This window comes from Thalassorhabdomicrobium marinisediminis, from assembly GCF_003072065.1.
In the GTDB taxonomy this organism is placed as follows: domain Bacteria; phylum Pseudomonadota; class Alphaproteobacteria; order Rhodobacterales; family Rhodobacteraceae; genus Octadecabacter; species Octadecabacter marinisediminis.
Genome location: NZ_QCYG01000001.1, coordinates 335471 through 448662 on the forward strand (window position 1 = coordinate 335471; position 113192 = coordinate 448662).

Genomic DNA, 113192 nt, shown 5'->3' on the forward strand with positions numbered 1-113192 from the left:
GGGTCGCGGACGGCTACTTTGCCGCCGACCACACGTCCTTCTGGGGCTGCAAGGTCGGCTGAGCGGCGGGAGGAGGATCCGATGACACCACCCCGATCTGATCAGGGCTTTGACCGCATGCCCGATGCCGAGTTCGAGGCCATGCTGGCACGCGCGGCCGAGAAAGGCGCCAAACGCGCGCTCGCCGATGTCGGCCTCGATGGTGAAGAGGCTGCGCTCGACATCCGCGACCTGCGATCCTTGCTCGACTGCGTGCGGCTGGTGCGGCGCACCGCGATGCAGACCGCCGTCCGCATGGTCACCACCGGCGTCATGCTGGCGCTGCTGGCTGGGATCGCGATCAAGCTGAAGATCTTTGGCGGCGGTCCGTAGCCGCCCGTCGCGACAATTCCCGCACCAACCGGAACCCGCCCATGTGGCGGGTCTTTTCGTTTCTGGAGGACTCCCAATGACCACGACTTTTTACGACCACTGGCGCGAGGTGCCCGAGAGTGCCTGGCGCTGGCCGAACTTCAGCCCGGCCGAGATCGCTTGTCGGGGCACCGGTAAGCTGCTCGTCAACAAACCCGCGCTCGACAAGCTTCAGGCGCTGCGTGACCGACTGGGCAAGCCGCTGATCGTCCGCTCGGCCTATCGCAGCCCCGAGCACAACCGCGCTGTCGGCGGCGCGACCCAGTCGAAGCACATGGATGGCGCCGCCTTCGACATCGCCATGGCGAACCACGACCCCGTGACCTTCGAGGCTGCGGCGCGCGAGGTCGGGTTCCTCGGCTTCGGGTTCTACCCGCGCTCCGGTTTTATGCATGTCGATCTCGGGCCCGCGCGGCAGTGGGGCGAGCGGTTCCTAGTCCGGGCGACGGCCATTGCGTCGGAGACGCCGCCAGCGCGCGAGGTGCTGACTGACAGCCGCAAAATGAAGGGTGGAGGGGCGGCCGGAGTGGCGACGCTGGGTGCCGCGGGTGTCGAGGTGGCGCAGAGCGTCCTGGCGGAGACCCAATCCTCGATCCTGCCGCTTGTGCCGTATCTCGATACGCTCCGCTGGCTGTTCATCGCAGTCGCGCTCGGGGGCATCGCGGTCACGATCTACGCCCGCCTCGACGATTGGAAGCGGGGGCGTCGGTGATCGGCGGACTCGTCGTCACGCTCGCCGGATCGGAATGGGCGCGCATAGCGCTCCGTTCCGCCGTCACAGCCTTCGCGATCCTTCTGTTCCTGCTGGCCCTGCGCCGTTCCGGCGAGCGCGTCGGTCGCTTGGCCGAGCAGCTCGAGACCATGGAGAAAACCAATGAGGTTCAGCGGAGGATGCTGGAAGCGGCGGCTCGCCGTCCTCGTAGTCGCGACGAGTTGGTTGACCGGCTGCGCGACGGCAGGTTTTGAAGCTGGCGGCGTGGCAGCGTGTCCGCCGGTCGTCGAATACAGCAGGGAGTTTCAGGCACAGGCTGCCGAGGAACTGGCGACGCTGCCAGACGGATCGGCTGTTGTCGAGATGATGGCGGACTATGCTGTTATGAGAGACCAAGCTCGGGCGTGCGTATCCAGTTGAAACGTGATGATCATAGGCCGTTTCGAACCTATTCGACGACGGGATAAAACGGCTTGCCCCAGTTTTCATTTGGGTTGTCCATCATGATGTCGATGAAAACAGGCATCAGAAACCCAAGGATCTCAGCGCCGTCCCGAACCTGCGATCGATTCACGCCGCTGTTCCAGGTCGATCCTCCGTGGACGAGTTGATTTCGCAGGACGTACAATCGGTCGAAGACGAAGCTCAGGACGCGTGCGGTGTCACCCGCTTGGAATGATGTTGCGAATAATTGGGCTGAGGTCTTGAAGCGTTCCTCCCAATCCTCGAAGCCGTCAATCCCATTGTGGTATTGCCAGAAGGGATTGAAGACGTACCGGTTTTCCATGAGCATCCGAACAGGACCGGAAAACTGCTGCCACAGTGCCTTGTAGATGCGTTGGTCTTGATCAAGGGCGACCAGTCGACCGAAGTACTCGACGAAAGCAGCGCGTTCTCCCGGGGCGACAGCCTGAAACTCCTGCTCGTCGGCGTATGCCGCGTTGAATGCGATCCAAAGGAAAATGAAACGCGCATCATCATCCTCGCCACAAGCTTCTGCACGGCCGATCCAACTGATGGCGCGGTGAGCGCGCAGCCCCATGGTTTCGGGGAAGCCTTCGCGAATGGCGCGTTGTTTTGCTTTTAGAGCTGTATGGTCAAGGCCGTTTGTCATAGTAAATTCCTGTTCAATATTTTCATGGTAAAGCGTCGAAATCCGACCTCTGGTGGCCCGCAATCAATTCGCGCAATCCTGCTGGCGCCAATACGTCTACCTTGTCGCCCCATTGATAGAGGTGCCAAGCCATTTCCAACCAACCCGCTGCCTTGAACCTGACGATCAGGCTGCCATCGTCCTGAGGCTCGACAACTTGGGTGGGATGAAAACGGAATTCGGCGGCGCGCTCCGCGGCTTCAGGTGTGAAGCGCCACACGACTTCGCCGTATTGTTCGGGGTCTTGATAGACACCAAACGCCTGAGCGGCATAGGCCTCTAGAGAGAAACCCGAGGCCGGCTGAAAGCTCTCGTTCAGAACCTCCGCTTCATGAATCCGATCCATGCGGAAGTTCAGGATGTCTTCTCCACGCGCGGGTTGGCGTGCCACAAGATAGGTGCGGTGCCCCAGCAACATGCCATGCGGTTCGATCACACGCGGCGCAGCGCCCTGAGCGCCATAGCAGACGCGCAGCCTGAAGGGACCGCGGAGCGCTTCGATGACAGCATCCGTCACGGCAGGCTTCAGTGTGACGGTAGGGCCTGGGCGCGTGACTTGTCCCAATCCAGCCAGCACTGCCTCTGCATCGGCTTCCGACCGCAGCGCGTCCCTTGGATTCAATCGCGCCAGCAACCCGTCGCGGAGATCCTCCAGAGCGCGTGAGTGCCGTATTCGCCCTTCATCGCGCGCGGTGCGTGCCGCGATTTCCAGCGCCTCGATCGCCGTTTCCTGCCGGGGCTGCAGTCGGTCTGGCAAGGGTGCGTCCATCCGCCAGTATCGCCGTCGTTCGGCGTCGTCTACGGTCGAAACGTTCACGAAAGTTGCTTCGAGAGCCTCGGTCATCCGTTGAGCAGTGCGATGCGAAACATCGAACTCAGCGGAGATGTCCTCAAGGCTGACGCCTCCTCGGCGGGAAGCCGCCATCTGGGCAAGGCGAAGCAAGTCCTGCGCTTTTGCAAAAGACATTTGAACTCCATGCCAGAAATTGACACCCTTGCAAGATATTGATGAGCTTGCGGTCTGTCGAGGTGATTCCCTCGGAGGTTGATTTTTAAAGGTATTGGAGCAGCCATGAGGGATTTCGACGGTCGCATATTCTTGTCCGCTACGGATCTCATGCGCTTCACAGGCTGCGCACATGCGACCACCCTTGATCTGGCACATATGCGCGGAACGGGCCCGGAGCCGGGCGACGACAGCGAGGACGCAGCGCTTTTGAAAAAGCAGGGCGATGCCCATGAGGCGGCGCATCTCGCACATCTCAAGGAGGCCGGGCGCACGGTCATTGAAATCGAGCGCGGCAAGCTTGGCGAAAACGCCGAAGCCACGCGCGCGGCGCTCGCCGCTGGTCCGGATGTGGTGTTTCAGGGCGCGTTTCTGTCGGGAAACTGGGGCGGCTGGTCTGACTTCCTGGAGCGTGTCGAGACACCTTCGGCGCTTGGATCGTTCAGCTATGAAGTGGCCGACACCAAGCTGAAACGTCGGGCTGATCCCAAACATGTGCTTCAGCTGGTTCTGTATTCCGACCTGTTGGCGGAAATTCAGGGGGTGGTGCCCGAGTTCGCGCATGTCGAATTGGGAGACGGTACCCGCGCGACGCTGCGCCTGGCAGACTACTCTTCCTATGCACGGATGGCGCGACAACGGCTGGAAGCCTTTGTCGCCGATCCGCAGCCCACACGCCCGGTGCCATGTGCTGATTGCGGTCTGTGCCGCTGGGCCGAACATTGCAACAGCGTCTGGCACGCCGAAGACAGCTTGTTCAATGTCGCCAACATCAGTCGCGGTCAGGTGAAAAAGCTAGAAGCCGCAGGCATTCACACATTGGAGGCTCTCTCGACGCTGGATCACCCAGTGCGCGGAATGGCCGAAAACACCCAGGCCCGTTTGGTCACTCAAGCCCGCCTGCAGCAGGCTCGCAAAACCGGGGAGCCAGATTTCGAACTACGGGCACCCGAGCCTGGCAAAGGCTTCGACCTGTTGCCGGAACCGCAGCCGGGCGACCTGTTCTATGACATCGAAGGCGACCCGCACTACGAGGGCGGCCTCGAATACCTGCATGGCATCTGGTTCGACGGGGCGTTCAAGGCGTTCTGGGCCCATGACCACGATGCCGAAGCGCGGGCATTGTCCGACTTGCTGACGTTCTTTCGCGCGCGGATTTCGCAGTACCCCACTGCGCGTATCTATCACTACGCGCCATATGAGATCACAGCGCTCAAACGCCTGACCACGAAATATGGGATCGGAGAGGCTTTTCTTGACCGCCTGCTTAGGGAACGGCGCTTCGTCGATCTGTTCGCCGTGGTCCGTGGCGGACTGATCGGATCGGAACCGAACTATTCCATCAAATCGATGGAGGCCTTTTACGACCGCAAGCGCGACGGTGAAGTCAAGACGGCGGGTGGCTCGGTCGTGGCATATGAGCGCTGGCGCGAAACGCAGGACCAGCAGATCCTGGACGAGATCGAGGATTACAACCGCGTCGACTGTGTCTCGACCGAGGAATTGCGCGACTGGCTGGTCGGCATCCGACCTGCTGGCCCTTGGCCGACACTTGCCCCGGATGCAGGTGATAAAGAGGTCGAAGAGGACGCCGATACGCAAGCTCTGCGCAACCTGCTGGCAGCATCAGGTTTGCCGGAAGCGCGGCAGGATATGTTGTTCAACCTCGGCGTTTTTCACAGCCGCGAAGTGAAGCCCGCGCAATGGGCCGTATTCGATAGCGCTGCGAAGGACGAAGATGATCTGCTCGACGATCTCGAAGCGCTTGGCGGGCTTGAGGCAGCGGGTCCTGTCGAACCCGTCAAGCGATCCTTTGCGCGCCGATACACCTATCCCGAACAGGAAACGAAACTGCGTAGCGGTAAGAAGGCGACGGTTCCGGTGTTCGACAGTCCCCCGACAACGGTCGGAATCGAGACCATGGATCGCCGCGCCCGCCAGATCACAGTCAAAGCAGGTCCAGGCAAGGCCGAACTTCTGGCGGATCAGCTGACGTTGCATCCGGACTGGCCGATCCAGACAGGTGTCATTGCCGGTGCTTTGCGCGATATGATCGCCGATCAGTGCGGCGCGCGCAGGTACACGGCGGTGGATGACCTACTGTCGCGCGCTGCGCCGCGTCTGGGTTCTGGCCCACGGGGCGATCTTTTGGGCGGGGCAGACCCAGTAACGGGCACTATTGCCGTAGTGAATGACATGGATGGAACGGTCCTGTCGATTCAGGGGCCACCTGGTACCGGCAAGACCTATGTGAGTGCACGCGCGATCCTGTCTTTGGTGCGCAAGGGCCATCGCGTCGGCGTCGCATCCAACAGCCACGAGGCTATCAGGAACGTGCTGATGGGCTGTCTTTCAGCGTTGGAAGACGAAGACCTGCCGATCAATCTCGAACTCGTGCACAAGGTTTCTGGCAGCGAGGATGGTTATCCCGAAGATTGCGATGTTCATCGTACGACCGACAACGCAGAGGCCGCCAACGGCGGGCATGTCGTGGGCGGCACCGCGTGGTTCTTCTCGCGCGACGAAAATGTTCAGGCATTTGATTGGCTGTTCGTGGACGAGGCAGGCCAGGTCGGACTTGCCAACATGGCCGCCATGGGGCGTGCCGCGCGAAACATCGTGCTTGTGGGCGACCCACGCCAGTTGCCGCAGGTCATTCAAGGAGCGCATCCCGAGCCTGCGAACCTGTCGTGCCTGGATTGGATGCTCGGTGAGCATGCGACAGTTCCAGCCGAGCGGGGCATCTTCCTTCACACATCCCGGCGCATGCATCCGGAGGTCTGTCGGTTTGTCTCGGAACAGGTGTATGAGCGCCGACTGACCAGCCACCCTGATACGGCTAACCAGTGCGTGACAGGCACGGCGCTCCCCGAAGCCGGAGCTTTCTGGGTGCCGGTCCCGCATGAGGGTAATGCACAGATCGCACAGGAAGAAGTCGCCGCTATTGGCAAAACCGTCACTGACCTCCTCGACGGCAGCTGGACGGAGAAGGACGGCAGCACGCGGCCGATGCGCGAGACGGACATCATCGTCGTCGCCCCATACAACGCACAGGTAAACGCTTTGCGGGATGCCCTTCCTTCAGGCGTCCGCGTCGGAACCGTGGACAAGTTTCAGGGGCAAGAGGCGCCGGTCTGCCTGGTTTCCATGACCGCATCTTCCGCCGAAGAAACCTCGCGCGGGATGGAGTTTCTGTTTTCCCTGAACCGCATCAATGTCGCGGTCTCCCGCGCCAAGGGACTCGCATTGGTATTTGGAGCCCCGCGATTGCGTGAGGCGAAGTGTAATACTGTTGAGCAAATGCAGCTGGTGAATACGCTGTGTGCTTTGGCTCTTGTACAAAGTGCTAAATGATGAAGGGTCTTTTTTCTAAATTTAGGCGAAAACTGGCTGGCTCCTCGGATGCGTCCGCGCATCCAGATTTGAAGCCACTGTCCAATTCTGATTTCCCCGATGGTGATTACTTGCCGGAAGCCACACAGGCTAAGGTCAGCTCGGTGCCTGACGAACCCGCGGCCGCTCCCCCGGATGTAATCGAGAGCAGTCTTCATCCGGACCTGCTTGTTTTCGAGCGTGAGTTTTTCGCGACGGATATTCCTGCCAATCCACGCGGCGAAGACCCAATGCGAGTGAATACTCCTGCTTCCGGGCAAAATCCTTCAACAACTGAGACATTCACAAAACTTGAAGTGGAGAATGAAGTTTCGGGTAAAGAGGAGTCCGATCCGGATCCCGGCTTGGCTCCACCAAGTCCCCTTCCGTCGAGCTTGAGTAGCGAAGTCGAGCTTTTGGAGGCGGATGACAAATATGATGAACTCATTGATGAAGACGATGAGTTCGCTGAACCGGCCGACGAGCTCTGGGAGGTTGCGCTTCCATACAAGTTCGGTGAGGAAATTGAAGGCGACAGCACCCATGACGCTTCGTTTGACGTTACTGATTTCAGAGCGTTTCCGGAGTTTGGTTCACGAGAGGTCGAGAAGGAAACCGAGAACGCCCAGTGGGAAGACCTTTTGGATCTGGATCTATTTGAGGAAGATCCAGATCTATCTTCTCAGATTGTTGAAGAAGAGACTATCACCGATAGTCACCTATTGGATGAATACGCCGCAAGGCTGGTCAGCCAGATGCGGATCATAAAGCTTGCCGAGCGTGCCCTGCTTCAAGGTCGCTGGAAAGCAGTCTTGGAGGAGTTCCCGTTCTCGTCAAGTTTCAGAGCGCTTTCGAGGCTGGTGCAAGCTGGCATCAGTCTCGGAGAGCTGGAAGATGCATGCGAACTGAAATGTCTTTGGCGGGAATCTCCTTGGCTTTGGTCTCACCGTAAGTTCAACAGAATGCAGCGTGCTTGGGAGATTGATGAACGATCGAGCTATCGCAGCGCTCTTTCTTGGAAACTTGCATTGGCATTGGTCCATCGTGTTGGCCGTGCAGAGGCCGAGCGAAAGATTTTCGATGATTGGCGAAACGAATGGCTTCAAATGCAGCCAGAGCAATTGAGCGACGGTGTTCGCATGGACGCACGGTTCTGGAGCTATCCTGCTTTCCTTAATCTCGATGCCGAATGCATTGAACTGATTGATACTGAAACTTGGTATTATGAGGAGCCTATCGATATTCAACCGTCGAGTTCCTTCCGCCTCGAGGATAGCGAGGGCCAGATTTGGCGTTTCGAACCGAAAAATGGACGCTGGGACACTGGCTTTCTGTCATTGCTACCACACGCCAAACGGGTAGCAGCAAAAGAGGAAGCCGAGGCAAAAGAGGCAGGCAAGAATGCATAGATTGTTATTTCCATCAAAGGGCGCTCTCGTGAAATTGAAAGACGGCGCGCGTGGGGTGATCCATGATCTGAGGCCGAAAGCAGAGCCGAACGAGGCTCAAATCGCCATGGCTGGCAATCGCCGCGTATGGTTGGCGCTATCAGATCTGAAGCCCGCATATGCGCCTGGACAGCAAGTACAGCACAAGCCACCGCGAGGTCGCGGAGCTAGCCTTGGGACCGGGGTTGTACTTGCTACGCGCCCGCTGGGAGGCTTCGAGCAGGTTCTCGTTCAGTTTGCAGAGACTGGAGAAACCAGGTGGCTGGACTGGCGTGTTCTCGCACAGGCGATGCCTGTCGAGTTGCGGATCGCAAAACGACAAACTGGCCAGCATTTGGACCATGCGGAGCGCTTCCGGCTCCGTATTCTGTCCAAGGCACTTCAGATATGGAATTCGAACACCGGAGCATTCGGTCGTCTCGACATCGACCCTCTGCCGCATCAACTTGATGTGGCACGGAAGGTCGTAACTTCCCCTCAGGCACGTTGGCTGATCGCCGACGATGTTGGGCTTGGCAAGACCATTGAGGTTGGTCTAATTCTTCACGCCCTCTCGCAGCGTAACCGCTGCAGGCGCGTCTTAATCGTCTGTCCTTCTTCGCTGACCAAGCAGTGGAAGGATGAGATGCGCGTCAAGTTCGGGCGTGCCTTCGAGATCTATCAGCGCGACTTCCGCCCCGAATACGCGGACGAAATGCGCCTAAGGGAGAATGTCATAATCTCACTCGATCTCGCCAAACGCGACGAGCATTTGGCAAGGCTCATCGAAGCTGGCTTCTGGGATGTAATTGTGTTTGATGAGGCGCATCGGCTCGGGCGGTCTGAAACCGGCGAGCAGACGGAACGCTATGCGCTCGCTCACAAGCTTCGCGACCGGACCCACTCTTTGCTGTTGCTTACCGCAACGCCGCACCAAGGCAAAACCCGTCGCTTTGCGGCTCTATTGGAGTTGGTGCGCCCGGACCTCCTGCCCGAAATCCGAACACTGGAGATGAACCCAGAGGTGGTTGGAGATATCATCATTCGTAACCGGAAGACCCGCGTCACGGATGCTGAAGGTACGCTGATTTTTCGCGGCCACGACACGCTTCGCCACATGGTGATCCCGTCGCCCGAAATGCGCACTGCGGACAAGGCGCTTCGGAGGTATTTGAGCGAGGGGTATCGCGCCAGTGCAGACGCACAGGATAGAATGATCGGCCGCGCCATCGGGTTTGTCATGACGACGTATCGCAAGCTCGCTTCATCTTCCGTGGCGGCAATCGAGCGCGCGCTGGAACGTCGCTTAGAACGACTTCGAGATTTCGATGCCGCTTCGGCACTGGCGATACCTTCTGACGACCAGCTCGAAGGCGACGACAATCTTGCGGAAGCTGGGCCCATCGGTGAGGTCGGCGCCTTCTTCGCCGATGAAGCAAGCGAGGTTCAGGCCGTTCTGAAACTCATCCGCGTGGCTCGGCAATCGGATGCGAAACTGCAGACATTCCTTAATGACGTGGTTTCGCCGCTTCTAACGCAGGGCCAAAATCTGTTGGTGTTTACTGAGTACAGGGCTACACAGAGTTACCTAGCAGAGGCAATCGCAAACGCATGTCCGGGGGTCCAGGTCGCCGCGATCAACGGCTCAATGCCTCTGGATGAAAAAATGAGGAACGTCCGCGCTTTCAACCGCCGAGAGGCTCAGATCATGGTTTCGACTGAAGCAGGCGGCGAAGGCTTAAACCTACAAGACGCCTGTCATATCATGGTAAATTACGATCTGCCATGGAACCCGGCACGCCTAGTGCAACGGATCGGCCGTTTGTACCGCTATGGTCAGACGCGACGCGTTCAAGTCATTAATTTGCAGTCGGATGACGGCTTCGACAACAGCGCCATCATCTTGTTGTTGGACCGTGTCAGCACGATTGCACAAGACATGGCCAGTGTTGCCGGCGAAATGAAGGACGCCTTGGCCGCGGAAGTGCTCGGTGAGCTGATGTCCTATATCGACATGGAAAGCATCCTGGAACGAGCGACGAGCATGAAGATGGACCAGACCGAAGAGGAAATCGCGGAAGCCATACGCGAAGCACAGAAGGCGAGGGCGGCCGAGGATGATATTTTGCAGTTCGCATCCGCACAACAGACACGCGTTTCGGGCGGCTTCGACTTTCGGCATATCGTCAGCTTCGTGAAAGGGATGGCGCCAATCGCCGGGTATAATGTGCGAGCCGAGATGCATGGCGGAAAGACGCTAGAGCTTGAGCTTGCCGAAGAGGATATCGGCCGTTGGCCGGAATTCGGCCGTCGTAGCATTGTGCGCCTGACCGCAGACCACACTAGGGCGACATCCGATCCCTCACTAATCCCAATGGACTTCGAAGCTGGCTTTGTGCGCGATCTGTCAGAGCTTGCCAACGATAGGCTGCTCTTCGATGGATTGTACGCAGAAGCGGAAACGAGAACCGACAATGACGAGGAAGACGACGTAGTTGCTGTCCATCAGATCCGCTGGCAGGGTCTATCCGGCGAGTTGCTAGAGGAAGAGCTGATTGCCCTTTCGGGCAAAAAGGACGGTGCCGCGGAGCTAGCGCATGACGAGTTTGCGGACCTGCTGCTGAGGCGGCTGGACAGTGTGCCGGCATCGATGGCCAGCGATGAGGACCGGTTGATCGCTAAAGCCTTTGCACCGACAGTTGAAAGTATTGTCACGCGCTCGGCCGAAGCCGACCGCATGCCCTCGTCCGTGTTCATGGCTGCAGGTCTTAAAAGAAGGCGTCGGCGCACTCTGTCGGAGTAGGCCGAAAACAGTTGGGGCAGAGAAGGTTCGACGCTAGACCCATCCCCTCCGCCACTTGCCCCATTAAGAACCGGTAGTGAAGTCCAAGTTAAGCATTCTCCGGCGTAACACGGGTTTGACGATACTTTCGGATTTCTAGCGTCAGGTAGTCAGGCACGCTTGGATTTTCCGGACCTGATGCGTGTTAAGGTCAGACCAACGACTCTTCGCTACGGATCAGGCGCACGGTGAGCACAATCAGGCCCGCCCGCTACCTGAGGCCTCGTCCCGCCGCACGGGTTCCGGTGCGATGGCGGAGACGATGGCGTCGCGGTCGGTCTTGTCCCGGGCGGAGGTCACCTGTTGTGCCAGCCTGTCAGCGTCCTGTTTCTTAACCCGTGCGACAATCTCTTCGGCGTTATCGTCCGCGTAGCCCAGTGCCCGCAGGGTCTGTGCGCCCAGCGCGAGACCGGACAGCCATGTTTCGCGCAGGATGGCGCTGGCGGGAACGCCTTCGCCCGCCAGCCGGACCGCATGGATGCGGTCGTGGGCGCGGACCTGCAGGGCCGCGGCGGGGAATTTTCGCTGCACGGTGCGCACGATCTCCAGCGTGGTGTCCGGATCATCGGTGGCCACAACGATCACCTTCGCAGTCCCGGCCCCCGCGGCGGTCAGCACATCGGCCCGCGTGCCATCGCCGAAATGCACCCGCACGTTGAAGCGCTTCGCCTCGCGGATGCGGTCGGCGTCGTGGTCGAGAAGCGTCACGGAAATTCCTTCCGAGATCAACGGCTGCGCCACCAGTTGACCCACACGGCCGAAACCGACGATCAGGACCGATCCCTCGGCATCGGTGTAATCCTCATCAAGGGTTTCCCGCTCGGGCCGCCCCATGATCCAGCGATAGGCGCGGTCGGATTGCGATGACAGGGCCATGGACAGGGTCACGATCGCCACCACGATTGATGAGACCTCGGGGGGCAGGATCAGCGCGGAGCTCGCCGCGGCGAACAGCACGAAACCGAATTCGCCGTGCTGGCCCATGGCAAAGGCGATGCGCAGCGCGGTCGGGTGGGGGGTGCCGAAAGCGCGGTTAACGCCATAGGCCCCGATGCCTTTCAGCGCCACGGTGACCGGCACCGCAAGGGCGATGATCAGCCAGTTGTCCGCGACGGCGGCCAGATCAAGGGAAAGGCCGACCGCAACGAAGAACAGGCCCAGAAACAGGCCACGGAAGGGTTCGATATCCGCTTCGACCTCATGCCGGTATGAGGATTCCGCCAACATCACCCCGGCGATGAACGCGCCCATGGCATAGGACAGGCCCGCCGCGGCCATGATCAACGCGGCGAGAACCACCACGCCAAGGGCGGCGGCCGTCATCAATTCGGGCGTGCGGGTGCGGGCGACGATGCGGAAGATCGGGTCAAGCGCGTAGCGCCCGATCAGGATCAGAAGGACGATAGCGCCGATGCCGATGGCCGTGGCCTGAAGGTTTTCGGCCAGCGTCGCCTCATCCCCCGACGGTGCCAGCAGCGTAACAAGCAACAGGAACGGCACGATGGCCAGATCCTCGAACAGCAGCACCGCGATGGCGGTCTGTCCGAAGGCGGAATTGCGCTCGCCCCCTTCGTCGATGCCGCGCATCACCAGCGCGGTCGAAGACAGGGCCAGCCCCAGCCCGACGATCAACGCCGCGCGCCAGTCCAGCCCCGTCAGTAAGGCCGCCGCCGTCAGCAAGACCGCGCAGACCATGACCTGCGCCAGCCCCCGACCGAAGATCGTGCCGCGCATGTCCCACAGGCGGGCGGGGCGGAACTCGAGCCCGATGACAAACAGGAACAATACGACGCCGAACTCGGCGAAATGCAGCAAGGCCTCCGGATCGCGGGTGAACGAGATCGACAGAACCCCGCCCGCGACGACCCCCGCCACGAGATAGCCGATCACCGTGCCCAACCCCATCGCACGCGACAGGGGCACGAAGATACAGGCCAGCACGATCAGCGCCAGCGCTTCGAGGAACGCGAGCTCCATGCCGACAAGGCCGAACATCGAGCGTGCGTCCTCGGCTCCAGCGGCGACTGCGGGCGCGGCTGCCAAGGCGGTGACGACCGTCAGTGCGGCGCAACGGGCTGGCCAACCCCTCACGGGTAATGCACCCCGCCTTCGGCGCGCATGATCTCGCGTTGGTCCTCGGGCAGCGGGATGAACTCCTCTTCGTCCCCCGGCACGGTCTCGAACCGCCCGCGCCGCCATTCATCCTTGGCCTGTTCAATCCGCTCGCGCCGCGAGGAGACGAAGTTCCACCAGATGTAGCGCGGCCCGTCCATCGGCGCGCCCCCGAACAACATGAAGCGCGCGTGATCGCCGGTGCCGTCGGGCACACCGGTGACAGTGATCTCGTCCCCCGGGCGCAAAACCAGCAGTTGACCGGGCTCGAAGGTCGCCCCGGCGATCTCGATCTTGCCGCGGATCGTGTAGAGCGCACGTTCTTCCGCGTTGGGCCGGATCGGGGCCTTTGCACCGGGGGCCAGTGTGACATCGGCATAAAGCGTGTCCGACGCGGTCTTGAGGGGCGAAGTCGCGCCGAAGGCGGACCCCGCGATCAGCCGCGCGGTCAGCCCCTCGGCCTCAACCGTGGGCAGATCGGACTTGCCGTGGTGCATGAAGGCCGGATCGGATTCCTCTTCATTCTCGGGCAGCGCCATCCAGGTCTGCAAGCCGAACAGGCGCTGCCCGCTTTCCTTGCGCTCTTCCGAGGTGCGCTCGGAATGCACGATGCCTTTTCCCGCTTTCATCCAGTTCACCGCGCCCGGTTCAATCGCAAGATCCGAGCCCAGTGAATCCCGGTGCAGGATCTGGCCCTCGAACAGGTAGGTGAGCGTGGCAAGGTTGATGTGCGGATGGGGACGCACGTCGATCCCCTGATCGGTGAGGAACTCCGCCGGTCCCATCTGGTCGAAGAAGATGAACGGCCCCACCATCTGGCGCTTGTCCGAGGGCAGGGCGCGGCGCACCTCCATCTCGCCCAGATCGACCGCGCGGGGCACGATCAGGGTTTCTACCGCATCGACGCTGCGCGCGTCACCGGGAACGGGGTCGGGGCAGGGGCTCCAGCTCATCTTGCGTCTCCTTTACTGGTTTTTCTTTTCTAGCACATCCTGCCACTCGGCGTGTCGCTCGATCTGCGCCTTGGCGAAGGGGCACAGCGGCACGATCTTGCGGCCCTCGGCGCGGGCATCCTCGACCCCGCGTTTGACCAGCGCCTGACCGACGCCGCGCCCACGCAGCGCGTCCGGCACCCCGGTGTGGTCGATGATGATCGTGCTCTCGCCCATGCGCGAATAGGTCATCTCGGCTTCATGGCCATCGACGACCGCCACGTAACGGCCCTTGCTGTCGGTTTCCTCGCGGGTGATGTCGAAGTCAGTGCTCATGGGTCTCTCCCTTGTCATTGAGGTGTTTGCGCAGCCACGCCGCTTCATCCGCGACGATCCCGTGACCGGCGCCGGGCATGATGATCGTCTCGACCGCCGCGCCCATCGCATCCAGAACCTTGGCGCTTTCGCGTACGCGGGCAAGGGGGATGTGCGGGTCCTGTTCGTGGCACCCCAGCAGGATGGGCACGTCCGGCAGTTGTCCGGCGTAGTCAAAGGCCTTGGCTGTGCGGCCATAGAGATCATCGCGGGCCGCGCCGCCACCCTCGCCGGTGCCGACAAGCGCGCCGGACAGGGCCGCGACCGCGTGGTAGGGCGCCGCCTGTCGCGCCGCCGCCTCAACCGCGAGGCAGGCACCTTGGGAAAACCCGACCAGCGCCACACGCTCAGGCCCGAAGCCTTGCGCGTTCAGGTCGTCCAGCAGATGTGCCACAACGCTCAGCCCGCTGCTCAAGCCCGGCTCATTTGCCTCCAACGGCGCAAGAAAACTGTCCGGCCACCAGGACCGCCCGGCCGCTTGCGGTGCCAGTACCGCAAGCTCCGGCAGGGCAAGGTGGTCGGCCAGACCGATCATATCCTCGGGGCTGCCGCCCCGTCCGTGGATCATCACCAAGGCCAGCGCCGCCCGGTCCAGCGGGGCCCCGGCCGTCACCAGCCGTTGCCCCGCATGCGGACCGGTGCCGCGGGTTGTGGTCTGGGGGGCGCCGCTCATGACGGCACCCGGATGTTCGGCAGAATCTGCTCGATCCGGTCGCGGTGCGCCTCGTATTTCTCGGGCAGTTTCAGCGCTTCACCCAGATGGGCGGGGTCTTCATCCACGGCAAATCCCGGTGGATCGGTGGCGATTTCAAACAGCACCCCGCCGGGCGTGCGGAAATAGATCGCATCGAAATACTGCCGGTCGATCACCGGTGTCACCTGTTGCCCGATCGCCGACAGCCGCTCGCGCCACGCGAGCTGTTCTGCCTCATCACGCGCGCGGAAGGCCACGTGGTGGATGCTGCCCGCGCCCTGCCGCCCGATGGACCGCGCCTGCGAGGTCATCAAATCCACCGCAGAACCGCGCCCGGGATCGGTCGAGCGATAGCGCAGGCGCGTTTCTTCCGCGTCGGTGCCGCCGGTCGCGGTGGTCTCTTCCGCCTCGCGCTCATAGCCCATGGCTTCGAGGATGCTGGCGGTCGAGGCGACATCCTCAAGCCAGAGGGTCACGGAGTGAAAGCCTTCGTCCTTCTTGCCGCCTTCGATCAACTCCACCCGCAGGCCGTCGGGATCGCGCAGCGCGATGGCCCGTTCGCCGAACCGTTCGAAGGGGCCGTCGAAGTCGATGGCCGCCTCAGCCAGGTCGTTCATGCGGCGGTCCAGATCGGGGATCGCATAGGCCACGGCCGAGGCCATCCCCGGACCTGCGCGACCGGGGCCCGCATCCACGAAGGGAAAGAAGGTCATGATCGAGCCGGGTTCTGCATTCTTGTCGCCATAATACAGGTGATAGGTGCCCGGATCGTCGAAATTCACGGTGCGTTTCACCAACCGCTGGCCCAACGTGCCAACCCAGAAATCAAGGTTGTCCTGTGGTGGGCCGGAAATCGCGGTGACGTGGTGCAGGCCGGCAATGGCCGGTTTTTGCGCTTGAGACATGGTGTTCTCCTTTTGGATGGCGGGGCCGGAGGGGGCCCCGCGTCTGTTGTGTTTGTGTGTTGAGGGCTTATCTAGGGCGCAAGGCACCAAGTGAAAGTCGTTACCAAATGGAAACCACCCCTGAAACCCGCGCGACCGCCAGCCACGACGGCGGGCATGGCGCCGCGGACGTGGTTGACAATGCCATGCCCTGCGGCGCGGACCGGCTGTTGCGCATGCTTTGGGGGCAGTGGAAGACTCACGTTATCTATGTGCTGGGCGAGCAGCAGGCCTGCCGCTTCGGCGTCTTGCGCCGGCGGATCGCGGGGATCTCGCCCAAGGTGCTGACGACCCGTTTGCGCGAGTTGGAGGCCGATGGTCTGGTCTGGCGCGAACAGGACAACACGATCCCGCCCAAGGTGACCTATGGGCTGACCGAAACCGGGCGGGCGGTGCACCACGTGCTGCGGGACATCGAGAAGATCGAAGTCTAGCCCCGCTCCCACGGGAAATCGGCGGCGGTGTGGACCAGATGATCCACGAAAAGCCGCAGCCGCGCGGGCTGGTAGCGGCTGGGCTGGAACAGCACGTGAATGTCCCGCTCGGGCCATGTCCGGTGGTCGGGCAACAATTGCTCCAGATGCCCCGCCTTCAAGTGATCGGCAACGTAGAACACCGGCAGGATCGCGATGCCGATCCCGTCGAGCGCGGCGCGGCACAGCATCTCACCCGCGTCCGAACGGAAGGCCCCGCCGAGCGTGACCCGCCCGACTTGTCCCGCGCCGTCGCGGTAGCGCCATTCGTGCAGGGTCTGGTTGCCCGAATAGGCCAGCATCTCATGCCGGGTGAGGTCTTCGGGCGTCTCGGGCGTGCCGTGCCGCGCGAGGTAATCCGGACTGGCGCAGAGCATGAACGGGCAAGAGGCGAGCCGCCGCGTCATCAACGACGAATCCGACAGCGTGCCGATCCGCACCACCACGTCATAGCCGTCGTTCATAGGATCAATGAACCGGTCGCTCAGACTCACGTCCAGCGCCACACGGGGGTGCGTGCGGGCGAACGCCGCGATGCTCCCCGTGAGATAGGTCGCGCCCAGACCGTGCGGCACGCTGACCCGCAACGGCCCGCGCGGTTGCGCCTTGAGCGCGTGCAGCTCTTCCTCGGCCTCTTGCAGATCAAGCAGGGCCCGTTTCGCCCGTTCGGAATAGATCGCCCCCTCTTCGGTCACGGCGACATGGCGGGTGGTGCGGTTCAGCAGCTTGACCCCAAGATCCTGCTCAAGATTCTGGACCTGTTTCGAGACGGCGGAACTCGTCATGCCAAGGCTACGCGCGGCGCCGGCGAAACTTTGCGCTTTGACCACGGCGAGGAAGATGCCGATGCGGGTGACTTGGTCCATGGATTATCAACTCTTTGGAATGAGTGAGCTTCCAATTCTTCATATTATCAATCACGGCGCAATGGTCGATATGGGGGGCAGACACGATCAGCCCCTATCAGGAGATAAACCATGACTTTCGAAACCAACACCAACGTCGGTGCCACGCTCGCCCGCCTCTCGCTCGGCGTTATCCTTTTGGCCCACGGCCTGCTCAAACTGTTTGTTTTCACGCTGCCCGGCACCGTCGCCTTCTTCGACAGCCTCGGCTATCCCGCGATCATCGCCTATCTGACCGTTTTCGCCGAAGTCGTGGGGGGCGCGGCCCTTATCGCGGGCCTGTATTCGCGCCTTGTGGCCGTTCTGTCCCTGCCGGTCCTCATCGGGTCGTTCTGGGTGCATGCGGGCAACGGCTGGCTGTTCAGTAACGAAGGTGGCGGCTGGGAATTCCCAGCGTTGCTGGTCGCGCTGGCGGTCATCGTCGCCATTCAGGGCGGCGGCGCCTTCGCCCTGCGCCGGTTGCCAGTGGTCGACGGCTTCGTGCCACAGGCGTTGAAGGCTTGAACCATCACGTTACCTTTCTCATCAGGGGCGCCGCCGTCGCGGTGCCCCTTTTTGTTTATTCACGTAAAGCGCGCGCAGGCGCACCGTTCGGAAAGGACCATCGATGACACAGATACTTGGTATTTCGTGAAGCCTCAGACAGGGGTCGTTCAACACGGCGTTGCTGCACGCGGCGCAGGATCTGATGCCCGAGGGCAGCGAACTTATCCGGGGCAGCATTGACGGCATTCCGCTCTACAACGCTGATGAGGAGCAGGCAGAGGGCATTCCGCCCGCGGTGCAGCGCCTCAAAGAGCAGATCATCGACGCCGACGGCGTGCTGCTGTTCTCGCCGGAATACAACAATTCGATGCCGGGCGTGTTCAAGAACGCCATCGACTGGACAAGCCGCCCGGCCAGCGACATCGCGCAGGTGTTCGGCGGCAAGCCTTTCGCGGTCATCGGCGCCTCGCCCGGGGGATTTGGAACCATACTGGCGCAGGACAGTTGGCTTTCTGTGCTGCGAACGCTCGGGACACGCCCGTGGTGGTCGGGGCGGCTGATGGTGGCCCGGGCCGGCAATGTTTTCGACGATGCGGGCCAGATGACCGACGCGCAGATGCGCGACCGACTTGAGCGTTTCCTGCAAGGGTTTGTGGCCTTTGCCGCCTCGGACGCAGGTTGACACAGGGCGCCCCTGTCCTCACCGCAGGGGGACCCGCACTGCTGACTGACCCCGACGCCCTCGGACACCTCTGAAAGGATATTCCATATGCCAACGCTTTATACCATGCCCGGAACCTGTTCGCTGTCGCCCAATATCGCGGTGGCCTGGCTTGATGCACCTGTCGAGGTGCACACGATGGCCTACGGCGACCACAAGAAGGACGCCTATCTGGCGATCAACGACAAGGGGAAGGTGCCTGCGTTGCAGTTCGCGGATGGCGACGTGCTGACAGAAGCGGCGGCGATCCTCGCGTGGCTGGGTGCTGCCCATGGCGGCGACAGCTTCGCCCGCGACACGGTGTTGGGGCGCAAGGAAGCCGAGGCGCTGTCCTACATGACCTCGGAGGTGCACGCGGCCTATGGCGGCCATTTCGGCCCGCAGAACTTCGCCGACAGCGACAGCGCCATCGAAGAGGTCAAGCGCAAGACCTACGACAAGCTCGACGGCCACTACAAACGTCTGAACGACACGCTGCGCGACGCCGGCGGCGACTGGTATCTGGGCAAACGCAGTTTTGCGGATACGTTCCTGTATGTCCTGACCCGCTGGATTGACCAGACCCCGCTGGCCTATGACGACTACCCCGAATTGAAGCAGCACATGTCACGGATGGAAGCGGACGCCGGCGTGCAGCTGGCCCTGACGCGTCAGAACATGGAGCCGATCGGATGAGCGACGTGGCAAAGGAGCCGGGCTGGCCGTCCCTTGGCTACGGGGACTGGTCGGACACCTGCGCGGCGCTTCATCTCTGGACGCAGATCCTCAGGAAATACCGGGTGGCCCATACGCCCTGGGTCAACCATTCTTGGCATTCGACCTTGTATGTGACGCCCCGTGGCCTGACGACGGGCCCGGTGCATGAGCGCGGCGGTTGCGTCAGCCTGAGCCTTGATTTGACCGAGCACCGGCTTGTCGCCGAAGCGGATGGCGGCGCCCGTGAAGGGTTTGCCCTGACCGAGATGAGCGTGGCAGAGTTCCATGAGAGGACGCGACAGGCAGTGGAGGCCGTCGGCGGCACCTTCGATATTCACGGCGCGCCCAATGAGCTGCCCGATCCGGTGCCCTTTGCGAAAGACCACGCGCATCGCCCCTACGACGCGGCCGCCGTTGCGCGGTATCATCGGGCGTTGCTGCACATCGTGCCGGTGTTCGAGCATTTCCGCACCAGCTTTCTGGGCAAGGTTTCGCCCGTGCACCTGTTCTGGGGGGCGCTCGATCTGGCAGTCACCCGGTTCTCGGGGCGGCGCGCCCCTTTGCACCCGGCGGGCATCCCGAACCTGCCGGACACCGTCGCGCAAGAGGCGTATAGCCACGAGGTGTCATCGGCGGGCTTCTGGCCGGGCGGTGGTGGCGTCGATGAGCCGATGTTCTACGCCTATGCCTACCCCGAGCCGGATGGCTTCGCCAAGCAACCCGTCTCACCGAAAGAGGCCTATTACGATACCACCTTGGGCGAGTTCCTGTTGCCCTATGCCGCCGTGCGGGACAGCGAGACGCCCGCAGAAACGCTCATGGCGTTCCTGCAATCGACCTATGACGCCGCCGCAAACGCCGGCGGCTGGGATCGCGCGGCGTTGGACTGCAGCTTGGGCAGGCCGGGCGAGCCGCGACCGATACATCGCCAAGGCGAGTCCTGACCGGCACGCGCGGCTCTGCCACGGGCCGCGCGGGTAGGCCTGCGCAGGTGGTTTTTGTCCCCGGGTCAGCGCACTACGCGGCGTGGACCGGCAAGGGATTGGCCAAGGGCGGCGACCGCCATGGCGCTGGCGGCCCAGCCTATCGGCGGCCAGTGGGCCGCGTCTGCACTCTCGGCCCGCGCCGTGTGCGGGGATCGCTCCGGCTGGCCGCCATCGTCTTCCCATCGGGCGATGCAGGCCGCGTTCGGGTCTTCGGCGGACGACGTGGGGAAAACATCGGGCAACAGGTCTTCGAAATCGGCTTTGGACAGCATCATGGTGTTTCTCCTTCAGTGACGGTGGACAGGGCGCGCGGCGATTGGCGCGCGGGATGGATTGGCCCCGCGCGCCCGGATCAGTGCTATCGCAGCGTCGCCTGATCCAGCGGGCCAGAGGCCGCGCCGGGCGTCGGTGTCATTCCGAGCTCGAGGTCGTCATAGCCATAGACGACGCCGTGGATTTCACCCCGGGTAAGGCCTATGTCGCGCAGGATCCGGTCGTCCAGCGCGTCCAGTGCGGCCACCATGCGCTTGTTCTGGTAGGACTGCGTTGCCGCCTTCACCCAACGGCCAAGGGTGCGCCGCAGCGAAGACTTGTCGCGCAGGGGCGATTTTTCGGGGAACAGGGAAATCTTGTAGTCGTGATGAGTCATGTAAGGATGCATGCCACTCTCCAATTCGGGGGGGGGAACCCTGATCAGCCGTATCAGGGCGGGCAGCCACGGGGCCGCACCGCGCCAACAGACGTTTCAGGACAGACAAAGAGATTGGATAACGCCCCGAGGCGTGGCCCGCCCAAAGGACGGTGCCGCGCCCGGGGTTACAGGCGGTTCAGCAGTTTTCCCGCAAACAGCAGGAACCTCTTATGGCGCAGGAATATCATCATGACCTTCATGTCGGCTTTCCACCGCCGGGTTTCAAGGCCGGGCGACACGGTGCGACATTATGGCCAAGTCCCTTGTTTTTAACGGTTTTTGCCGAGGTGACCGGGCGTCACAAGGGGGGGCGGTTTCGGGGGCGTTTTGCCAGCTGCATCCGGGGTGGGGCATCCGTGTCAACGTTTTCGTGATCGCGATGCCGAACGGCAGGCCGTCGCGGGGCGTCTCGTCGCGTTGCAAGGGTTTTAGCTTCGGTAAATCAGCGGCTTAGCAAGGACTTCCGCGGTGGATCGCTGTCTCGAATTAGGTGCTGACATTGCCACGGGCTTTGTCATATGGTCCCGCCGTGATGATGGCGCATGCCGCGAACACCGGTTCGCGCGGCCTAAGTGCAGGTCGTGTGGCGACGTGGGACCGGGATGAGCTATCAGTTGTTCAATGCTGTCGGGCTGGCTGCCGCGGCGGTTCGAAATGTCGATCCGCACCTCGGGCGGTCGGCTGGCGCGACGTCGCCCTATGCGACCGATGCGCGTTCAGACAAAATTGATTGATGTCAGGGAGACAGCAATGAAAACCAAACAGACGCTCTTGAAAGGTGCGGCCATCGCCGCATTGATGACCTCGGCCTCAGCGGCGCAGGCCGACTGCGGCGAGGTGACGATCACCGAAATGGACTGGGCCTCCTCTGCGGTGGTGACCTCGGTCGCCAGTTTCCTGATGACCACCGGCTACGAATGCGAGGTGAAGGTGGTGCCGACGACGACCGTTCCGGCCATGACCTCGGTCGCCGAAACCGGTCAGCCGGATATCCTCACCGAACTCTGGACCTCCTACACCGAAGTTTACGAAGACCTTGTCGAGGAAGGCAAACTAATCGAATTGTCGAAGGTCCTTTCGGACGGGGGCGTTGAAGCCTGGTGGGTGCCCGAGTATCTGGTCGAAGAGCATCCCGAACTGGCCACGCTCGAAGGTATCCGCAACAACCCCGAGCTTGTGGGCGGCCGGTTCCATGATTGCCCCTCGGGCTGGGGCTGCGACGTGACCAACTTTAACATCTTCAAGGCCGCCGGTCTGGACGATGCCGGAATCGAACGCTTCCAGCATGGCTCGGGTGAGACGCTGGCCGCAGCAATCGCGGCCGCCTATGCCAATGAAGAGCCATGGTTCGGCTACTACTGGGCGCCGACCTCGGTGCTGGGCAAATACCCCATGGTCGAGGTTGATCTGGGCGAGTACGACGAAGAAACCCACACCTGCAACGGTCTGGAAGACTGCCCGACGCCCGGCGTCTCTGCCTATCCGGCGTCGAACGTCGTCACCGCCGTCACGCCGTCTTTCGTCGAGCGCGAGCCGGAGGTTGCCGCCATGCTTGAGAAGTTGAGCTTCACCAACCAGCAAATGGGCGAGGTTCTGGCTTGGCAGTCCGACAACAACGCCTCTTACGAGGAAGCGGCCGTCTTCTTCCTGTCGAACTACGAAGAGGTCTGGTCTGACTGGATCAACGACGCCGCGCGCGAAAACCTTTCGGCGTTGCTGCAGTAAACCTGCTCTGAGAAGAACTTTAGCATGAAGTGACAAGGCCCTTCGCCCGGTGCGGCGGGGGGCATTGGACGGGGCGGGGGTCTCATGGCGTTCTACGACAAGGTTTTCGATGCCCTTGGGCTGCGCGGCTGGTGCGGTGAAAATGCCGCCGATGCGCCGCTCTCCATGGCCGATCTGATGGCGCAATCGGCGGGCACGTCCGAGCCGGGCGGCAAGTTTCCGTTCCCCTCGCTCGACACGCTGCACGAAAGCTGCAACCGGATCGTACAGTCGCGCGACGTCACCAAGGGCATCGAATCCGGCTTCCTTTCCGTGCGGCCGGTGCTCAAGTCGGTGCTGGACCCGATCACCCAACCGCTCAGCTGGATGCTGGATGGCGCGCTGTGGCTCTTCGTGGTGACGCCGTGGTATGTGATGGTGCCGATCCTTGTGGGCCTGTCGTGGCTTGCGTCGCGCTCCAAGGGGGTGACGCTGTTCGTGCTGCTGTCGATCTTCGCGCTGAGCCTGGTGGACCACTACGGCGTCGCCATGCAGACCCTGTCGATCATCTTCGTCTGCACCACCATCTCGGTGCTCTTCGGGGTGCCCATCGGCATCGCCATGTCGAAATCCGACAAGTTGCAAAAGGCGCTGGTGCCGGTGCTGGACCTGCTGCAGACCCTGCCAACCTTCGTCTATCTCATCCCGCTGATCTTCCTGTTCGCGGTCACGGAATCAAAGCTCTACGGGATCGCGATCATCCTCTATGCCATCGTGCCGGTGATCCGGCTCACCGATCTGGGCATCCGTCTGGTGGACCGTGACGTGATCGAGGCGGCGGACGCCTTCGGCATGAGCAACCGCCAGAAGCTGTGGCGCGTGCAACTCCCGCTGGCGTTACCGAACATCATGGCGGGGGTGAACCAGACGATCATGATGAGCCTTGCGATGGTGGTGATCGCCTCGCTCGTCTCGGCGCCGGGGTTGGGCGTGAACGTGCTGCGCGGCATCCGCAATCTTGAGCTTGGCGTGGGCATCGTCGCGGGGATCGGCATCGTGCTTCTGGCGGTGATCCTTGACCGGGTGTCGAAAGCCGCGCTGACCCGGGTCGATGTCACCCGGATGAAACGCTAGCGGTCAGCGCCGCGCGGCCTCCCAATCCTCGAACATCTGCGCGTGTTTGCGCTCCAGCCGGGCGCGGGTTGCGGCGCTCAGCGTCAGGTCGGCCGCGGGGGAGACGTTGCGCGTGGGCAGGTTGATGATCTTGTCGAGCCGCTGGCCGAGAAACGCCACCAGAAGGTCCATCTGTTCGTATTGAAACAGATGATCGACCATCACCCGCCCGTCGTTGTCGCGAATAAAGCGCGGCGGATAGCCGACCCGCGCGGCGGGGCCGGGATCGTCCGAGGCATAATCCGCCACGAAAGCATCGAAGCTCATCGCTTCGGTGCTGTTCGCCGCGCCCTGCTTTTCGGGCCGGCTGCGGTAGCGATACCAGCTGCCCAGCCAATCGACCGGATGGCGCAGGACGCAGACGGTCTCGGGCTCCTTCACCCCGCATTTGCCCAGATAGGTCTTGAGATACTTGTCGTAGCGATACCCCGGCGTGTGCTTGAGATTCGGCGAATAGCGCAGCACCATCGCCGCCATCGGCTCCAACGCCGCTTCAAGTGCTGTGGTCCCGGTCTTGGGCAAGGCCAGAAAGACCAGTTTTTCTTTCGCGAATACAAGCATTTCCGGTCCGTTCCTACGTCAGTTCCCCGTGTAAACTACTCATTAACCCCTCTGCGCGAAAGCTGGGTTACGCATAATTTTAGTTGTAATGTTCACACTTTGGTCCCATATAGACAAGAACAAGAGGTGAACGAAGCAAATGATCAGCCCCGATTGAAGCATCCTCTCGGGCGTGGAATAAGGATCAGAAGAATGGCAACGGCAGAAGTTTTGAAAATGACAGACAAGAAAGCTGCGGATAAGCAAAAGGCGCTGGATTCCGCATTGGCCCAGATTGAGCGGCAGTTCGGCAAGGGGTCGATCATGACGCTGGGCGGCAATGCCGTGCAGGAAATCGCAAGCACCTCCACCGGATCGCTCGGGCTTGATATCGCGCTTGGCATCGGCGGCATTCCCAAAGGCCGCATTGTTGAGATTTATGGCCCCGAAAGCTCGGGCAAGACGACGCTGACGCTGCATTGCGTGGCGGAAGAGCAGAAAAAAGGCGGCGTTTGCGCCTTCGTTGACGCGGAACACGCGCTTGATCCGACCTATGCCAAGAAACTGGGCGTCAATCTCGATGAGCTGCTGATCTCGCAGCCCGACACTGGCGAACAGGCGCTTGAGATCGTGGATACACTGGTGCGTTCGGGCGCGGTGTCGATGATCGTGGTCGACTCGGTTGCGGCCCTTACCCCCAAGTCCGAGCTTGAGGGCGACATGGGCGACAGCTCCGTCGGTGTGCACGCGCGCCTGATGTCACAGGCCATGCGCAAGCTGACCGGTTCGATCAACCGCACCCATTGCACGGTGATCTTCATCAACCAGATACGCATGAAGATCGGCGTCATGTTCGGCTCGCCCGAGACGACGACGGGCGGCAACGCGCTCAAGTTCTATTCCTCCGTGCGTCTCGACATCCGCCGCATCGGTGCCCTGAAGGACCGCGATGAGGTTGTCGGCAACGCCACCCGTGTCAAGGTCGTCAAGAACAAGGTCGCCCCGCCGTTCAAACAGGTGGAATTCGACATCATGTATGGCGAAGGCATCTCCAAGATGGGCGAATTGTTGGATCTTGGCGTCAAGGCCGGCGTGGTCGAGAAGTCGGGCTCGTGGTTCAGTTACGGCGACGAACGGATCGGGCAGGGACGTGAGAACGCCAAGAACTTCCTGAAAGAGAATGAGCGGTTCGCGCTCGAGATCGAAGACAAGATCCGCGCAGCCCACGGCCTCGATTTCGATTTCCAGCCCGGAAACGACGACAAGGACGATGGCGCACTGCTTGAGGATTGATCCCCCACGCGGGCGTATCGTCGCTCTGGTCGTGCTCCCGTGACGTCAGCATTCAAAGGGTCGCAGTCCTGCGGCCCTTTTTCGTTGCGCCCTGTGGACTTGCCGCAGGGCGACAGCTATTTCTGCGCAAACGTTTCACACCCCGATGAAAGCATCTGCAATGACCAGCCTCAGCGACATCCGCTCGACCTTTCTTGACTATTTCGCTCGGCAGGACCACGCGGTCGTCCCCTCGGGGCCGCTTGTGCCGCGCAACGATCCCACGTTGATGTTCACTAACTCTGGCATGGTGCAGTTCAAGAACCGCTTCACCGGCGTTGAACAGGGCGACTACCAACGCGCCACGACCAGTCAGAAATGCGTCCGCGCCGGTGGCAAGCACAATGATCTCGACAATGTCGGCTATACCGCGCGGCACCATACGTTCTTCGAAATGCTCGGGAATTTCAGCTTCGGAGATTACTTCAAGGCCGAAGCCATCCCTTTCGCGTGGGAACTTCTGACCCGCGAATTTGGCATCGATGCCTCGCGTCTGCTGACCACCGTCTATCACACGGACGACGAAGCCTTCGAGATGTGGAAGAAGATCGGCGTGCCCGAAGATCGCATCATCCGCATCGCCACGGACGACAATTTCTGGCGCATGGGCCCGACCGGCCCCTGCGGCCCCTGCACGGAGATTTTCTACGACCACGGCGATCACATCTGGGGCGGACCGCCCGGATCCCCCGAGGAGGATGGCGATCGCTTCATTGAGATCTGGAACATCGTTTTCATGCAAAACGAACAGTTCGAGGATGGCACCATGAAGCCGCTCGAGATGCAAAGCATCGACACCGGAATGGGGCTGGAACGGATCGGCGCGCTGCTGCAGGGCCATCACGACAACTATGAAACGGACCTGTTTCGCGCCCTGATCGAAGCCTCGGCCACCGTGACGGGGACCGATCCTTTCGGGGACAAGAACGTCCACCACCGGGTGATCGCGGACCATCTGCGCTCAACCTCTTTCCTGATCGCCGAAGGGGTTCTGCCCTCGAACGAAGGGCGCGGCTACGTGCTGCGCCGGATCATGCGCCGCGCCATGCGCCACGCCCATCTGCTGGGCGCCAAGGACCCGGTGATGCACCAACTGGTGCCGGCGCTGGTGCGCGAGATGGGCGCTGCCTATCCGGAATTGGGGCAGGGCCAGACGCTCATCAAAGACACCCTTCTGAACGAGGAAGTGCGCTTCAAGTCCACACTGGACCGTGGCCTGAAACTACTGGACGAGGCTCTGGTGGATGTCCCCGAGGGTGAGGATCTCCCCGGCGAGACGGCGTTCAAGCTTTATGACACCTATGGCTTCCCCCTCGACCTCACCCAAGACGCGCTGCGCGAGAAGGGCCGGGGTGTGAACACCGAAGGCTTCACCTCGGCCATGGACGCGCAAAAGGCTAAGGCGCGCGCCGCATGGTCCGGCACCGGTGCCTCCGCCGACGCCGCAATCTGGTTCGACCTGTTGGACCAGCACGGCGTGACCGAATTTCTTGGCTACGAGACCGAAACCGCTGAAGGTCAGCTTCTGGCCATCGTAGCCGAGGGCGACGCCTGCGACACCGCCAAGGCCGGCGACACGGTGACGCTGGTCTTCAACCAGACCCCGTTCTACGCCGAAAGCGGCGGTCAAGTCGGCGACGCGGGTCGCATGAAGACCGACACCGGTGTCGCGGAGATCACCGACACCAAAAAGGTAGGCGGGCTGTTCTTGCACATGGCGACCGTCACCGAGGGCACGCTCCAGCGCGGTCAGGGGGCCGAGCTTGCGGTGGACCACGACCGCCGGACGAACATCCGCGCCAACCACTCCGCGACCCACCTGCTGCACGAGGCGTTGCGCGAACGGCTGGGCGATCACGTCGCACAACGCGGCTCGCTCAACGCGCCCGACCGACTGCGTTTCGACTTCAGCCACAACGCCGCGCTCTCGCTCGAGGACCTGCGCGAGATCGAGGCACAGGTAAACCGGATGATCCGCCAGAACTCGACTGTGGACACCCGGCTGATGACCCCCGACGATGCCCGCGCGCTTGGCGCCCAAGCCCTGTTCGGCGAGAAATACGGCGATGAGGTGCGCGTCGTCTCCATGGGCCGCGCGGACACTGGCAAGGGGACCGACGGCAAGACCTGGTCCATCGAGCTGTGCGGCGGCACCCATGTGCGTCAGACCGGCGACATCGGCGCCTTCGTCACCTTGGGCGATGCAGCCTCTTCGGCGGGTGTGCGCCGCATCGAAGCGCTGACCGGTGATGCTGCGTTGGCCTATCTGCGCGCGCAGGATCAGCGTCTGGCCGAAGCCGCACTGGCGCTGAAAGCGCAAGCGGCGGATGTGCCGGACCGGATCAAGACGCTGCTGGACGAACGCAAGGCGCTGAGCAATGAGGTTGCCCAACTGCGACGCGAGCTGGCTTTGGGCGGTGGCGCAAAGGGCGACGATTCCGCGGCCGAGACGATCAACGGCATCCCGTTCAAGGCGCAGGTGATGCAGGGTATCTCCGGCAAAGACCTGCCCGCCATGATCGACGAGATGAAGGCCGCTCTGTCCAGCGGCGCGGTGCTTCTGATCGCCGACAGCGGCGGCAAGGCCGCGGTGGCCGCCGGCGTGACGCAGGATCTGACCGACCGGATCAGCGCCGTCGATCTGGTGCGCGCGGCGGTGGCGGAACTGGGCGGCAAGGGCGGCGGTGGCCGGCCCGACATGGCGCAAGGCGGCGGCAAGGACGCAAGCAAAGCCGACGCCGCCATCGCAGCCGCAAAATCGCTCCTCTCGTAACAAAAAAAGCCCGGGCCATGAAACAGCCCGGGCTTCTTCTTTGGTTCAAAAATACCTCAGGGGGGTCCGGGGGACGGGTCCCCCGGCAGGTCCCATGGGCGCAAGCCCATGGAAACCCTTTAATACCAAATAATTAGCTGTCGGTCTTCGCGTGGCGCTTACGCTCATGCGGATCGAGGTAGCGCTTGCGCAGGCGGATGGCGTTCGGCGTCACTTCGACAAGCTCATCGTTGTCGATATAGGCGATCGCCTCTTCCAGCGACATCCGCACGGGCGTCGTCAGGCGCACCGCATCATCGGTGCCCGAGGCCCGCACGTTGGTCAGTTTCTTGCCCTTCAGCGGGTTCACTTCAAGATCGTTCTCGCGGCTGTGCTCGCCGATGATCATGCCCTGATAGACCGCTTCCTGCGCGCCGATGAAGAACTTGCCGCGATCTTCAAGGTTCCAGATCGCATAGGCGACCGAGGTGCCGTTCTCCATGGAGATCAACACACCGGCCCGGCGGCCCGGAATCGAACCCTTGTGCGGGGCCCATTCGTGGAACACGCGGTTCATCACGCCGGTGCCGCGCGTATCGGTCAGGAATTCCCCGTGATAGCCGATCAACCCGCGCGAGGGCACATGTGCGATGATCCGGGTCTTGCCCGCGTTCTGTTTCATCTCGACCAGATCGCCCTTGCGCGCGCCGGTCAACTTTTCGATCACTGCGCCGGAATATTCGTCATCCACGTCGATGGTGACTTCCTCGACTGGCTCGTGCTTGACGCCGTCGATCTCCTGAAACAGCACCTGCGGGCGCGAGACGGAGAGTTCGAACCCTTCGCGGCGCATGTTCTCGATCAGCACGCCCATCTGCAATTCGCCGCGTCCGGCCACTTCGAAGGCGTCGCCGCCCGGCGTGTCGGTGATCTTGATCGCGACGTTCGATTCGGCCTCTTTCATCAACCGCTCACGGATGACGCGGGATTGCACTTTCTTGCCGTCGCGCCCGGCGAGCGGGCTGTCGTTGATGCCGAAGGTCACGGTGATCGTGGGCGGATCGATGGGCTGCGCGGGCAGGGGCTCATCCACCGATGGTGCCACAAGGCTGTCGGCCACGGTCGCCTTGGTCATCCCCGCGATGGTCACGATGTCCCCCGCTTCCGCCAGATCGATGGGCTGCTGGCCCAGACCGCGGAAGGCAAGGATTTTGGAGGCGCGGAAGGTCTCGATCAGGTCGCCTTCGCGGCTGAGCGCCTTGACCGTCTCACCGGCTTTCAGGGTGCCGCTTTCGACCCGCCCGGTCAGGATGCGCCCGATGAAGGGATCGGAGCCCAGCGTGGTTGCCAGCATGCGGAACGGCTCATCCCGAGCGTTGACCTGCTCGGGTGCCGGTACGTGTGACAGGATCAGATCGAAAAGCGCGTCGAGGTTTTCGCGCGGCCCGTCGAGTTCCGTATCGCACCAGCCGGAGCGGCCCGAGGCATAAAGGTGTGGGAAATCAAGCTGTTCTTCCGTCGCATCCAAGGAGGCGAACAGGTCGAAACATTCATCCAGCGCGCGATCGGGCTCTGCGTCGGGCTTGTCGACCTTGTTGAGCACCACGATGGGGCGCAGCCCCAGAGCCAGCGCTTTCGAGGTCACGAACTTGGTCTGTGGCATCGGCCCCTCGGCGGCGTCGACCAGCAGCACGACACCGTCCACCATCGACAGAATCCGCTCAACCTCACCGCCGAAATCGGCGTGGCCGGGGGTGTCGACGATGTTGATGCGGTGGTCTTTCCACTCAACCGAGGTCGCCTTGGCCAGAATGGTGATCCCGCGTTCCCGCTCAAGGTCATTGCTGTCCATGGCCCGTTCGGTCGTCGCCTGATTGTCGCGGTAGGTGCCCGATTGCTTGAGCAATTCGTCCACAAGGGTGGTTTTGCCATGGTCAACGTGGGCGATGATGGCGATGTTGCGCAGGTCCATTAAGACTCCTCAAGGTGTTCGACCCCGCCTGCAGCGGGCAGGCGGGAATATCCGTTGCGCGGGCCATACCGCGCCGCGCTGCAAAAGGCAAAGGGTTATGCCGCGGCGTCAGTGGGTGGCGGTTTTGGAATACAGCTGGATGACCACGATGCCCGCAAGGATCATTGCCATGCCGATGATTGCCGGCAGGTCCAGCGTCTGGCGGAAGACCACCCAGCCGATGATCGCGATCAGCACGATCCCCGAGCCGGACCAGATCGCATACATCACCCCCACGGGCAGCACCTTGAGCGTCAGGGTCAGAAGATAAAACGAGATGCCATAGGCGACAATCGCCGTGACCGACGGGCCGAGGCGGGTGAACTGCTGGCTGGCTTGCAACGCGGTGGTGCCGATGGTTTCGGCGATCACGGCCACGAAAAGATAGATGAAGTGCATCGGCATATCAGCGTCCTGTATAACGGTCCGCGCGGTGGTTCGTGGCGATGATCAGGTTCGCCACCACCGCGCCAAGCAAGGAATATATCACCATCATCGGAGCCAGCACGAAGAAGGCCGCGGCGAACAGCACCAGATCGAAGACCAGTTGCGTGTAGCCCGCGCGAAAGCCGGTCCGATCCTGCAGGTAGAGCGCCAGAACGCCGACACCCCCCAGTGAGGCCCCGTGCCGGAACAGTACGATCAGCCCCAGCCCGGTGATGCCGCCGATCAGCAGCGCGCCAAGGATGGGATCGAGGGTGTCGAACGTGATCAGCTGGGGGAACAGCTCGGTCATGGCGGAAACCATCGCCACGCAGACGAAGCTTTTCAGCGTGAAGGCAGGTCCCATGCGCACCCAGGCGAGCAGGTAGAACGGCAGGTTCACCATGAAGAACACCGCGCCGAAGGACCAGCCGGTGACATAGGACAGCAGCACCGCAAGCCCCGCCGTCTGGCCGGTGATCAGCCCCAGATGGGTGAGCATGGTCACCGCGAAGGCCGCGAGCGCCGTGCCTAGAACAAAGGCCTGCGCATCCTCGGTCGGAGAGTGTTTGCTGATCGGGGTCTCGGTCATGCCCCAAGCCCTAAGCGAGCCCGCGTCGGGGGGCAATACGAAAGGCCGCCCCGGGGTGGAGCGGCCTTCAAATTCAAAGCGATGCCAAGTGTTTAGCCCAGGGCTTTCTGCAAGTTCTCGTCGATCTTCTCAAGGAAGCCTTCGGTGGTCAGCCACTTTTGATCGGGGCCGACCAGCAGGGCGAGATCCTTGGTCATGAAGCCGGATTCCACGGTCTCGACGATCACCCGCTCAAGCGTTTCCGCGAAGTGCATCAGCTTGTCGTTCCCGTCCAGCTTGGCACGGTGACGCAGGCCGCCGGTCCAAGCGAAGATCGACGCGATAGAGTTGGTCGACGTTGCTTCGCCCTTCTGGTGCTGGCGGTAGTGGCGCGTCACGGTGCCGTGGGCGGCCTCCGCCTCGACGATCTTGCCGTCGGGCGTCATCAGTTGCGAGGTCATGAGGCCCAGCGAGCCAAAGCCCTGCGCCACAGTGTCGGACTGCACGTCACCGTCGTAGTTCTTACAGGCCCAGACGTAGCCGCCGGACCACTTCATGGCCGAGGCGACCATGTCGTCGATCAGGCGGTGCTCATAGGTCAGGCCGGCTTCGGCGAATTTCTCGGCATATTCGTCGTCGAAAATGCGCTGGAAGATCTGCATGAACTGGCCATCATATTTCTTCATGATGGTGTTCTTGGTGGACAGATAGACCGGATAGTTGCGCTTGAGGCCGTATTCGAAGGACGCGCGGGCGAAATCCTCGATGGATTTGTCGAGGTTGTACATCGCCATGTAAACGCCGGACGAGGGCGCATCGAAGACTTCTTCTTCCATCACGGTGCCGTCTTCCCCGACGAACTTCATCGACAGCTTGCCCGGTCCGGGGAATTTCATGTCCGTGGCACGATACTGGTCACCAAAAGCGTGGCGGCCGATCACGATAGGCTGGGTCCAACCGGGCACAAGACGGGGCACGTTCTTGCAGATGATCGGCTCGCGGAAGACCACGCCGCCCAGAATGTTGCGGATCGTGCCGTTGGGGGATTTCCACATCTTCTTGAGGCCGAATTCCTCAACCCGCGCCTCATCCGGGGTGATGGTCGCACATTTGACCGCACAGCCGACTTCCTTGGTCTTTTCCGCCGCGTCGATGGTGACCTGATCGTCGGTCGCATCGCGGTTTTCCATGCCCAGATCGTAGTAGAGCAGGTCAATGTCGAGGTACGGCAGGATCAGTTTGTCCTTGATGAACTGCCAGATGATGCGGGTCATCTCATCGCCGTCCATCTCGACGATGGGATTGTCGACTTTGATCTTATCCATGGGTCGGTCCTTTGTGCTGTGGCTGATTTGGCGACCGGATAGCGCATGTCCGCGCCTATTGGAACCCCTGTATGCCATTGTATACGGATTTGTCGCGACGGCTGCGCGGGCGGGCGGGATCAGGCTGGGGCGTCCGCTTCGGGGTCGGGGCGGTGGGCGGCGAACCAGGCGTCGATGCGCGGGGCGAGCGCGGCCCATAGGGCCGGCGCGCCGCGTTTGACCTTGTCGCCCACGCGGGTCTGCAATTGCGCCCGGCGCACGGGATAGTCATGCCATGAGCCGCCATCGGTCTCCAAATTGCAGATCAAGGGCTGGGCGCGGTCGACGGCTTTGGCAAAGATCGCATCGGGGGTCTGGCTGGCCTCGAAGGTCTCCCAGATGGCGCGCAGGGCAATCCGCTGGTGGGCGGGCAGCATCCCGAACAGCCGCGCCGCCGCCGCCTGTTCCTGAGCTTCCACCGCGGCGGCGTCGAAGTCGCCGTGGATCGGATTATCGCCTGCGTCGATCTCGACCAGATCGTGCAGCAGCAACATCTGCAACACCAGATCCAGCCGCACCGGTGCGGCGCTGTGCTCTTCCAGCGTCCAGGCCCAGAGCATGATATGCCACGAATGTTCGGCCGAATTCTCGCGCCGGGACCCGTCGCAGAGCGTGGTGCCACGGATGACGGATTTCAGACGGTCCGCCTCCATCACGAAGCGCAGCCGGGCGGCGAGCGGCTCCATTGCGATGGGGTTGCGACGCGACAGCAGCGCGTCGGCGTAGTCATAGAGATCGGGCCAGTCGTCGTGCAGCGCCGCGAAGGCCCCGGTGTCGAGTTCCGCGCGCAGGGCGTCGAACTCCTCCCCCCGCAGGCTTGTGCTGGAGAGATCAAGGAAAACAGGCAGGGCCGCGACGAGGGCGCGAGCGAAACGCGCATCGGTCGTCCGCCCGACGTGATACTCCTGCCAGAGACTGCCATAGGCCACCGCCTGATCGGCGGGCAGACGGGAGAACAGGGCCTGAATGGCGGCGCTCTCGGCAAGCGCATCGGCCTCGCTGTCGCCGGTGGGCCGCGTCGTCAACGTGGGTAGGGCGTGCAACAGCAGCATCTGGATCACGCGGCTGAGGTTCGCGCCACTGGATTGGTCGGCAAAAACCAGCGCCCAGAGACACAGATGCCACGCATGTTCGGCGGCGTTCTCGGGGCGCGACCCATCGGCGAGCGTCGTCGGCCGCTGGACCGATTTCAGACGGTCCGCCGCCACCAGAAAGTCGAGCTGTCGTTCAAGACGTGTGGGCATAGGGCGGCCTTGCTGCGACGGTTGTGAGGCGGGGCGCGCACGCGGGACGCCCCGCCGGGGGGTGCGTCAGCCGCGGGCGCGGCTGGCCAGCAGGTCGCGGGCGCGCTTTTCCGCACGCCGCACCCGGATCGCGGTCAGATACGCTTCTTGCAGGGTCTGCGAAGAAGAGCCGAGGATCTCGCCCACCTCTTTGACGATGGTTTCCGACCCGGTGCGGGCCTCATCCTCAAGCGCAAGCTGGGCGATCTCGTCCGCCATGTCGTCCAGCAGGGCCATCAGCGGGTGCTTTCAGTCAGACGGCGTTTGACGTAGCTTTGCACGGTCTCGATCATCGGCTCCATGTGCGGCTCCTCGAAGAAGTGGCCTGCGCCTTCAACCTCTTCGTGGGTGATCGTGATGCCCTTCTGCTCATGCAGCTTGCTGACCAGATTGGTCGTGTCCGCGGGCGGGGCCACACGGTCCGCTGCGCCGTTGATGATGAGCCCCGAGGAGGGGCAGGGCGCAAGGAAGCTGAAGTCATACATGTTGGCCGGCGGCGAGACGCTGATGAAGCCCGTGATCTCGGGCCGGCGCATCAGAAGCTGCATGCCGATCCAGGCGCCGAAGGAGAAGCCCGCAACCCAGCAATGCTTGGAGTTGTTGTTCATCGACTGCAGATAGTCGAGCGCGCTTGCGGCATCGCTCAGCTCACCCACGCCCTGGTCGTATTCGCCCTGGCTGCGGCCCACGCCACGGAAATTGAACCGCAGAACGGTGAAGCCCATGTTGTAGAAGGCATAGTGCAGGTTATAGACGACCTTGTTGTTCATCGTCCCGCCGAACTGCGGATGCGGATGCAGCACAATGGCGATCGGCGCGTCGCGTTCTTTTTGCGGGTGGTAGCGGCCTTCAAGGCGGCCTTCTGGTCCGGGGAAAATAACTTCGGGCATGGGCGTCCGTTCGTTGCTGGGGTGGCTGCGCGCATTGTTGACGAAAACGCTCAGGCACCTTAGAAAGATTCTAAACCGAGGGGCGTGGCCCTCGCGGTCAAGATGAAGTAATCGGCTGCTGCGGCAAGGTCAACGCATAAGCCACGGCAGGCAAGGGGGCGAGGTCCATGAAATTAAGCACGAAAGGCCGGTATGCAATGGTCGCGCTGGCCGATATCGCGCTGCAGCCCGAAGGGGCGCTTGTCAGTCTGGGCGAGTTGAGCAAGCGGCAGGATGTGTCGCTGCCCTATCTGGAGCAGTTGTTTGTGAAGCTGCGCCGGGCGGGGCTTGTGGAGTCCGTGCGGGGGCCGGGGGGCGGCTACCGGCTGGCGCGGCCCGCTTCGGAGATCCGCGTGGTGGACATCCTCTCGGCCGTGGATGAGACGGTGAGCGCCCTGCATCAAGGCGCCGGCGCCTCGGGCGGGCTGTCGGGGAGCCGCGCGCAGAGCATGACGAACCGGCTGTGGGAGGGGTTGAGCGCCCACGTTTACGTCTTCCTGCACCAGACGCGGCTGAGCGACGTGGTGGGCAACACGCTGGCCCCCTGTCCGGCGGTGCCCAGCCTGTTCGAGGTGGTGGACGAATGAGGTGCGAGACGGCTGTGGGAGTGAGGTGTCCCGGCCCTTGTGGCGGGGCGATGACCGTGGCTGGGGCAGGGGGCGCTGCCCCCGGTGCTGCGCACCTCCCCCGGGATATTTGTGAAGCAAAGATGATGAGGCGGGACTTTAAGTTGAAGGGGCCGCGCTTGTGACGGGGCGGGTGTATCTGGACCACAACGCGACCACGCCCCTGCGGGACGAGGCGCGGGCGGCGATGCTGGCGGCGATGGATGTCGTGGGCAATCCCTCGTCGGTGCATTCCGAAGGGCGGGCCGCGAAAGCCTTGATCGAGCGCGCGCGGGGGCAGGTGGCCGAGGCCATCGGGGCCTCGGGGGCCGATGTGGTCTTTGTCTCGGGCGCGACGGAAGCGGCGGCGTTGGCCTGCAAAGGGCGCGAGCTTCTGGGTGCCGAGGTTGAGCATGATGCGGTGATGGGCTGGATTGATCCGGTCTTGCCGGTGACACCGGATGGGCAGGTCACGGTGACGGAGCCGGAGCGCAGCGTGTTGCAATGGGCCAATTCCGAGACCGGCGTGGTCCAGGACCTGCCGCAAGGTTTGGCGGTGTCGGACATCACTCAAGGGGTTGGGCGGATGCCGTTTGCGTTTTCCTGGTCCGGGATCGGCATGGCCTTCCTGTCGGCGCACAAATTCGGCGGGCCGAAAGGCGTGGGCGCGCTGGTCTTTCCCCAAGGCACCGATGTGGCCGCCCAGATCACCGGCGGCGGGCAGGAAATGGGGCGCCGTTCCGGCACCGAGAACATCATCGGCATCGCCGGTATGGGCGCCGCGATCACCGCCGCCATGGGCGACCTTGAGGCCGGGGTTTGGGAGCGGATCGAGAAACTTAGAAATATTCTAGAAACTGGGATTGTGTCTGCGTCAAAGGAGACTATTTTAGTCGGGAATAAGAGTCGTCGCTTGCCGAACACCTCTTGTCTGCTCACGCCCGGGTGGACCGGAGAGCGGCAGGTGATGGTGATGGACCTTGCCGGTTTTGCGATTTCCGCAGGGTCGGCCTGTTCCAGTGGCAAGGTTCGGCCCAGTCGCGTGTTGCAGGCGATGGGCTTTGGTGAGACAGACGCGGCGAGCGCCATCCGGGTCTCGCTCGGGCCGCAGACGACACAAGAGGACGTCACACGCTTCGTGGACGTCTGGACGGATAAACTGGCCCGGCACCGCACCCGACACGGGTAGGACGCAAGGCACGAGAGAGAGGTGAATGAGATGGATGTTGTGGATCAGGTAGAGGTCAAGGAAGGTGTCGATCAGGAAACGGTCGACGCGGTCCAGAAGCTTTCGGGCACCTATAAATACGGCTGGGAGACGGACATCGAGACCGATTTCGCGCCGCTGGGCCTGTCCGAGGATATCGTGCGGCTGATTTCGGAGAAGAACGAAGAGCCCGAATGGATGCTCGAGTGGCGGCTTGCGGCCTATCGCCGGTGGTTGCAGATGGAAGAGCCGGACTGGGCGATGGTCGATTATCCCAAGATCGACTTTCAGGACCAGTATTACTACGCCCGCCCGAAAAGCATGGCGGTCAAGCCGAAGTCGCTGGACGAGGTCGATCCCAAGCTGCTGGCGACCTATGACAAGCTGGGCATCCCGCTTAAAGAGCAGGCCATCCTCGCCGGTGTCGAAGGCGCGGAAGAGCTGACCGACGCGCCGCGCAAGGTGGCTGTCGATGCGGTGTTCGACTCCGTCTCCGTCGGCACCACCTTTCAGGATGAGCTGAAGAAGGCCGGCGTGATCTTCTGTTCGATCTCGGACGCGATCCGCGATCACCCAGAGCTGGTGCAGAAATACCTTGGTTCGGTTGTGCCCATGCAGGACAACTTCTACGCCACGCTCAACAGCGCGGTCTTCTCTGACGGCTCGTTCGTCTACATCCCCAAAGGCACGAAATGCCCGATGGAGCTGTCGACCTATTTCCGTATCAACGCGGAAAACACCGGCCAGTTCGAGCGCACGTTGATCATCGCGGAAGAGGGGTCCTATGTCTCCTATCTCGAAGGGTGCACCGCACCCAAGCGCGACGTGGCCCAGTTGCACGCGGCGGTGGTTGAGATTGTCATCCTCGACGATGCGGAGGTGAAATATTCCACCGTGCAGAACTGGTATCCGGGCGATGAGGACGGCAAGGGCGGGATCTACAACTTCGTGACCAAACGCGCCGATTGCCGGGGCGACCGCTCCAAGGTGATGTGGACGCAGGTGGAAACCGGCTCGGCCGTGACGTGGAAATACCCAAGCTGCATCCTGCGCGGTGACGACAGCCAGGGCGAGTTCTATTCCATCGCCATCGCCAACAACCACCAGCAGGCGGACACCGGCACGAAAATGGTGCATTTGGGCAAGAACACCAAGTCGCGGATCGTCTCCAAGGGGATTTCCGCGGGTGTTGCGCAGAACACCTATCGCGGGCTGGTGTCGATGCACCCGAAAGCCAAGAACAGCCGCAACTATACCCAGTGTGACAGTTTGCTGATCGGCGACAAATGCGGGGCGCACACGGTGCCCTATATCGAGGTGAAGAACAATTCGTCGCGCGTGGAGCATGAGGCGACCACGTCAAAGATCGACGACGACCAGATGTTCTACTGCCAATCCCGCGGCATGGACGAGGAAGAGGCCGTGGCACTGATCGTCAACGGCTTCGCCAAGGAAGTGCTGCAGGCGCTGCCGATGGAGTTTGCCATGGAAGCGCAAGCGCTGGTGGCGATCTCGCTGGAAGGCTCGGTTGGCTGACACCCGATGACTTACTCCGCCCCCCTCAGGCTGTTCTGGTACAACAAGGAACAGAACTTCGGTGACGCGATCAGCGCCACCATCGTCGCCCATGTGGCGGGGCGGGATGTCGTCTGGGCCGGTCATGGCCGCTGTGAACTCTATGCTCTTGGCAGTCTGATGAAGATGATCCGCAACAACCAGACCAAACCACGAGAGAGGGGCGGCAAGCCCTTCGTCTGGGGCTCTGGCGCGATGTCGGGGTTTGCGGATCTGTCGTTCCTCAAGCACGTCCGCGTGACCCTGTTGCGCGGGCCAGTGACGGCGGCGCTGTTGCAGCGCGACGACCGGCTGTTCGGGGATGCGGGGTTGTTGATCGCCGAGGCCTTGCGCGCGCTGGATGGCGCGCCGCCGCAGCGGCAGGACGTGATCGGGCTGGTGCCGCATATGCATTTCGCCGACGATCCGAAGTTCGTTCGCATCGCCGCCGAGAACCCGCGCATCAAGCTGATCGACGTGCGCAACCCGGACGCCCATGCGGTGGTGCGCGAGATCGCCTCTTGCGCCCATGTGTTCAGCCAGTCGCTGCACGGGCTGGTCACGGCGGACGCTTACGGCATTCCCAACACATGGATCGACCCGCAGGGCATTCACGGCGGGGCGATGCTGAAGTTCCACGACTATGCGGCGGGCATCGGGCGGGCTTTGGGCACACCGGTTGAGCCGCGCGACGTGGCCGATTTGGCCGTCAAAGCACCCACCGGGGATCTGCCCTACGCCGAGGGGATCGCCACCTCGAAAGAGGCGTTGCGGGCGAGCTTTCCCGCCGGCCTCAAACAGCGGGAGGCCGCGTGATGCCCGCGTTTCTAACCAATCGCCGCGATCCTGCCCATGGCGTGCCGCATTTCCGCCTTATGTCTTGCCTAGGTCTTGAGCCAGAGCATTCCAAGGACGACCGCGATGGCTGCGAGCAAGACGACCTTTGCCCAACGGATGGACAAGATTCATTCCGGAAAGACAACGTCCTGGACGGTTCCGGGCAGCGGGCTTGCCACGCATTCGGACGAACAGAGCTTTCTGCGCAAATCCGGCATGAAAATGCGGACACGGTCAACGCAGGTGCGGCGCAATCCGTTGAAACTCGTGCTTGCGCTGGTCGCGGGCGCGGGCAGCGTAATCGCCGCGCGCTGGCTGGACTTCACCTATCTCGATACAGCGCTGACGCTGGCGTCCGAGCGCGGCGTGGATGCCGCAGCGACGTTGGGCGGGGTGCCGACGGCATTGGCGCTGGCGGTGATGATCAGCATACTGGCCATGTTTATTCTTGGCCTGCGTTCGAAACGCACCGTGCCCTTGCAGGCCGCCGGATTCATCGGCGCGCTGGTGTTCGAGGCGGATCTGGTGAAGCTCGCCCCCGAGGTCTATGCCCGGTTCTATCCGGAAGCCTGGGTGGTGGACATGATGGCCAGCGCGACGCTGCTGACCTAAAACAGACACAACAACTGAAACCCGTGATGAGGGCCGCATTCCCGCGTGCCCTCTCAACGCATATGGAGACATCAAAAGATGCTTGAAATCAAAAACTTGCACGTCGAACTTGAAGAAGAGGACAAGCGCATTCTGAACGGGGTCGACCTGACCGTCGAAGACGGCAAGGTGCATGCGATCATGGGGCCGAATGGCTCTGGCAAGTCCACCCTGTCCTACGTGCTGTCCGGCAAGGACGGCTATGAGGTGACCGAGGGTCAGGCCATGCTGGACGGTGCCGATCTGCTCGCCATGGACGTCGAAGAGCGCGCGGCGGCTGGCCTGTTTCTGGCATTCCAGTATCCGGTCGAGATCCCCGGCGTGGGCAACATGACCTTCTTGCGCACCGCGGTGAACGCGCAGCGCAAGGCGCGCGGCGAAGAGGAAATGTCCGCCGGCGAATTCCTCAAGGTGATCCGCGCCAAGGCCAAGGACCTCAAGATTGACGCGGACATGCTCAAGCGGCCGGTGAACGTCGGCTTCTCGGGCGGTGAGAAAAAGCGCAACGAGATTTTGCAGATGGCCATGCTCGAGCCAAAAATGTGCATCCTTGACGAGACCGATTCCGGTCTGGACGTGGACGCCATGAAGCTGGTGGCCGACGGTGTGAACGCGCTGCGCGAAGAAGGCCGCGGTTTCCTGGTTATCACGCATTATCAACGTCTTCTGAACCACATCAAACCCGACGTCGTGCACATCATGGCCGAGGGTCGCATCGTCAAGACTGGTGGACCAGAGCTTGCCCTTGAAGTCGAGAACAACGGCTACGCGGGTATTCTGGCGGAGGTGGCCTAATGGCTATGCCCAAGCAGATTGTCCAAGTAAAACAGGACACGACCGAAGCGCGTCTGGCGGGGATGACCCGACCCGACGGCGCTGGCTGGTCGAACGAGGCCCGCGACGCGGCCATCGCACGGGTGCGGGACATGGGGCTGCCCCATGGGCGCGATGAATATTGGCGCTTCACCAAGCCCGCCGATCTTGTCGCGTCCGATGCGCCCAAGGCCGCGGTCTTCGAGACCGACGAAGCCCCGCTTTGGGACGACCGCGACCGGCTCAAGGTCGTGTTTGTCGATGGCGTTTTCGATGCCGAAGCTTCGGATGACCTGTCGCTCGAAGGTCTCAGCATTGAGCGGCTGTCGCAGGTGACAGGTGCGGATATCCACTGGGCCAAGGAACTGTACGGCACGCTTGAGGCGCGCGGTCAGGATCCGGTCGACCGGCCCCTGGCGGCGCTGAACACCGCCTATGCCACGGACGGTGTCGTGATCCATGTCACGGGGCGCGTGAGCAAGCCAGTGAACCTGATTTATCACCATAAATCAGAGGCTTCCGATGCGTTCCTCCACCATCTTGTGAAGTTGGAGGAAGGGGCCGAGATGACCCTTCTTGAGACCGGACCGGGCGCCGCGCGCCTGAACACCGTGCTCGAGGTCGAGGTGCCCGACACGGCGCGTTTCCACCACGTGCGGGTGCAGGGCCGCGATCACGAACGCCGCGCCGCAACGGCGATTTTCACCCGACTGGGCAAGGAGTCGACGTTCAAATCCTTCACGTTGACCATGAACGGGCGTCTGACCCGCAACGAATGCGTGATCGAGCTGACCGGTGACGATGCGGTGGCCCATGTGGCGGGCGCCTGCGTCGGGGACGGAACCGCGTTCCACCACGACGACACGGTGTTCATCACTCACGACGCGGTGAATTGCGAAAGCCGGCAGGTGTTCAAGAAGGTGCTGCGCAACGGGGCGACCGGTGTGTTCCAAGGCAAGATTCTGGTCAAGGCCGATGCCCAGAAGACCGATGGCTACCAGATCAGCCAGTCGCTTCTGCTTGATGAGGACAGCCAGTTCCTCGCCAAGCCCGAGCTTGAGATCTACGCCGATGACGTGATCTGCTCGCACGGGTCCACCACAGGCGCGATCGACGAAGAGGCGCTGTATTACCTGCGGTCGCGCGGGGTGCCCACGGATGAGGCCACGGACCTTCTGGTGCTGGCCTTCCTTGGCGAAGCGCTCGACGAGATCGAGGATGAGGCTTTGGCCGAAGGCATCCACGAACGCCTTGTCGGCTGGCTGTCGCGGCACAAGAGCTGATGCCGGTCAGCCGCGACATCGTGCACATGTATCGTCGTCCGCGCCAGGTGGTGCGGACGCTTTACGCTATGGGCCCGCGTGAGGATCGCGCAATCATGTGGCTTATGAGCGGCTGCTTTCTGGTCTTCCTGTCGTATCTTCCCGCCCTGCAGCGCGATGCGGTGCAACTGGGCGGGGACTTCCAACAGGACGTGATCTATGCGTTTTTCGGGCTTTTGATGGTCCTGCCGCTGCTGTTCTATATCCTTGCCGGGATCCTGTTTGCGGTGACCAAGGTGCTGCGCCCTGCGGTCACCGGCTACGGGGCGCGTCTGGCGGTGTTCTGGGGCTGGCTTGCCGCCGCACCAGTGGCGTTGTTCTATGGGTTGCTGGCCGGGTTCAACGGCAGCGAACAACCGGGCACGATGCTTGTGGGCGCGATCTGGTTGATCGTGCTTTTGTGGTTCTGGATCAGTGGATTGGCCGAGGTTTCTAAAGTAAGATGATGCAGTTTTCCGCCCAGGGCATGACCGAGCTGACCAAGCTTGTGGTGCGCGATCCCTCCACGGCTTTCGCCATCGTGAAAGCGGCGCGACTGCCGGTGCCTGCGTCGGTCATGATGATCGCGCTTGCGGGGGTGATCGGCGGCTTCACCGTGGGGGTGCTCGACGTGCTCACCGGCACGCCGGATGTGGTTCTGGAGTTCGACGACGGCCGCACCGCCACCGTCGAGCGCGCAGGCCCGATCCTGCAGGCGATCTACGCCACAGCCACCGCGCTGGCTTTGGCGCTGGCGCTGCTTTGGGTGGGGCGCCGCCTGGGTGGCGGTGGCTCCGCACCAGAGGTTCTGGCCGCGGTGGCGGTGCTGCAACTGGTGATGACCGTGATCCTTGTGGCGCAGGCGATCTCGGCGGTTCTTTTGCCGATGCTCTCCTTGATCCTGATGATTTTCGGCCTCTATGTATTCTTGCGCGGCCTGGCCCACGCGGTGAACGTCGTGCATGAGTTGCACAATCTGGCACGCTCCGCCGGGGTGATCTGTCTGTCGTTCCTTGGCGTCATCATCGGCGTCATGATTGCAATGGCCGTCTTCGGCCTTGGCCCACAGGCCACCATGCTGGGAGAGTTATGATGCCCTTTGATGTCGCCGCCGTCCGCGCCGATTTCCCGATCCTCTCGCGCGAGGTGAACGGCAAGCCGCTCGTCTATCTCGACAGCGGCGCTTCGGCGCAGAAGCCGCAGGTGGTGATCGACGCCGTGACCCGCGCCTACGGCGAGGAATACGCCAACGTTCACCGCGGCCTGCATCACCTGAGCAACCTCGCGACCGAGAAATACGAAGGCGTGCGCGCCACCATCGCGCGGTTTTTGGGCGCGTCGGACGAGAATACGATCGTCCTGAACTCGGGCACCACCGAGGGGATCAACATGGTCGCCTACGGTTGGGCCATGGAGAACCTGCGCGCGGGGGACGAGATCGTGCTTAGCGTCATGGAGCACCACGCCAACATCGTGCCCTGGCATTTCCTGCGCGAACGGATGGGCGTCAAGCTGGTCTGGGTCGATGTGGACGCCCGCGGCGATCTCGACCCCCAGCGGGTGCTGGATGCGGTGACCGAACGCACGAAGCTGATCGCCGTGACGCAACTGTCCAACGTGTTGGGCACGGTGGTGGACGTGAAGACGATCTGCCACGCCGCGCGCGAAAAGGGCATCGCCACGCTGGTCGATGGCAGCCAGGGTGCGGTGCATATGCCCGTGGACGTGGAAGATATCGGGTGCGACTTCTACCCGATCACTGGCCACAAGCTCTACGGGCCCAGCGGCTCGGGCGCGATCTACGTCCGGGCCGAGCGGATGGCCGAGATGCGCCCCTTCATGGGGGGCGGGGACATGATCCGCGAGGTACACAAGGACCGCGTGATCTACAACGCGCCGCCGATGATGTTCGAGGCCGGCACGCCCGGCATCGTGCAGACCATCGGTTTCGGCGTGGCGCTCGAGTATCTTATGGGCTTGGGGATGGAGAACATCGCCGCCCATGAGCGCGCAGTGCGCGACTATGCGCGGGACCGGCTTGACGGGCTGAACTGGCTGAACGTGCAAGGCACAAGCGCGACGAAAGCGGCGATTTTCTCCTTCACGCTGGAGGGAGCCGCCCATGCCCACGACATCTCGACGGTGCTCGACAAAAAAGGTGTGGCCGTGCGCGCCGGCCAGCACTGCACGGGGCCGCTGATGACGCATCTGGGCCTGACCGCCACCTGCCGCGCCTCGTTCGCGATGTACAACACCACCGAAGAGGTGGACGCCCTGATCGAGGCGCTGGAATTGTGTCACAAACTTTTCGCCTGACCCATTGCAGCGCCCCGCGCGCGCGGTTATAGCGACAGGACTGGACCGTTAGCTCAGCTGGATAGAGCGCTGCCCTCCGAAGGCAGAGGCCAGAGGTTCGAATCCTCTACGGTCCGCCACCTGAACAAAGCTCCCCAATACTGAAGCAATCCGTTGCGGGTTGGCGCTCGACGACCGAGATCAGGCAGAAAGCCCTCCCTCTGAGAATTGTGGCCTCGTCGCAACGTCCCCGCCTGAAACTGCCCAGTGCGCCCGAAAACAGTTCTGGAGGTCCCGCGGGTGATGCAAACGTGCAGCACGAACAGCTTTCGCTCACTGCATTCCGGTTCACTGCCAGGATCCGCTCACAAACTGGAGTTTCCCGTGTGACCCATTCGACATGGCGGCCCCTGTCAAGGACGGCCCGCTCGCTCGTTGGTATTTTGATCGTCTTGCCCATCGCGCTGTTCGCGATTGCCTATAAGGTCGACGATCTGATCCGGGAGAATTACGATCAGGATCTGCGCCTGTCGCATACCTTCGAGCTGGTCGAGGCGCGCGCCGAGGTCGAGAAGACGATGGTCGATCATTTCCTGTCGCTGGGGCGACTGGCGGCACTGGTTGAGGCGAACCCGCAGCTTGACCAGAGCCAGTTCGAAGAGCTCGCCCGCGCCGTGGCCCGGCCAGAGGATCTGGTGATCAACTATGCCGCCGCGCCGGATCTGGTGGTCGAATTCGTGCATCCGCTTGACCGGAACCAGGCTGCCATCGGGTTGGATTACGCGGCCAATGACCAGCAGCGCGACGGCGTGACAAGCGCGCTGGACAACCGCGCGGCGGTCGTGGTCGGCCCCATCGATCTGGTGCAGGGCGGTCGCGGGTTGATCCTGCGCCAACCGGTGTTCGCGGGGGCGGGCGGCAGCGGCGGATCGCGTCGCCTCTGGGGCGTGGTCTCTTTGGTGCTGGACTACGATGCGTTCTGGGACGCGAGCGGCGTCATGGAGCTTGCGGCAGACTACCAGCTTTTCGTGACGTCGGACTTCAACGGCGACGGCGTGGATGAAGCGGTTTTCGGGGATCCGCAGGTCGCCGGGGCGAACCCGATCGAGCTTGCCTTCCAGTTCCCCACCGGCAGTTGGACGCTGATGGCCGTGCCGCGCCCCGGCTGGCCCGCCGGTCCGCCCGACGCGACGCGCAACCGGCTGGTGATGGCGCTAATTTCGGCGATCCTGATCGCCAGCGTCCTGACCATCGGTGCGCTGGCGCTGTTGCACCTTACGTCACGTAAGCGCCTGTCGGCGGCAGTCGAAGCCATGAACGACGGCTTCGCCATGTTCGACAGCGAGCGTCGGCTGATCGCCTACAACAAGCGCTACGCGGAGATCTACGACAACGCGGCCGAGAAGATCCGGCAAGGCACCACCTTCGACGAGATCATCACATTGGCCGCGGAGCACGGCATGCACGTGGCCGCCCTTGGCCGGGAGGACGAGTGGGTGCAGGAGCGGATCGCGAGTTTCGACGGCCCCGATACGACATTCGAGCAAGAGCTGTGCAGCGGCCGCCATCTGCTGGCCTCGGACCGAAGTCTGGAGGATGGCGGCAAGGTCTGTCTGCGTACGGACATCACCGAGCTGAAGCACGCGCAAGAAAAGGCCGAAGCTGCGAGCAAGGCGAAATCAGAGTTCATCAACACGCTGTCCCATGAGTTGCGGACGCCGCTGACGGTGATTCTCGGGGTTTCGGGGCTCCTGAAGCAGGCGGACCGGCTGGGCCCCGTGCGCGCGCTCATGGCCGAGTTGGAGCGTGACCCGGTTGATGCCGCCGCCACGCGCGCCGCGACCGAGGCGGTGTTTGCCCAGTTCCGCGACATGCTGGACAAGCAGGAACGCTCGGCGCGGCAGATGCTCGATCTGGTGAACGACGTCCTCGACATGGCGAAGGTCGAATCCGGGTCTTACGATTTCAACCTGGCCCGTCACAGCACGCAGGACATCATCGATCACGTGCACGAACAGATGATCCAGCGCGCGCACGCTAAGGGGCTTGAATTGATCATGCCGCCGGCCAGCGGCCATGTGTATTGCGACAAGCTGCGCACCACCCAGATCTTGTTGAACCTTGTGGGCAACGCGATCAAATTCACCGAGGCCGGGCGGGTCACCCTATCGGTGCAGCAGACCGACAGCGTCGTGAGTTTTGAGGTCTCGGACACCGGGCAGGGCATCTCGGCCGGGGATCAACAGCATATTTTCGAGGCGTTCAAACAGCTCGATTCCTCGGACATCCGCGCCCATGGCGGGGTCGGTCTGGGGCTTGCGATCTCGCGCCAGTTGGCGCAGCTGCAGAACGGCACGCTTGAGGTGTCCAGCGAACTGGGCGCGGGAAGCAGCTTCGTCCTGCGGCTGCCGGAACGCGCGCCGGAGGCGGACGGTCTGGCGGCGGATAAGGCCGATGGGGGCCCGGTCGGCCGTCACGCGGCCTGACACGCGATCGGAGGTGAATCCCTCCCCCCCTCGTTCTCTGGTTCCCAAATACCTTATCCGCCCGCGCGTTGGGCGCCGTCCGGGGCAGGGGCGCTCCAACCGGTGCCGCGCTCGTCAATTTGCTTCGAAAGCGGCCTTACCCGTCGTTGCGCTCGGCTTCGACGATCTGGCGCATCTGGGCCAAGGGCACGTAGCCGCGCACCATCTGGTCGTCAAAAACGAAGGTCGGCGTGCCGGTGATCTGCATTCGCTGCCCAAGGTCGCGGTTGGCGGCGATGATATCTTGAACCTCGTCGCGCTCCATCGCGGCAAGGATCGCGTCGGCGTCAAGGTCGAAGCCCTTCGCCAGATCCGTAAGGCTCGCCTCTGTGACATCGGCCCGCATGGTCATCAGCCCGTCCGAGACCTGTTTGTAGGCCTCATCTCCGGCCGTCAGTTTCGTGGCGATGGCGAAGCGCGACGCCAGAACCGACTGTTCGCCTAGAATGGGGAATTCCTTGGTGATGATGCGGATATTGCCGTCGGATTCGATCAGCTCGGCCACTTCCGGATGGGCGCGGCGGCAATAGCCGCATTTGTAATCCACAAACTCGACGATGGTGATATCGCCGTCGGGGTTGCCGCCGACATGGGAAAATCCGTCATTCGTGAGCGCTTCGGCGTTGGCCTGTGCGAGGTGTTCGTCGCGCATGACTTCGGCTTCCTGCTGCCGCGTCTCAAGCACGCCGATCGCTTCCATCAGCACTTCGGGATGCTCCAGAAGATAGGCGCGCACCTCGGACCGGAACGCCTCGCGCTCCGCGTCGCTCATGGGGTCGGCGGCCTGCGCCTGTGCCAATGTGGTGCTGAGGGCGAGGGCGGTGAGGGTGGGCAAAATGCGCATCTTGAACTCCGAGCGGCTGGTCATTGGCCTGCTGAAAGCACGTCTTGCGCCCGCTGCCAAGGGGCAGACCCCCGGGGCAAGCGATCCGCCGCCCGTCTGGCATGCACAATCGCGTCATCCAGACGCCCCAGTAGCGCGTAGCGCTCGGCCGCCGCGAGAGAGGCGAGCGCCGGTTGACCGGCCTTCGCATAGGCCTGCCCGAGGTCGCGCAGAATCGCGGCAGAGTGTCCGTCCAGCGCGCGGGCGCGTTCCAGCATCTGCACCGCGCGGGCGCGGGATTCGGCGGTATCAAGCGCGAGAAGCGCGCGCCCGTAGCCGCCAAGGATCAACGGCTCGGACCCGTTCAACGCCACTGCATTCTGATAAGATTGGACAGCCGGCCCGATCTGGCGGCTTTCCAGCAGGATCTGCCCGAACAGCTCGTGCCAATAGGCGTCGCGCGGGGCGGCGGCCAGCAGGGTCTGCATGGTCTGGATCGCCGCAGTGGCGTCCGCCTGACGATGCTGGGCAACAGCACGGCGCATCAGCGCGACGGGCGAGGTGTCGCCGCGGGTTTGCCGCAGGGTCCAGCCGGGGTTCTGGATGAACGCGCTGAGTTTTCCCTGGGCACGGGCGAACAGGGCATCGGCGGCCGCGCTGTCGGCGGCGCGCCCGGGGTTGGCCGCGACAAGACCGCGCAGGGTGCGCAGACGTGTCGCGGTCAGCGGATGGGTGCGCGCATAGGGGTCCTGCCGCGCCGACGAAAGCGCCTCTTGCCCGCGAAAAAGCTCAAGCACCTCTACTGTTGCCGCCGGATCGACACCGGCGCGCAGCAAATAGCGGATGCTCGATTGATCGGCGGCGGATTCCTCGGCCCTTGTGTGCGCGAAGAGCTGGCGCTGCGCCGCACTCAGGGTGCCCGCCGCAACACCGCCTGCCGCCGACCCCTCATCCGCGGCAAGAGCGACCGCCAAGGCCAGCGCCAGCCCGAACCCGGCGGCCGTGTTGGCGTTGCGGGTGTTGGCCAACCTGCGCGAGATATGGCCGTTGGCGATATGCGCGGCCTCATGGGCGATGATCGCCTGCAGTTGCGCGGCGGTGCCGACCCGTTGCAACAGGCCCGAATGGATAAAGATCGCGCGGCTGTTGAGCACGAAGGCATTCAGACCGCGATCCTCAACCACAAGGATTCGCACGTCCGACGGGTTCAACCCTGCCGCCCGCAACACCGGCGCGGCCAGTTGGGACAGGCTGTGTTCGATATCGGCATCGCGGATCAGCGACACCGCGCGCGCGGTTGGGGCAGTGGCAAGCGTGATCCAGAGCGAGCCGATCAGGGTGAGAAAAAGAAGGCGCATTGACGGGCTCCGGTCCAGCGGGGCAAAGAGGGGTCAAGGCAACGTAGGGCAGAGCAGATGCGGAACTCAAGACGCGGGGACGTCGATCCTTTTATCGTGATGGATGTGATGGAAGCGGCCCGTGCCGCCGAAGCCTCCGGGCGGCATATCATCCATATGGAAGTGGGCCAGCCGGGCACCGGCGCGCCGCAGGCGGCGCTGGACCGGTTGGCGAAGGACATGGCGGCGGGGCCGTTGGGCTATACCGTGGGGCTGGGCCTGCCTGAGCTGCGGGCCCGGATCGCGCAGCACTACCGCGACTGGTATGGTGTCGAGCTGCCCGCCGAGCGCGTGGTCATCACCGCGGGCGCCTCGGGGGCGTTTCTGCTGGCGTTTTCGGCCCTGTTTGACACCGGTGAACGGGTGGGCCTCGGCGCGCCGTGCTATCCCTCTTATCGGCAGATCCTCAAGGCGCTGGATCTGGTGCCGGTGGATATGCCGACGACGCTTGCGGCCCGTATGCAACCCGTGGCGGAAGATGTGGCGCGGCACGGGCTGGACGGATTGATCGTCGCCTCACCGGCGAACCCCACCGGCACGATGCTGGGACATGACGAGCTGCGCGCGCTTGCCCAGGCCTGCACGGATGCGGGGGCTGCCTTCATCAGTGACGAGATCTATCACGGGCTGGGCTACAGCGACCGCACGGCGACGGCGCTTGAGGTCACAGACGAGGTCTATGTCATCAATTCCTTCTCCAAATATTTCTCGATGACCGGCTGGCGCGTGGGCTGGATGGTCGTGCCCGAGGATCACGTGCGCCGGATCGAACGTCTGGCGCAGAACATGTTCATCTGCCCGCCCCATGCCTCGCAACGGCTGGCGCTGCATGCGATGGATTGCGGCGCGGATCTGGACCGCAACGTGGATGTCTATCGCGCCAACCGCGCGCTGATGATCGAGGCGCTGCCCGGCATGGGGCTGGGCAAGTTCGCGCCGCCCGACGGGGCCTTTTATGTCTATGTGGACGTCTCCGAGCACACCGATGACAGCGTGGCCTTCTGCGCAGAGGTTCTGGCGCAAGCGGGTGTCGCGATTACGCCGGGGCTGGATTTCGACCCGGTCGAGGGGCGCAAATGGGTGCGCCTGTCCTATGCCCGCTCAACCGAGGATATCCGCGAAGGACTCGCCCGGTTGGCGGCCTTTATGGCAAACCGCGAGGCCGGCGCATGAGTTTATTCGGTCAGATGAAGGGAACGCTCGGCGCGCTCTGTCTGATCGGGGCGCTCGGCCTTGGGCCGGTGCAGGCGCAGGATTTCAGCGGGCTTGCGCGGCTTGATGTTGCGCAATCGGGGGCGGTGGACCAGTTTCGCAGCACCGAGCTTACGCTCTATCTCTCGCAGCCCGTGCCTTACCGCGTGTTTACGCTCGACGCCCCGCGCCGTCTGGTGCTTGATTTCCGCGAGGTGGATTTTCGGCAGGCCAAACCTGACGCCTTCACCGCAAGCGACTGGATCGGCGGCGCCCGCTTCGGCGTATTGCGGCCCGGGTGGAGCCGTATGGTGCTGGACCTGAGCGCACCGGTCGCGGTCGATCTGGCCGGGATGCGCGTGGACGCCAGCACGGGCACGGCGACGATCACGGTGGCCCTGCGCCGCGCGAGCGAGGCCGAGTTTGCCGCCGCCGCCGGCGCACCGGACGATCCCGACTGGGCGCTTTTGTCGCCGCCCGAACCCGTTTCACCGGCACCGCGCCCCGATGGGCCGCTGGTGGTGATGATCGACCCGGGCCACGGGGGCATCGATCCGGGCGCGGGCTATGACGACGTCCATGAGGCGGACGTGATGCTGGCACTCGCGCGGGAACTGGCGAGCGCTTTGGGCCGGGTGGAGGGCGTGCGCCCGGTGTTGACCCGCAACGACGACCGCTTCGTGCCCTTGCAAGAGCGTCTGACCCTTGCGCGACAGGCGGGCGCGGGGCTGTTCATCTCGTTGCACGCCGACGCGTTGGAAGGGCAGCAGGCCACTGGCGCCTCGGTCTATACGCTGACCGATGCGGCGGAAGAGGATGCGTCGTTGCGGATGGTCGAGCGGCACGAGAGCGGCGATCTTCTTGCCGGGGTCGATCTGTCGGGGCAGGGGGACGAGGTGGCGACGGTCCTGCAGGACCTGGTCCGGGTCGAGACCGCCGCCGCCGGTGAGCGTTTCGCCACCGGGCTGGTTCAGGCGATGCGCGACACTGGCGCGCAGCTCAACAGCCGCCCCCGGCGCGAGGCGGAGCTGGCGGTGCTGAACGCGGCGGATTTCCCGTCGGTCCTGCTTGAAGTGGGGTTCCTGTCCAACGCGCAAGACCGCGCGCGCCTGACCAGCCCGACCGGCCGCGCGCCCATCGTGGCGGCGGTGACGCTGGCCGTGGCGCGGTGGGCCATCGAGGAGGAGGCGCTGGCGCCCTTGCTGCGCCAGTAGCGAGAGCGCCTAGGCGTGCCCGGGCGCGCCGATATAGCGCGCTAGCCAAATCGTATGCCCATGGCAGGAGGGATCCTCGGGGCGGTGGTCGATCAGCTTGAAATCGTGTTGCACCAGCAGGTCGCGATACTCTGCCGGATCAAGGCTGGAGTGATAGACTTCCGCGCCCGCAGCCTCGCCCCAGACTTCGCCGGCGGACGTGCCAGTGGTGAACATCAGGGCAGCATTCGGGGCCGCGTGCCTGCGGAACACCTCGAACATGGATCGCTGGTCGTCTGGGGAGAGGTGGAAGAAGCTGTTCCACGCCAGAATGGCATCGAAGGTCTGGGCCAGATCAAGCCCCCTCATATCTGCGTGAACGGCAGTTTCCCGGGGCAGGGTGCGCGCGAAGAGCTCAACCATGCCCGCAGCGCCATCAACGCCCGTTACCGCAAGGCCCCGTTCGGCCAGATAGGTGGCGATGGGCGCGCCCGTGCCGCACCCCAGATCAAGCAGGCGGCGCGGCGACATGTTGCGCGGCGTGACGCCCAACATCCTGTCCAGCATGGGTTTTTCAAACAGGGAGCGGTCCCGTTGGGCATAGAAATCCAGCGCAACACGGTCGTAGGTCGGCAGAATGTCGGAAGGAGAGCTTTGCAGTGTCATGGCCGAGATCTGCCCCTTTGTGACGCGGCCTTCAAGCGCTCTTTACGCCCGCTTCCCCCCGCAAGCGGGAGTTGGCCGAAGGGGGGCGTCATTCTTTTGACCGCGCCTGTGGTTCTGCCTATAAGCGGGGCAACTTACCAAGGGCGCATCCTTTCATGGTTCTACGTTTCATCCTCTCATTTCTGGGTGGCATCTTCTCGATGATCACGCTGGGCATCGGCATGGGCGCACTGACGCTGGGGGCCGTGTTCTACATGTATGGCCAGAGCTTGCCGACCTATGAGGCGCTGGCGAACTACACGCCCAAGACGATCAGCCGTGTCTATTCCGGTGAGGGGCAGGTGATCGACGAATTCGCCGAGGAACGTCGCCTGTTCACGCCTGCGGCAGAGATTCCCGACATCGTCAAACAGGCGTTTATCTCGGCCGAGGACAAGAACTTCTACACCCATGACGGGTATGATCTGCGCGGCATCGGCGCCGCCATGTATGAGGCTGTCGCCACACGCGGGGAAACTCTGCGCGGGGCCTCGACCATCACGCAGCAGGTGGCAAAGAACTTCCTGCTGGATGGCTCGCGCCGGGTGGAGCGCAAGATTCAGGAACTGATCCTTGCTCCGCGAATGGAGGAGATTCTCGGCAAGGAGGGCATTCTCGAGCTCTACCTCAACGAAATCGACCTTGGCGTGCGTTCATTCGGAGTGACGGCTGCGGCGCGGTCCTATTTCAACAAATCGCTAAGCGAATTGTCCCCGGCCGAAGCCGCCTTCCTCGCCGTGCATCCCAAGGCGCCCTATCGTTACCACCCTGTGCGCAACCGCGAAGCGGCACTGGCGCGGCGCGATTTCATTCTCGAAGAGATGTATGAGAACGGCTACCTCACCGAAGAGGAGTTGCAGACCGCGCTCGCCGATCCGTTGCGCACCGTGCAGAACGGCGATTTCCCGAGCTACAACAGCGAACGCCCCGACCGCGACTATTTCACCGCCGCCATCGTCAACGAGGTTGAGGAGCTGTTCCCCAACTACGAGATGAACAGCGCCGGCCTGTCGATCCGCGCCACCGTGGACGAGGAGTTGCAGGCCGCCGCCCGCGATGCCCTGCAGCGCCAGCTTGAAAGCTTTGACCGTGGCCTCGGCGTCTGGCGCGGCACGGGGCTGAGCCTGCCCGAGGATCTGTTGCAGGACGAAGAAACCTGGCGCGCCAACCTGCGCAACGCGCCGGTGATTCGCACCATTGATCTTGAGAACCCGTGGTATCCCGCGGTCGTGCTCGAGGTGGGCGAGACTCAGTTGCGCCTTGGCATCGAGGACTGGGAAGAGGGCGACGAAGAGCCCGTGGTTCCGCGCCGGGACATCGAATGGATGCGCGGCAGTTTTGCCGACAATTTCTCGCGCGGGGACATCGTCCACGTGCGCAAGATGACCTCGGACGAGGATGGCTCTTTCATCCGCTGGACCCTGCGGCAGGTGCCCGAAGTGCAGGGTGCTTTCATGGCGATGGACGTGAACACCGGGCGGGTTCTGGCGATGCAGGGGGGCTTTGGCTACGAGATCCGGATCTCCGAGCTCAACCGCGCCTATGCAGAGCGCCAGCCCGGTTCTGCCTTCAAGCCATTCGTGTTCGCGGCGGCGCTGGATTCCGGTTACACCCCCGCGACGGTCGTGGTGGATGCGCCCATCGAAGTGGCCGCAGGCGGTGAGATCTGGCGACCGCAGAACTATTCCAACCGCTATTACGGCCCCACCCCCCTGCGCACCGGCATCGAGCAATCGCGCAACGTGATGACCGTGCGTCTTGCCCAAGAGGTGGGGATGCCCACGGTGGCCAATTACGCCGAGCGCTTCGGCGTCTATGACGACATGACCGCCTATCTGTCCGCTTCGCTCGGGTCCGAGGAAACCACGCTTTACCGGCTGGTCGCGGCCTATGCCATGTTCGCCAATGGGGGTGAGCGGGTCGAGCCGACGCTGGTGGACCGGGTGCAGGACCGCAATGGCGACACGATCTATCGCCACGACCAGCGGGTCTGCCGCGAATGCGCGGACGTGAACCTTGAGCCCGGGCGCGCGCCGCGGATCGCGTCGGACCGCGAACGGGTGATGAATGCTGTGACCGCCTATCAGCTCACCTCGATGATGGAGGGTGTGGTGCAACGGGGCACGGCGCGCGGTGCGGTGAACCTGCCGGTGCCCATCGCAGGCAAGACCGGGACCACCAACGACGAAAAGGATGCGTGGTTCGTGGGCTTTTCCAGCAATATCGTCGCCGGCTGCTACATCGGCTATGACACGCCCCGCCCCATGGGCCGTGGCGGCTCGGGCGGTGGGCTTTGCGCGCCGGTGTTCAACAGCTTCATGAAGACGGCGATCCAGAAATACGGCGGCGGCGCCTTCGAGGCCCCCGAGGAATGCATGTTCATCAACATTGACCGCTACACCGGCGCCCGCCTGCCGGACGGCGCCTCGGGCGGCAACGTGGTGCGCGAATGTTTCCGTGCGGGCGAAGAGCCGATCTTCGGGATCACCTTCGATGGCGGTTTTGCCATGGCATCGGACTTGCCGTTGTTTGACGAAGTGCGCACCAATAACCCGGTGAGCGTCACCACCTCGACCGGGGAAGAGGCGACGATCAACTCGAACGCCTCATTCGGGTCACTGTCTTCGGGGGGCCTCTATTGACGGTTGGGCGATTGCCCCGCTTCCGGCAATGCTTTAGACCGCGAACAATCCCAAAAACAGAAGACTGACATGCGCGCTGAAATCCAAACCGTCGTGACCGAAATCGAAAAGAGCCTTGCGCTGCTGGCCCAGCGGATGGACCGCGACACAGCACCCCACCGGCTTGAGGAATTCAACGCCTGGGTCGAGGATCCGAACCTGTGGAACGATCCCGAAGCCGCCCAGAAGCTGATGCGCGACCGCCAGTCGCTGGTCGATGCCATGGAGAGCTATGACAGCATCAAGCAGGAACTGTCCGACCAGCAGGAACTGATCGAACTGGGCGAGATGGAAGAGGACGACGAAATCATCGCCGAGGCCGAGGCCGCCCTGAAAGCGCTGAAGGCCACCGCTGCGGAAAAGGAGCTGGAAGCGCTTCTGAACGGTGAGGCCGACGGCAACGACACCTTTCTTGAGATCAACTCGGGCGCGGGGGGCACCGAGGCCTGCGACTGGGCCGCCATGCTCGCCCGGATGTATATCCGCTGGGCCGAACGCAAGGGCTACAAGGTGGAATTGCAGTCCGAAAGTGCCGGCGAAGAGGTGGGCATCAAATCCGCCTCCTACAAGATCAGCGGACACAATGCTTATGGCTGGCTGAAATCCGAAAGTGGAGTGCATCGGCTGGTGCGGATCTCGCCCTTTGACAGCGCGGCCAAGCGGCACACGTCGTTCACCTCGGTGAAGGTCTATCCGGTGGTGGATGACAACATCGAGATTGAGGTGAACCCCGCCGATATCCGTATTGATACCTACCGGTCCTCCGGGGCGGGCGGGCAGCACGTGAACACCACCGACTCGGCCGTGCGGATCACCCACGCGCCGACGGGGATCGTGGTGACAAGCTCGGAAAAGTCCCAGCACCAGAACCGCGACATTGCCATGAAGGCCCTGAAATCGCGGCTCTACCAGATGGAATTGGACAAACGCTCGGCGCTGGTGAACGAGGTCCACGAAAACGCGGGCGATGCCGGTTGGGGCAACCAGATCCGGTCCTATGTGCTGCAGCCCTACCAGATGGTGAAGGACCTGCGCACAGGATACGAGACATCGGATACCAAGGGCGTTCTGGATGGGGACCTTGACGCCTTCATGGCAGCGACGCTGGCAATGGACGTGAGCGGCAAGAGCCGGGCGGATGCCTCTGACGATTAGGGCTTACGGGCGGGGTTTGGGGGCGCTGCCCCCGGCGCTGCGCGCCTCCCCCGAGGTATTTTGAACCAGAGAAGCAGGCGGCGCTTGACCTGACGGGGTGCGCGGCAATGATGGGGGCAGGAGGGTTACATGACCGATCTTGCGCACCCCGCAGCCTCACCCGTGCCGGAGATCGGCCGGCTGACCCTGCATGAAATCTGGACCTGCCTGAAGGCGGGTTTGCATGATTTCCGCACAGCGCCGCAGTTCGGGCTGCTGTTCTCGAGCCTTTATGTTCTGGGCGGCTTCCTCATGACATGGCTCGGGGCCGGGCATGTGACCTGGGTGCTGGCCACATCGCTCGGGTTTCCTTTGGCGGCGCCTTTTGCCGCCGTGGGGCTCTATGAAGTCAGCCGAAGGCTTGAGGCGGATCAGCTGTTGGAGTGGCGCGCTGTTCTGGGTGTCGTCTGGGCGGAACGTACGCGGCAGGTGCCTTGGATCGGCGCGATCATCGTGATCTATTTCCTGTTCTGGACCTTTTTGGCCCATTTGATCTTCGCGCTCTTCATGGGGGTCAGCACGCTGACCCATGTCACCACCTCGTGGGAGGTGTTCTTGACACCTCAGGGCCTTGCGATGATGACGGTGGAGCTTATCGTGGGCGGCGTTCTGGCCTTCGGACTGTTCAGCCTCACGGTGGTGAGCCTGCCGCTGGTGCTCGAGCGTGAGATCGATTTCGTCTCGGCCATGCTGCTCAGCATCCGGACGGTGGCGCGGAACCGGGGCGTCATGCTGCTTTGGGCGTCGGTGATTGCAGGGCTGACCTTTGTGGCGCTGCTGCCGTGGTTTCTGGGCCTGATCGTGGTGTTGCCTGTTCTGGGGCATGCGACCTGGCATATCTACCGGCGGGCGCTGTACGATCCGCTCTAGGGGGCGCCGGACATGCAAAGGGGCCGACACGAAAGTGCGGCCCCGGATTGCGAATAGTAGAAAGTCTTAGCCCTGCGGTGCAGGTTTCGGCGCGGCCTGTGCCGGGGCGCCTTTGGGGCCTGCGTTCAGGGGATCGTCCTGACGCTGCACGGAGCCTTCGAAATGCGCGCCGCTTTCGATCGCGATGGTCTTGTGGATGATGTCGCCTTCAACACGCGCGGTCGAGGTCAGGCGCACTTTCAAGCCGCGCACCGTGCCGATGATCCGGCCATTGACGACCACGTCGTCCGCCATGCATTCGCCGTTCACCGTGGCACCTTCGCCCACGGTCAGCAGATGCGCGCGGATGTCTCCGTCGACCGTGCCTTCGATGGTGATGTCGCCCGAGGTCTTCAGGTTGCCGGTGATGTGCAGATCGGTTGAGATCGTGCTGGCCGGCGGCTTGGCCTTGGGCGCGGAGGATTTGAAATCGCTCTGGGACGGGGCCGGGCTTGCCGGTTTGGCCGCCGCATCGGGCGAGGAAGGGGCGGCAGCGTTGCCGGGTTCGTTGATTTTGCTCTTAGAAAACATCTTGTCCAGCTCTTATATAGATCATGGGGTTTACGGGCCGTCCGCCTACACGGATTTCGTAGTGGAGGTGCGGGCCGGTTGACCGTCCGGAGTTACCAATATCACCAATACGATCCCCGCGCGAGACTCTTTGTCCGACCTGCACGCGAATTTGGCTTTGGTGGGCGTAGCGCGTCTCAACCCCGAAGGCGTGCTGGATCTTGACGAGGCGCCCATAGCCCGAGGACCAGCCCGCAAAAGTGACGACGCCATCGGCGGGCGCATAGATGGGCGTGCCGATGGGGGCTGCGAAGTCGGTCCCGTTGTGCATCCGGCCCCAGCGCATCCCGTAGCCCGAGGTGAAGCGGAAGCCCGAGCGCACGGGCATATCGAAGGGAATGCGTTCCGCGGCGATGCGGTAAAGGTTCAGCCGGTCCATGGAGGACAGGATGTCATTGGCCCGGGCCGCGTCGGGATCGGGCTGGCCGCCCCGGGTGGAGAATTGCAGCGGGGTCAGCGGGCCACCCATGCCGGAATAGCCGCGGCGCACCTGGCTGAGCACGTCGTCGGGGTCCATACCGGCGGCGCGGAACATGTTGTCGAGCGGTTCGACCGAGACGGTGAACGCCTCTTCCAGCTGGCGGAAAATCTGGTCGTTGCGTTCCTGCAGCAGGCGCAGTTCCAGCTCCATCTCGGCGGCGTGGGTGAGGGCGAATTCCGCGTCGGAGGCGATCTTGTCACGTTCGGCGGCGGTGTCGGCCAAGGCGGTGGCCAGCAGGTCAACCGTGCCCGTGGCGTCGCCGGACTGGGCAAAGCCTGCAGGCACTTCGCCGTCGCCGTTCAGGGCATCTTCCAGCGCGGCGATCTGCTCTTCGGCGGCTTCCCGTTCCTGCATGGTGCGACGCAGGGTGACCTGCACAACCTCAAGCCCGGTCTCAAGCTCGCGCCGGCGGTCTTCCGAGCGCAGAAGCTCGGATTGCATGAGGGAAATCTGTTCAAGGGCGGAGGAGAAACGCTGTTGTGCGGCGACAGCCTCACTCGCCCGTTGGTCGCGTTCCTGCGACAGCGCATTGAGACGGTCTTCGTAGGTGGCCTGATCCCGCTGCGCCTGAGCGCGGAAGTTGCCCGCGCCGATGCTGTCCATCAAAAGGACGGCGGTGGCGATGATCGTCCAGCTGACGACGATGGCGCTGCCGGTCCAGGCGACAAGCTGGGTTTCGGGTTTGAGCCGGATGAATCGCGTCTCGGTCTCGGACCGCAGGAAGAGGCGTTTTTCCGGAAATCGTTTCTCCAGGGCGACGTGTAATTTGTGTATTAAGGGTGATTTCACGTGTTTGTCCTGAATGGTCTTGCCTTTGACGTGCCCCGGCCCACGTCCCGAACCTGTTAACGGGTGGGAGAATCTCTGGCAAGGTTTTTGGTCAATTTTGTGCTTTTACAGCGGCATATGATGCAGATTGGGCATGAAACCGCCGACAAGATGGTTAACGGGCGGGGGAGTCAGCCAGGGGCCAGTAGAAGTCCGGCGGCAGTCCGGCCTCGGCGCGTTTCTCCTCATTGAAGGGCGGTTTGAGGCTGCTGTGAAAGTAGCGCCGGACAAGGGCGTGGAACTGGGGCGTCGGGTCCAACCCGTCACGGCCGCACAGGAAATGGAACCACTTTGACCCATAGGCCACGTGGTGAACCTCTTCCGTGTAGATCACGTTCAGCGCGTCGATGGCCTGGGCGTCTTTGGCCTGCTGGAAAATCCGGATCATCCCCGGTGTCACGTCAAGGCCGCGCGCTTCAAGCACCATGGGCACCACCGCAAGACGGCCCATGAAGTCGGTGGCCGTATCCTCGGCCGCGCGCCACATGCCCGCGTGGGCGGGCAGCGCGCCATAGTGGCTGCCCTGCGCTTCAAGACAGTCGCACATGAGGTTGAAATGCTTGGATTCTTCGTCGGCGGCTTTCACCCAGTCGTCATAGAATCCGATGGGCATGGGCGTCGTGGCGAACCGCGCGATCAGGTCCCAATGCAGGTCCACGGCGTTCAACTCGATATGGGCCACCGCGTGCAGGATGGCGATGCGGCCTTCGGGCGTGCCCGGTTTGCGGCGCGGCACGTCGCGCGGGTCAAGCAGCGCGGGCGCGTCGGGGCGCGCGGGCTGATCGGGCGGCGTGGCGGTGCCGATCGGGGGCGTCGCGCCGGTTGCGCGGGCCGCCTGCCAGGCCGCGGCATATTTGCGCGACAGCGCGGTCTTGGCGCGGCCATCGGCGGTGCGCAAGACATCTTCGGCCACCTGGGCCAGCGGTTTTGGAATCTCGGTCATGGGCCTGTGGGTAGCTTCGGCCCGCCGGCGATACAAGATCAAGCGCTGTCCCTCGGCGGGCTTCGACCGATGCCCTAAAGCGCCCGCACTGCGTCCAGCACCTCATCGACGTGACCGGGCACCTTGACCTTGCGCCAGATGCGCCGGATCGTCCCGTCCTTGAGCAGAAAGGTGCTGCGTTCGATGCCCATGAAGGACTTGCCATACATCTTCTTTTCGACCCAGACGCCGTAGCGCTCGCAGGTGTCCCCCTCGGCATCCGACAGCAGCGCGATGGCTAGGTCATGTTTTGCCGCGAATTTTTCGTGCTTGGCGACGGTGTCTTTGCTGACCCCGAGGATGGTCGCGCCCGCCTGTGCGAAGGCGTCGCGCTGCGCGGTAAAGTCCAGCGCCTGCGTGGTGCAGCCCGAGGTATCGTCGCGCGGGTAGAAATAAAGCACCACCGGGCCGGAGATCTCCGCGAGCGTAACAATGTCGCCCCCGTCGCGGGGCAGCGAGACCTGCGGCGCGGGGTCGCCTTCGGTCAGGAGGGCGGGGCTATCGGCCATGGGGCTCCTTTCGGGATGCAATCCCTTTGCGTTCTGCGGGTCACTCGGGAATATAAGCGCAATGGAAATGCAGCGTCCACCAGCAACACCCCAAGGCGAGGGGGGCGGGGCCGAAGCCCGCACGGATCCGGCCCCGCGCGGGCGGCGCCGCCGTGCGCTCTGGCTGACGGTGCGGGGCCTCGGTCTGGTGCTGCTGGCGCCGGTGATCATGGCGCTGGTCGCGGCGCTGCTGGTGATCGGGCGGGACGTGAGCGCGCCAAGCTGGATCGTTCGCGAAGTTGAGCTGCGGGCCGCCGAAAGCCTCGCCGGGGGGACGCTGGGTTTCGGCGCGGTGAATGTCACCATCGGCAGCGATCTGCACCCGCGACTTGTTTTGAGGGATGTGGTGTTGCGCGACCGGGACAATGCGGTGCTGGCGCGGGTGCCCCGGATCAGCGCGCTGCTGTCGCCGCGCGGCATCCTGCAGGGCCGCGTGCTGGCGCAGCGGGTCACCCTGACCGGGGCGCAGATCTCGCTCAGGCGGGCCAAGGACGGCACCGTGGCGCTGGCCTTCGATCAAGGTGCGGCGGCCATCGGCGCGGCGGACGGGTTTCTGGGGCTGCTCGATCAGGTGGACGGCATGTTCACCCAGGGCGCGCTTGAGGCGTTGGAGCGGGTCGAGGCGAACGGGCTGATCCTCAATTACGTTGACGGTCGGGCGGGCCGGTCGTGGATCGTCGATGACGGGCAGGTGGCCTTGGACCTGCGCGGCGACGCGATGGATCTGCGGGCCGAGGTGGCGCTGCTGTCGGGGCGATCCTTCGTGACCACCGCGGCGCTCAGCTACAGCTCACCCCGGGGCAGCCGTTCGGGGCAGGTGGGGGTGACGATCACCAATGCCGCCGCGCGGGACATCGCCAGCCAATCGCCGCTGCTGGCGTGGCTGGGCGTGCTCGATGCGCCGATCTCGGGCGCGGTGCGCGGGCAGATGGATGCGGACGGGCGGCTGACAACGACCTCGGCCACCCTGCAGATCGGCGCGGGTGAGGTGCAGCCCTCGCCCCAGACGCGGCCGATCCCGTTCAACAGCGCCCGGACCTATCTGCGCTATGAGCCGCGGGAGGAGCGTCTGATTTTTGATCTGATCGAGGTCGACAGCGGCTGGGGCTCGTTCGCGGGCACGGCGCGGACCTATCTGCGTGAGTTCCGTGACGGCTGGCCCGAGGTTCTGCTGGGGCATATTGACCTTTCCGCAATGGAGTTGGCGCCCGAGGCGCTCTATGACGCGCCGGTGGAACTGTCCGACGGGCGGGTGGATTTCCGGTTGCGGCTGGACCCGTTCACTTTTGACATCGGGCAGGCTGTCGCGGTGGTGGACCGCACGCCGGTGCGGATTGGCGGACAGGTGCGCGCCGCACCCGAGGGGTGGGCCGTGGCGCTGGATCTGTCGGCGGATCAAATCCCCGCCGCGCAGGTATTGAACATCTGGCCCCGCGTCGTCACGCCGCGCAGCCGCGCCTGGGTGGCCGAGAACATCCGCAGTGGCATGGTCCACAACGCCGAGCTGGCCTTTCGCGCACAGCCGAACACCCGGCCCGGGATGGCCGTGACGCTTGAGGTGAGCGACGCCGAAGTGCGCTTCATGCGCACCATGCCCCCGATCGAAGCGGCGCGGGGAACATTGACCATTCTCGACCGGCGCATGGCGATGGAGCTGAGCGCGGGCCATGTGACTGCGCCCGAGGGCGGGCGGCTCGATCTGGCGGGCAGCACGATGGTGGTGCCGGTGACCAACCTGCCCAAGCCGCCCGCGCGGTTCGATCTGGCCATCGCGGGGCGGGTGACGGCGGCCATGTCGCTTCTTTCGCAGCCACCGTTCAACATGCTCAAAACCTCGGACTTGCCGGTGAGTTTCGCCCAAGGTCATGCCAGTGTCACCGTGGGGATCGACACGCCGCTGGGCAAGGATGTGCCCCCCGATGCGCGGGACTGGACGGCGGAGGCGGTTGTGCGGGACGTGCGCTCGGACGTGCTGGTGCCGGACCGGACGCTCACCTCCTCGGCGTTGCAGGTGCGCGCCGATCCGCAGAGTTTTACCGTCAGCGGCCCGATGCGGTTGGGGGGCTTGGGCGGCACGGCGACGTTTTCGCGCGCCCTTGGCCCGGGGTCCGAGGGGACGGCGCGGGTCGATGCGACGTTGACGGTCGGGCCGGAGGATCTTGAGGCGCTTAACATCACCCTGCCGCCGGGCATGCTCAGTGGGCAAGCCACGGCGCAGCTTTCGCTGGACCTGAGCGATGCGGCCGCGCCCGCCTTCCGTCTGACCTCGGATCTGCGCGGCGCCCGGGTTGCGCTGGACGCGGTTGGCTGGTCCAAGCCGCGCGGCGTGCCGGGGGCGCTTACGGTGGCAGGGCGGATGGGAGAGACTCCGCGGATTGACGAGCTATCCCTGACTGCACCGGGGCTCTCGACATCGGGCACCGTAGCACTTGCGCCGGGGGGAGGACTGGCGCGCGCCACCTTCGATCCCGTGCGGCTTGGCGGCTGGCTGAATGCGCCGGTGGTCCTGACCGGGCGCGGCAAGGGGCGCCCCGTGGGCGTGCAGATTTCCGGCGGCACGCTGGACCTGCGCGCGGCGAACTTTGGCGCCCAGCGGGCCGCTGCTGGCGGGCCGATCTCGCTTGCGCTGGACACCTTACAGGTCACTGATGCGATCCGGCTGGACGATCTTCGCGGGGATTTCACCACGGCCGGGGGCTTTCAGGGGCAGTTCACCGGCACGGTCAACGGGGCCGCCCCGGTGCGCGGCACGGTTGTTCCGATGGAGGGCGGAACGGCGGTGCGGATCGTCAGCGACGACGCGGGCCGTGTCTTGCGGGCGACAGGGCTTTTGCAGACCGCCGCCGACGGCACCTTCGAGATGATCCTTGTGCCTGCGGGCAGTCCGGGCAGCTATGACGGGCGGATCACCGGGCGCGACTGGCGGGTGCGCGATGCTCCGGCGCTGGCGTCTTTGCTGGATGCGATCTCGGTCGTGGGGCTGCTGACGCAACTGGACGGGCAGGGGCTTTTGTTCAACGACATCGAGGTGGCGTTCCGGCTGACCCCCGATCAGGTGATCGTGACGCAGGCGAGCGCCACGGGGCCGGGTCTGGGCATCTCGCTGGACGGGATTTACGCCACGGCGGCGCGGGTGATGGATTTTCAGGGGGTGATCTCTCCGTTCTATCTGTTCAACGGCATCGGATCGATCCTGACCCGCCCCGGTGAGGGGTTGATCGGGTTCAATTTCAACTTGCGCGGCCCCGTTGACAACCCGAGCGTTTCGGTCAATCCGCTGTCCGCGCTGACGCCGGGCATGTTCCGAGACATCTTCCGCCGTTCGCCGCCGCAAGTTGCACAATAGGGCGCAGGGCCATGAAGCTGAGTGAATTCGATTATGATCTGCCGGAGCGTCTGATCGCCGTGCGCCCGGCGCGGCCGCGCACCTCTGCCAAGCTGCTGGTCGCCGACAGCGGCGGTCTGCGTGATCTTGCGGTGCGCGATCTGGGGCAGGTGCTGCGCGCGGGCGACCGGCTGGTGCTCAATGACACCAAGGTGATCCCGGCGCGCCTGTTCGGACAGCGGCACCGGGCCAGCGCGGACGGGGCGGGGGTCTCGAAAATCGAGGTCACGCTGCTTGAGCCGCAGGCCGACGGCGCCTGGGCGGCTTTGGTCAAGCCCGTGCGCAAAGTGCGCGAGGGCGAGGCTGTCGTGTTCTCACCCGACCTGTCGGCGGTGCTCGACCGCAAGGGCGACGGCGGCATGGCCTATCTGCGTTTCAACCTGACAGGTGACGATTTCGACGCCGCGCTGAATGCCGCAGGCGCGATGCCCCTGCCGCCCTATATCGCTGCCAAACGGCCCGCGGATGCGCAGGACAAAAGCGATTATCAGACCGTCTGGGCCGAGAAATCCGGCGCGGTCGCAGCACCCACCGCGTCGCTGCATTTCGAAAGGTGGCTGCTGGACGATCTGGCGGAGATGGGAGTCACCTTCAGCCATGTGACGCTCCACGTGGGCGCGGGCACATTCCTGCCGGTGAAGGTCGATGACGTCTCGGACCACAAGATGCATGCGGAATGGGGGCAGGTTTCCGCGCAGGCAGCGGCCGAGATCATGGAGACGAAGGCAAACGGCGGGCGGGTGATCCCCGTGGGCACCACCGCCTGCCGCCTGATCGAGAGCGCGGGCCGGTCCGGCACCCTGCGCGCTTGGGAAGGGGAGACAGACATTTTCATCACACCGGGGTTCGAGTTCCAGATCACCGACGGGCTGATGACCAATTTCCACCTGCCCAAATCGACGCTGATGATGCTGGTAAGCGCACTGATGGGGCAAGAACGGATCAAGCAGATCTACGCCCACGCCATCGCCAACGACTACCGCTTTTTCAGCTACGGCGACAGCTCGCTTCTGCTGCCCTAGCGCCGGCGAGCAAGCAGGCTGTGTGCCTGCCGCGCGAGGTCTGCGGGATGGGGGCGCGCGGTTTCTGCCGAGACGAGATTTGTCTTCTTGCGCCGGTGCGATGTCGCGTTTAGGGGCGCAGCGGGGGACGGGCCTGTTAGGTCGTCCGCAGGAATATGGTCAAAGGACGGTGCCATGATCAAAGTTTTCTTCGCCTCATGGGCGCTGTTTCTCGGCATCTTCATGCTGATGGTGGGCAACGGTCTGCAAGGGACCTTGCTGGGGGTGCGCGGCAGTCTAGAGGATTTCTCGACCTTCGAGATGTCCATCGTCATGTCGGCCTATTTCGTAGGCTTTCTGGGTGGGTCGCGTCTGGCGCCCGAGATGATCCGCCGCGTCGGCCACGTGCGGGTCTTTGCGGCGCTCGGCTCGACCATTTCCGCGGTGCTGATCCTTTATCCGGTCCTGCCTGAGGTCTGGGCCTGGACGCTGGGCCGCGTCGTCATCGGGTTCTGCTTCTCGGGCGTCTATGTCACTGCGGAAAGCTGGCTCAACAACGCTGCCACCAACGAAAATCGCGGCCAGTCGCTGTCGCTTTACATGCTCGCACAGATGTCCGGCATCGTTCTGGCGCAGGTGATCCTCAGTTTCGGGGACGTGAGCGGTTACATCCTGTTCATCATCCCTTCGGTGCTCGTCTCGCTCGCCTTTGCGCCGATCCTGTTGTCGATCACGCCGACGCCCGCTTTCGAGACGACACGGCCGATGAAGCTGAAGGACCTGATCGGGACCTCGCCGCTGGCCTCGGTCGGCATGTTCCTGCTCGGCGGCGTCTTTGCCGCGCAGTTCGGCATGACGGCGGTTTACGGGGTCGAAGCGGGACTGAACGTGAAGGAAATTTCGCTTCTCGTCTCGGTGATTTACGTGGCGGCGCTTGCGGCGCAATATCCCATCGGCTGGGCCTCGGACCGGATGGACCGCCGGGTGTTGATCATCGGGCTGGCCGCCTTGGGGGGCGCGGGCGCAATCCTTGCTGCACTCTCCGGTGGCAGCCTGCCGGTCATCCTAGTGGGGGCCGCATTGGTTGGTGGCACAAGCAACCCGCTCTATGCGCTCTACATCGCCTATGCCAATGATTTCCTTGAGCATGAGGACATGCCCGCCGCTTCGGCCGGGTTCATCTTCATCAACGGGGTCGGCGCGATCATGGGGCCAATCCTGCTGGGGTACGTCATGGGGGTTTTCGGCGAAGCCTCGTTCTGGGTGGCGGTGGCGACCCTGATGCTGGCCATGGCGGCCTATGGCGGGTTGCGGATGCTGCAACGTCCCAGCGATACCGCGGTCGAGGATCAGGTGTCCTATGCGCCGGTTCTGGCCAACGCGTCGGTGGTGGCCGTCGACATGGCGCAAGAGGTCTATATCGAAACCGAGCTGGAAGAGCAGGCGCAGGACGAAAGCGACAGTTGAGCAACAAGCCTGTGGGGCGAAAAACCCAAAGGTTGCCAAGGTTTACGGATCATGCGACGCTGGGTTAACAGTCGGGTTTTGTGGTCGAGAGGACAGGATATGGTCACTCCGGAACAGGTGCTTTCTTTCTGGGTCGATGAGGTCGGGCCGAAAGGCTGGTATGACGTCGATCCCGCGCTGGATGCGGCCATTCGCGACCGTTTTGAGGAGACATGGCGCAAGGCCCGCGACGGCGGCTGCAGCACGTGGCAGACCTCCTCGAAGGCGGCACTGGCCTATATCGTGGTGATGGACCAGTTCCCCCGCAATATGTTCCGGGGCGAGGCCGAGGCCTTTTCCACGGACAAGGCGGCGCGGGCGGCGTCGAAAGTGTCGATCGACCGCAATTGGGACCAGAAGATCAATGGTCCCGAGCGACAGTTTTTCTACCTGCCCCTGATGCATTCCGAGAACCTGATCGATCAGGATCGCGCCGTGCGCCTGTTCAAGTCGCGCATGCCCGACGGCGGCACCAGCAGCCTGCGCCACGCCCGCGCGCACCGCGCCGTGATCCGCAAATTCGGCCGCTTTCCCTACCGGAATGAGGCTTTGGGCCGCAAGAACACCGCCATGGAAGAGGAATGGCTGCGCGACGGGGGCTACAAGCTGGCCCTGCAGGAAGTGGACGGCCGCGCCAGCGCCGAGGCCTGAGGGCCGGTGCTGAACGGGTCGCTTCCGGTTTTCAATCCTGAAGCGCAACTGCTTAGTTTTCGTTTCCCTAGCGGGCCTTCATAAATTAGTTTAATGCTAAACTAATTTCGGATGAGGAGGACGCGCAGCGTGGCCCAGGATACAGCTCAGAACTTTGATATGATCGTGATCGGTGCGGGACCGGGCGGCTATGTGGCCGCCATTCGGGGCGCACAGCTGGGCCTGAAGGTCTGCGTGGTCGAGCGGGAACATCTGGGCGGCATCTGTCTCAACTGGGGATGTATCCCCACCAAGGCGCTGCTGCGTTCGGCCGAGGTGTTCCACCTGATGCACCGGGCCAAGGATTTCGGCCTGAAGGCGGACGGCGTGGATTATGACCTGCCCGCGGTCGTCAAGCGCTCGCGCGGGGTGGCGGGCCAATTGTCCGGTGGCATCGGTCACCTTCTCAAGAAGAACAAATGCACCGTGGTGATGGGCGAAGCGACGCTGTCGGGCAAGGGCAAGGTCAGCGTCAAGACCGACAAGGGCACCGAGGAGCTTTCGGCCAAGAACATCGTCATCGCCACCGGCGCCCGCGCCCGCGAGCTGCCGGGGCTGGAGGCGGACGGCGATCTGGTCTGGACCTACAAGGCCGCGCTGGACCCGGTGCGGATGCCCAAGAAGTTGCTGGTGATCGGCTCGGGGGCCATCGGCATAGAATTTGCGAGCTTTTACAACACCCTTGGCGCGGACACGACCGTGGTTGAGGTGATGGACCGGGTGCTGCCCGTCGAAGACGCGGAAATCTCCAAGTTCGCCAAGAAGCAGTTCGTGAAACAGGGCATGACGATCATGGAAAAGGCCATGGTCAAGAAGCTCGACCGCGGCAAGGGCAAGGTCACCGCGCATATCGAGACCGGCGGCAAGGTGGAGCAACACGAGTTCGACACGGTGATCTCTGCTGTGGGCATCGTTGGCAACACCGAAGGGCTCGGGCTGGAAGAGGCGGGCGTCAAGATCGACCGCACCCATGTTGTAACCGATGAATACTGCCGCACCGGGGTCGAGGGGCTCTATGCCATCGGCGACATCGCCGGCGCGCCCTGGTTGGCGCACAAGGCCAGCCACGAGGGCGTCATGGTCGCGGACCTGATCGCCGGCAAACCGGCCCATCCGGTGAAGCCCGAAAGCATCGCCGGCTGCACCTATTGCCATCCGCAGGTAGCCAGCGTCGGCTATACCGAGGCCAAGGCGAAACAGCTGGGCTATGACATCAAGGTCGGTCGTTTCCCCTTCATCGGCAACGGTAAGGCGATCGCTCTGGGTGAGCCCGAGGGGCTGGTCAAGACGATCTTCGACGCCAAGACAGGCGAGCTTCTGGGCGCGCATATGGTCGGCGCGGAAGTCACCGAGCTTATTCAGGGCTATGTGATCGGCCGCAAGCTCGAAACCACGGAGGAGGACCTGTTCGAGACGGTCTTCCCGCATCCGACCCTGTCGGAAATGATGCACGAATCCGTGCTCGACGCCTACGACCGCGTGATCCACATCTAGGCGCGACGGTCGGGCGCAAGACGAAGGGGTGCCGCCATGGCGCCCCTTTTGCATTGCCCCGCGCGCGCCAGCGGCGTAGCCATCTGATATGCAAGACACTTCCCCCCACGCCCCGACGCCCTGGCCGCTGATCCTGTTGCTCTGGAGCACCGGTCTTCTGGCCGCCGCGCAGTTTGCCAAGCTGACACTGACCATCGGTCCGATGCAGACGCTCTATGACGGTGCGCCCGTGGCCCTAGCTGTGTCGGGCGTGTCGATCATCGGTATCATCGGCGGCGCGGTGGCCGGTTACCTCGTGGCCCGCATCGGCGCGCGCAAGGCGGTGCTCTGGGCGGTGGCGACCTCGGCCGTGCTGGCGCTGGGGCAGGGGGTCGCCATGCCCTTCTGGGCCTTCATGACCACGCGTATTCTGGAAGGGTTCGGGCATCTGTTGCTCGTGGTGGCGCTGCCGACGATGATGGTGGCACTGGCCGCCCCGAACGACAAAAGCGTCGTCATGGGGCTTTGGGGCACCTTCTTTGGCGTGGGCTATGCTGTGCTTGCGGTCGTCGTGCCGCCAGTCGAGGCTTGGGGCGGCATCCGCGCGGTTTATGTCGGGCACGGATTGCTTCTGGCAGCGCTGTTTCCGGTGCTGTGGTGGGTGCTGCCGCGGGTCATGGCGGGGGCGTCGAAGATCCCCGATATGATCTCGCTGCACCGAACGCTCTATTCCCACCCGCGCTATTTCGCCCCCGGTCTGGGGCACGGTATCTACACCACCCTGTTCATCGCGCTCGTGGCCTTTCTGCCGCCGGTGCTGGACGCCATGTGGCTGACGGCGATGATGCCGCTCGCCAACCTTTCGGGCACCTTCGCAAGCGGCTTTATCGCCCGACGGGTCGCAGCCTCGCACCTGTCGATTTTCGGCTTTGCCGTGGCGGCGGTGTGCTTTGCGCTTCTGGCCGTGACGGGCTCTGCGGCGTTGGCGCTGCTGGCCATGGTCGCGACGGGCATCACCGCGGGGGCGAACTTCGCTGCGGTGCCGGAACTGAACGCCCGCCCGCAGGATCAGGCCCGCGCCAACGGGGCGATGGCGCAGGTCGGCAATCTGGGCACCTTCTCGGGGACGCCGCTTTTTGCACTGGTGGCCGGATCGCTCTGGGGCCTTGTCGGACTGAGCGTTGCGATCTGCCTTTCGGGGGTGATTTTCGCGGGCTACACCTACCACCGCGCCCGCGTCTCGACGCCGTTGGGTTAATTCTTCCCAATGTTCCGTTAATGTTCTATATCGGGGGTGGTTTTGCCGCGTAGCCTGCCTATGTGGTGGACTGGTATAGACTGGGGGCCTCATGGCTGAGCTGAAAAACATCGAAGTGCGCGGCGCGCGCGAGCATAACCTCAAGAACATCGACGTGGATATTCCACGCGACCAGCTGGTGGTGATCACCGGGCTGTCCGGCTCGGGCAAGTCGTCGCTGGCGTTTGACACGATCTACGCCGAAGGGCAGCGCCGCTACGTCGAGAGTTTGAGCGCCTATGCCCGCCAATTCCTTGATATGATGGGCAAACCTGACGTCGATCACATCTCGGGTCTGTCGCCCGCGATCTCGATCGAGCAGAAGACCACGTCGAAGAACCCCCGCTCGACCGTCGGCACCGTGACCGAGATTTACGATTATCTGCGGCTGCTTTTCGCCCGCGTCGGCACGCCCTATTCGCCCGCCACCGGCCAGCCCATCGAAGCGCAGCAGGTGCAGGACATGGTCGACCGCGTCATGGCGATGGAAGAGGGCACGCGCGGCTATTTGCTGGCCCCCATCGTGCGCGACCGCAAGGGCGAGTATCGCAAGGAATTTCTGGAGTTGCGCAAGCAGGGCTTCCAGCGCGTGAAGGTGGACGGTGAGTTCTACGAGCTTGATGAGCCGCCCACGCTCGACAAGAAATTCCGTCATGACATCGACGTTGTGGTCGACCGGATCGTCGTGCGCGACGGGCTGGAAACACGGCTTGCCGACAGTTTCCGCACTGCGCTGGACCTTGCCGATGGTATCACCATCCTCGAGACCGCCCCGAAAGAGGGTGAGCCGGAGCGGATTACCTTTTCGGAGAATTTCTCCTGCCCTGTCAGTGGCTTCACCATCCCCGAGATCGAGCCGCGCCTGTTCTCGTTCAACGCGCCCTTCGGCGCCTGTCCGGCCTGTGACGGTCTGGGGGTCGAGCTGTTCTTCGATGAAGCGCTGGTCGTCCCGGACCAGACGCTGAAGATCTATGACGGCGCGCTGGCCCCGTGGCGCAAAGGCAAATCACCCTATTTCCTACAGACCATCGAAGCCATCGCCAAGCATTACGGGTTCGACAAGAATGCCCGCTGGAAAGACCTTGATCCGAAGGTGCAGCAGGTGTTTCTGCGCGGCTCCGGCAAGGAAGAGATCAAGTTCCGCTACGACGAAGGTGGCCGCGTCTATGAGGTGAAGCGCGCCTTCGAAGGGGTGATTCCCAACATGGAACGCCGCTACCGCGAGACCGACAGCAACTGGATTCGCGAGGAATTCGAACGCTACCAGAACAACCGCCACTGCGGCACCTGCGGCGGCTATCGCCTGCGGGAAGAGGCTTTGGCCGTCAAGATCGGCGGGTTGCACATCGGGCAGGTGGTGCAAATGTCGATCAAGGAAGCGCACGACTGGTGCCTTTCGGTGCCCGAAGCGCTCACCACGCAGAAAAACGCTATTGCCACCGCGATCCTGAAGGAGATTCGCGAGCGTCTGGGTTTTCTCAACAACGTCGGGCTGGAGTATCTCACGCTAAGCCGCAACGCGGGCACACTGTCGGGGGGGGAAAGCCAGCGCATCCGGCTGGCCAGCCAGATTGGGTCGGGTCTTCAGGGCGTGCTCTATGTGTTGGACGAGCCCAGCATCGGGTTGCACCAGCGCGACAATGACCGCTTGCTGACCACGCTGAAAAACCTGCGCGATCAGGGCAATACGGTGATCGTGGTCGAACATGACGAAGAAGCCGTGCGCGAAGCGGATTACGTCTTCGACATCGGGCCGGGGGCCGGTGTGCACGGCGGCAGCGTCGTCGCCAAGGGCACGCCGGCCGAGATTATGGCCAACCCCGACAGCATCACCGGCGACTATCTGGCCGGTCGGCGCGAGATTGCCGTGCCCGCCAAACGCCGCAAGGGTAATAAGAAGAAGGTCACCGTGAAAAAAGCCAGCGGAAACAACCTGCAAGCGATCACGGTTGATTTCCCTCTGGCGAAATTCGTCTGCGTCACCGGCGTCTCTGGCGGCGGCAAATCCACCCTGACGATCGAGACCCTGTTCAAGACCGCTTCAATGGCGTTGAACGGCGCGCGGCAAACGCCCGCCCCCTGCGAAACGATCAAGGGGCTGGAGCACCTCGACAAGGTGATCGACATCGACCAGCGGCCCATCGGCCGGACTCCGCGTTCGAATCCAGCCACTTACACCGGAGCGTTCACCCCGATCCGCGACTGGTTCGCCGGTCTGCCGGAAGCGAAGGCGCGGGGCTACAAACCCGGTCGCTTCAGCTTCAACGTCAAGGGCGGCCGTTGCGAAGCCTGTCAGGGCGACGGGGTCATCAAGATCGAGATGCACTTCCTGCCCGACGTTTACGTGGAATGCGAGACCTGCAAAGGCCAGCGCTACAACCGCGAAACGCTGGAGATCAAGTTCAAGGGCAAGAGCATTGCCGACGTGCTCGACATGACCGTGGAAGAGGCGCAGGAGTTCTTCAAAGCGGTGCCCTCGATCCGCACCAAGATGGATGCGCTGATGCGGGTCGGGCTGGGCTATATCAAAGTCGGCCAACAGGCGACGACGCTTTCGGGCGGCGAGGCGCAGCGCGTGAAACTCTCCAAGGAGCTCGCCAAGCAATCCACGGGCCGCACGCTTTATATTCTGGATGAGCCGACCACGGGTCTGCACTTCGAAGATGTGCGCAAACTATTGGAAGTGCTGCATGAATTGGTTGACAGCGGGAACACGGTGGTGGTGATCGAGCACAATCTGGATGTAGTGAAGACCGCCGACCATGTGATCGACATCGGCCCCGAAGGGGGCGACAAGGGCGGCACGGTGGTTGCCGTGGGCACGCCGGAACAGGTGGCCGAAGTAGAGGCGTCTTACACCGGTCGCTACCTCAAGCCCATGTTGCAAAAGACAGATCTCGCGGCGGAATAGGCCCGCGTCAGAAACAAAAAGCGGCCCTACGGGGCCGCTTTCGCGTTTGGTTGTGACGGTTCGCGATGGTCAGTTGGTGAACTCGTCGATATTGCCGACAAGGGCGAGGATTTCGGCGGATTCCGCGTCAACCTCATACACCAGCCCGTCATAGATGAAGTAGGACAGGGCCGGGTCGAGGCCGGCAAGCGGCGGCTCCTGGGCCACGGGGGCGCGGGTGTCGGTGCTTTGCACGGTGATGAACTTGGCCCCTCCGATGTTGCCGTCGTTGGGGTTTGCCATGGCCGCAGGTGTCAGTGCGACCGTTAGGGCAGCGAGAAACGCAGTGGTTTTCATTGTACTTCCTCCGGTCAGTGTGACTTCGGAAGTATAACGGGATCAGGCCGCGCCGGTTCCCCCCTCGGTTGCCAAATGTGGCAGAATTGCGGAGAAATCAAGGCCGCCTTTGCCGTATGTTTCAACAAATTCATTATAGATTTCCATAGCTTGCGCCCCCATGGGCGTATTTGCGCCGACAGCTTGCGCGGCCTGTTGGCTCAGCTTGAGGTCTTTGAGCATCAGGGCGGCGGCGAACCCGGGCGCATAGTTGTTGTCGGCCGGACTCTCGGGGCCGACGCCCGGCGCCGGGCAATAGGCGTTCATCGACCATGAATAGCCGGACGAGGTGCTGACCACGTCGAACATCTTCTGCCGCTCCAGTCCCAGTCGGTCGGCCAGCGCGAAGGCTTCGCAGGTGGCGATCATCGTCGCACCCAGAATCATGTTGTTGCAGATTTTCGCGGCCTGACCGGCGCCGGAGTCCCCGCAATGGACGGCCTTCTGGCCCATGATGTCGAACAGTGGCGCGACCTTGGTAAAGGCGTCTTGCGTGCCGCCGGCCATGAAGGTGAGCGTGCCGTTTGTCGCCCCGCCGATGCCGCCGGACACCGGCGCGTCGACTGCCATAAGCCCTGCCTTTTCAGCGGCTTCCGCTACGTCCCGCGCCGATTGCACGTCCACGGTCGAGCAGTCCAGATGCAGCGCGCCGCGGTCCATCGCGGGGTGAATCTCGTCCGCAACTGCGCGCAATATGTCGCCGTTGGGCAGCATGGTGATCGCCACCTCGGCGCTTGTCACCGCCTGCGCCGCGCTGTCGGCGCAGGGGATATCGTCGGGGGTGGTGGCGGGATCGAACCCCACAACCTCATGGCCCGCGGCGATCAGGCACCGCGCCATGGGCGCCCCCATGTTTCCGAGTCCGATGAATGCAATTTTCATGCATGAAGTCCTTTTGCTTTTGAAATGAGGTCCAGAGGCGGCGTGACCGGCGCGGACATGCGGGCGAGCAGCGCCTCGGTCACGTCTTGCCAGCTTGCGTGTTGCCAAGTGGGACTGCGGTCGCGGTCGATGATGGCGGCGCGCACCCCTTCGAGGAAGTCGCCGTGCTCCATCGCGCGCGAGGTGAAGCGGAACTCGTGGGTGAGGGCGGCCTCAACGGTATCAGCGGCGCGTGCGGCGTGGATCAACGCGACGGTGGCCCATTGCGACAGCGGGCTGTGCCGCGGCATCAGCTTATCCGCTTGGGCGTGCGCGGGGGAGGTCTTGGTCTGTTGGTCGAGGGTGCGGCAGATGTCGCCGAAGCTCTCGCCCGCGAACAGCGTGTCGATGTCGGCCTGCCAGTCGGCAAGACGCGCGCGGGGCGGGGTCTGCGCGAACTCTTCGATTTGTCCGGCGTCCCCGGTGCGACACAGAGTGTCGATCAGCGCGGGCCAATCGTCGCGCGGGATGTAATGGTCTGCAAACCCCGCATAAATCGCATCCGCCGCGTCCATGCGGTCTGCCGTCAACCCGATATATTCGCCGATCCGCCCCGGCGCGCGGGCCAGCAAGAGGGAGCCACCCACGTCGGGGACAAGCCCGATGGACACTTCAGGCATGGCGATCTGGCTGTCAGCGCAGACCACCCGGTGCGAGCCATGACAGCCGACGCCCACACCGCCGCCCATGGTAAAGCCGTGCAGGAAAGCGACGATCGGTTTGGGGAAATTGGCCAGCTTGGCGTTCATGCGGTATTCGTCGCGCCAAAACTGCCGCGCGTAGTCGAAATCGCCCGCGCGACCGGCGTCATAGAGCTTCTGGATATCGCCACCGGCGCAGAACGCCTTGTCACCTGCGCCGTCGATCACGATGAGGGCCACCTCTGGATCGTCGCGCCAACGGTCCAGCGCGTGCTCGATCGTGTTGCACATCCCGTGGGTCAATGCGTTCAGCGCCTTTGGGCGGTTCAGCGTGATCCGGCCCGCGCGGCCTTCGGTCCGGATGGTGATATCGCTCATACGGGGGGCGGTCCTTCGACGTTTGCCATGGGCGCAGTCTAGTCCCGCCCGCGGGCGTTGCAAACCGGTATTCGGTTCAGGGCGCTCACAAATCCCGGCTGAACTCGTCGATCAAATGGTCGATCACCGCGTTCATCTTGTCGCCGTTCGATCCCTCGGTTGCGGCATAGACGGCGCGCTGGCGGTCGCTGCTGGTCCCTTCGGTGAGGATAGGCCGCAACCCGTCCAGCGCCTGCACCGCCTGCAGCACGCCTGCATCCTCGGCCACCAGCTCCAACAGCTCGTCGAACAGGTCCGCGAAGGGCACAATCTCGCCCCGGCCGAAGTCGATCAGCCCCTTGCCCGTGCCATAGCGTTGCGCCCGCCAGCGGTTTTCGCGCACCAGCACGGCATCATAGCGCCGCCACCGCTGGTTCTTCACCCGCAGCCGCCAGAGCATCCGGCACAGGCATTGCACCAGCGCCGCCAGCCCGATGGTGTGGCTCAGACGCGGGGGCACGTCGCAGATGCGGGTCTCGAGCGTGGGGAAGGCGGCCGAGGGGCGCAGGTCCCACCAGATTTTCGAGGCATCCTCGATCACGCCGAGGTCGACCAGAGCGGTGACGGAGCGTTCGTAGGCGTCCCAACTGTCCAGCAGTGGCGGCAGGCCGGTGCGCGGCAGGTTGTCGAAGATCGAAATGCGGTAGGAGGCAAGGCCCGTATCCTCGCCCTGCCAGAAGGGTGAGGACACGGAAAGCGCCAACAGATGCGGCAGGAAGTAGCTCAACTGCCCCATGAGATCGGCGCGCAGGGCGTCGTCATTCAGCCCCACATGCACGTGCATCCCGCAAATCAGCATCCGCCGCCCCACGCCGCCCAAATCGCGCCGCAGCTGGTTGTAGCGTTGCTTGTCGGTGTGGTGCTGCTTTTTCCAGTCCGCCCAAGGGTGGCAGGACGCGGCGATGGGCGTCAGCCCGAAGGACGCCGCGCAGTCGCGGATGGTGCGCCGCAGGTGCGCAAGATCGTCAAAGGCTTCGCCGGCGGTGCGACAGATGCCGGTGCCCACCTCGATCTGGCATTGCAGAAATTCCGGGCTGACCTGACCGCCAAGGGCGGCTTCGCATTCCTTCATCATCGCGTCGGGCACCACTGCCAGCGCGCGGGTCTGTTTGTCGACGAGAAGGTATTCCTCTTCGACGCCGATGGTGAAATCAGGCTCATCCATGAAAGAACCCTGCCGCATCGCTGCGACAGGGTCCAGAAAAAGCGTGGCCCAAGGGCGGCGTCGGCGGCGATCAGAGCAGACGCACCTGCGTGCCGATCTCGACCTGTCCGTAAAGGCTTTCGATGTGTTCGTTGTAAAGCCCGATGCAACCGGACGAGCTTTGCCGCCCGATCTTGCGCGTGTCATGGGTGCCGTGGATCAGATAGGCGGGCCAATCGAGGTAGAGCGCATGGGTGCCCAGCGGGTTGCCCGGTCCGCCTTCCATCCGCAGCGGCAGCGAGGGGTCACGCTCCCGCATGCTGGCGGTGGGCGTCCACGAGGGGGCCACCTTCTTGCGCACGATCCGGCTGTAGCCGCGACGGGTCAATTCTTCGGACAAAGGCACCGAGGAGGGGAACAGACGGTAGGACCCGTCGGGCTTCCAGAAATGCAGCGCGCGCGAGGTGATGTCGGCAAGGATCGCGCCATTGCCCAGCGTCTCGAAATGGTCGCGCCAATCCTGCACCACGAAGCTTGAGGCATTGCGTTCCGGGGCCGGGCCGGTCTGCGCGCGCACCAGCGCAGGGGCCGCAAGCGTGGCTGCTGCGCCAAGAAGGAATGTGCGTTTGGTCTGCATGGAGATCTCCATCCGTATGATCCAATAAAACAGGGGTTTCACACGGATCAGCCCCCCGATCAAGGGGGGCGGCGTCACGCTTGCGTCAATGGGCGGATTCAGACCACGGTGATCGTGCCGCGCATGGAGGCATGGGGGCGACAACGATAGGAAAAGCGGCCCGGACCGCCGAAGGTCAGGCTGGCGCTGTCGCCGGGGGAGAGCAGGCCGGTGTCAAAGGCGTTGCCGGTATCCTCCCATGCGGAATGGCGCATCCGGTCCTCGTTGATCCAGGTGACGGTATCGCCCGCGTTGATCGTCAGGTCCGCGGGGTCGAAGGCCATGTTGCGGATGCGCACGGTGTGGGTGGTCTGGGCACGTGCGGTGGTGGCCAAGGCGGGCAGGGCGGCAAGGCCGGCGGCGGCGGTGCGCAGGAAGGTGCGACGGGTGGAGGTCATGGGATGTCCTTTCAGGTGCGATGGGCTGACAGTGTCAGCAGAGACCCGAAGTCACGCAATCCCGCACAGATAAGTTTCACCGGGACGTGAAAACCCGTCAAGACAGCGTCATAAGCTCCGATTGGGCGACGCCCGCGATGTCGCAGGCCTGATCCCAGTTTTGGGCGCTGCGGATGAGGATGGCGGTCGAGCTCTCCCAGGATTTGCGCGCCAGTTCCACCATCTCGGTCGCAACTCCCGGAGGGGCACAGAAAATGACAAGCTGTTCGCCGCGATCCTCGGGGTAGAGTTCCGCGATCCTTGCCTGCATCGCGAACATCTTCACCAGATCGCGCTCATACCCCGTCACCTCGCGGAAATCGAACAGATGGGGCATGCCGTGGCGGAAGTCAGGCTCGCTCGTGCAGCGCTGTGCCACGTCGATATTCTCCTGCAGGGTGATGTGCCCCCAATAGCGCACGTAGCACAGCGTGGACCCTTTCAGGATCTTATAGGCGATCGGCATGCAAAAACCCCATTCAAGACTGGCTTGAATGGGGCCTGATTTTGCCTGCGGCGTCAATGGTCTATGTCAGTCCATCGCTTTGAAGTTGAACTCTCCACCGTCCTTGATGCCCGAGGGCCAGCGCGAGGTGACCGTCTTGGTGCGGGTGTAGAACTTGAACGCATCCGGCCCGTGCTGGTTGAGGTCGCCAAAGGCGGATTTCTTCCAGCCACCGAAGGTGTGATAGGCCAGCGGCACGGGGATCGGCACGTTGATCCCGATCATGCCCACGTTGACACGGGCGGCAAAGTCGCGCGCCGCATCCCCGTCGCGGGTGAAGATCGCGGTGCCGTTGCCCATCTCGTGGTCCATCGCAAGCTTCAATGCCTCTTCGTAAGAGCCTGCGCGCACAGTGCTCAGGACAGGGCCGAAGATTTCCTGCTTGTAGATGTCCATCTCGGGGGTGACGTTGTCGAACAGGTGCGGGCCGACGAAGAACCCCTCTTCATAGCCCTGCAGACTGAAGTCACGCCCGTCGACGACCAGATCGGCCCCCTGATCGATGCCCGACTGCACAAGACCTTCGATGTTCTTCTTCGCCGCGGCGGTAACGACGGGGCCGTAGTCCACATCATCGCCCGAGGTATAGGGGCCGACGCGCAGCTTTTCGATCCGCGGCACCAGCTTCTCAATCAGCCGGTCGGCGGTCTCGTCCCCAACGGGAACGGCGACGGAAATCGCCATGCAGCGCTCACCGGCGGCGCCATAGCCCGCGCCCACCAGCGCATCGGCGGCTTGGTCCATATCGGCGTCAGGCATGATGATCATGTGGTTTTTCGCACCGCCGAAACACTGCACGCGTTTGCCGTTCGAGCAGCCGCGACCGTAGATATATTCCGCGATCGGGGTGGAGCCGACGAAGCCCACGGACTGGATCGTCTCGTTATCAAGGATGGCGTCCACGGCTTCCTTGTCGCCGTTGACGACCTGCAGGATGCCTTTGGGCAGGCCCGCTTCTTCCAGCAATTCGGCGAGCATCAGGGGCACCGACGGGTCCCGCTCCGAGGGTTTGAGGATGAAAGCGTTGCCGCAGGCGATGGCGGGCGCGAACATCCACATGGGGATCATGGCGGGGAAGTTGAACGGCGTGATGCCGGCGGTGACACCAAGGGCCTGCCGCATGGAATACATGTCGATGCCGGGGCCTGCGCCGTCGGTGAATTCGCCTTTCAGCAGCTCTGGCGCGCCGATGCAGTATTCGACGACCTCAAGTCCGCGCTGCACGTCGCCTTTGGCGTCCGGCAGGGTCTTGCCGTGCTCGCGGCTGAGCGCTTCGGCCAGCTTGTCCATGTCACGGTTGAGCAATCCGACGAAAGCCATAAGGACCCGCGCACGGCGCTGGGGGTTGGTCGCGGCCCATTTGGGCTGTGCGGCGGCAGCGACCTCAACCGCGTGGTCCAGCTCGGACACCGAAGCCAGCGGCACCTTCGCCTGCACTTCGCCCGTGGCCGGGTTGAAGACATCTGCAAACCGGCCCGACGTGCCTTTGACGTGTTCGCCGCCGATGTAGTGGGTAAGTTCCGTTGTCATGGGGTCCTCCATTCATTCAGGTTGCCGTGACCATAGTCTTGCGTTTGTGTTCGTAAAACCGCAAACATGGCAAAGTTGTTTTGCAAAAATGCAAGGGTGCGATGGCACAGTGGGATGATTTACGGGTGTTTCTGGCGGTGGCGCGGGCGGAAAGCCTTAGCCGCGCCGCACCGGGCTTGCGCATGGATGCAGCGACCGTCGGCCGCCGCATCGCCCGGCTGGAACGGGATCTTGGCGCGGCTTTGTTCGTGAAGTCCCCGCAGGGTTACGCGCTCACCGATCTGGGGGAGCGGATGCGCGACCGCGCAGCGGAGGCTGAAGCCTCGCTCTCGCTGGCGCTGGACGAGGCGCGCGGCGCGGGCGCAGGGGATCAGGCCGGGATGAGCGGACAGATCCGCATCGGCGCGCCGGACGGAGTGTCGAACTACCTTTTACCGCAGGTCTGCGCCGCCATCGGTGCCGACAACCCCGGGCTCGAGATCCAGATCCTTGCCCTGCCGCGGGTGGTGAACCTGTCGAAACGCGAAGCCGATCTTGCGATCACGGTGTCGCGGCCGCAGGCCGGACGGCTGACGGTCAAGAAGATCAGCGACTACCATCTGCATCTTGCCGCCCCGCGCGATGCTGAGATCCGCACGCTGGACGATCTGCAGCACCGGCGGATCGTCGGCTACATCCCCGACATGATCTTCGACAAAGAGCTGGACTATCTCGACGAGCTTGGCGCGCAGAGCGTGCAGCTTGCGTCGAACTCCGTCTCGGTGCAGGCCATGGCGCTGCGCCACGGGGCCGGGGTCGGCATCGTCCACGACTTCGCGCTGCCATTCGCGCCCGAACTGAAACGCGTGCTCACCGACAGCATTTCGCTCACCCGTTCGCTCTACCTTGTGCGCCACACCTCGGACCGTTCCTCCGAACGTCTGACGCGCTTTGCCGACCGCCTCAGCCAGGGTCTGCGGGCCGAGATTGCCCGCCTTGAAGCGCTGGTCGCTTGACAGGGATAGGGTCTGCAAGCGTAGGCTGTTGGTATCAACAAGGAGTGTGCCATGATCGTATCCCAGATCCTCAAGTCCAAAGCCGCGCCCGGTGTGCTGACGCTCACGTCAGATGCTTCGGTGAAAGAGGCCGCCAATATCATGTCGGACAAGCGGGTGGGGACGGTGGTCATAAGTGACGATGACGGCAGCACCGCAGCGGGCATCCTGTCCGAGCGCGACATCGTGCGCGAGCTGGGCAAACGCGGGGCAGAGTGCATGTCCGACAAGGTCAGCGCCTTGATGACGACATCCCTTGTGACCTGCACGCCATCGGACAGTTCTGAATCGGTGCTCACGCAGATGACCGAAGGGCGCTTTCGCCATATGCCGGTGCTTGAGGGCGGGCGGATGATCGGGCTGATCTCGATCGGGGATGTGGTCAAGGCGCGGCTGGCCGAACTGGCGATGGAACGGGACGCGCTTGAAGGCATGGTCATGGGCCATTAGTCCCCCGCGGCCGGACCGGGGGCGCTGATATCCGCGCAGGGCGCATTAGGGTTGCCCTCCCGTCGCATCTGCGGTTGAGTGACGCGCACGACAGATACGAGGCAGCACATGCGCACAGGGCTCTACCCCGGCACCTTCGATCCGGTCACTTTGGGCCATCTCGACATCATCGAACGCGCCTGTTCGCTTGTGGACCGGCTGGTGATCGGGGTCGCGATCAACCGCGACAAGGGGCCGTTGTTCACGCTTGAAGAACGCGTGGCCTTGCTGCAGGGGGAATGCACCGCCCTGTCCGAGCGCACGGGCTGCGTGATCGAGGTTCACCCTTTCGAGAACCTGCTTATCGACTGCGCCAAGGACGTCGGCGCCTCGATCATTCTGCGCGGCCTGCGGGCGGTGGCGGATTTCGAATATGAATACCAGATGGTCGGGATGAACCGGCAACTCGACAACAGCATCGAGACCGTGTTCCTGATGGCCGAAGCGCAACATCAGGCGATCGCCAGCAAACTGGTCAAGGAAATTGCGCGACTGGGCGGGGATGTGACGAAATTCGTGACACCGCCGGTGCTAGAGGCGCTGACCGAGAAATTCGGCAAGACCTAATTTGGCAAGGGCTGACTGGTTATGTGCATCCCGTGCGCGTGACGGGGCATCGCAGAAGCGGCAACAGGCGGCGCTTGCGCGCCGCCCATGCCGAACGCCCTGTTAAAGGTATTTGGCCATCGCCATGGCCGTGTCGCCCATCCGGTTCGAGAAGCCCCATTCGTTGTCATACCACGTCAGGATGCGGCACATGTTGCCATCCATCACCTTGGTCTGATCGGTGGCAAAGATCGACGAGCGCGGGTCGTGGTTGAAGTCCATCGACACCAGCTTCGCATCGGTCACGCCGAGAACGCCCTTGAGCGGGCCGGAGGCGGCGGCGGCGTGCATCATCTGGTTGATTTCCTCAACCGTGGTGTCGCGGTCCGTCTCGAAGGTGAGGTCCACACAGGACACGTTGGGCGTCGGCACGCGGATCGCGACCCCGTCGAGCACACCGTCCAATTCGGGCATGACAAGCCCCACGGCTTTGGCGGCACCGGTCGAAGTGGGGATCATCGACATGGCGGCCGCCCGCGCGCGGTAGAGATCCTTGTGCATCGTGTCCAACGTCGGCTGGTCGCCGGTGTAGCTGTGCACCGTGGTCATGAAGCCGCGTTTGATGCCCAGATTGTCATGCAGCACCTTGGCCACCGGGGCCAGACAGTTGGTGGTGCACGACGCGTTCGAGACGATCAAATCCTCGGCCGTCAGGCTGTCGTGGTTGACGCCGTAAACGATGGTCTTGTCCGCCTTGGTGGCCTTGGCCATCGGCGCCGAGATCAGAACCCGGCTGGCGCCATTTTCCAGATGCGCCTGACAGGCCTCTTTGCTGGTGAAGACCCCGGTGCATTCCATGACAATATCCACATCCGACCACGGCAGGTCAGCGGGGTTCTTGATCGCCGTCACCTGGATCGGGCCGCGCCCTGCGTCGATGGTGTCGCCTTTGACCTTCACTTCATGCGGGAAGCGCCCGTGGACGGAATCGTATTGCAGCAGGTGGGCGTTGGTCTCGACCGGGCCAAGATCGTTGATCGCCACCACCTCAAGGTCCGTGCGGCCGGATTCGATGATGGCGCGCAGCACGTTGCGGCCGATGCGGCCGAAGCCATTGATTGCTACTTTTACGGTCATGGGAGCCTCCTGAATGTGAAACGCCGATTGGGGCACCGGCGGGGCAGGGCAGATGTTGGCGCTAACATCGCACGATTTTCGTTGACGTCAAGGGCCGCGCTTAGCGCCAGAACGCGAGATAATTGATCAGGTCCAGAGCTTTTTTGCCAAGGAACACGTCCGCGTTCAACCCGAGCACGTAGTGGTCGAGGACGAAAAACCCCGCAATCAGCAGGATCAGGATCAGGGCAAGCCGCGTGGTCATAGCAAAGACCCCACACCATTCAGGCGCGCTTGTCGAGTGCGGGTGTGGGGGGGCTGGCGCGTGACCGGTGTTTCAGCGCGCACATAGGGGTGACGGTCCCCCGCCCGGGCGGGATTGCGTTTGGGGCGGGGGGGAATTAGGTATTTTTGAACCAGAGAAGCAGAGGCCGCGCGCCGCCTTGGCCTTAGTTCAGGCGGCCCATGTGGGCGGCGACATCCGCCATCCGCACCGAAAAGCCCCATTCGTTGTCATACCACGCGAGCACGCGCACCGTGCGACCGCCGATGACCTTGGTCTGGTCGGGGGCGAAGATCGACGAATGTGGCGTGTGGTTGAAATCGACCGAGACTTTCGGCTCGGGGTCATAGGACATCACCATCCCCATGTGCCCGTCGCAGGCTTCGGCGACCACCGCGTTGACGTCGTCAACGGTGACGTCTTTCGCGGCTTCAAAGGTCAGGTCCACGCAGGAGACGTTGGGGGTCGGCACGCGCATGGCGGTGCCGTCGAGCTTGCCGGCCATCTCGGGCAGGACGAGGGACAGGGCCTTGGCCGCGCCGGTGGAGGTCGGGATCATCGCCATGGCCGCCGCCCGCGCGCGGTAGAGATCGGAATGGCGACGGTCGAGCGTCGGCTGATCGCCGGTGTAGCTGTGGATCGTGGTCATCAGGCCGCGGTCGATGCCAATCGCGTCATTAAGAACCTTGACCAGCGGCGCAAGGCAGTTGGTCGTGCACGAGCCGTTGGAGACCAGACGATGCTCTGCGCGCAAGTCACGGTGGTTCACACCGTAAACGATGGTCTTGTCCACGTTGGTGGCCGGCGCGGAGATCAGCACCTTGCCGGCGCCGCGCGCCAGATGAATGGCGGATTTCTGGCCGTCGTTGAACTTGCCGGTGCACTCGAGGACCACGTCGCACCCCTCCCAATCCAACTCGGCCGGATCATAGGTGGACATCATGGCGATGGGACCGCGACCAAGATCGAGTTTGCCGTCCTCGACCGTCACAGTGCCGGGGAAGCGTCCGTGCACGGAATCGTAGCGCAGCAGGTGGGCGTTCGTCTCAACCGGGCCGGTGGCGTTGATTTTGACCACCTGAACGTCGTTGCGGGCGGCTTCGGCGATATGGGCCAGCGTGCAGCGGCCAATGCGGCCAAATCCATTGATCCCTACGGTCACGGTCATTACAGGCGTTCCTTCTGATCTCTCGTTTGCCCTGTCATAGGCTGGGCCGCGGATGAACCCAAGGAAAAAGCAGTAATCTTTCAATATGTTAGCGGTAAACCTGAGGGCGCGTCACGGGTTTGCGCTAACACTTTGACTGGGCCATGCCTGCGTTTGCGCTAACGTTGAATGCAGCAGACAGGGGGCGAGGATGAACCACGAGCGAAAGAATCACATGGCCGATGCGGCGGTGTTTGTCGGGCGGCTGTTGCTGGCGGTGCTGTTTCTTGGCGGCGCGTTGCAAAAGGCGGTGGATCCGGCCCCGGCGATGGGCCTGCTGGCGGATCGGGGCTGGCCGAGCGTTTTGATCTGGCCCGCGCTGGCCTTCAACGGGGCGGTCGGCCTCGGGCTGGTGCTGGGGTGGCAGGTCCGGGCGGTGTCTTTGGCTGCAGCGCTCTATTGTGCGGTCACCAGCCTGTTTCATTTCCTGCCCGACGACCCCTGGCAGATGTCGATCTTCGTGAAGAACTGGGCCATCGCAGGTGGCTTGCTGGTGCTCGGGGCCCACGGCAGCGGCCGCTGGGTCTTGCAGCGCCGCAGGGCCACGCTAGGTTCGCAAACAGACGAAACCTGACAAAACCCACGACGCGGAGACCCTGGATGAGCGGATTGATTGCCCTGTTGGACGATGTTGCGGCCCTGACGCGGATCGCGGCGGCGAGTTTGGACGATGTCGCCGGCATGGCCACCAAGGCGGGGACCAAGGCCGCCGGCGTGATCATCGACGACGCGGCGGTGACGCCAAAATATGTCACCGGGCTGGACCCGAAACGCGAACTGCCGATCATCTGGAAGATCGCGCGGGCGTCGTTCTTCAACAAGCTGGTGATCCTGCTGCCCGTGGCCATGCTGCTGCGCTACTACGCGCCATGGTTGCTAGTGCCGCTGTTGATGATCGGCGGGCTTTATCTGTGTTTCGAGGGGGCCGAGAAAATCTATCACGTGCTGCGCCCGCACAAGGACGCCCATGTGGAGGCGGACATGTCCGTTGGCGATCCGGTGCAGCTGGAAAAGCGGCGCGTCAAGGGGGCGATCAAGACCGACTTTATCTTGTCGGCGGAAATCATGACGATCACGCTGAACGAAATCCCCGACGGCAGCATCTGGTTGCAGGCCGCGGCCTTGGCCGTGGTGGCGGTGGCGATCACCGCGCTGGTCTACGGGGTGGTCGGGCTGATCGTGAAGATGGACGACGCGGGCGCATGGTTGGCCTTGAATGGCCGCACCGGGGTTGGGCGCAAGCTCGGCAAGGGGCTGGTCTATGGCATGCCGCACCTGCTGACGGTCCTGTCGACCGTGGGCACGGCGGCAATGCTCTGGGTGGGCGGGTCGATCCTGGTGCACGGGGTCCACGATCTGGGATGGCATGCGCCCTACGACCTGATCCACGGGGTGGCTGTGTCCATCGCCGGCAGCAACGGCTTCGGCGTCTGGGCCGTGACCGCGCTGGCGGACGGCATCATCGGGCTGGCCGTGGGGCTGTTGCTGATCCCCATCGTGACCCGCGTGCTGTCACCTATTTTGGCGTCGGTCACCGGCACGAAGGCGGCGCACTGAGGCCTAGTGCCCGCCGGAGTTGCGGCGGCGCAGGTCGGGGACGGTGTAGCTGATGCGGATCCCGGCCTCATCCCGGGGCTGGAACCGCGGATCCATGGTGATGCAGCCCAGACCGCAGATCTGCCGCGTCGACAGGGTCTGGAAATCCACCAGCCAGACCCGCCCGCCGGGGGTGGAGACATAGCCGTTGATGCCATAATCGAAATCCGACGTCAGATCGATGGCCGAGGGCACTTCGTTGTCATAGCCCCCGCCATAGGCGCCGTGCGTGTGATAGCTGGCGATGATCCCCTGACCCGGACGTGGCTCGGGCATGTCGCAGGTGGCAAAGGTGCCGATACGGGGCGGGGTGCCGCGCAATTGCCCCTCGGGGGTGATGTAGAAATAGCCGCAGTATTCCCGCCGGTCCGCGATGGACGCCGCCTGAATGTTGTCAAGAAACGCCTTGGCGAAAGCATCTACCGCCGGGCCACGCGGTGCATTGGGCGGGGCCACGGAATACACCACCGGAGCGGTTTGCGGCACGCCCGGACCGGACATCGGTTGCAAGCCGGTGGGTGTGGGCGGCGCGGCGCAGGCCGACAGGGTCAAGGAGACAAGGGCAAGCGTCGCGGCGGTGCGGATCATGGCGGGTCCTTCCAAGGGTCTGAGGAAGCCTAGCAGACAGGACGCGGGCCACAATCCATAAGGAAAGTGGCCCGCGCATGTCATATCGTTTTTCTCGTGGGGTTCCTAGCCCAGCAGATCACGGACCTTCTGCGCGGTGGCTTCAGCGGTGATGTCGAAACGCTCGAACAGGACTTCGGCAGGGGCCGATGCGCCGAAGCGGTCCATACCGACGAAACCGGCCTTGTTCTCGCGCCCGCGCTCGCCCAGCAGCCACTTGTCCCAACCGTGACGCACGCCCGCCTCGATCGCGACGCGCACGGGACCGGCGGGCAGGACGCGCTTGCGGATCTTCTCATCCTGCTCCTCGAAGAGCTCCCAACAGGGCATGGAGACGACACGGGTGCCGATGCCTTCGCCCTCGAGAATGTCGCGCGCGGCCATGGCGACGGAGACTTCCGAGCCCGTGGCCATCAGGATCGCCTGACGTTTGCCGTTCTCCGCATCGGCCAGCACATAGGCGCCCTGCGCGGTGAGGTTTTTGGTCTTGTGCTCGGTCCGCACCAGCGGCAGCCCCTGACGCGAGAGCGCCAGCACCGAAGGTGTCTTTTTGGACGTCAGCGCCAGTTCCCAGGCTTCGGCCACCTCAACGCTGTCGGCTGGGCGGAACACGCGGGTGTTCGGCGTGGCCCGCAGCATGGCGAGGTGCTCGACCGGCTGGTGGGTTGGCCCGTCTTCGCCAAGGCCGATGCTGTCATGGGTCATCACATAGACGGTCGGCACCTCCATCAGCGCCGACAGCCGCATCGCTCCGCGCGCGTAGTCGGTGAAACACATGAATGTGCCGCCATAGGGTCGGATGCCGCCGTGCAGCGCCATGCCGTTCATCGCCGCCGCCATGCCGTGCTCGCGGATGCCGTAGTGGATGTAGCGCCCGTCGCGGTTCTCCGGCGTGAAGACGCCAAGATCGGAGGTCTTGGTATTGTTCGAGCCGGTCAGATCGGCGGAGCCGCCGACGGTTTCCCACATGATCGGGTTAACCACCTCAAGCACGCTCTCCGAGCTGGCCCGCGTCGCCGCTTTCTTGCCCGCCTCGGAGGCCTGCTTCTTGAAGGCCTTGATCGTGGCGGAGAGCTTTTTGGGCGCCTCAAGGTTCAATGCGCGGTTGAACTCGTCCTGCTTGGTCTTGGAGAGCTTCTCGAACCGGCCCTGCCAATCGGCGCGGGCCTCGGCACCGCGCTTGCCCATGTCTTCCCACTGGGACTTGATGTCGGCGGGGATTTCGAAGGGGCCGTAGGGCCAGCCGTAAGCCTCTTTCGTGGCCTGCAACTGCTCTTCGTTGGTCAGCGCACCATGCCCTTTCGAGGTGTCCTGCGCGGCGTGGCCCAAGGCGATATGGGTGCGGCAGTTGATCATCGTCGGGCGGCCGGTCTCGGCCTTGGCGGCGGTGATCGCCTCGTCAATGGCGACGGGATCGTGGCCGTCAATCTCGAGCACGTGCCAACCCGAAGCTTCGAACCGTTTGCTCTGGTCGGTGATGTCCGCCAGATCGACGGTGCCGTCGATGGTGATGTTGTTGTTGTCGAAGAAGCAGATCAGGTGGCCGAGCTTCTGCATCCCCGCAAGGCCGATGGCCTCCTGGCTGATGCCTTCCATCAGGCAGCCGTCGCCGGCGATCACATAAGTGTGGTGGTTGACGACGGATTTCCCGAAGCGCGCGCGCAGCATCTCTTCGGCGATGGCGAAGCCTACGGAATTGGCCAGACCTTGCCCCAGCGGGCCGGTCGTCGTCTCGATCGCGTCGGCGAGGAAATTCTCGGGGTGGCCCGCGGTGCGCGCGCCGAGCTGGCGGAAATTCTTGATCTCATCCAGCGGGAACTGCTCATACCCCGTCAGGTGCAGCAGCGAATACAGCAGCATGGAGCCATGCCCCGCCGACAGGATGAACCGGTCCCGGTCGGGCCAGAGCGGTGCCTTGGGGTCGAACCGCAGGTGGTTCTGGAACAGCACCGTGGCGACGTCAGCCATGCCCATGGGCATGCCCGAATGGCCGGAATTGGCGGCGGCGACGGCGTCCAGTGTCAGGGTGCGGATGGCAGCGGCGCGCATCCAGTGATCGGGGTGGTCTTTGCGAAGGGTCTCGATGTCCACGGAGAGCGGTCCTTTATACCATATACCAGCGTTGCGCTTGACGCAGGTCATATCAAGCCCGTGCCCAAGATCAAGGCAACAAGCGGGCTTGGGTGAAGGCTGGGCCATAGTCTGCTGTATTGGCTGGGTTTTCGTGGTTTGCCGCTTTGCGGGCTTTGGCATAGGCTGAAACAAAGCGGGCGCGATTCGAGGCATGGGCCCACGGCAGCAACAGGGCGACCTGCGCAGCATGGTCCCCGAAAGGACAGGCGAATGACCGATCTTTCATTGATTGAAACACGTTTGACAGCCGCGTTGGACCGGATCCGGCAGGGGACCCGGACCCTTGCCGAACGTCCCGCCGCCGCAGACACAAGCGACGCCGAGGCCCGCATCGCGGAGCTGACCGCGAAGCTGGATGAAGAGGAGACCGCCAACGCGCAACTGGTCGAACGTGTCAAACTGCTCAAGGAACGGCAGGACGGCAAGCTGGCCGAGCTGGAAAGCAACGTTGAGGCGGGGCGCACCCGCTCGGCGCGAATGGACCGCGAATTGCAGCGGCTGCGGCAGGTCAACGCCGAGTTGCGCGACATCAACACCCAACTGCGCGAGGCTGTGAGCGCGGGGGTGAGCGAGGCGCATCTGGTCAACAAGGCCATGCTGGCCGAACTCGAGGCCCTGCGCGCCACCCAGTCCGCCGATGCCGCCGAGATGGACGCCATTCTGGACGAATTAAAACCAATCATCGAACAGGAGGCCCGCGATGCCACAGGTTGAGATCACCATCGGCGGCCGCAACTTCGAGGTCGCCTGTCAGGACGGGGAAGAGCAATTCCTGATGACGGCGGCGGCGATGCTCGATGTCGAGGCCTCGTCGCTCTCCACCCAGATCGGCCGCATGCCGGAAAGCCGGATGCTGCTGATGGCAGGCCTGTTGCTTGCCGACCGCACGGCGGGGCTTGAGGACAAGCTGCGCGAGGCCGAGGCCCGCATCGCGGAGTTGCAAGCGCAGATCGACAGCGCCCCGACCCAAGCGCCGGAGCCGCAGCGGATCGAGGTGCCGGTGATCCCCGCCCAGACCGTCGAGCGCCTGTCCGACATCGCCGCCAAGGCCGAAGCACTGGCTGATGAGGTTGAAGCGAAGGCCGCAGGCTAACCGACTGTTACAAGAAAGAAACGCCGCCCCGAGACATAACTCGGGGCGGCGTTTTATTGTGTCCGGTGCGGCGCGGCGCGCCCCCGTGATCCAATCAGGCGTTGGCTTCGCGGATCTTGTCGGCGGCGTCCTTGTCGAAGGTCACGCCATTTTCGCTGAACAGGGTGTCCAGCTCACCGGAAAGCGTCATTTCCGTAATGATGTCGCAGCCGCCGACGAATTCGCCTTTGACGTAAAGCTGCGGGATCGTGGGCCAGTCGGAATAGTCCTTGATGCCCTGCCGGATTTCTTCATCCGCCAGCACGTTCACGTCCTGATATTCGACACCCATGAAATTCAGCACGCCCGCCACGCGGGACGAGAACCCGCACTGCGGCATGGATTTCGTGCCCTTCATGAACAACACCACGTCGTTGTTGGTCACGGTTTCCTTGATCTGGGTTTCTGCGGTCATAGTCTGTCCTTTAAGTCGGTGTCGTCCGCATGATGCGGAATTAGCTGGGGGCCTTGGTCGTCAGGGCCAATGCGTGAAGCTCACCATTAGAGCCGTCCATCTTGCCCTTGAGCGCGGCATAAACGGCGCGTTGTTGCTGCACGCGGTTCTTACCGGCGAAGCTCGCGTCGATGACTTCGGCGGCGAAATGCGCGCCGTCGTCGCCTTGCACGGTGATCTTCGCGTCGGGAAACGCCTCCCGCAGCAGGGTTTCGATTTCATGGGCAGTGATGGGCATAGAAATTTCCTGTCGTTTGGCGTGAATGTAGGCGGCGCGGCGATCCCCCGCAAGGGGGCGCACCTGCGGCGGATCGGCCCGCCGGACGTCCGGTCCGCGCTTTGAACGTGCCGCCCCGGACCGCGCCGGGGTGCGTCTCAGGCGAAGGTGTCGGCGAAGGTGTTGCGGAAGATGTCCGTCAGCTCTGACAGGGGGGCCGAAGCGCCGCCCATGGTCACAAGGTCGCCGTGGAAACGGCCCACGGTGGTCACCGGAACGCCAGCCTGACCGGCGGCGATCATCAGCGCCTCGGCCTTGTCGAAGTTGCAAGCCACGAGGTAGCGGGCCTGATCCTCTCCGAACAGGGTGGGCGTGTCGCCTGCGTCCAACGTCACGCCGGTGCCAGCGGCCTCGGCCATCTCGAACGCCGCAAGCGCAAGGCCGCCGTCGGAGAGATCGGTGCAGGCGTCGATCCACTGGCGGTTGTCGCGGATGAAATCGCCGTTGCGCTTCTCGGCCTCAAGATCAACCTCGGGCGCGTCGCCTTCCTCGCGGTTGAACACCTCCGCCAGAAGCGCGGATTGCCCCAGATGGCCCTCGGTCTCTCCGATCAGCAGGGCGACGTGCCCGTCGCGCGCGGTGCCGCCGATGATGTCGTCCGGATGGTCGATCAAGCCCACGGCGCCGATGGTCGGGGTGGGCAGGATGCCCTGACCGTCGGTCTCGTTGTAAAGCGAGACATTGCCCGAGACGATGGGCATGTCGAGCGCCTTGACCGCCGCCCCGATGCCTTTGATCGCGCCCACGAACTGGCCCATGATCTCGGGCTTTTCGGGGTTGCCGAAGTTCATGTTGTCGGTGGTCGCCAGCGGCTTCGCGCCCACGGCCGTAAGGTTGCGATAGGCCTCGGCCACCGCCTGTGCGCCGCCGCGTTCGGGGTTGGCCTTGACGTAGCGCGGTGTGACGTCCGAGGTGAAGGCCACGGCCTTGTCGGTGCCATGCACCCGCACGATGCCCGCGCCGAGGCCCGGAGCGCGCACGGTGTCGGCCATCACCTGACTGTCGTATTGCTCATACACCCATTGTTTCGCAGCATAATTCGGCGTGGACAGCAGCGCCCGCAGCCCATCGATCGGGTCGATGTTGGGCACGTCGGCCAGCGGCTCGGCGGCGGGCGTCTCAACCCAAGGCCGGTCGTATTCGGGGGCGGAGCCGGACAGGGTCGCCAGCGGCAGATCGGCCTTCACCTCACCGTTGTGCAGGATCAGGAAGCGATCTTCGGCGATGGTCTCGCCCACGATGGCGAAGTCGAGGTCCCATTTCTCGAACACGGCGCGGGCTTCGGCCTCAAGCTCGGGCTTGAGCACCATCAACATGCGTTCCTGACTTTCCGACAGCATCATTTCATAGGCGGTCATATCAGGCTCGCGCTGTGGCACGTTCTCGAGGTTGAGCTTCACGCCCAGCCCGCCCTTGTCGCCCATCTCGACCGCCGAACAGGTCAGCCCCGCGGCCCCCATGTCCTGAATCGAGATCACCGCGCCGGTCGCCATCAGTTCCAGCGTCGCCTCCATCAGACGCTTTTCGGTGAAAGGGTCGCCCACCTGCACCGTGGGGCGCTTGTCCTCGATGGTGTCATCGAATTCGGCGCTGGCCATGGTCGCACCACCAACGCCGTCGCGGCCGGTTTTGGCCCCCAGATAGACCACGGGCATGCCGACGCCCGACGCGGCGGAGTAGAAAATTTTGTCGGTGTCCGCCAGACCCGCAGCGAAAGCGTTCACAAGGCAGTTGCCGTTGTAGGCCGGGTGGAACCGCACCTCACCGCCGACCGTGGGCACGCCGAAACAGTTGCCATAGCCGCCGACGCCTTCGACGACGCCGTGCACAAGCTGCCGCGTCTTGGGGTGGTCCGGCTCACCGAAGCTGAGCGCGTTCATCGCCGCGATGGGCCGCGCGCCCATGGTGAAAACATCGCGCAGGATGCCGCCCACGCCGGTCGCCGCACCCTGATAGGGTTCGATGTAGCTGGGGTGGTTGTGGCTTTCCATCTTGAAAACAATGCATTGGCCATCGCCGATATCGACGATGCCCGCATTCTCACCGGGGCCGCAGATCACTTGCGGGCCGGTCGTAGGCAAGGTGCGCAGCCACTTTTTCGAGGATTTGTAGGAACAATGTTCGTTCCACATGGCCGAGAAGATGCCAAGCTCGGTAAACGTCGGCTCGCGTCCGATGATGTCGAGGATTCGGTCATATTCCGTGTCCGATAGCCCATGGGCTGAAATCAGGTCGGGTGTGATGGCCGGATCTTGCATATGTGTCCCCTCGGATGCTTGGCGCACCCTTTATGCCAAGGGGCGCGAATGGGCAACATCAAGGGTGCCCTGCGCTGCACGAAGGGGTGCGCCCCGGTGCCGCAACACCGGAGCGCGGGGGGCCATTACCCTTGGGTGTCGAGCTGGCCTTCGAGATTGGCGAGGAAGTCCGCCTCGGTCTGCGCGATGGAAATTTCGCCGTCGCTCGTGGCGTCGGCATCCATCATCACGCTGAAGCGCTCGACCTCGGTCTCAAGCGCGTCGTCGATCTCGACGAAGATCTGCTGCTTGTTCTTGGCCTCAAGCATCACCTGATCCACGGTGCCGACGACCGTGCCGTCGGTCAGAACCACGGTATTGCCGTGAAAGTCGCTTTCTTCCGTGATATCGGTGGCGACGTCAGCCTGTGCGGTGACTATCGTATCGGTGTCGCCACCGCCTGCCGTGCCGGTGCCATCGACGTTGGCGTTGGCGTTCGCCGTCAGGTCGGTTCCGACCCCAACCGTGCCAGCGGATGTCGTGGCGTCCACGTTGGCGCCCGCATCAACGCTGCTTTGGGTGCCAACCTCTTGCGCGACGGTGGACGTGGCGAGCAGGCCGGCTGCGGCGGTGGTGGTGAGGAATTTTGCAAAGGACATAGAGCCTCCTTCTTTTTGTGTCCGAAGCGGGGGTGAATTTGCTGTGTCCGCTTCGGTCGCGAAAGGAACGGCTGCCCCGGCCATGAGTTTCCGGGGGCTTTGGGACTGTGCAGGAATTTGCTGACAGGTTTCGCGGGTGCGGTGTCGCTCAGGCCTATGAGCGCCGCCCAAGTCCTTGAAATGGCGGGCTAACGTTCGTTGAACCCCTTGCCGGCGAAAATTTGCGGACGCAGCTTCTCGATGCGGCGGGCGCGGGTGACGCTTTGTTTGGCGCTGCCGATGTGCATGTAGTAGCCGCGTTTGCGACCTGGGGTCAGGGCTGCGAAGGCGTCGGCGAGTTCAGGATCGGCGTCCAATGCATCGGTCAATTCGTCGGGCACGTTATGGTCTTTGACAGTCTTGGGCGGCTTAAGACCCTTGTCGGCGTATTCCTTTGCCTCTTCGAGATAGGCGGCGAGCACCGGGGCCATGGCCTCGACCGTTCGACAATCCGAAAAGCGCACCATGCTCCTTGTCTTGGTGTTGGGGCCAGGCGCTTCGAGTATGCCCTCGGGGTCTTTCAACAAGCTCGCGTTCATATACGTGAAACGGAAATCGTTCTGGAACGCCCCGATCATCGCGATGTTGTGGCCTGCGTGCATATAGACGGGATGGCCCCATTTGACGTGTTCGGACAGTCCTGCGTCAAGACAGATACGCCGTAGAACGATCACCCCATCGTGCCATTTGGCCACGGAACAGGCCGGTGTGTCGAACCGTTTGCAGCGGCCGCACCCCTTTGAGAAGTAGTCTTCGATGTCGGTAATCATATGGCCCCCGCTGTCCCGCAACACCTTATCCGGGTGCTGGAAAAAAGAAAGCCGGGCACAAGGCCCGGCAAAGTCCAACAGGGAGGTATAGAGCGACGCATCGCCCTATGCCTCTGTAATATATTTTGGCGTCCTTCCATTCAAGGCAAATGGAGGCCCGGGCGCTCATAGCCGCTATGCGTGTGACGCATAGAGCACGACAGGAAGTGTCGGGAATTTGGGCCGGGGGGCGGCGCGCTTGCCCCTTAGGTGGTGACTTGCGACAAGGCGTTCTGCCCGTCGCGCATGGTCTTGCGGTAGGCGATCACCTCATCCTGGACGAAGTCGCGGAAGGCGCGGATGCGTTTCGAGCGGCGCAGCTCCTCGGGGTAGGCGAGGTAGACGGGCACATCGTTGCTTTCCAACTCGGGCACGACCCGCACCAACGAGGGGAAATCCTCGGTCACGTAGTCGGGCAGCACGCCGATGCCCAGCCCGCTGACGACAGCCTGCAACACGCCGAAGTAATTGTTCACGTGCAGCACGTTGGGCCGGTAGTCGTGCAAAAGCTGTTTGGTCATCTTGGCCCCCGCTGCGACCTGAAACGCCGTCGGGTTCTGACAGATCAGCCGGTGCCGTGCGATATCCTCTTCGACGTTGGCCGCGCCCGCATGATCGAGATAGGATTGCGACGCGTAAAGCCGCATGGTGACGGTCATCAACCGCTTGCGGATCAGGTCGGCCTGCGACGGCTCTTTCATGCGGATGGCGACGTCCGCCTCGCGCATGGGGAGGTCCAGCACCCGTTCCTCAAGCATCAGGTCGATGTTCAGGTCTGGGTATTTCTCATAAAGGGCGGGCAGGCGCGGGGCGAGCCAGAGCGTGCCGAAGCCGGTGGTCGTCGTGACCTTCAACTCTCCGAAAACCTCTTCCGCGCTGTCCTTGATCCGCGCGCTTGCGGCGTCCAGCCTGCGCGACATGGCCTTGGTGGCATCGAACAGCAATTCGCCCTGTTCGGTCAGGATCAATCCGCGCGCGTGGCGGTGGAACAGAATCGTCGAAAGTGATTCTTCCAGCCCCCGGATCTGGCGCGACACGGCCGATTGCGACAGGTGCAAGGTGTCGCCGGCATGGGTCAGCGATCCGGCATCCGCCACAGCGTGAAAGATTCGTAGCTTGTCCCAATCCATCGGGTTTCCTTTGGTTCATCTTTGCGGCGCACATTATGCGTTTATTGCGCAAACCGCTATGACTGTTTCATTCCGTGAAAATGGCCGGAAAATCCTTTGGTAGGTCAGCAGGTGTGACCTATGATGGAGCCAACAGGATCGCGGCCTGCCCGTGATACCAGCGTTGGGAGGCGCTGCCCATGACCTATCACAATATCAGTCTGAGTGACCGCTTTGACCTTGGCAAATCGCAGGTTCTGCTGAACGGGACGCAGGCGCTGGTGCGGTTGATGTTGATGCAAAAGGCCCGCGACACCGCGCGGGGGCTCAATACCGCGGGCTACGTCACCGGCTATCGCGGCTCTCCGCTGGGGGCGGTCGATCTGACCATGGAGCAGGCCGAGAAAATCCTGACCGAGGCCAAGGTGACGTTCCAGCGCGGCTTGAACGAAGACCTTGCCGCCACTGCGCTTTGGGGCAGCCAGCAGGCCGAGTTGCGGGGCGAGGGGACGCACGACGGCGTCTTCGGGCTTTGGTATGGCAAAGGCCCCGGGGTGGACCGCAGCGGTGACGTCATGCGCCACGCCAACATGGCGGGCGCGTCGAAACATGGCGGCGTTGTCATGGCCATGGGCGACGATCACACCGGCGAAAGCTCCACCACGCTGCACCAATCCGACTGGGCGATGGTCGATGCCTATATGCCCATCGTCTCTCCGGCGGGGGTGCAGGAGATCCTCGATCTGGGCGTCTATGCCTATGAGATGTCGCGTTTTGCGGGGGTCTGGGTGGGTCTGAAAACGATGAAGGACACCATCGAGGTCACGAGCGTCGTCGACGGCGACCCGCACCGGATGCAATTCGTTGCGCCGGAGTTCGAGATGCCCGAGGGCGGGCTGAACATCCGGCTGGTCGACACGCCCGTCGCGCAAGAGGCGCGGATGATCGACTACAAGCGCTTCGCCGCCGAGGCCTTCGCCCGCGCCAACCGCATCGACAAGGCCGTCTGGCCGCGCGAGGGGGCGAAGATCGGGATCGTCGCGGCGGGCAAGAACTGGCTCGACGTGGTGCACGCCATGTCGCTGCTGGGCATCGACAAGGACGAGGGCAGGCGGCTTGGCATCTCGCTTTATAAAGTCGCGCAGGTCTGGCCGCTGGACGCCGAGAGCTTCCACGAATGGGCGGTGGACCTCGACCTTATCATCGTGGTTGAGGAAAAGCGCAAACTGTTGGAAGTGCAAATCAAGGAAGCGATCTTCGACGACCGCAACGGGCGCCGCGTCTATGGCTGGCACAAGGGCGACACCTGGGAGCACGGGCGGCAGGTGGAACTTTTCCCCACGCGCCATGCGCTCGATCCGGTCTGGATTGCCGAGAAGCTGGGCATGATCTTCAAGGAAGAGGGCTGCGGCACCGACGGGATCGACGCGGGGCTCGCCCGCCTCGACGCCGCCAAACGTGCCGACAACGCCGAAGAGATCGCCGCCCGCCTGCCGTATTTCTGCTCCGGCTGTCCGCACAACACCTCGACCCGTGTCCCCGAGGGCGACCGCGCCTATGCGGGCATCGGCTGTCATTACATGGTGCAATGGATGGAGCGCGACACCGTGGGCTTCACCCAGATGGGCGGCGAGGGGGCGAACTGGGTGGGCGAAGCGCCGTTCTCCACCCGCGAGCATGTGTTCCAGAACCTCGGAGACGGCACCTACAACCACTCCGGCGTGCAGGCCATTCGCTTTGCGCTGATGGCGGGCACCAACATCACCTACAAGATCCTCTACAACGATGCGGTCGCCATGACCGGCGGGCAGCACAATGACGGCGACCTCAATGCCGACCAGATCTGCCGCGAGCTTCTCGCCATGGGGGTCAAGACCGTGCATCTGGTCCACGACCCCAAAGAGGGTCTGGACCTGTCCACCATCCCCGCTGGGGTCGCGGTTTCCACGCGCGAGCACCTTGACGAGGTTCAGGAAAAGCTCAGCAAGGTCAAAGGCGTCTCGGCGCTTGTTTATGTGCAGACCTGCGCGGCCGAGAAACGCCGCCGCCGCAAACGGGGCCAGTTCCCCGACCCCGACAAACGCGTGTTCATCAACACCGACGTCTGTGAAGGCTGCGGCGATTGCGGGGTGCAGTCGAACTGCGTCTCGATCGTGCCGGTGGAGACCGAACTGGGCCGCAAACGCGCGATTGATCAATCGTCCTGCAACAAGGATTATTCCTGCGTCGATGGTTTCTGCCCGTCCTTCGTCACCGTGGAAGGCGCGCAGCTGAAGAAAGCCGCCACAGCCGAGATCGACCTGCCGCACCTGCCAGAGCCGAAGCTGCCAGCGATCAACGGCACCCACAACGTGGTGATCACCGGCGTTGGTGGCACCGGCGTCGTGACCATCGGCGCGGTGCTGGCCATGGCCGCCCATGTGGATGGCAAGGCCGCGGGCATGATGGAAATGGCGGGATTGGCCCAGAAGGGCGGCGCGGTGCATATCCATTGCCGCATCGCCGAACACCCCGACGACATTGCGGCGATCCGCGTGGCGACCGGCGAATGCGATGCGCTTATCGGGGGCGATCTTGTGGTCTCTGCCGGTGCCAAGACGCTGGGGCTGATGTCCACCGGCCGCACCCGAGGCGTGGTCAACAGCCATGAGATCATCACCGGCGATTTCACCCGCAACACCCATTTCCAGCTCCCCACCGACCAGCTCGAGGTGGCCTTGCAGGCGCGGTTGCAGGACAATCTGGCGCTGTTCGACGCCTCGGACCTTGCCCGCGCGCTGATGGGGGATGCGATTTTCTCGAACATGATGGTGTTCGGGGCGGTCTGGCAGATGGGCGCGCTGCCCGTGTCGCTTGGGGCGATCCACGCAGCGCTCGAGCTCAACGGCACCGCTGTCGCGCGCAACAAACAGGCGTTCGACTATGGCCGTTGGGCTGTGCTGCACCCTGAAGACGCCGCCCGCGTGATCCGCCCCGATGAGATCGCAATGCCGAAAACCGTGGACGAGAAAATCGCCTTCCGCGCAGACCATCTGACCCGCTACCAGAACGCCGCATATGCCAAACGCTACACCGATTTCGTCGACACCTTCGACGGGGACCTGCGCGAAGCGGTCGCTTTGGGCTACCATAAACTGCTGTCCTACAAGGACGAATACGAGGTTGCGAGGCTGCTGGTCGACACCCGCAAACAGGCGCAGGCCGAGTTTGACGGGGATCTGAAACTGACCCACCACCTCGCCCCGCCGCTTTTGGCACGCAAGGGTCCACGCGGGCGTCCGGCGAAGATCGCCATGCCGCAGATCACCGCAAAGCTCTTCCCGCTTCTGGCGCGGCTCAAGGGGTTGCGCGGCACCGCTTTTGACCCGTTCGGGCGCACTGAAGAACGGCGCATGGAACGCGGGCTGATCACAGAATATGAAGGCGACATGGCCTTCGTGCGCGACGCTGTGCGCTCCGACACCCATGAGGCGGCGCTGGCGCTTGCGAAACTCCCGCTCGAGATTCGCGGCTTCGGTCCGGTGAAACAGGCCAACGCAGCGAAGGCTGCGAAACGGCGCGAGGAATTGCTCGCCACCTTGCGCGCCCCCCAAGGGCGGGCCGCCGCCGAATAGCCCCGAGATAGCGCCAGAGATCGGCACGGTCGCGTATGGATTTCCCGCGCAAAGCGCCCTATGCCTGTGCCGAACAGCAAGCAGAAAGGCATGTGATGGCAGTAGGGATTTTCGACAGCGGTCTGGGGGGATTGACGGTGCTGGACGCGGTGCAAAAGCGCCTGCCGGACGTGCCCTTCATCTATTACGCAGACAGCGCCCACGCGCCATACGGGGTGCGCACGGCCGATGACATCTATGAGCTGACGACAGCCGCCACCCAGAAGCTGTTCGACGCGGGCTGCGATCTGGTGATCCTCGCCTGCAACACGGCCTCGGCGGCCGCCCTGCGCCGGATGCAGGAAGGTTGGGTCCCCGAGGGCAAGCGCGTTCTGGGCGTTTTCGTGCCGTTGATCGAGGCGCTGACCGAGCGGGACTGGGGCGACAATTCCCCCCCACGCGAGGTGGGCACCAAACACGTGGCGCTTTTCGCCACGCCCGCCACGGTCTCGAGCCGCGCCTTCCAGCGGGAACTGGCGTTCCGTGCGGTGGGCGTTGACGTGGAAGCGCAGGCCTGCGGCGGCGTGGTCGATGCCATCGAAGAGGGGGACATGATCCTGGCCGAAGCGCTGGTGAACTCCCATGTCGAGGCGCTCAAGCGCAAGATGCCGAACCCCGATGCCGCCGTGCTGGGCTGCACCCATTACCCATTGCTTGAAAACGAATTCCAGACGGCTTTGGGGCCAGATGTAAAGGTGTTCAGCCAAGCCGATCTGGTGGCCGAGAGCCTCGCGCATTACCTCGACCGGCGCCCCGAGATGGTCGGCGGAGGAGAGGCTGCGTTCCTGACCTCGGGCGACCCGAAAAAGGTCAGTGACCGGGCGACCCAGTTCCTGCGACGACAGATCACATTCCAGGCCGACTGAAGACCCGCTAAGACATAACATGGAGCGCGACATTTGCGCGCGAAGGATTTGATATGACGTATAAAATCGCCATTCTGGGGGCGTCGGGCTATACCGGGGCCGAGCTTGTGCGGCTGATCGCGTCGCACCCGTCGATCGAGATTGCGGCGCTGTCGGGGAACTCTAAGGCGGGCCAGAGCATGGCGCAGGTCTTTCCGCATCTGCGCCACCTTGATCTGCCGACCCTCACCACCATCGAGGATGTGGATTTCGCCGGCATCGATTTGGCTTTCTGCGCGCTGCCACACAAGACCAGCCAAGAGGTGATCGCCAAACTGCCGCGGGACCTCAAGATCGTCGATCTGAGTGCCGATTTCCGGCTACGCGATCCGCAGGCCTACAAGACGTGGTACGGCAACGATCACGCCGCCCCGGAGCTGCAGGAAGAGGCGGTCTACGGCCTCACCGAGTTCTACCGCGACGAAATTGCCAAGGCGCGACTGGTGGCAGGCACCGGTTGCAACGCGGCCACCGGGCAATTCGCCCTGCGGCCGTTGATTTCGGCCGGGGTGATTAATCTGGACGAGATCATCATGGACCTCAAATGCGCGGTTTCTGGGGCCGGCCGGTCGCTGAAGGAAAACCTGCTGCACGCGGAATTGTCCGAAGGGGCCCACGCCTATGCGGTCGGTGGCACCCACCGGCATCTGGGCGAGTTCGATCAGGAGTTCTCCGCTTTGGCCGGACGGCCCGTGCAGGTCCAGTTCACGCCACATCTGATCCCTGCGAACCGCGGTATTCTGGCGACCACTTACGTGAAGGGCGACCCAAAAGCCATTCATAAGGCTCTGGAAATCCGCTATGTGAATGAGACGTTCATCGAAGTGCTTCCCATGAACGAGCACCCGTCGATCCGCCATGTGCGCGGCTCGAATTTCTGTCATATCGGCGTTGTCGCGGACCGGCGCGACGGGCACGCCATCGTGATTGCGGCGCTCGACAATCTGACCAAGGGCTCCAGCGGGCAGGCCTTGCAGAACGCCAACCTGATGTTGGGACTGCCGGAAACCGAAGGGCTGATGATGGCCCCGTTGTTCCCGTAAAGAACGGATGACAAGCTCATGAGATCGCTCAAGAAAACCCGACGCATCCAGATCATTTCAATCGCGATTGCCTGTATCGTCGCGATGCTGTCGGTGCTGTGGTTCCTGCCCGACGACTCATTCCAGTTCTTCCGCTCGCCCACGGAGGTGGTCGACGCGCCCCCCGCCGAAAGCGAGCTGTTCCGCATCGGCGGCATGGTACAGGCCGGATCAATCCAGCGCGGTCAGGGCACCAAGGTCTCATTCGTTGTCACCGATTGCTACAACGCGGTTCCGGTAAGCTACGACGGCATTCTGCCCAGTCTGTTCGAAGAGGGTCAGGGCATGGTCGGGCAGGGACGCTACATCAATGGCACCTTTGAAGCTGTTGAAATCCTTGCCAAACATGATGAGACCTACATGCCGGCCGAGGTCGAGAACATGCACGAGCAGCAGAACTTCTGCGAGCCGCAAGACGCAGCCAAAACCGACGCAACGGCCGCCCCCGCTACCACCGGTTAACCCTGCATCTGCATCCTGCCACGTCATCGGGGACATGCGCCCCGGGATGCTGGGGGAAAGATGCAGACTGTCGAAGACATTGCCAATGAAATCGTCGCCCGCGAGGGGGGCTTCGTCAACGATCCCGATGACCCGGGCGGGGCCACGAACCACGGCGTGACGATCCACACCATGCGCCGCCTCGGCCTTGATCTGGACCGCGACGGAGAGGTGACCACCCGCGACGTGCAGCTTCTCACCCGCGCTCAGGCAACGCGCATTTTCGTGGATCATTATTACCGCAGGCCGCGGATCGACCAATTGCCGGCGCCCGTCCAGCCGTCGGTGTTCGATATGTATGTGAACGCGGGCGCCAATGCGGTGCGCATCCTGCAACGGCTGCTGTGCGACATGCGGATCGAGGTTGCGGTGGAGGGCGTGATCGGGCCGCAAACCCGCGCGGCTGCCGCCCAAGGGATGCAGGCCGCGCCGGATCATTTCGTCGACGCCTACGGGATTGCCCGGCGCAACTACTACTACGCGTTGGCTGACGCGCGCCCGCGCAGCCGCAAATACGCAAGACGGCGGGATGGGGGGAAAGGCGGCTGGATCAAACGGGCCGAGGCGTTCATCTCTGAGCGCTACCACCTGACCGAGGCGCAGCATCGCGAAAGGACGGCACAATGGGATTGATCGACCGGATCTTCACCACAATCTTCGGCGGCGGGCGCAACGTGATCGTCGAGACGGCGGAAGTCTTCCGCGAAAACAGCGAGAAGGGCGCGGCCCGCGATGCGGCTTTGCGCGAACAGGCCCTGCAGCAATACGCGGCGGAGTTCGCCGTTGCCCGCGTGGGCCGGTTCGACCGTCTGATGGATGGGCTGAATCGGTTGCCGCGCCCCTTGCTGGCCTTCGGCACCATCGGGCTGTTCGTGGTCGCCATGGTTGATCCGGTGTGGTTCTCTACGCGGATGCAGGGGATTTCGCTGGTGCCGGACCCTTTGTGGTGGCTCATGGGGGCGATCGTCAGCTTCTACTTCGGCGCACGGCATCAGGCGCACACGCAAGAATTCCAGCGTTCCATCGCGCAGACATTGGCCCGCGTACCCACGGTGGTCGAGAACACCCGCGCGCTTGAGGCCTTGCGCGCGACCACGCCGCAGATCGCCGACACCGCGCCCTCGGCCGCGACCACGCAAGCGGCTGTGACGCCGCAGGACAATCCGGCGCTGCAGGACTGGACCGCTGCGCGGCGCTGACCCTCACGCAGGCGTGACGTTTCGCCCCGTGTGCCCGCGCCGGAACCGCTGGTTCACGGGCTCGAGGCGGTTATACTGCGCGACATGATTGTAGAGCTTGGACATTTCGCATTGATTCTGGCGGCGCTTGTGGGCGTGGTGCAGATGATCGTGCCCCTTTGGGGCGCCCACAAGGGCTGGCGCGGCTGGATGGCCATGGCGCATCCGGCGGCAACGACGCAATTCGCACTGATGGCCTTTAGCTTTCTGGCGCTGACCTATGCCTTTGTGGTCTCGGACTTTTCGGTCCGGCTGGTCTTTGCCAACAGCCATTCCGCTAAGCCGATGCTTTACAAGATCTCTGGCGTTTGGGGCAATCACGAAGGTTCGATGTTGCTGTGGTTGCTGATCCTGACGCTGTTCGGCGCCTGTGCGGCCTGGTTCGGTGGCAACCTGCCGCGCAGCCTGCAGGCCCGCGTGCTGGCCGTTCAGGCGGCGGTGAGCGTCGCCTTCTACGCCTTTATCCTTTTCACCTCGAACCCGTTTGAACGGCTGGAGTTTCCGCCCTTCGATGGCCGCGACCTCAACCCGCTGTTGCAGGACCCCGGCCTCGCGTTTCACCCGCCGTTTTTGTATCTGGGCTATGTGGGCCTTTCCATGGCCTTCTCCTTCGCCATCGCCGCCCTGCTTGAAGGGCGGGTCGATGCCGCATGGGGGCGCTGGGTCCGGCCCTGGACGCTGGCGGCTTGGGTGTTTCTGACCATCGGCATCGCGCTGGGATCGTGGTGGGCCTATTACGAATTGGGCTGGGGCGGCTTCTGGTTCTGGGACCCGGTGGAGAACGCAAGCTTCATGCCATGGCTTCTGGCGGCGGCGCTGTTGCACTCGGCCATCGTGGTCGAGAAACGCGAAAGCCTGAAAGCCTGGACGATCCTGCTGGCGATCCTCGCCTTCGGCTTCTCGCTTCTGGGGACGTTTATCGTGCGCTCCGGGGTGCTGACTTCAGTCCATGCGTTCGCCAACGATCCGGAACGGGGGGTGTTCATCCTCGCCATCCTCGGGGTCTTCGTGGGCGGCGGCTTGCTGCTGTTTGCGTGGCGGGCCACGGCGATGGAGGCCAAGGGCGTCTTCGGCATGGTCAGCCGCGAGACGGCGCTGGTGACGAACAACGTCCTGTTGGCCGTCTCCTGTTTCGTGGTCTTCGTCGGGACGATCTGGCCGCTGGTGGTCGAACTCGCTTCGGCCCGGTCCATGTGGCAGGTCGGAGGCTCTCTGATCGAGAATCCGTTCTATACGATGGGGCTGTTCTCAAAGCCTGAACAGGTCTCGGTCGGGCCGCCGTTCTTCAACGCAGCCTTCACCCCGTTCTTCGTGGCTTTGGCGGTAATCCTTCCCGTGGGCGCGGTGCTGGCGTGGAAACGCGGCAGCCTGCGCCGGGCCGCAGCGCCGATGCTACCGGTTGCGGGTCTGGCCATCGCCCTTGGCGCGCTGGCCTTCGCTTTGCAAACCGGACGCAGCGCCATGGGGCCTGTGGGCGTCGTGCTGGGTGTCTGGGTCGTGGGCGGGGCCGCGATGGACCTGTGGCTGCGCACCGGGCGGGGGGCGATGGGCAACCGTCTGTCGCGCCTGCGCCGCCTGCCGCGCGCCGACTGGGGCAAGTTCACCGCCCATGCGGGCCTTGGCATCACCATTTTCGCCATTGCCGCGCTTATGGCGTGGGAGGATGAGGACATCCGCGTGGCGCAGGTGGGCGACCGCTGGGATGTGGGCATTCACTCCATTCAGCTCAATTCCGTCGACAACGTTGACGGCCCGAACTATTTCGCCGAGCGGGCCGACATGACCGTGTTCCGCAACGGGCGCGAGGTGGGGCACCTCTATCCCGAGAAACGCACCTATCCGGTGGCCGGCATGCCCACGACCGAAGCGGGGATCCGCAACGGGGTGCTGCGCGATGTCTATGTGGTGCTGGGCGACGCGCAAAGCGCGGGAGGTTGGGCCGTGCGTTCCTACATCAAACCTTTCGCGAACTGGATCTGGGGCGGCGCGATCCTGATGGCGCTGGGGGGCTTCATCTCGCTCTCCGACCGACGCTTGCGGGTGGCCGCAGGTGCGGCGCGGCGCAAGCCTGAAGGGGTGCCGGCGGAATGAAATGGCTGGTCCTGATCCTGTCCTTGCTGGTCACGCCGACCTTCGCCGTGCAACCGGACGAAATGCTCAACGATCCGGCGCTTGAGGCGCGGGCCCGCAGCCTTTCCGAAGGCCTGCGCTGCCCGGTCTGCCGCAATGAGAGCATCGACGAGAGCAACGCCGACATCTCGCGCGACCTGCGGCTGCTCCTGCGGGAGCGGCTGGTGACTGGGGACACCGATGAAGAGGCCGTGCAATATCTGGTGGACCGCTACGGGACCTACATCCTGCTCAAGCCGCGGGTCGAGGGGGCGAACCTGCTGCTCTGGATCGCGGCCCCGCTGATGCTGATTATTGCCGGTGGCGTGGCCTTTGTCAGCGTGCGCAGCCGCGCAACCGCCGGGGGCGCCGATCCCCTGAGCGCCGAGGAACAGGCCCGCATTGACGAGATAATGCAGCGCGATCCATAGCCAAGCAGGTTTATCCGTGGGGGCAAAGTGACGGAGGGTTCGGGCTTTCGGCCCGGGATCACTGCGATACACTCGGCCGAGACATTGCAAAGGACGCCCCATGGATTACCAAACCATCCGCCTGACCATCGCCGACGACGTCGCCACGCTGACGCTGAACCGTCCGCAGGTGAAAAACGCCCTTAACACCCAGATGCGCGGGGAGATCACCGACGCGGTCAAAGCCGCCGAAGGCGCCGCCCGCGTGCTGATCCTCACCGGCGCAGGCGATGCCTTTTGTTCCGGTCAGGACCTCGCCGATGGGGGCAACGCGGCAAGCCTTGATCTTGAGGCGACCTTGCGGGACGAATACGTGCCCATGCTCAAGGCGATCTTCGACTGTGCGATCCCGACGATTTCGGCCGTTCAAGGTGTGGCCGCCGGGGCCGGTGCCAACCTTGCGCTGGCGGCGGATGTGGTGATTGCCGCCGAAGAAGCCGCGTTCATTCAGGCCTTTACCCGCATCGGTCTGATCCCCGACGCCGGCGGCACCTATTGGCTGCCGCGCCAGATGGGGGCGGCCAAGGCCATGGGGGCGGCGCTCTTCGCGGACAAAATCACCGGACGGCAGGCGGCGGATTGGGGCATGATCTACGAAGCGGTGCCCGCCGCTGATTTCGAGGCCCATGTGGCCGCTCGAGCCGCCCATTTGGCGCAGGGGCCGACGGCGACCTATGCGCGGGTCAAGGCGGCGATCCGTGGGTCTTTCGACAATACGCTGGACGGGCAACTCGCCGTGGAAGCCCAGCTTCAGGGGGAATGCGGGCAGACGCGGGACTTTCAGGAAGGGGTGCAGGCCTTCTTGCAAAAACGCCCCCCGCAGTATGAGGGGCGTTAACATCTGCGCCAAACCACAGGCACGAAAAAGCCCCCCGGGATCACTCCCGGGGGGCACTTTTTGCCGCTTTTAGCGGTTTTCGATGTCGGTGTAATCGCGCTGCGTCTCACCCATGTAGAGCTGTCGCGGGCGGCCGATTTTCAGCTGCGGATCTGCAAGCTGTTCTTTCCACTGGGAAATCCAGCCCACGGTGCGGGCCACGGCGAAGATCGGCGTGAACATCGACGTGGGGAAGCCCATCGCTTCGAGGATGATGCCGGAATAGAAATCGACGTTCGGGAAGAGCTTCTTTTCCTGGAAATAGGGGTCGGCGACGGCCTGCTTTTCCAGCTCCATCGCGACCTGCAACAGGGGGTTATCCTCAACCCCCAGAAGTTCGAGCACCTCATCGGCGCTTTCCTTCATCACCGTCGCACGGGGGTCGAAGTTCTTGTAAACGCGGTGGCCGAAGCCCATCAGGCGGTAATTGTCGTTCTTGTCCTTGGCGCGGGCGATGAACTCGGGGATGCGGTCGACGGTGCCGATTTCCTTGAGCATTTCCAGCGTTGCCTGGTTGGCGCCCCCGTGGGCCGGCCCCCAAAGGCAGGCGATGCCGGCGGCGATGCAGGCAAAGGGGTTCGCACCGGAGGACGACGCCAGACGCACGGTCGAAGTCGAGGCGTTTTGCTCGTGATCCGCGTGCAGGGTGAAAATCCGGTCCATGGCGCGGGCAAGGATCGGGTTCACCTCATACTCGGCGGCGGGCACGCTGAAACACATGTGCAGGAAGTTCGACGCATAATCGAGATCGTTGCGCGGATAGACGAAGGGCTGACCGATGGAATATTTGTAGGCCATCGCCGCAATCGTCGGCATCTTGGCGATCAGACGGATCGACGCGACCTCGCGCTGGTTTTCGTCGTTGATGTCCGTGCTGTCGTGATAGAAGGCCGACATCGCGCCCACCACGCCGACCATGGTCGCCATGGGGTGGGCATCGCGACGGAAGCCCCGGAAGAAGTTGTGCATCTGCTCGTGAATCATCGTGTGATTGGTCACGAGGGCTTCGAATTCCTCAAGCTGTTCGGCTGAGGGCAGATCCCCGTAAAGAAGCGCGTAGCACACCTCAAGGTAGTGGGATTCGCTGGCCAGTTGCTCGATCGGATAGCCGCGGTGCAAAAGCTCACCCTTGTCGCCGTCGATGAAGGTGATTGTGCTGTCGCAGGCGGCGGTGGACGTGAAACCGGGGTCATATGTGAACACGCCGGCCTGACCATAAAGTTTGCGAACGTCGATCACCTCGGGCCCTGCGGTTGGGGTCAGGATCGGCAGCTCGTAAGACGTGCCATCAATGGTCAGTGTCGCGGTTCTGGTTTCGGCCATAATGTTCCCTTTCTCGGAACGCAGCCCCAAGGTGCGGGCGCGTTTGTGCTTCTTCTGGTCTGCCGCCGGTTACCGCCGTTTGGTAACCAAAACGTTGCGACCGGTTGTGTTCACTGCACGCAGCTTACTGCGTTGCGTCCTTGATCCGGGCGATCGTTTCATCGCGGCCAAGAACCAGCATCATATCAAAGACGGAAGGGGAAACCGGACGCCCGGCAAGTGCTGCACGCAGCGGGCCGGCCAGCTTGCCCAGTTTGGTCTCATGGGCCTCGGCAAGGGCGGCCACGATCCCCTCAAGGTCGTCTCGGGTCCAGCTAGCATTTTGCAACTGCGGCGTCAATTCTGTCAGTATACCTTTGTGCACATCATCCAGCGCCTTGGCGGCCTTCTGATCCGGCACCACGGGCCGTTCGATCAGCAAAAAGTGTGCTTTATCAAGCAGGTCGGGGAAGGTTTTGGCCCGTTCCTTGAGGCTGTCCATGGCCCGTGACATCGCGTCACTCTGGGCGTCGGTCAGGGGAAGCTGACCGGTCGCTTCAAGGAAGGCCTCAAGCTCATGCAGCAGTGCAGCATTGTCGCTGGCCGCCATGTGCTGACCACAGAGATTTTCCAGCTTCTTGAAGTCGAAGCGCGCGGGGCTTTTGCCGATGCCGTCCAGGTCGAACCAGTCGCGCGCCTGTTCGTCGGTGAAGAATTCCGCATCACCATGGGCCCAGCCCAACCGCGTGAGGTAATTGCGCATGCCCGCCGCAGGATAGCCCATGGCCTGATACTCGGCCGCACCGGTGGCCCCGTGGCGTTTTGACAGCTTCTTGCCGTCCGGCCCGAAGATCAGCGGAATATGCGCCAACACCGGCTTGTCCCAGCCCATCGCCTCGTAAATCATGTTCTGGCGAAACGCATTGGCAAGGTGATCGTCGCCGCGGATCACATGGGTCACGCCCATGTCGTGATCGTCGACCACGACGGCCAGCATATAGACCGGCGAGCCGTCGGAGCGCAGCAGCACCATGTCGTCGAGCTGCTCGTTCTGCCAGGTCACATCCCCCTGCACGCGGTCGTGCAGCGTGGTCTCCCCTTGGCGTGGGGCCTTGATGCGGATCACATACGGCAGATCGGGGTGATCAGCCTTGGCCACGTCGCGCCAGGGCGAGCGGAACAGAGTCGAGGTCTTGTTGGCGCGGGCTGCCTCGCGGAAGCCCTCGATCTCTTCCGGGGTCGAGAAACATTTGTAGGCGCTCCCGTCGGCCAGCATCTGGTGGGCCACCTCCTTATGCCGCTCGGCCCGCGCGGCCTGCGAGATCGGCTCGCCGTCCCAGTCGAGGCCGAGCCACGTCAGCCCGTCCAGAATGGCTTGCGTGTTTGCCTCGGATGAGCGCGCCTTGTCCGTGTCCTCGATCCGCAACAGGAACTTGCCACCGCGTCCGCGGGCATAAAGCCAGTTGAACAGCGCCGTGCGCGCGCCGCCGATGTGCAGCGCGCCGGTGGGCGAGGGTGCGAAACGGGTGACGACCGGGCGGGTTTCGGTGGCTGCGGTGGCTGTAGCGGACATGAAATCTTAACCTTTTGCTAACCATCTTTGGAAAAGATGAATGGAGGTCTCGGGGGGATACTAAGGCCGGAGGGGGAGGACAAGTGCAGACGGCTCGTTGGGTCTGGCATCAGGTGCACGTACAGGGGGGGCATCTGTTCGGCTGGGCGCCGGTCTGTCTGGGCGTCGGGATCGCAGGCTATTTTCTCATCCGGTTTGAGCCGCCCGGAGGTCTTTGCGTGACCGCCTTGCTGACCGGCCTCATGCTGCTGATCGGGCAGGGGGTCCTGCCGGACCGAGGCCGGGTGGCGCTTGTCGCGCTGGCGCTCGTGCTGGCGGGTTTCGGTCTGGCCGGGGTGCGGGCGCATCTGGTGGCCGAGCCCGTTCTAGGCTTTCGCTATTTCGGCCCGATCGAGGGGCGGATCGTCGCGATCGACCGCTCCCAATCGGATGCCGTGCGACTGACGTTGGACCGCGTGGTGCTGGCGCGCATGGCGCCGGTGCGTACACCGGCGCGGGTGCGGGTCTCGCTTCACGGCTCGCAGGGGTTTCTTGATCCCGCGCCGGGACAGGTGGTGATGACCACCGGCCATCTGTCGCCCCCGTCCGGGCCGGTTGAACCAGGCGGTTTTGATTTCCAGCGCATGGCCTGGTTTGAGGGGCTGGGCGCGGTCGGTTACACGCGCACACCGCTGCTTTTGGCGCAGGCGTCCCGGGGCGGGGCCGACCTTTGGGTCTACCGTTTGCGCCGGTCCATCAGCGCCGCCGTGCAAGCGCGTCTTCCCGGACCCTCCGGTGCCTTTGCCGCCGCGATCACGACTGGCGATCGGTCGGGGATGGAGCGTGAGAGCCTGCAGGCCTTACGGGCGTCGAACCTCGCACATTTGCTGGCCATCTCGGGGATGCACATGGGGATCCTCGCGGCCTTTGTCTTTGCGACGGTGCGCTACGGGTTGGCCCTGATGCCCGATGTGGCCTTGCGCTGGCCGACCAAGAAAATCGCCGCCGTGGTCGCCCTGGGGGCTGCGGGCTTCTATCTGGCGCTCTCAGGCGGGAACATTGCAACGGAGCGGGCCTTCATCATGGTCGCGGTGATGCTGACGGCGGTGCTGTTCGACCGACGCGCGATGACCTTGCGCGCCGTGGCAATCGCGGCTCTGATCGTCCTGACCTTGCGACCCGAGGCACTGCTGGGCCCGGGGTTCCAGATGTCGTTCGCGGCCACCGCAGCCCTCGTAGCGGTTTTTGCAGCGCTGCGCAGCGTCGACCAAAGCCGCGTGCCACGCTGGATGCGGCCCCTGCTGGCGGTATTCGTCTCCTCGCTCGTGGCGGGGCTCGCCACCGCGCCTTTCGCCGCCTACCATTTCAATCAGATCGCCCGGCTCGGGTTGGTCGCGAACCTGCTGTCGGTTCCGTTGATGGGCCTTCTGGTGATGCCCGCGGCGGTGCTTGCGGCGGTGCTGAGCCTGCTGGGGCTGGAGATGTTGGGCCTATGGCCGATGGACCTGGGCCTTCGGTGGATCTTGGCCGTCGCGCGGTTCATTTCGGCGCAGGACGGGGCGGTGCAGCACGTGGTGACGCCGCCGCCGCATGTCCTGGCGATGATCGCCCTTGGCGGAGTGTTCCTTGTCCTTTGGCGGGGTCCGCTGCGCGGGTTGGGGGGGGTCCCTTTGGTCGTGAGCGCCATTCTCTGGCACGGGGCCGAGCGTCCGGCACTGCTCGTAGCTGATAGCGGTTCGCTCATCGGCGTCCTGACAGAGGGCGGGCGTGCCGTCTCAAAAGAGCGCGGCGAAAGCTTCGCGGTTTCCGTCTGGCTTGAGAACGACGGCGCGCCGGTGCCACAAGAGGTGGCGTTCAGGCGAGACGGATTGCCCGAGCAGAACCGAACCGTGCGCGCCCGGATCGGCGATGCGACGATCCTCAACCTTCGGGGCAAAACCGCCGTGTCTGACCTTGACGGATGTGGCGGCGCGGATCTGTTGATCACCAACCAGCGTTTGTCCCCCCGTACGGGCTGCACGATTTACGACATCGATAGGCTGCGTGAAACAGGCGCGCTTGCGGGGTGGCAAGATGACACCGGGCTGCGCCTCGTATCGGTGCGCGATGTCAACGGGGCCCGGCTTTGGAACGATCTAGACGTGCGGCGGACCCGCGGACCGGTGGCGCGCAGGCTCGACGTGTTGCGGTAGAGTGCAGCACCCAAACTGGCATTGAAGCCCTAATACGAGCGGATCAACCCCACAAGGCGCCCCTGCACCTTGACCTGATCGTCGCGGAACAGGCGGGTTTCATAGGCCGGGTTCGCAGCTTCCAGTGCGATCGCGTTGCCGTTGCGGCGATAGCGTTTCAGTGTGGCTTCCGCATCCTCAACCAAAGCCACGACAATATCTCCGTTGTCGGCGGTCACAGTCTCTCGGATGATGACCACATCGCCATCATTGATGCCCGCGTCAATCATGGAATCCCCTTTGACCTCAAGGGCGTAGTGTTCACCCTTGCCGACCATGGCCGCCGGCACCGCGACGTTGTGACTGACTTCGGAGATCGCCGCGATCGGCACACCGGCGGCAATCCGGCCCATCACCGGAAGGTCGATCACGCCCGCAGCCGCACCCGACGTGGGGAGAGACTGCGCCGCAACGGGGCGTTGGTCCGGGCGGTCGCCATCGATAACCTGCGGCTTGAAGCTGCTTTGGCTCTGGCCGAGCTTCGCTTCCAGCGCATCGGGGAGCTTCACGATCTCAAGTGCGCGGGCGCGATGGGCCAAGCGCCGGATAAAGCCCCGTTCCTCAAGCGCCGTAATCAAGCGGTGGATTCCAGATTTCGATTTGAGATCAAGCGCTTCCTTCATCTCATCAAAGCTTGGGGGAACCCCGTCACGCTGAACGCGCTTGTGAATGAACTCCAGCAGATCGAGTTGCTTCTTGGTTAGCATGGGTCGCTCCCTCAACATCAGACGGTTGCGGTTGTTCTACATAAGTTCCTGTTTTGTGTCAACATGTTCCACGAGCCCCTTGGCGGGCGAGGGTAAAGCGAGAACAAACAGGGTTAGAACGGCAGGATGGTAACGGCATCGCCCGGGGCGCTTACTGGACAGTTGATCGGCCTCAGCAGCAGGCAGTTGGCGGCGGCGAGGACCGTGAGCATTGAGCTGTCCTGCCTGTCGAAGGGCGTCACTTCGCGGTGGTGTTCTGTTTCGGCGAAGGCTGCACGCATGTAATGTGCGCGTGGGCCTCCGGCGGGAAGGGTCGCTGTCAGGCGCGCGGTTAGAGCCTCGGGCAGTACGCACGTTTGACCCAACATGCGGCGGATCATGGGCAACATGAACAATTGCCCGCAAACAACCGCAGAGACTGGATTTCCCGGCAGTCCGAGCACGGCCAAGTCGCCCTTCGCACCGGCCATTAGCGGCTTGCCGGGGCGCATGGCGATTTTGTGGAAACTGCGGGTCACGCCAAAGCGGTCGAGCGCCGGTGCGACGAGGTCGTGGTCGCCCACCGAGGCGCCGCCAATGGTGACGATCAGATCCGCGCCCCAGTCGGCTGCGTCGAGCAGGACCCGGTCGAGCGCAGCAGGCGTATCGGCCGCGATGGGCAGCACCAAGGGGTCGCCCCCGGCCTGTCGCACCATGGCTTGCAGGGCGAAGACGTTGGAGGCGATGATCTGGTCGGCGGTGGGGTTTGCCCCCGGCATCACGAGTTCGTCGCCGTTCGAGATCAACGCGACCTTGGGGCGGCGGGTCACTGTGACCCGCGGGCAATTCATCGCCGCCAAAAGCGCGAGGTCGGCGGGGCCGAGGATGCGAGGGGATTCGACAGAGAATCCGATTTTGAAATCAGCACCTTGCGCTCTGATATTAAGGTTGTCGCTAAGCGGCTCGGTGAGTGTGATACGGTCGCCGTCGCGCGTGACATTCTCTTGCAAAACCACCCGGTCGGCCCCGTCAGGGACCGGCGCGCCGGTGAAGATCCGAATGGCCTGACCTTTGCCGAGCGTCCCGTCCCACCGGTGGCCGGCGGCGGATTCTCCGATAACCGGAAGCGTGTCGCCCTGCAGCGCGTCGCGCAGCGCGTAGCCGTCCATGGCGGAGGTGGGAAAGGGCGGCTGGTCGCGGGTCGCTTTGGCTGGTGCGGCGAGGGTGCGGCCCAGAGCGTCGGCCAAGGAAACCTCTTCGATCGCACCGGGGCGCACGAGATCAAGGCAGAGCGCCTGCGCCTCTTCGACCGGGATCATCTTTCGAACCGGCCCGACGCGCCGCCATCTTTAAGAACGACCTGCAAGCCGCCGATTTCCATGTCTTTTTGCACGGCCTTGAGCATGTCGTAAACGGTGAGTAAGGCGGTGGAGACCGCCGTGAGCGCTTCCATCTCGACCCCGGTCTGGCCGGAGGTTTTGACCGTGGCCGTCACGCGCACGCCGGGCAGGCTGGCGTCGGGTGTCAACTCGAGCGTGACCTTGGTGATCGGTAAGGGATGGCACAGCGGGATCAGATCGGCGGTCTTCTTCGCGCCCTGAATGCCAGCGATCCGCGCGA

At 63.4% G+C, this 113192-nt stretch carries 105 protein-coding genes, 1 tRNA gene and 1 pseudogene (2 of these 107 running past the window's edge); 58 read left to right on the forward strand and 49 right to left on the reverse strand.

Annotation, left to right across the window (positions count from 1 at the left end):
* The 4 genes from DC363_RS01670 to DC363_RS01685 all read left to right on the forward strand — a co-directional run.
* Positions 1–62: the 3' portion of a DUF2793 domain-containing protein gene (locus DC363_RS01670; protein ID WP_108639382.1), read on the forward strand. The gene continues 1015 nt to the left of window position 1, outside the view; only the last 62 of its 1077 coding nucleotides appear in the window; its start codon lies off the left edge, out of view; the stop codon is at positions 60–62.
* Positions 63–81: 19 nt separating this feature from the next.
* Positions 82–372: a DUF6127 family protein gene (locus tag DC363_RS01675; RefSeq protein WP_108639383.1), complete on the forward strand. Its 291-nt coding sequence runs from the start codon at positions 82–84 to the stop codon at positions 370–372.
* Between the two features lie 76 nt (positions 373–448).
* Positions 449–1123 carry a YcbK family protein gene (locus DC363_RS01680; RefSeq protein ID WP_108639384.1) on the forward strand — a complete coding sequence of 225 codons (675 nt, stop codon included), beginning with the start codon at positions 449–451 and terminating at the stop codon, positions 1121–1123.
* The gene (locus tag DC363_RS01685; RefSeq protein WP_108639385.1) at positions 1120–1377 is read left to right on the forward strand and encodes a hypothetical protein; all 258 of its coding nucleotides are present in this window, start codon (positions 1120–1122) and stop codon (positions 1375–1377) included. Before DC363_RS01680 ends, DC363_RS01685 begins: the two co-directional genes overlap by 4 nt.
* A gap of 194 nt (positions 1378–1571) precedes the next feature.
* On the opposite strand, the gene DC363_RS01695 is transcribed toward DC363_RS01685, so the two are convergent.
* Together DC363_RS01695 and DC363_RS01700 are read right to left on the reverse strand one after the other, a co-directional pair.
* A complete protein-coding gene (locus tag DC363_RS01695; protein ID WP_196778352.1) occupies positions 1572–2237 on the reverse strand; it encodes a HEPN domain-containing protein in 666 nt (221 codons plus the stop codon).
* 22 nt (positions 2238–2259) lie between these two features.
* Positions 2260–3243, reverse strand: coding sequence for a helix-turn-helix transcriptional regulator (locus tag DC363_RS01700; RefSeq protein WP_108639387.1), 984 nt, complete (start codon positions 3241–3243; stop codon positions 2260–2262).
* 105 nt (positions 3244–3348) lie between these two features.
* On the opposite strand from DC363_RS01700, the gene DC363_RS01705 reads away from it, so the two are divergent.
* Genes DC363_RS01705 through DC363_RS01715 form a run of 3 tightly spaced genes read left to right on the forward strand, consistent with a single transcriptional unit; the run spans position 3349 to position 10884 of the window.
* Entirely contained in the window at positions 3349–6636 is a 3288-nt protein-coding gene (locus tag DC363_RS01705) for a TM0106 family RecB-like putative nuclease (RefSeq protein WP_108639388.1), read from the forward strand.
* Positions 6633–8063 carry a hypothetical protein gene (locus DC363_RS01710; RefSeq protein WP_146180728.1) on the forward strand — a complete coding sequence of 477 codons (1431 nt, stop codon included), beginning with the start codon at positions 6633–6635 and terminating at the stop codon, positions 8061–8063. The genes DC363_RS01705 and DC363_RS01710 overlap by 4 nt, the downstream gene beginning before the upstream one ends.
* 28 nt (positions 8064–8091) lie before the next feature.
* Positions 8092–10884 (forward strand): DEAD/DEAH box helicase, encoded by a 2793-nt coding sequence (locus DC363_RS01715; RefSeq protein WP_158270818.1) that lies wholly within the window; start codon positions 8092–8094, stop codon positions 10882–10884.
* 237 nt (positions 10885–11121) lie between these two features.
* Here DC363_RS01715 and DC363_RS01720 read toward each other — a convergent pair whose 3' ends face one another.
* From DC363_RS01720 to DC363_RS01740, 5 genes are read right to left on the reverse strand one after another with little or no spacing between them, the layout of a single operon-like run.
* Positions 11122–13014: a monovalent cation:proton antiporter-2 (CPA2) family protein gene (locus DC363_RS01720; protein WP_158270819.1), complete on the reverse strand. Its 1893-nt coding sequence runs from the start codon at positions 13012–13014 to the stop codon at positions 11122–11124.
* Entirely contained in the window at positions 13011–13988 is a 978-nt protein-coding gene (locus DC363_RS01725) for a pirin family protein (protein WP_108639392.1), read from the reverse strand. The genes DC363_RS01720 and DC363_RS01725 overlap by 4 nt, the downstream gene beginning before the upstream one ends.
* Before the next feature lie 12 nt (positions 13989–14000).
* Positions 14001–14303 (reverse strand): GNAT family N-acetyltransferase, encoded by a 303-nt coding sequence (locus tag DC363_RS01730; RefSeq protein WP_196778353.1) that lies wholly within the window; start codon positions 14301–14303, stop codon positions 14001–14003.
* On the reverse strand, positions 14293–15015 hold the full coding sequence (locus DC363_RS01735; RefSeq protein ID WP_108639394.1) for an alpha/beta hydrolase: 723 nt from the start codon (positions 15013–15015) through the stop codon (positions 14293–14295). The genes DC363_RS01730 and DC363_RS01735 overlap by 11 nt, the downstream gene beginning before the upstream one ends.
* Complete coding sequence (locus DC363_RS01740; RefSeq protein WP_108639395.1) at positions 15012–15941, reverse strand: ring-cleaving dioxygenase; 930 nt, start codon at positions 15939–15941, stop codon at positions 15012–15014. The genes DC363_RS01735 and DC363_RS01740 overlap by 4 nt, the downstream gene beginning before the upstream one ends.
* Before the next feature lie 107 nt (positions 15942–16048).
* Here DC363_RS01740 and DC363_RS01745 point away from each other — a divergent pair, with 107 nt between their 5' ends.
* Positions 16049–16414: a winged helix-turn-helix transcriptional regulator gene (locus DC363_RS01745; RefSeq protein WP_108639396.1), complete on the forward strand. Its 366-nt coding sequence runs from the start codon at positions 16049–16051 to the stop codon at positions 16412–16414.
* Here the strand turns inward: DC363_RS01745 and DC363_RS01750 are convergent.
* Positions 16411–17319 carry a LysR family transcriptional regulator gene (locus tag DC363_RS01750; RefSeq protein ID WP_108639397.1) on the reverse strand — a complete coding sequence of 303 codons (909 nt, stop codon included), beginning with the start codon at positions 17317–17319 and terminating at the stop codon, positions 16411–16413. The genes DC363_RS01745 and DC363_RS01750 overlap by 4 nt on opposite strands.
* A 111-nt stretch (positions 17320–17430) precedes the next feature.
* Here DC363_RS01750 and DC363_RS01755 point away from each other — a divergent pair, with 111 nt between their 5' ends.
* From DC363_RS01755 to DC363_RS01770, 4 genes and pseudogenes are all read left to right on the forward strand, one after another.
* On the forward strand, positions 17431–17862 hold the full coding sequence (locus tag DC363_RS01755; protein ID WP_108639398.1) for a DoxX family protein: 432 nt from the start codon (positions 17431–17433) through the stop codon (positions 17860–17862).
* Positions 17863–18004: 142 nt separating this feature from the next.
* Positions 18005–18526, forward strand: a pseudogene (locus DC363_RS01760) (NADPH-dependent FMN reductase); the annotation flags it as partial.
* A gap of 87 nt (positions 18527–18613) precedes the next feature.
* On the forward strand, positions 18614–19240 hold the full coding sequence (locus tag DC363_RS01765) for a glutathione S-transferase family protein (RefSeq protein ID WP_108639399.1): 627 nt from the start codon (positions 18614–18616) through the stop codon (positions 19238–19240).
* On the forward strand, positions 19237–20205 hold the full coding sequence (locus tag DC363_RS01770) for a DUF5996 family protein (protein WP_108639400.1): 969 nt from the start codon (positions 19237–19239) through the stop codon (positions 20203–20205). The genes DC363_RS01765 and DC363_RS01770 overlap by 4 nt, the downstream gene beginning before the upstream one ends.
* A 65-nt stretch (positions 20206–20270) precedes the next feature.
* Here the strand turns inward: DC363_RS01770 and DC363_RS01775 are convergent, their stop codons facing one another.
* Positions 20271–20522, reverse strand: coding sequence for a hypothetical protein (locus DC363_RS01775; RefSeq protein WP_108639401.1), 252 nt, complete (start codon positions 20520–20522; stop codon positions 20271–20273).
* 83 nt (positions 20523–20605) lie between these two features.
* Positions 20606–20908, reverse strand: coding sequence for a DUF1127 domain-containing protein (locus tag DC363_RS16925; protein WP_196778354.1), 303 nt, complete (start codon positions 20906–20908; stop codon positions 20606–20608).
* A gap of 632 nt (positions 20909–21540) precedes the next feature.
* Between DC363_RS16925 and DC363_RS17230 the strand changes: the two genes are divergently transcribed.
* The 3 genes from DC363_RS17230 to DC363_RS01790 all read left to right on the forward strand — a co-directional run bounded on the left by DC363_RS17230 (position 21541) and on the right by DC363_RS01790 (position 23776).
* Positions 21541–21672: a hypothetical protein gene (locus tag DC363_RS17230; protein WP_277871146.1), complete on the forward strand. Its 132-nt coding sequence runs from the start codon at positions 21541–21543 to the stop codon at positions 21670–21672.
* A gap of 16 nt (positions 21673–21688) precedes the next feature.
* A complete protein-coding gene (locus DC363_RS01785; RefSeq protein WP_196778355.1) occupies positions 21689–22663 on the forward strand; it encodes an ABC transporter substrate-binding protein in 975 nt (324 codons plus the stop codon).
* A gap of 84 nt (positions 22664–22747) precedes the next feature.
* The gene (locus tag DC363_RS01790; protein WP_108639402.1) at positions 22748–23776 is read left to right on the forward strand and encodes an ABC transporter permease; all 1029 of its coding nucleotides are present in this window, start codon (positions 22748–22750) and stop codon (positions 23774–23776) included.
* A gap of 3 nt (positions 23777–23779) precedes the next feature.
* Here the strand turns inward: DC363_RS01790 and DC363_RS01795 are convergent, their stop codons facing one another.
* Positions 23780–24376: a gamma-glutamyl kinase gene (locus tag DC363_RS01795; protein WP_108639403.1), complete on the reverse strand. Its 597-nt coding sequence runs from the start codon at positions 24374–24376 to the stop codon at positions 23780–23782.
* A 192-nt stretch (positions 24377–24568) separates the two neighbouring features.
* Between DC363_RS01795 and recA the strand changes: the two genes are divergently transcribed.
* Positions 24569–25648, forward strand: a complete 1080-nt coding sequence (gene recA, locus DC363_RS01800; protein WP_108639404.1) for a recombinase RecA — start codon at positions 24569–24571, stop codon at positions 25646–25648.
* Between the two features lie 160 nt (positions 25649–25808).
* Positions 25809–28460: an alanine--tRNA ligase gene (gene alaS / locus DC363_RS01805; protein ID WP_108639405.1), complete on the forward strand. Its 2652-nt coding sequence runs from the start codon at positions 25809–25811 to the stop codon at positions 28458–28460.
* 133 nt (positions 28461–28593) lie between these two features.
* Here alaS and typA read toward each other — a convergent pair whose 3' ends face one another.
* The 7 genes from typA to DC363_RS01840 all read right to left on the reverse strand — a co-directional run bounded on the left by typA (position 28594) and on the right by DC363_RS01840 (position 34981).
* Entirely contained in the window at positions 28594–30411 is a 1818-nt protein-coding gene (gene typA, locus DC363_RS01810) for a translational GTPase TypA (protein WP_108639406.1), read from the reverse strand.
* 108 nt (positions 30412–30519) lie between these two features.
* Positions 30520–30855 carry a DMT family transporter gene (locus DC363_RS01815; RefSeq protein ID WP_108639407.1) on the reverse strand — a complete coding sequence of 112 codons (336 nt, stop codon included), beginning with the start codon at positions 30853–30855 and terminating at the stop codon, positions 30520–30522.
* A 1-nt stretch (position 30856) separates the two neighbouring features.
* Positions 30857–31465 (reverse strand): YitT family protein, encoded by a 609-nt coding sequence (locus DC363_RS01820; protein ID WP_108639408.1) that lies wholly within the window; start codon positions 31463–31465, stop codon positions 30857–30859.
* 92 nt (positions 31466–31557) lie between these two features.
* Entirely contained in the window at positions 31558–32769 is a 1212-nt protein-coding gene (locus DC363_RS01825) for an NADP-dependent isocitrate dehydrogenase (RefSeq protein ID WP_108639409.1), read from the reverse strand.
* Between the two features lie 119 nt (positions 32770–32888).
* Positions 32889–34052 carry an HD domain-containing protein gene (locus DC363_RS01830; protein ID WP_108639410.1) on the reverse strand — a complete coding sequence of 388 codons (1164 nt, stop codon included), beginning with the start codon at positions 34050–34052 and terminating at the stop codon, positions 32889–32891.
* Between the two features lie 66 nt (positions 34053–34118).
* Positions 34119–34328, reverse strand: a complete 210-nt coding sequence (locus DC363_RS01835; protein WP_108639411.1) for a hypothetical protein — start codon at positions 34326–34328, stop codon at positions 34119–34121.
* On the reverse strand, positions 34328–34981 hold the full coding sequence (locus tag DC363_RS01840; RefSeq protein ID WP_108639412.1) for an alpha/beta hydrolase: 654 nt from the start codon (positions 34979–34981) through the stop codon (positions 34328–34330). The genes DC363_RS01835 and DC363_RS01840 overlap by 1 nt, the downstream gene beginning before the upstream one ends.
* A 167-nt stretch (positions 34982–35148) precedes the next feature.
* On the opposite strand from DC363_RS01840, the gene iscR reads away from it, so the two are divergent.
* The 12 genes from iscR to DC363_RS01900 all read left to right on the forward strand — a co-directional run bounded on the left by iscR (position 35149) and on the right by DC363_RS01900 (position 46769).
* A complete protein-coding gene (iscR, locus tag DC363_RS01845; protein WP_108639413.1) occupies positions 35149–35607 on the forward strand; it encodes a Fe-S cluster assembly transcriptional regulator IscR in 459 nt (152 codons plus the stop codon).
* A gap of 160 nt (positions 35608–35767) precedes the next feature.
* Positions 35768–36814, forward strand: a complete 1047-nt coding sequence (locus DC363_RS01850) for a cysteine desulfurase family protein (protein ID WP_108639414.1) — start codon at positions 35768–35770, stop codon at positions 36812–36814.
* Positions 36815–36844: 30 nt separating this feature from the next.
* Complete coding sequence (gene sufB / locus DC363_RS01855) at positions 36845–38368, forward strand: Fe-S cluster assembly protein SufB (RefSeq protein ID WP_108639415.1); 1524 nt, start codon at positions 36845–36847, stop codon at positions 38366–38368.
* 6 nt (positions 38369–38374) lie between these two features.
* The gene (locus DC363_RS01860; RefSeq protein ID WP_108639416.1) at positions 38375–39202 is read left to right on the forward strand and encodes a polysaccharide pyruvyl transferase family protein; all 828 of its coding nucleotides are present in this window, start codon (positions 38375–38377) and stop codon (positions 39200–39202) included.
* 105 nt (positions 39203–39307) lie between these two features.
* Positions 39308–39835, forward strand: coding sequence for a hypothetical protein (locus tag DC363_RS01865; RefSeq protein ID WP_108639417.1), 528 nt, complete (start codon positions 39308–39310; stop codon positions 39833–39835).
* A 78-nt stretch (positions 39836–39913) separates the two neighbouring features.
* Entirely contained in the window at positions 39914–40669 is a 756-nt protein-coding gene (sufC, locus tag DC363_RS01870; RefSeq protein ID WP_108639418.1) for a Fe-S cluster assembly ATPase SufC, read from the forward strand.
* Positions 40669–41970, forward strand: a complete 1302-nt coding sequence (sufD, locus tag DC363_RS01875; RefSeq protein ID WP_108639419.1) for a Fe-S cluster assembly protein SufD — start codon at positions 40669–40671, stop codon at positions 41968–41970. Before sufC ends, sufD begins: the two co-directional genes overlap by 1 nt.
* The gene (locus DC363_RS01880) at positions 41970–42455 is read left to right on the forward strand and encodes a hypothetical protein (RefSeq protein WP_108639420.1); all 486 of its coding nucleotides are present in this window, start codon (positions 41970–41972) and stop codon (positions 42453–42455) included. The genes sufD and DC363_RS01880 overlap by 1 nt, the downstream gene beginning before the upstream one ends.
* The gene (locus tag DC363_RS01885) at positions 42455–43081 is read left to right on the forward strand and encodes a YIP1 family protein (RefSeq protein ID WP_241962892.1); all 627 of its coding nucleotides are present in this window, start codon (positions 42455–42457) and stop codon (positions 43079–43081) included. Before DC363_RS01880 ends, DC363_RS01885 begins: the two co-directional genes overlap by 1 nt.
* Entirely contained in the window at positions 43081–44304 is a 1224-nt protein-coding gene (locus DC363_RS01890) for a cysteine desulfurase (RefSeq protein ID WP_108639537.1), read from the forward strand. Before DC363_RS01885 ends, DC363_RS01890 begins: the two co-directional genes overlap by 1 nt.
* A gap of 42 nt (positions 44305–44346) precedes the next feature.
* Positions 44347–44423, forward strand: a tRNA-Arg gene (locus tag DC363_RS01895).
* A 246-nt stretch (positions 44424–44669) separates the two neighbouring features.
* Entirely contained in the window at positions 44670–46769 is a 2100-nt protein-coding gene (locus DC363_RS01900; protein ID WP_146180729.1) for a sensor histidine kinase, read from the forward strand.
* Positions 46770–46905: 136 nt separating this feature from the next.
* Here DC363_RS01900 and DC363_RS01905 read toward each other — a convergent pair whose 3' ends face one another.
* The gene (locus DC363_RS01905) at positions 46906–47652 is read right to left on the reverse strand and encodes a DsbA family protein (protein ID WP_108639538.1); all 747 of its coding nucleotides are present in this window, start codon (positions 47650–47652) and stop codon (positions 46906–46908) included.
* 20 nt (positions 47653–47672) lie between these two features.
* Entirely contained in the window at positions 47673–48989 is a 1317-nt protein-coding gene (locus DC363_RS01910; protein ID WP_108639422.1) for a M48 family metalloprotease, read from the reverse strand.
* 57 nt (positions 48990–49046) lie between these two features.
* On the opposite strand from DC363_RS01910, the gene DC363_RS01915 reads away from it, so the two are divergent.
* Positions 49047–50201 carry a pyridoxal phosphate-dependent aminotransferase gene (locus DC363_RS01915; RefSeq protein ID WP_108639423.1) on the forward strand — a complete coding sequence of 385 codons (1155 nt, stop codon included), beginning with the start codon at positions 49047–49049 and terminating at the stop codon, positions 50199–50201.
* Positions 50198–51433 carry an N-acetylmuramoyl-L-alanine amidase gene (locus DC363_RS01920; RefSeq protein WP_241962893.1) on the forward strand — a complete coding sequence of 412 codons (1236 nt, stop codon included), beginning with the start codon at positions 50198–50200 and terminating at the stop codon, positions 51431–51433. Before DC363_RS01915 ends, DC363_RS01920 begins: the two co-directional genes overlap by 4 nt.
* A 9-nt stretch (positions 51434–51442) precedes the next feature.
* Here the strand turns inward: DC363_RS01920 and DC363_RS01925 are convergent, their stop codons facing one another.
* Complete coding sequence (locus DC363_RS01925) at positions 51443–52078, reverse strand: class I SAM-dependent methyltransferase (RefSeq protein WP_108639425.1); 636 nt, start codon at positions 52076–52078, stop codon at positions 51443–51445.
* 155 nt (positions 52079–52233) lie between these two features.
* On the opposite strand from DC363_RS01925, the gene DC363_RS01930 reads away from it, so the two are divergent.
* The 3 genes from DC363_RS01930 to DC363_RS01940 all read left to right on the forward strand — a co-directional run bounded on the left by DC363_RS01930 (position 52234) and on the right by DC363_RS01940 (position 56862).
* Positions 52234–54759: a penicillin-binding protein 1A gene (locus DC363_RS01930; RefSeq protein WP_108639426.1), complete on the forward strand. Its 2526-nt coding sequence runs from the start codon at positions 52234–52236 to the stop codon at positions 54757–54759.
* 69 nt (positions 54760–54828) lie between these two features.
* Positions 54829–55953 (forward strand): peptide chain release factor 2, encoded by a 1125-nt coding sequence (gene prfB, locus DC363_RS01935; protein WP_108639427.1) that lies wholly within the window; start codon positions 54829–54831, stop codon positions 55951–55953.
* Positions 55954–56082: 129 nt separating this feature from the next.
* On the forward strand, positions 56083–56862 hold the full coding sequence (locus DC363_RS01940) for a DUF2189 domain-containing protein (protein WP_108639428.1): 780 nt from the start codon (positions 56083–56085) through the stop codon (positions 56860–56862).
* A 66-nt stretch (positions 56863–56928) separates the two neighbouring features.
* On the opposite strand, the gene DC363_RS01945 is transcribed toward DC363_RS01940, so the two are convergent.
* From DC363_RS01945 to DC363_RS01960, 4 genes are all read right to left on the reverse strand, one after another.
* Positions 56929–57432, reverse strand: coding sequence for a bactofilin family protein (locus DC363_RS01945; RefSeq protein ID WP_108639429.1), 504 nt, complete (start codon positions 57430–57432; stop codon positions 56929–56931).
* Positions 57422–58741 carry a M23 family metallopeptidase gene (locus tag DC363_RS01950; protein ID WP_196778356.1) on the reverse strand — a complete coding sequence of 440 codons (1320 nt, stop codon included), beginning with the start codon at positions 58739–58741 and terminating at the stop codon, positions 57422–57424. Before DC363_RS01950 ends, DC363_RS01945 begins: the two co-directional genes overlap by 11 nt.
* 154 nt (positions 58742–58895) lie before the next feature.
* Positions 58896–59723 (reverse strand): ferritin-like domain-containing protein, encoded by an 828-nt coding sequence (locus tag DC363_RS01955; RefSeq protein WP_108639430.1) that lies wholly within the window; start codon positions 59721–59723, stop codon positions 58896–58898.
* A 74-nt stretch (positions 59724–59797) separates the two neighbouring features.
* The gene (locus DC363_RS01960; RefSeq protein WP_108639431.1) at positions 59798–60271 is read right to left on the reverse strand and encodes a peroxiredoxin; all 474 of its coding nucleotides are present in this window, start codon (positions 60269–60271) and stop codon (positions 59798–59800) included.
* Positions 60272–60338: 67 nt separating this feature from the next.
* On the opposite strand from DC363_RS01960, the gene DC363_RS01965 reads away from it, so the two are divergent.
* The 7 genes from DC363_RS01965 (at position 60339) to uvrA (ending at position 72573) form a co-directional block, all read left to right on the forward strand.
* Positions 60339–63656, forward strand: a complete 3318-nt coding sequence (locus tag DC363_RS01965) for a YhdP family protein (protein ID WP_108639432.1) — start codon at positions 60339–60341, stop codon at positions 63654–63656.
* 11 nt (positions 63657–63667) lie between these two features.
* On the forward strand, positions 63668–64717 hold the full coding sequence (gene queA, locus DC363_RS01970) for a tRNA preQ1(34) S-adenosylmethionine ribosyltransferase-isomerase QueA (protein WP_108639433.1): 1050 nt from the start codon (positions 63668–63670) through the stop codon (positions 64715–64717).
* A gap of 174 nt (positions 64718–64891) precedes the next feature.
* Positions 64892–66163 (forward strand): MFS transporter, encoded by a 1272-nt coding sequence (locus DC363_RS01975; RefSeq protein WP_108639434.1) that lies wholly within the window; start codon positions 64892–64894, stop codon positions 66161–66163.
* 99 nt (positions 66164–66262) lie between these two features.
* Positions 66263–66853, forward strand: a complete 591-nt coding sequence (locus tag DC363_RS01980; protein WP_108639435.1) for a DUF924 family protein — start codon at positions 66263–66265, stop codon at positions 66851–66853.
* A gap of 111 nt (positions 66854–66964) precedes the next feature.
* Positions 66965–68386 (forward strand): dihydrolipoyl dehydrogenase, encoded by a 1422-nt coding sequence (lpdA, locus tag DC363_RS01985; RefSeq protein WP_108639436.1) that lies wholly within the window; start codon positions 66965–66967, stop codon positions 68384–68386.
* An 88-nt stretch (positions 68387–68474) separates the two neighbouring features.
* Complete coding sequence (locus DC363_RS01990) at positions 68475–69623, forward strand: MFS transporter (protein WP_108639437.1); 1149 nt, start codon at positions 68475–68477, stop codon at positions 69621–69623.
* Between the two features lie 91 nt (positions 69624–69714).
* A complete protein-coding gene (gene uvrA, locus DC363_RS01995; RefSeq protein ID WP_108639438.1) occupies positions 69715–72573 on the forward strand; it encodes an excinuclease ABC subunit UvrA in 2859 nt (952 codons plus the stop codon).
* Positions 72574–72642: 69 nt separating this feature from the next.
* Here uvrA and DC363_RS02000 read toward each other — a convergent pair whose 3' ends face one another.
* The 8 genes from DC363_RS02000 to DC363_RS02035 form a co-directional block, all read right to left on the reverse strand.
* Entirely contained in the window at positions 72643–72909 is a 267-nt protein-coding gene (locus tag DC363_RS02000; protein WP_108639439.1) for a hypothetical protein, read from the reverse strand.
* A 42-nt stretch (positions 72910–72951) separates the two neighbouring features.
* Positions 72952–73830 carry a 3-hydroxyisobutyrate dehydrogenase gene (mmsB, locus tag DC363_RS02005; protein WP_108639440.1) on the reverse strand — a complete coding sequence of 293 codons (879 nt, stop codon included), beginning with the start codon at positions 73828–73830 and terminating at the stop codon, positions 72952–72954.
* Positions 73827–74888: an enoyl-CoA hydratase/isomerase family protein gene (locus DC363_RS02010; protein ID WP_108639441.1), complete on the reverse strand. Its 1062-nt coding sequence runs from the start codon at positions 74886–74888 to the stop codon at positions 73827–73829. Before DC363_RS02010 ends, mmsB begins: the two co-directional genes overlap by 4 nt.
* Before the next feature lie 85 nt (positions 74889–74973).
* On the reverse strand, positions 74974–76092 hold the full coding sequence (locus DC363_RS02015; protein WP_108639442.1) for a carboxylate-amine ligase: 1119 nt from the start codon (positions 76090–76092) through the stop codon (positions 74974–74976).
* A 70-nt stretch (positions 76093–76162) separates the two neighbouring features.
* Positions 76163–76720: a L,D-transpeptidase gene (locus tag DC363_RS02020; protein ID WP_108639540.1), complete on the reverse strand. Its 558-nt coding sequence runs from the start codon at positions 76718–76720 to the stop codon at positions 76163–76165.
* Between the two features lie 86 nt (positions 76721–76806).
* Entirely contained in the window at positions 76807–77145 is a 339-nt protein-coding gene (locus DC363_RS02025) for a cupredoxin domain-containing protein (RefSeq protein WP_108639443.1), read from the reverse strand.
* A 97-nt stretch (positions 77146–77242) separates the two neighbouring features.
* The gene (locus DC363_RS02030; RefSeq protein ID WP_108639444.1) at positions 77243–77650 is read right to left on the reverse strand and encodes a hypothetical protein; all 408 of its coding nucleotides are present in this window, start codon (positions 77648–77650) and stop codon (positions 77243–77245) included.
* 66 nt (positions 77651–77716) lie between these two features.
* The gene (locus DC363_RS02035; protein ID WP_108639541.1) at positions 77717–79219 is read right to left on the reverse strand and encodes a CoA-acylating methylmalonate-semialdehyde dehydrogenase; all 1503 of its coding nucleotides are present in this window, start codon (positions 79217–79219) and stop codon (positions 77717–77719) included.
* Positions 79220–79320: 101 nt separating this feature from the next.
* Here DC363_RS02035 and DC363_RS02040 point away from each other — a divergent pair, with 101 nt between their 5' ends.
* From DC363_RS02040 to coaD, 3 genes are all read left to right on the forward strand, one after another.
* On the forward strand, positions 79321–80214 hold the full coding sequence (locus DC363_RS02040; RefSeq protein WP_108639445.1) for a LysR family transcriptional regulator: 894 nt from the start codon (positions 79321–79323) through the stop codon (positions 80212–80214).
* 51 nt (positions 80215–80265) lie between these two features.
* Positions 80266–80703 (forward strand): CBS domain-containing protein, encoded by a 438-nt coding sequence (locus tag DC363_RS02045; protein WP_108639446.1) that lies wholly within the window; start codon positions 80266–80268, stop codon positions 80701–80703.
* A 108-nt stretch (positions 80704–80811) separates the two neighbouring features.
* The gene (gene coaD, locus DC363_RS02050; protein WP_108639447.1) at positions 80812–81309 is read left to right on the forward strand and encodes a pantetheine-phosphate adenylyltransferase; all 498 of its coding nucleotides are present in this window, start codon (positions 80812–80814) and stop codon (positions 81307–81309) included.
* A 102-nt stretch (positions 81310–81411) separates the two neighbouring features.
* Here coaD and gap (DC363_RS02055) read toward each other — a convergent pair whose 3' ends face one another.
* From gap (DC363_RS02055) to gap (DC363_RS02060), 3 genes are all read right to left on the reverse strand, one after another.
* The gene (gene gap, locus DC363_RS02055; protein WP_108639448.1) at positions 81412–82425 is read right to left on the reverse strand and encodes a type I glyceraldehyde-3-phosphate dehydrogenase; all 1014 of its coding nucleotides are present in this window, start codon (positions 82423–82425) and stop codon (positions 81412–81414) included.
* A gap of 100 nt (positions 82426–82525) precedes the next feature.
* Positions 82526–82669 carry a hypothetical protein gene (locus DC363_RS16930; protein ID WP_196778357.1) on the reverse strand — a complete coding sequence of 48 codons (144 nt, stop codon included), beginning with the start codon at positions 82667–82669 and terminating at the stop codon, positions 82526–82528.
* Between the two features lie 184 nt (positions 82670–82853).
* On the reverse strand, positions 82854–83855 hold the full coding sequence (gene gap, locus DC363_RS02060) for a type I glyceraldehyde-3-phosphate dehydrogenase (protein ID WP_108639449.1): 1002 nt from the start codon (positions 83853–83855) through the stop codon (positions 82854–82856).
* Positions 83856–84045: 190 nt separating this feature from the next.
* Between gap (DC363_RS02060) and DC363_RS02065 the strand changes: the two genes are divergently transcribed.
* Together DC363_RS02065 and DC363_RS02070 are read left to right on the forward strand one after the other, a co-directional pair.
* Positions 84046–84468, forward strand: coding sequence for a DoxX family protein (locus tag DC363_RS02065; RefSeq protein WP_241962894.1), 423 nt, complete (start codon positions 84046–84048; stop codon positions 84466–84468).
* A 26-nt stretch (positions 84469–84494) separates the two neighbouring features.
* The gene (locus DC363_RS02070; RefSeq protein ID WP_108639451.1) at positions 84495–85451 is read left to right on the forward strand and encodes a DUF808 domain-containing protein; all 957 of its coding nucleotides are present in this window, start codon (positions 84495–84497) and stop codon (positions 85449–85451) included.
* A 3-nt stretch (positions 85452–85454) separates the two neighbouring features.
* On the opposite strand, the gene DC363_RS02075 is transcribed toward DC363_RS02070, so the two are convergent.
* The gene (locus tag DC363_RS02075) at positions 85455–86078 is read right to left on the reverse strand and encodes a DUF4329 domain-containing protein (protein ID WP_158270820.1); all 624 of its coding nucleotides are present in this window, start codon (positions 86076–86078) and stop codon (positions 85455–85457) included.
* Between the two features lie 105 nt (positions 86079–86183).
* Positions 86184–88208 (reverse strand): transketolase, encoded by a 2025-nt coding sequence (tkt, locus tag DC363_RS02080; protein WP_108639453.1) that lies wholly within the window; start codon positions 88206–88208, stop codon positions 86184–86186.
* Positions 88209–88460: 252 nt separating this feature from the next.
* Between tkt and DC363_RS02085 the strand changes: the two genes are divergently transcribed.
* Both DC363_RS02085 and DC363_RS02090 read left to right on the forward strand, forming a co-directional pair.
* Positions 88461–88964 (forward strand): hypothetical protein, encoded by a 504-nt coding sequence (locus DC363_RS02085; RefSeq protein WP_108639454.1) that lies wholly within the window; start codon positions 88461–88463, stop codon positions 88962–88964.
* Positions 88951–89343 (forward strand): cell division protein ZapA, encoded by a 393-nt coding sequence (locus DC363_RS02090; RefSeq protein ID WP_108639455.1) that lies wholly within the window; start codon positions 88951–88953, stop codon positions 89341–89343. Before DC363_RS02085 ends, DC363_RS02090 begins: the two co-directional genes overlap by 14 nt.
* A 94-nt stretch (positions 89344–89437) precedes the next feature.
* Here the strand turns inward: DC363_RS02090 and grxD are convergent, their stop codons facing one another.
* The 6 genes from grxD to DC363_RS02120 all read right to left on the reverse strand — a co-directional run bounded on the left by grxD (position 89438) and on the right by DC363_RS02120 (position 94987).
* Positions 89438–89797, reverse strand: coding sequence for a Grx4 family monothiol glutaredoxin (grxD, locus tag DC363_RS02095; RefSeq protein WP_108639456.1), 360 nt, complete (start codon positions 89795–89797; stop codon positions 89438–89440).
* Positions 89798–89837: 40 nt separating this feature from the next.
* Positions 89838–90074, reverse strand: a complete 237-nt coding sequence (locus tag DC363_RS02100; RefSeq protein WP_108639457.1) for a BolA/IbaG family iron-sulfur metabolism protein — start codon at positions 90072–90074, stop codon at positions 89838–89840.
* Positions 90075–90211: 137 nt separating this feature from the next.
* Complete coding sequence (purL, locus tag DC363_RS02105; RefSeq protein WP_108639458.1) at positions 90212–92371, reverse strand: phosphoribosylformylglycinamidine synthase subunit PurL; 2160 nt, start codon at positions 92369–92371, stop codon at positions 90212–90214.
* 125 nt (positions 92372–92496) lie between these two features.
* Complete coding sequence (locus tag DC363_RS02110; RefSeq protein ID WP_108639459.1) at positions 92497–93009, reverse strand: hypothetical protein; 513 nt, start codon at positions 93007–93009, stop codon at positions 92497–92499.
* Between the two features lie 188 nt (positions 93010–93197).
* Positions 93198–93818, reverse strand: coding sequence for a YdeI/OmpD-associated family protein (locus tag DC363_RS02115; RefSeq protein ID WP_108639460.1), 621 nt, complete (start codon positions 93816–93818; stop codon positions 93198–93200).
* Between the two features lie 245 nt (positions 93819–94063).
* Positions 94064–94987 (reverse strand): LysR family transcriptional regulator, encoded by a 924-nt coding sequence (locus DC363_RS02120; protein WP_108639461.1) that lies wholly within the window; start codon positions 94985–94987, stop codon positions 94064–94066.
* A 179-nt stretch (positions 94988–95166) separates the two neighbouring features.
* On the opposite strand from DC363_RS02120, the gene DC363_RS02125 reads away from it, so the two are divergent.
* From DC363_RS02125 to DC363_RS02165, 9 genes are all read left to right on the forward strand, one after another.
* Complete coding sequence (locus DC363_RS02125) at positions 95167–98580, forward strand: indolepyruvate ferredoxin oxidoreductase family protein (RefSeq protein WP_108639462.1); 3414 nt, start codon at positions 95167–95169, stop codon at positions 98578–98580.
* A 95-nt stretch (positions 98581–98675) separates the two neighbouring features.
* Positions 98676–99485: a glutamate racemase gene (gene murI / locus DC363_RS02130; RefSeq protein WP_108639542.1), complete on the forward strand. Its 810-nt coding sequence runs from the start codon at positions 98676–98678 to the stop codon at positions 99483–99485.
* Between the two features lie 53 nt (positions 99486–99538).
* Entirely contained in the window at positions 99539–100567 is a 1029-nt protein-coding gene (gene argC / locus DC363_RS02135; RefSeq protein ID WP_108639463.1) for an N-acetyl-gamma-glutamyl-phosphate reductase, read from the forward strand.
* A gap of 18 nt (positions 100568–100585) precedes the next feature.
* Positions 100586–101068 (forward strand): cytochrome c maturation protein CcmE, encoded by a 483-nt coding sequence (gene ccmE / locus DC363_RS02140; protein WP_108639464.1) that lies wholly within the window; start codon positions 100586–100588, stop codon positions 101066–101068.
* A 60-nt stretch (positions 101069–101128) separates the two neighbouring features.
* Positions 101129–101740, forward strand: coding sequence for a holin-associated N-acetylmuramidase (locus DC363_RS02145; RefSeq protein ID WP_108639465.1), 612 nt, complete (start codon positions 101129–101131; stop codon positions 101738–101740).
* Positions 101731–102306: a holin family protein gene (locus DC363_RS02150; protein WP_108639466.1), complete on the forward strand. Its 576-nt coding sequence runs from the start codon at positions 101731–101733 to the stop codon at positions 102304–102306. The genes DC363_RS02145 and DC363_RS02150 overlap by 10 nt, the downstream gene beginning before the upstream one ends.
* Before the next feature lie 84 nt (positions 102307–102390).
* A complete protein-coding gene (locus DC363_RS02155; protein WP_108639543.1) occupies positions 102391–104436 on the forward strand; it encodes a heme lyase CcmF/NrfE family subunit in 2046 nt (681 codons plus the stop codon).
* Positions 104433–104885: a cytochrome c-type biogenesis protein gene (locus DC363_RS02160; RefSeq protein ID WP_108639467.1), complete on the forward strand. Its 453-nt coding sequence runs from the start codon at positions 104433–104435 to the stop codon at positions 104883–104885. The genes DC363_RS02155 and DC363_RS02160 overlap by 4 nt, the downstream gene beginning before the upstream one ends.
* Before the next feature lie 100 nt (positions 104886–104985).
* The gene (locus tag DC363_RS02165; protein ID WP_108639468.1) at positions 104986–105762 is read left to right on the forward strand and encodes an enoyl-CoA hydratase-related protein; all 777 of its coding nucleotides are present in this window, start codon (positions 104986–104988) and stop codon (positions 105760–105762) included.
* Between the two features lie 69 nt (positions 105763–105831).
* Here DC363_RS02165 and gltA read toward each other — a convergent pair whose 3' ends face one another.
* Complete coding sequence (gene gltA / locus DC363_RS02170; protein WP_108639469.1) at positions 105832–107124, reverse strand: citrate synthase; 1293 nt, start codon at positions 107122–107124, stop codon at positions 105832–105834.
* 124 nt (positions 107125–107248) lie between these two features.
* Entirely contained in the window at positions 107249–108676 is a 1428-nt protein-coding gene (gene gltX / locus DC363_RS02175; protein ID WP_108639470.1) for a glutamate--tRNA ligase, read from the reverse strand.
* Positions 108677–108759: 83 nt separating this feature from the next.
* On the opposite strand from gltX, the gene DC363_RS02180 reads away from it, so the two are divergent.
* Positions 108760–110847 (forward strand): ComEC/Rec2 family competence protein, encoded by a 2088-nt coding sequence (locus tag DC363_RS02180; protein ID WP_108639471.1) that lies wholly within the window; start codon positions 108760–108762, stop codon positions 110845–110847.
* A 29-nt stretch (positions 110848–110876) separates the two neighbouring features.
* Here DC363_RS02180 and lexA read toward each other — a convergent pair whose 3' ends face one another.
* The 3 genes from lexA to moaC all read right to left on the reverse strand — a co-directional run.
* Entirely contained in the window at positions 110877–111593 is a 717-nt protein-coding gene (gene lexA, locus DC363_RS02185) for a transcriptional repressor LexA (protein WP_108639472.1), read from the reverse strand.
* A 113-nt stretch (positions 111594–111706) separates the two neighbouring features.
* Positions 111707–112891, reverse strand: coding sequence for a molybdopterin molybdotransferase MoeA (locus tag DC363_RS02190; RefSeq protein ID WP_108639473.1), 1185 nt, complete (start codon positions 112889–112891; stop codon positions 111707–111709).
* Positions 112888–113192: the 3' portion of a cyclic pyranopterin monophosphate synthase MoaC gene (moaC, locus tag DC363_RS02195; RefSeq protein ID WP_277871149.1), read on the reverse strand. 181 nt of this gene lie beyond the right edge of the window; the window shows 305 of its 486 coding nt (coding positions 182–486); the start codon falls outside the window, past its right edge — the gene reads right to left on this strand; its stop codon occupies positions 112888–112890. Before moaC ends, DC363_RS02190 begins: the two co-directional genes overlap by 4 nt.

Excerpts from the sequence above, each read along its gene's own strand:
- DC363_RS02160 (WP_108639467.1), top strand. The coding sequence starts at position 104,433 with ATGAAATGGCTGGTCCTGATCCTGTCCTTGCTGGTCACGCCGACCTTC.
- DC363_RS01960 (WP_108639431.1), bottom strand. The coding sequence starts at position 60,271 with ATGGCCGATAGCCCCGCCCTCCTGACCGAAGGCGACCCCGCGCCGCAG.
- DC363_RS02110 (WP_108639459.1), bottom strand. The coding sequence starts at position 93,009 with ATGTCCTTTGCAAAATTCCTCACCACCACCGCCGCAGCCGGCCTGCTC.
- lexA (WP_108639472.1), bottom strand. The coding sequence starts at position 111,593 with ATGCTAACCAAGAAGCAACTCGATCTGCTGGAGTTCATTCACAAGCGC.
- DC363_RS01785 (WP_196778355.1), top strand. The coding sequence starts at position 21,689 with ATGAAAACCAAACAGACGCTCTTGAAAGGTGCGGCCATCGCCGCATTG.
- DC363_RS02045 (WP_108639446.1), top strand. The coding sequence starts at position 80,266 with ATGATCGTATCCCAGATCCTCAAGTCCAAAGCCGCGCCCGGTGTGCTG.
- DC363_RS01915 (WP_108639423.1), top strand. The coding sequence starts at position 49,047 with ATGCGGAACTCAAGACGCGGGGACGTCGATCCTTTTATCGTGATGGAT.
- DC363_RS01710 (WP_146180728.1), top strand. The coding sequence starts at position 6,633 with ATGATGAAGGGTCTTTTTTCTAAATTTAGGCGAAAACTGGCTGGCTCC.
- DC363_RS02040 (WP_108639445.1), top strand. The coding sequence starts at position 79,321 with ATGGCACAGTGGGATGATTTACGGGTGTTTCTGGCGGTGGCGCGGGCG.
- DC363_RS02115 (WP_108639460.1), bottom strand. The coding sequence starts at position 93,818 with ATGATTACCGACATCGAAGACTACTTCTCAAAGGGGTGCGGCCGCTGC.
- DC363_RS02025 (WP_108639443.1), bottom strand. The coding sequence starts at position 77,145 with ATGACCTCCACCCGTCGCACCTTCCTGCGCACCGCCGCCGCCGGCCTT.
- DC363_RS01730 (WP_196778353.1), bottom strand. The coding sequence starts at position 14,303 with ATGAGCACTGACTTCGACATCACCCGCGAGGAAACCGACAGCAAGGGC.
- gltX (WP_108639470.1), bottom strand. The coding sequence starts at position 108,676 with ATGTCCGCTACAGCCACCGCAGCCACCGAAACCCGCCCGGTCGTCACC.
- DC363_RS01910 (WP_108639422.1), bottom strand. The coding sequence starts at position 48,989 with ATGCGCCTTCTTTTTCTCACCCTGATCGGCTCGCTCTGGATCACGCTT.
- DC363_RS01835 (WP_108639411.1), bottom strand. The coding sequence starts at position 34,328 with ATGGCCCTGCTGGACGACATGGCGGACGAGATCGCCCAGCTTGCGCTT.
- DC363_RS02065 (WP_241962894.1), top strand. The coding sequence starts at position 84,046 with ATGAACCACGAGCGAAAGAATCACATGGCCGATGCGGCGGTGTTTGTC.
- DC363_RS02145 (WP_108639465.1), top strand. The coding sequence starts at position 101,129 with ATGCAGACTGTCGAAGACATTGCCAATGAAATCGTCGCCCGCGAGGGG.
- gap (WP_108639449.1), bottom strand. The coding sequence starts at position 83,855 with ATGACCGTGACCGTAGGGATCAATGGATTTGGCCGCATTGGCCGCTGC.
- DC363_RS02165 (WP_108639468.1), top strand. The coding sequence starts at position 104,986 with ATGGATTACCAAACCATCCGCCTGACCATCGCCGACGACGTCGCCACG.
- sufC (WP_108639418.1), top strand. The coding sequence starts at position 39,914 with ATGCTTGAAATCAAAAACTTGCACGTCGAACTTGAAGAAGAGGACAAG.
- DC363_RS02070 (WP_108639451.1), top strand. The coding sequence starts at position 84,495 with ATGAGCGGATTGATTGCCCTGTTGGACGATGTTGCGGCCCTGACGCGG.
- DC363_RS01905 (WP_108639538.1), bottom strand. The coding sequence starts at position 47,652 with ATGCGCATTTTGCCCACCCTCACCGCCCTCGCCCTCAGCACCACATTG.
- DC363_RS01815 (WP_108639407.1), bottom strand. The coding sequence starts at position 30,855 with ATGCCGATGCACTTCATCTATCTTTTCGTGGCCGTGATCGCCGAAACC.
- DC363_RS01765 (WP_108639399.1), top strand. The coding sequence starts at position 18,614 with ATGCCAACGCTTTATACCATGCCCGGAACCTGTTCGCTGTCGCCCAAT.
- iscR (WP_108639413.1), top strand. The coding sequence starts at position 35,149 with ATGAAATTAAGCACGAAAGGCCGGTATGCAATGGTCGCGCTGGCCGAT.
- uvrA (WP_108639438.1), top strand. The coding sequence starts at position 69,715 with ATGGCTGAGCTGAAAAACATCGAAGTGCGCGGCGCGCGCGAGCATAAC.
- DC363_RS02020 (WP_108639540.1), bottom strand. The coding sequence starts at position 76,720 with ATGGAGATCTCCATGCAGACCAAACGCACATTCCTTCTTGGCGCAGCA.
- DC363_RS01790 (WP_108639402.1), top strand. The coding sequence starts at position 22,748 with ATGGCGTTCTACGACAAGGTTTTCGATGCCCTTGGGCTGCGCGGCTGG.
- DC363_RS01795 (WP_108639403.1), bottom strand. The coding sequence starts at position 24,376 with ATGCTTGTATTCGCGAAAGAAAAACTGGTCTTTCTGGCCTTGCCCAAG.
- DC363_RS01775 (WP_108639401.1), bottom strand. The coding sequence starts at position 20,522 with ATGATGCTGTCCAAAGCCGATTTCGAAGACCTGTTGCCCGATGTTTTC.
- DC363_RS01860 (WP_108639416.1), top strand. The coding sequence starts at position 38,375 with ATGACTTACTCCGCCCCCCTCAGGCTGTTCTGGTACAACAAGGAACAG.
- DC363_RS02075 (WP_158270820.1), bottom strand. The coding sequence starts at position 86,078 with ATGATCCGCACCGCCGCGACGCTTGCCCTTGTCTCCTTGACCCTGTCG.
- DC363_RS01745 (WP_108639396.1), top strand. The coding sequence starts at position 16,049 with ATGGAAACCACCCCTGAAACCCGCGCGACCGCCAGCCACGACGGCGGG.
- DC363_RS01725 (WP_108639392.1), bottom strand. The coding sequence starts at position 13,988 with ATGAGCTGGAGCCCCTGCCCCGACCCCGTTCCCGGTGACGCGCGCAGC.
- DC363_RS01755 (WP_108639398.1), top strand. The coding sequence starts at position 17,431 with ATGACTTTCGAAACCAACACCAACGTCGGTGCCACGCTCGCCCGCCTC.
- queA (WP_108639433.1), top strand. The coding sequence starts at position 63,668 with ATGAAGCTGAGTGAATTCGATTATGATCTGCCGGAGCGTCTGATCGCC.
- DC363_RS01695 (WP_196778352.1), bottom strand. The coding sequence starts at position 2,237 with ATGACAAACGGCCTTGACCATACAGCTCTAAAAGCAAAACAACGCGCC.
- purL (WP_108639458.1), bottom strand. The coding sequence starts at position 92,371 with ATGCAAGATCCGGCCATCACACCCGACCTGATTTCAGCCCATGGGCTA.
- DC363_RS02190 (WP_108639473.1), bottom strand. The coding sequence starts at position 112,891 with ATGATCCCGGTCGAAGAGGCGCAGGCGCTCTGCCTTGATCTCGTGCGC.
- DC363_RS16925 (WP_196778354.1), bottom strand. The coding sequence starts at position 20,908 with ATGCATCCTTACATGACTCATCACGACTACAAGATTTCCCTGTTCCCC.
- argC (WP_108639463.1), top strand. The coding sequence starts at position 99,539 with ATGACGTATAAAATCGCCATTCTGGGGGCGTCGGGCTATACCGGGGCC.
- DC363_RS02015 (WP_108639442.1), bottom strand. The coding sequence starts at position 76,092 with ATGGATGAGCCTGATTTCACCATCGGCGTCGAAGAGGAATACCTTCTC.
- DC363_RS01925 (WP_108639425.1), bottom strand. The coding sequence starts at position 52,078 with ATGACACTGCAAAGCTCTCCTTCCGACATTCTGCCGACCTACGACCGT.
- DC363_RS01880 (WP_108639420.1), top strand. The coding sequence starts at position 41,970 with ATGCCGGTCAGCCGCGACATCGTGCACATGTATCGTCGTCCGCGCCAG.
- DC363_RS17230 (WP_277871146.1), top strand. The coding sequence starts at position 21,541 with ATGAGCTATCAGTTGTTCAATGCTGTCGGGCTGGCTGCCGCGGCGGTT.
- mmsB (WP_108639440.1), bottom strand. The coding sequence starts at position 73,830 with ATGAAAATTGCATTCATCGGACTCGGAAACATGGGGGCGCCCATGGCG.
- DC363_RS01820 (WP_108639408.1), bottom strand. The coding sequence starts at position 31,465 with ATGACCGAGACCCCGATCAGCAAACACTCTCCGACCGAGGATGCGCAG.
- DC363_RS01830 (WP_108639410.1), bottom strand. The coding sequence starts at position 34,052 with ATGCCCACACGTCTTGAACGACAGCTCGACTTTCTGGTGGCGGCGGAC.
- DC363_RS01920 (WP_241962893.1), top strand. The coding sequence starts at position 50,198 with ATGAGTTTATTCGGTCAGATGAAGGGAACGCTCGGCGCGCTCTGTCTG.
- DC363_RS01865 (WP_108639417.1), top strand. The coding sequence starts at position 39,308 with ATGGCTGCGAGCAAGACGACCTTTGCCCAACGGATGGACAAGATTCAT.
- DC363_RS01705 (WP_108639388.1), top strand. The coding sequence starts at position 3,349 with ATGAGGGATTTCGACGGTCGCATATTCTTGTCCGCTACGGATCTCATG.
- sufB (WP_108639415.1), top strand. The coding sequence starts at position 36,845 with ATGGATGTTGTGGATCAGGTAGAGGTCAAGGAAGGTGTCGATCAGGAA.
- DC363_RS16930 (WP_196778357.1), bottom strand. The coding sequence starts at position 82,669 with ATGACCACGCGGCTTGCCCTGATCCTGATCCTGCTGATTGCGGGGTTT.
- DC363_RS01965 (WP_108639432.1), top strand. The coding sequence starts at position 60,339 with ATGCAGCGTCCACCAGCAACACCCCAAGGCGAGGGGGGCGGGGCCGAA.
- DC363_RS02010 (WP_108639441.1), bottom strand. The coding sequence starts at position 74,888 with ATGAGCGATATCACCATCCGGACCGAAGGCCGCGCGGGCCGGATCACG.
- murI (WP_108639542.1), top strand. The coding sequence starts at position 98,676 with ATGGCAGTAGGGATTTTCGACAGCGGTCTGGGGGGATTGACGGTGCTG.
- alaS (WP_108639405.1), top strand. The coding sequence starts at position 25,809 with ATGACCAGCCTCAGCGACATCCGCTCGACCTTTCTTGACTATTTCGCT.
- DC363_RS01930 (WP_108639426.1), top strand. The coding sequence starts at position 52,234 with ATGGTTCTACGTTTCATCCTCTCATTTCTGGGTGGCATCTTCTCGATG.
- DC363_RS01680 (WP_108639384.1), top strand. The coding sequence starts at position 449 with ATGACCACGACTTTTTACGACCACTGGCGCGAGGTGCCCGAGAGTGCC.
- gltA (WP_108639469.1), bottom strand. The coding sequence starts at position 107,124 with ATGGCCGAAACCAGAACCGCGACACTGACCATTGATGGCACGTCTTAC.
- DC363_RS02000 (WP_108639439.1), bottom strand. The coding sequence starts at position 72,909 with ATGAAAACCACTGCGTTTCTCGCTGCCCTAACGGTCGCACTGACACCT.
- DC363_RS02100 (WP_108639457.1), bottom strand. The coding sequence starts at position 90,074 with ATGCCCATCACTGCCCATGAAATCGAAACCCTGCTGCGGGAGGCGTTT.
- DC363_RS01890 (WP_108639537.1), top strand. The coding sequence starts at position 43,081 with ATGCCCTTTGATGTCGCCGCCGTCCGCGCCGATTTCCCGATCCTCTCG.
- typA (WP_108639406.1), bottom strand. The coding sequence starts at position 30,411 with ATGGACCTGCGCAACATCGCCATCATCGCCCACGTTGACCATGGCAAA.
- coaD (WP_108639447.1), top strand. The coding sequence starts at position 80,812 with ATGCGCACAGGGCTCTACCCCGGCACCTTCGATCCGGTCACTTTGGGC.
- prfB (WP_108639427.1), top strand. The coding sequence starts at position 54,829 with ATGCGCGCTGAAATCCAAACCGTCGTGACCGAAATCGAAAAGAGCCTT.
- sufD (WP_108639419.1), top strand. The coding sequence starts at position 40,669 with ATGGCTATGCCCAAGCAGATTGTCCAAGTAAAACAGGACACGACCGAA.
- DC363_RS01735 (WP_108639394.1), bottom strand. The coding sequence starts at position 15,015 with ATGAGCGGCGCCCCCCAGACCACAACCCGCGGCACCGGTCCGCATGCG.
- DC363_RS01980 (WP_108639435.1), top strand. The coding sequence starts at position 66,263 with ATGGTCACTCCGGAACAGGTGCTTTCTTTCTGGGTCGATGAGGTCGGG.
- DC363_RS01750 (WP_108639397.1), bottom strand. The coding sequence starts at position 17,319 with ATGGACCAAGTCACCCGCATCGGCATCTTCCTCGCCGTGGTCAAAGCG.
- DC363_RS02035 (WP_108639541.1), bottom strand. The coding sequence starts at position 79,219 with ATGACAACGGAACTTACCCACTACATCGGCGGCGAACACGTCAAAGGC.
- gap (WP_108639448.1), bottom strand. The coding sequence starts at position 82,425 with ATGACCGTAAAAGTAGCAATCAATGGCTTCGGCCGCATCGGCCGCAAC.
- grxD (WP_108639456.1), bottom strand. The coding sequence starts at position 89,797 with ATGACCGCAGAAACCCAGATCAAGGAAACCGTGACCAACAACGACGTG.
- ccmE (WP_108639464.1), top strand. The coding sequence starts at position 100,586 with ATGAGATCGCTCAAGAAAACCCGACGCATCCAGATCATTTCAATCGCG.
- DC363_RS01675 (WP_108639383.1), top strand. The coding sequence starts at position 82 with ATGACACCACCCCGATCTGATCAGGGCTTTGACCGCATGCCCGATGCC.
- recA (WP_108639404.1), top strand. The coding sequence starts at position 24,569 with ATGGCAACGGCAGAAGTTTTGAAAATGACAGACAAGAAAGCTGCGGAT.
- DC363_RS01945 (WP_108639429.1), bottom strand. The coding sequence starts at position 57,432 with ATGTTTTCTAAGAGCAAAATCAACGAACCCGGCAACGCTGCCGCCCCT.
- DC363_RS01975 (WP_108639434.1), top strand. The coding sequence starts at position 64,892 with ATGATCAAAGTTTTCTTCGCCTCATGGGCGCTGTTTCTCGGCATCTTC.
- lpdA (WP_108639436.1), top strand. The coding sequence starts at position 66,965 with ATGAGGAGGACGCGCAGCGTGGCCCAGGATACAGCTCAGAACTTTGAT.
- DC363_RS02150 (WP_108639466.1), top strand. The coding sequence starts at position 101,731 with ATGGGATTGATCGACCGGATCTTCACCACAATCTTCGGCGGCGGGCGC.
- DC363_RS01955 (WP_108639430.1), bottom strand. The coding sequence starts at position 59,723 with ATGACCGAGATTCCAAAACCGCTGGCCCAGGTGGCCGAAGATGTCTTG.
- DC363_RS01740 (WP_108639395.1), bottom strand. The coding sequence starts at position 15,941 with ATGTCTCAAGCGCAAAAACCGGCCATTGCCGGCCTGCACCACGTCACC.
- DC363_RS01840 (WP_108639412.1), bottom strand. The coding sequence starts at position 34,981 with ATGCCCGAAGTTATTTTCCCCGGACCAGAAGGCCGCCTTGAAGGCCGC.
- DC363_RS02085 (WP_108639454.1), top strand. The coding sequence starts at position 88,461 with ATGACCGATCTTTCATTGATTGAAACACGTTTGACAGCCGCGTTGGAC.
- DC363_RS01770 (WP_108639400.1), top strand. The coding sequence starts at position 19,237 with ATGAGCGACGTGGCAAAGGAGCCGGGCTGGCCGTCCCTTGGCTACGGG.
- DC363_RS01700 (WP_108639387.1), bottom strand. The coding sequence starts at position 3,243 with ATGTCTTTTGCAAAAGCGCAGGACTTGCTTCGCCTTGCCCAGATGGCG.
- DC363_RS02090 (WP_108639455.1), top strand. The coding sequence starts at position 88,951 with ATGCCACAGGTTGAGATCACCATCGGCGGCCGCAACTTCGAGGTCGCC.
- DC363_RS01825 (WP_108639409.1), bottom strand. The coding sequence starts at position 32,769 with ATGGATAAGATCAAAGTCGACAATCCCATCGTCGAGATGGACGGCGAT.
- DC363_RS02030 (WP_108639444.1), bottom strand. The coding sequence starts at position 77,650 with ATGCCGATCGCCTATAAGATCCTGAAAGGGTCCACGCTGTGCTACGTG.
- DC363_RS02155 (WP_108639543.1), top strand. The coding sequence starts at position 102,391 with ATGATTGTAGAGCTTGGACATTTCGCATTGATTCTGGCGGCGCTTGTG.
- DC363_RS01990 (WP_108639437.1), top strand. The coding sequence starts at position 68,475 with ATGCAAGACACTTCCCCCCACGCCCCGACGCCCTGGCCGCTGATCCTG.
- DC363_RS02120 (WP_108639461.1), bottom strand. The coding sequence starts at position 94,987 with ATGGATTGGGACAAGCTACGAATCTTTCACGCTGTGGCGGATGCCGGA.
- DC363_RS02125 (WP_108639462.1), top strand. The coding sequence starts at position 95,167 with ATGACCTATCACAATATCAGTCTGAGTGACCGCTTTGACCTTGGCAAA.
- DC363_RS01940 (WP_108639428.1), top strand. The coding sequence starts at position 56,083 with ATGACCGATCTTGCGCACCCCGCAGCCTCACCCGTGCCGGAGATCGGC.
- DC363_RS01885 (WP_241962892.1), top strand. The coding sequence starts at position 42,455 with ATGCAGTTTTCCGCCCAGGGCATGACCGAGCTGACCAAGCTTGTGGTG.